The organism is Cellulomonas gilvus ATCC 13127 (genome assembly GCF_000218545.1).
Lineage (GTDB): Bacteria > Actinomycetota > Actinomycetes > Actinomycetales > Cellulomonadaceae > Cellulomonas > Cellulomonas gilvus.
Map to the genome: position 1 here is coordinate 340,018 of NC_015671.1, position 114,370 is coordinate 454,387.

General features: G+C 74.5%; 99 protein-coding genes, 1 tRNA gene and 2 pseudogenes (2 of these 102 running past the window's edge). 67 read left to right on the forward strand and 35 right to left on the reverse strand.

Annotated elements, in window-relative coordinates; genetic code table 11:
* Together CELGI_RS01570 and topA are read left to right on the forward strand one after the other, a co-directional pair.
* Positions 1-333, forward strand: partial view of a phosphatase PAP2 family protein gene (locus CELGI_RS01570; RefSeq protein ID WP_150104634.1) — the 3' portion only. 609 nt of this gene lie to the left of the window's left edge; only the last 333 of its 942 coding nucleotides appear in the window; the start codon falls outside the window, past its left edge; it ends in the stop codon at positions 331-333.
* A 99-nt stretch (positions 334-432) separates the two neighbouring features.
* Entirely contained in the window at positions 433-3,150 is a 2,718-nt protein-coding gene (gene topA, locus CELGI_RS01575) for a type I DNA topoisomerase (protein ID WP_013882357.1), read from the forward strand.
* Between the two features lie 60 nt (positions 3,151-3,210).
* Here the strand turns inward: topA and CELGI_RS16225 are convergent, their stop codons facing one another.
* A complete protein-coding gene (locus CELGI_RS16225; protein ID WP_013882358.1) occupies positions 3,211-7,248 on the reverse strand; it encodes a CIA30 family protein in 4,038 nt (1,345 codons plus the stop codon).
* Positions 7,249-7,426: 178 nt separating this feature from the next.
* Here CELGI_RS16225 and CELGI_RS01585 point away from each other — a divergent pair, with 178 nt between their 5' ends.
* The 7 genes from CELGI_RS01585 to CELGI_RS01615 all read left to right on the forward strand — a co-directional run bounded on the left by CELGI_RS01585 (position 7,427) and on the right by CELGI_RS01615 (position 16,432).
* Positions 7,427-8,431: a Gfo/Idh/MocA family protein gene (locus CELGI_RS01585; RefSeq protein WP_013882359.1), complete on the forward strand. Its 1,005-nt coding sequence runs from the start codon at positions 7,427-7,429 to the stop codon at positions 8,429-8,431.
* A gap of 43 nt (positions 8,432-8,474) precedes the next feature.
* On the forward strand, positions 8,475-9,131 hold the full coding sequence (tmk, locus tag CELGI_RS01590) for a dTMP kinase (protein ID WP_013882360.1): 657 nt from the start codon (positions 8,475-8,477) through the stop codon (positions 9,129-9,131).
* Complete coding sequence (locus CELGI_RS01595) at positions 9,128-10,264, forward strand: DNA polymerase III subunit delta' (protein ID WP_013882361.1); 1,137 nt, start codon at positions 9,128-9,130, stop codon at positions 10,262-10,264. The genes tmk and CELGI_RS01595 overlap by 4 nt, the downstream gene beginning before the upstream one ends.
* A gap of 50 nt (positions 10,265-10,314) precedes the next feature.
* Positions 10,315-11,844, forward strand: coding sequence for an alpha/beta hydrolase (locus CELGI_RS01600; protein WP_041574318.1), 1,530 nt, complete (start codon positions 10,315-10,317; stop codon positions 11,842-11,844).
* Positions 11,845-11,931: 87 nt separating this feature from the next.
* Positions 11,932-12,004 (forward strand) — tRNA-Thr (locus CELGI_RS01605).
* 164 nt (positions 12,005-12,168) lie between these two features.
* On the forward strand, positions 12,169-12,756 hold the full coding sequence (locus CELGI_RS01610) for a hypothetical protein (RefSeq protein ID WP_013882363.1): 588 nt from the start codon (positions 12,169-12,171) through the stop codon (positions 12,754-12,756).
* A 214-nt stretch (positions 12,757-12,970) separates the two neighbouring features.
* Positions 12,971-16,432 carry a hypothetical protein gene (locus CELGI_RS01615; protein ID WP_013882364.1) on the forward strand — a complete coding sequence of 1,154 codons (3,462 nt, stop codon included), beginning with the start codon at positions 12,971-12,973 and terminating at the stop codon, positions 16,430-16,432.
* A 46-nt stretch (positions 16,433-16,478) separates the two neighbouring features.
* On the opposite strand, the gene CELGI_RS01620 is transcribed toward CELGI_RS01615, so the two are convergent.
* Together CELGI_RS01620 and CELGI_RS16230 are read right to left on the reverse strand one after the other, a co-directional pair.
* Positions 16,479-16,778 (reverse strand): hypothetical protein, encoded by a 300-nt coding sequence (locus CELGI_RS01620; RefSeq protein WP_013882365.1) that lies wholly within the window; start codon positions 16,776-16,778, stop codon positions 16,479-16,481.
* A 66-nt stretch (positions 16,779-16,844) separates the two neighbouring features.
* Positions 16,845-17,852 carry a hypothetical protein gene (locus CELGI_RS16230; protein WP_013882366.1) on the reverse strand — a complete coding sequence of 336 codons (1,008 nt, stop codon included), beginning with the start codon at positions 17,850-17,852 and terminating at the stop codon, positions 16,845-16,847.
* Positions 17,853-18,041: 189 nt separating this feature from the next.
* Here CELGI_RS16230 and CELGI_RS01630 point away from each other — a divergent pair, with 189 nt between their 5' ends.
* Positions 18,042-18,284 (forward strand): hypothetical protein, encoded by a 243-nt coding sequence (locus CELGI_RS01630; RefSeq protein WP_013882367.1) that lies wholly within the window; start codon positions 18,042-18,044, stop codon positions 18,282-18,284.
* Here the strand turns inward: CELGI_RS01630 and CELGI_RS01635 are convergent.
* The 4 genes from CELGI_RS01635 to ligD form a co-directional block, all read right to left on the reverse strand.
* Positions 18,230-18,949 (reverse strand): phosphatase PAP2 family protein, encoded by a 720-nt coding sequence (locus CELGI_RS01635; protein WP_013882368.1) that lies wholly within the window; start codon positions 18,947-18,949, stop codon positions 18,230-18,232. The genes CELGI_RS01630 and CELGI_RS01635 overlap by 55 nt on opposite strands.
* Positions 18,946-19,638: a phosphatase PAP2 family protein gene (locus tag CELGI_RS01640; RefSeq protein WP_013882369.1), complete on the reverse strand. Its 693-nt coding sequence runs from the start codon at positions 19,636-19,638 to the stop codon at positions 18,946-18,948. The genes CELGI_RS01635 and CELGI_RS01640 overlap by 4 nt, the downstream gene beginning before the upstream one ends.
* A 50-nt stretch (positions 19,639-19,688) precedes the next feature.
* Positions 19,689-20,780: a hypothetical protein gene (locus CELGI_RS01645; protein ID WP_013882370.1), complete on the reverse strand. Its 1,092-nt coding sequence runs from the start codon at positions 20,778-20,780 to the stop codon at positions 19,689-19,691.
* A 215-nt stretch (positions 20,781-20,995) separates the two neighbouring features.
* Positions 20,996-22,057, reverse strand: a complete 1,062-nt coding sequence (gene ligD / locus CELGI_RS01650; protein ID WP_041574058.1) for a non-homologous end-joining DNA ligase — start codon at positions 22,055-22,057, stop codon at positions 20,996-20,998.
* Positions 22,058-22,184: 127 nt separating this feature from the next.
* Between ligD and CELGI_RS16705 the strand changes: the two genes are divergently transcribed.
* The 6 genes from CELGI_RS16705 (at position 22,185) to CELGI_RS01680 (ending at position 28,211) form a co-directional block, all read left to right on the forward strand.
* Entirely contained in the window at positions 22,185-22,619 is a 435-nt protein-coding gene (locus CELGI_RS16705) for an ATP-binding protein (protein ID WP_245528147.1), read from the forward strand.
* Positions 22,620-22,727: 108 nt separating this feature from the next.
* Complete coding sequence (locus CELGI_RS01660; RefSeq protein ID WP_013882373.1) at positions 22,728-24,167, forward strand: MinD/ParA family ATP-binding protein; 1,440 nt, start codon at positions 22,728-22,730, stop codon at positions 24,165-24,167.
* Positions 24,168-24,273: 106 nt separating this feature from the next.
* Positions 24,274-24,921, forward strand: coding sequence for an RNA polymerase sigma factor (locus tag CELGI_RS01665; RefSeq protein WP_013882374.1), 648 nt, complete (start codon positions 24,274-24,276; stop codon positions 24,919-24,921).
* Between the two features lie 97 nt (positions 24,922-25,018).
* A complete protein-coding gene (locus CELGI_RS01670) occupies positions 25,019-26,494 on the forward strand; it encodes a hypothetical protein (protein WP_013882375.1) in 1,476 nt (491 codons plus the stop codon).
* Positions 26,495-26,642: 148 nt separating this feature from the next.
* Complete coding sequence (locus tag CELGI_RS01675) at positions 26,643-27,236, forward strand: hypothetical protein (RefSeq protein ID WP_013882376.1); 594 nt, start codon at positions 26,643-26,645, stop codon at positions 27,234-27,236.
* A gap of 33 nt (positions 27,237-27,269) precedes the next feature.
* On the forward strand, positions 27,270-28,211 hold the full coding sequence (locus CELGI_RS01680; protein ID WP_013882377.1) for a 5'-3' exonuclease: 942 nt from the start codon (positions 27,270-27,272) through the stop codon (positions 28,209-28,211).
* Positions 28,212-28,233: 22 nt separating this feature from the next.
* On the opposite strand, the gene CELGI_RS01685 is transcribed toward CELGI_RS01680, so the two are convergent.
* From CELGI_RS01685 to CELGI_RS01695, 3 genes are all read right to left on the reverse strand, one after another.
* A complete protein-coding gene (locus CELGI_RS01685) occupies positions 28,234-28,770 on the reverse strand; it encodes a hypothetical protein (protein ID WP_013882378.1) in 537 nt (178 codons plus the stop codon).
* Positions 28,771-28,880: 110 nt separating this feature from the next.
* Positions 28,881-29,375 (reverse strand): DUF3806 domain-containing protein, encoded by a 495-nt coding sequence (locus tag CELGI_RS01690; protein WP_013882379.1) that lies wholly within the window; start codon positions 29,373-29,375, stop codon positions 28,881-28,883.
* 159 nt (positions 29,376-29,534) lie between these two features.
* A complete protein-coding gene (locus CELGI_RS01695; RefSeq protein WP_013882380.1) occupies positions 29,535-33,392 on the reverse strand; it encodes a S8 family serine peptidase in 3,858 nt (1,285 codons plus the stop codon).
* Positions 33,393-33,784: 392 nt separating this feature from the next.
* Between CELGI_RS01695 and CELGI_RS16235 the strand changes: the two genes are divergently transcribed.
* The 7 genes from CELGI_RS16235 to CELGI_RS01735 all read left to right on the forward strand — a co-directional run bounded on the left by CELGI_RS16235 (position 33,785) and on the right by CELGI_RS01735 (position 42,159).
* Positions 33,785-35,191 (forward strand): M15 family metallopeptidase, encoded by a 1,407-nt coding sequence (locus CELGI_RS16235; RefSeq protein ID WP_013882381.1) that lies wholly within the window; start codon positions 33,785-33,787, stop codon positions 35,189-35,191.
* 40 nt (positions 35,192-35,231) lie between these two features.
* On the forward strand, positions 35,232-36,230 hold the full coding sequence (locus CELGI_RS01710; protein ID WP_013882382.1) for an AAA family ATPase: 999 nt from the start codon (positions 35,232-35,234) through the stop codon (positions 36,228-36,230).
* Between the two features lie 56 nt (positions 36,231-36,286).
* Positions 36,287-36,724: an OsmC family peroxiredoxin gene (locus tag CELGI_RS01715; protein WP_013882383.1), complete on the forward strand. Its 438-nt coding sequence runs from the start codon at positions 36,287-36,289 to the stop codon at positions 36,722-36,724.
* A gap of 66 nt (positions 36,725-36,790) precedes the next feature.
* Entirely contained in the window at positions 36,791-37,027 is a 237-nt protein-coding gene (locus CELGI_RS01720) for a FeoA family protein (RefSeq protein ID WP_013882384.1), read from the forward strand.
* Positions 37,024-38,919 (forward strand): ferrous iron transporter B, encoded by a 1,896-nt coding sequence (feoB, locus tag CELGI_RS01725; protein WP_013882385.1) that lies wholly within the window; start codon positions 37,024-37,026, stop codon positions 38,917-38,919. Before CELGI_RS01720 ends, feoB begins: the two co-directional genes overlap by 4 nt.
* Complete coding sequence (locus tag CELGI_RS01730) at positions 38,916-39,155, forward strand: MerR family transcriptional regulator (protein ID WP_013882386.1); 240 nt, start codon at positions 38,916-38,918, stop codon at positions 39,153-39,155. Before feoB ends, CELGI_RS01730 begins: the two co-directional genes overlap by 4 nt.
* A gap of 88 nt (positions 39,156-39,243) precedes the next feature.
* Positions 39,244-42,159 carry an FAD-binding and (Fe-S)-binding domain-containing protein gene (locus tag CELGI_RS01735; RefSeq protein ID WP_013882387.1) on the forward strand — a complete coding sequence of 972 codons (2,916 nt, stop codon included), beginning with the start codon at positions 39,244-39,246 and terminating at the stop codon, positions 42,157-42,159.
* A 4-nt stretch (positions 42,160-42,163) separates the two neighbouring features.
* On the opposite strand, the gene CELGI_RS01740 is transcribed toward CELGI_RS01735, so the two are convergent.
* Positions 42,164-42,616: a pyridoxamine 5'-phosphate oxidase family protein gene (locus CELGI_RS01740; RefSeq protein WP_013882388.1), complete on the reverse strand. Its 453-nt coding sequence runs from the start codon at positions 42,614-42,616 to the stop codon at positions 42,164-42,166.
* Between the two features lie 87 nt (positions 42,617-42,703).
* Between CELGI_RS01740 and CELGI_RS01745 the strand changes: the two genes are divergently transcribed.
* Entirely contained in the window at positions 42,704-43,012 is a 309-nt protein-coding gene (locus CELGI_RS01745; protein ID WP_013882389.1) for an MTH1187 family thiamine-binding protein, read from the forward strand.
* A 163-nt stretch (positions 43,013-43,175) separates the two neighbouring features.
* Positions 43,176-44,825, forward strand: a complete 1,650-nt coding sequence (locus tag CELGI_RS01750) for a hypothetical protein (protein ID WP_013882390.1) — start codon at positions 43,176-43,178, stop codon at positions 44,823-44,825.
* Between the two features lie 7 nt (positions 44,826-44,832).
* Here CELGI_RS01750 and CELGI_RS01755 read toward each other — a convergent pair whose 3' ends face one another.
* The 5 genes from CELGI_RS01755 to CELGI_RS01775 all read right to left on the reverse strand — a co-directional run bounded on the left by CELGI_RS01755 (position 44,833) and on the right by CELGI_RS01775 (position 50,257).
* Entirely contained in the window at positions 44,833-45,831 is a 999-nt protein-coding gene (locus CELGI_RS01755) for an alpha/beta hydrolase (RefSeq protein ID WP_013882391.1), read from the reverse strand.
* Positions 45,832-45,848: 17 nt separating this feature from the next.
* A complete protein-coding gene (locus CELGI_RS01760) occupies positions 45,849-46,805 on the reverse strand; it encodes a zinc-binding dehydrogenase (RefSeq protein ID WP_013882392.1) in 957 nt (318 codons plus the stop codon).
* A gap of 46 nt (positions 46,806-46,851) precedes the next feature.
* Positions 46,852-47,571: a maleylpyruvate isomerase N-terminal domain-containing protein gene (locus CELGI_RS01765; RefSeq protein ID WP_013882393.1), complete on the reverse strand. Its 720-nt coding sequence runs from the start codon at positions 47,569-47,571 to the stop codon at positions 46,852-46,854.
* Positions 47,572-47,594: 23 nt separating this feature from the next.
* Complete coding sequence (gene metX, locus CELGI_RS01770) at positions 47,595-48,812, reverse strand: homoserine O-acetyltransferase MetX (protein ID WP_150104636.1); 1,218 nt, start codon at positions 48,810-48,812, stop codon at positions 47,595-47,597.
* A gap of 125 nt (positions 48,813-48,937) precedes the next feature.
* Positions 48,938-50,257 (reverse strand): bifunctional o-acetylhomoserine/o-acetylserine sulfhydrylase, encoded by a 1,320-nt coding sequence (locus tag CELGI_RS01775; RefSeq protein WP_013882395.1) that lies wholly within the window; start codon positions 50,255-50,257, stop codon positions 48,938-48,940.
* 397 nt (positions 50,258-50,654) lie between these two features.
* Here CELGI_RS01775 and CELGI_RS01780 point away from each other — a divergent pair, with 397 nt between their 5' ends.
* A complete protein-coding gene (locus tag CELGI_RS01780) occupies positions 50,655-52,067 on the forward strand; it encodes a C40 family peptidase (RefSeq protein ID WP_013882396.1) in 1,413 nt (470 codons plus the stop codon).
* Positions 52,068-52,127: 60 nt separating this feature from the next.
* Here CELGI_RS01780 and CELGI_RS01785 read toward each other — a convergent pair whose 3' ends face one another.
* Positions 52,128-52,622, reverse strand: a complete 495-nt coding sequence (locus CELGI_RS01785; protein WP_013882397.1) for an inorganic diphosphatase — start codon at positions 52,620-52,622, stop codon at positions 52,128-52,130.
* A 161-nt stretch (positions 52,623-52,783) separates the two neighbouring features.
* Between CELGI_RS01785 and dacB the strand changes: the two genes are divergently transcribed.
* The 7 genes from dacB (at position 52,784) to CELGI_RS01820 (ending at position 60,360) form a co-directional block, all read left to right on the forward strand.
* Positions 52,784-54,199: a D-alanyl-D-alanine carboxypeptidase/D-alanyl-D-alanine endopeptidase gene (gene dacB / locus CELGI_RS01790; protein WP_013882398.1), complete on the forward strand. Its 1,416-nt coding sequence runs from the start codon at positions 52,784-52,786 to the stop codon at positions 54,197-54,199.
* A 21-nt stretch (positions 54,200-54,220) separates the two neighbouring features.
* Entirely contained in the window at positions 54,221-55,282 is a 1,062-nt protein-coding gene (locus CELGI_RS01795) for a zinc-dependent metalloprotease (RefSeq protein WP_013882399.1), read from the forward strand.
* Between the two features lie 11 nt (positions 55,283-55,293).
* On the forward strand, positions 55,294-56,328 hold the full coding sequence (gene tilS, locus CELGI_RS01800; protein WP_013882400.1) for a tRNA lysidine(34) synthetase TilS: 1,035 nt from the start codon (positions 55,294-55,296) through the stop codon (positions 56,326-56,328).
* A 52-nt stretch (positions 56,329-56,380) separates the two neighbouring features.
* Positions 56,381-56,935, forward strand: coding sequence for a hypoxanthine phosphoribosyltransferase (gene hpt, locus CELGI_RS01805; RefSeq protein ID WP_013882401.1), 555 nt, complete (start codon positions 56,381-56,383; stop codon positions 56,933-56,935).
* Between the two features lie 166 nt (positions 56,936-57,101).
* Positions 57,102-59,135, forward strand: coding sequence for an ATP-dependent zinc metalloprotease FtsH (gene ftsH, locus CELGI_RS01810; protein ID WP_013882402.1), 2,034 nt, complete (start codon positions 57,102-57,104; stop codon positions 59,133-59,135).
* Positions 59,135-59,737, forward strand: coding sequence for a GTP cyclohydrolase I FolE (gene folE / locus CELGI_RS01815; protein ID WP_013882403.1), 603 nt, complete (start codon positions 59,135-59,137; stop codon positions 59,735-59,737). Before ftsH ends, folE begins: the two co-directional genes overlap by 1 nt.
* 5 nt (positions 59,738-59,742) lie before the next feature.
* Complete coding sequence (locus tag CELGI_RS01820) at positions 59,743-60,360, forward strand: 1-acyl-sn-glycerol-3-phosphate acyltransferase (RefSeq protein WP_013882404.1); 618 nt, start codon at positions 59,743-59,745, stop codon at positions 60,358-60,360.
* 351 nt (positions 60,361-60,711) lie between these two features.
* Here CELGI_RS01820 and CELGI_RS01825 read toward each other — a convergent pair whose 3' ends face one another.
* Positions 60,712-61,080 (reverse strand): VOC family protein, encoded by a 369-nt coding sequence (locus tag CELGI_RS01825; protein WP_013882406.1) that lies wholly within the window; start codon positions 61,078-61,080, stop codon positions 60,712-60,714.
* Between the two features lie 131 nt (positions 61,081-61,211).
* On the opposite strand from CELGI_RS01825, the gene folP reads away from it, so the two are divergent.
* The 10 genes and pseudogenes from folP to nadC all read left to right on the forward strand — a co-directional run bounded on the left by folP (position 61,212) and on the right by nadC (position 71,429).
* On the forward strand, positions 61,212-62,114 hold the full coding sequence (folP, locus tag CELGI_RS01830; RefSeq protein ID WP_049785503.1) for a dihydropteroate synthase: 903 nt from the start codon (positions 61,212-61,214) through the stop codon (positions 62,112-62,114).
* Entirely contained in the window at positions 62,111-63,646 is a 1,536-nt protein-coding gene (gene folK / locus CELGI_RS01835; RefSeq protein WP_013882408.1) for a 2-amino-4-hydroxy-6-hydroxymethyldihydropteridine diphosphokinase, read from the forward strand. The genes folP and folK overlap by 4 nt, the downstream gene beginning before the upstream one ends.
* Entirely contained in the window at positions 63,646-64,125 is a 480-nt protein-coding gene (locus CELGI_RS01840) for a DUF3180 domain-containing protein (protein ID WP_013882409.1), read from the forward strand. Before folK ends, CELGI_RS01840 begins: the two co-directional genes overlap by 1 nt.
* A 40-nt stretch (positions 64,126-64,165) precedes the next feature.
* On the forward strand, positions 64,166-64,672 hold the full coding sequence (locus tag CELGI_RS01845) for a PH domain-containing protein (protein ID WP_013882410.1): 507 nt from the start codon (positions 64,166-64,168) through the stop codon (positions 64,670-64,672).
* Positions 64,669-66,168, forward strand: coding sequence for a PH domain-containing protein (locus tag CELGI_RS01850; protein WP_013882411.1), 1,500 nt, complete (start codon positions 64,669-64,671; stop codon positions 66,166-66,168). The genes CELGI_RS01845 and CELGI_RS01850 overlap by 4 nt, the downstream gene beginning before the upstream one ends.
* Entirely contained in the window at positions 66,165-67,235 is a 1,071-nt protein-coding gene (locus CELGI_RS01855) for a Rossmann-like and DUF2520 domain-containing protein (protein ID WP_013882412.1), read from the forward strand. Before CELGI_RS01850 ends, CELGI_RS01855 begins: the two co-directional genes overlap by 4 nt.
* Positions 67,232-68,137, forward strand: coding sequence for a pantoate--beta-alanine ligase (panC, locus tag CELGI_RS01860; RefSeq protein WP_013882413.1), 906 nt, complete (start codon positions 67,232-67,234; stop codon positions 68,135-68,137). Before CELGI_RS01855 ends, panC begins: the two co-directional genes overlap by 4 nt.
* Positions 68,134-68,589 (forward strand): annotated as a pseudogene (gene panD / locus CELGI_RS01865) (aspartate 1-decarboxylase); the annotation flags it as partial. The gene panC and the pseudogene panD, both read left to right, overlap by 4 nt.
* A 161-nt stretch (positions 68,590-68,750) precedes the next feature.
* Entirely contained in the window at positions 68,751-70,499 is a 1,749-nt protein-coding gene (locus CELGI_RS01870; protein ID WP_013882415.1) for an L-aspartate oxidase, read from the forward strand.
* A gap of 27 nt (positions 70,500-70,526) precedes the next feature.
* Entirely contained in the window at positions 70,527-71,429 is a 903-nt protein-coding gene (gene nadC / locus CELGI_RS01875; protein ID WP_013882416.1) for a carboxylating nicotinate-nucleotide diphosphorylase, read from the forward strand.
* Positions 71,430-71,432: 3 nt separating this feature from the next.
* On the opposite strand, the gene CELGI_RS01880 is transcribed toward nadC, so the two are convergent.
* The 4 genes from CELGI_RS01880 to CELGI_RS01895 form a co-directional block, all read right to left on the reverse strand.
* Positions 71,433-72,407, reverse strand: coding sequence for a hypothetical protein (locus CELGI_RS01880; RefSeq protein WP_041574060.1), 975 nt, complete (start codon positions 72,405-72,407; stop codon positions 71,433-71,435).
* 60 nt (positions 72,408-72,467) lie between these two features.
* Complete coding sequence (locus CELGI_RS01885) at positions 72,468-73,475, reverse strand: IS481 family transposase (RefSeq protein ID WP_013882418.1); 1,008 nt, start codon at positions 73,473-73,475, stop codon at positions 72,468-72,470.
* Positions 73,476-73,863: 388 nt separating this feature from the next.
* Positions 73,864-75,228, reverse strand: coding sequence for a hypothetical protein (locus CELGI_RS01890; protein ID WP_013882419.1), 1,365 nt, complete (start codon positions 75,226-75,228; stop codon positions 73,864-73,866).
* Complete coding sequence (locus CELGI_RS01895) at positions 75,225-75,782, reverse strand: sigma-70 family RNA polymerase sigma factor (protein WP_013882420.1); 558 nt, start codon at positions 75,780-75,782, stop codon at positions 75,225-75,227. The genes CELGI_RS01890 and CELGI_RS01895 overlap by 4 nt, the downstream gene beginning before the upstream one ends.
* A 93-nt stretch (positions 75,783-75,875) precedes the next feature.
* On the opposite strand from CELGI_RS01895, the gene lysS reads away from it, so the two are divergent.
* From lysS to CELGI_RS01910, 3 genes are all read left to right on the forward strand, one after another.
* Complete coding sequence (lysS, locus tag CELGI_RS01900; RefSeq protein WP_013882421.1) at positions 75,876-77,387, forward strand: lysine--tRNA ligase; 1,512 nt, start codon at positions 75,876-75,878, stop codon at positions 77,385-77,387.
* 19 nt (positions 77,388-77,406) lie between these two features.
* Positions 77,407-77,586, forward strand: coding sequence for a hypothetical protein (locus CELGI_RS01905; protein WP_013882422.1), 180 nt, complete (start codon positions 77,407-77,409; stop codon positions 77,584-77,586).
* Positions 77,587-77,690: 104 nt separating this feature from the next.
* Complete coding sequence (locus CELGI_RS01910; protein ID WP_013882423.1) at positions 77,691-78,029, forward strand: histone-like nucleoid-structuring protein Lsr2; 339 nt, start codon at positions 77,691-77,693, stop codon at positions 78,027-78,029.
* Positions 78,030-78,110: 81 nt separating this feature from the next.
* Here CELGI_RS01910 and xylB read toward each other — a convergent pair whose 3' ends face one another.
* Both xylB and xylA read right to left on the reverse strand, forming a co-directional pair.
* Positions 78,111-79,547 carry a xylulokinase gene (gene xylB, locus CELGI_RS01915; RefSeq protein WP_013882424.1) on the reverse strand — a complete coding sequence of 479 codons (1,437 nt, stop codon included), beginning with the start codon at positions 79,545-79,547 and terminating at the stop codon, positions 78,111-78,113.
* Between the two features lie 29 nt (positions 79,548-79,576).
* Positions 79,577-80,767 (reverse strand): xylose isomerase, encoded by a 1,191-nt coding sequence (gene xylA, locus CELGI_RS01920; RefSeq protein ID WP_013882425.1) that lies wholly within the window; start codon positions 80,765-80,767, stop codon positions 79,577-79,579.
* A gap of 80 nt (positions 80,768-80,847) precedes the next feature.
* On the opposite strand from xylA, the gene CELGI_RS01925 reads away from it, so the two are divergent.
* The 3 genes from CELGI_RS01925 to CELGI_RS01935 are packed head-to-tail and all read left to right on the forward strand — an operon-like array spanning position 80,848 to position 83,633.
* A complete protein-coding gene (locus tag CELGI_RS01925) occupies positions 80,848-82,032 on the forward strand; it encodes an ROK family transcriptional regulator (protein ID WP_013882426.1) in 1,185 nt (394 codons plus the stop codon).
* A gap of 23 nt (positions 82,033-82,055) precedes the next feature.
* A complete protein-coding gene (locus tag CELGI_RS01930; protein WP_013882427.1) occupies positions 82,056-83,138 on the forward strand; it encodes a lactonase family protein in 1,083 nt (360 codons plus the stop codon).
* 6 nt (positions 83,139-83,144) lie between these two features.
* Complete coding sequence (locus CELGI_RS01935) at positions 83,145-83,633, forward strand: hypothetical protein (protein WP_013882428.1); 489 nt, start codon at positions 83,145-83,147, stop codon at positions 83,631-83,633.
* 7 nt (positions 83,634-83,640) lie between these two features.
* Here the strand turns inward: CELGI_RS01935 and CELGI_RS01940 are convergent, their stop codons facing one another.
* On the reverse strand, positions 83,641-84,573 hold the full coding sequence (locus tag CELGI_RS01940; protein WP_013882429.1) for an endo alpha-1,4 polygalactosaminidase: 933 nt from the start codon (positions 84,571-84,573) through the stop codon (positions 83,641-83,643).
* Positions 84,574-84,741: 168 nt separating this feature from the next.
* On the opposite strand from CELGI_RS01940, the gene CELGI_RS01945 reads away from it, so the two are divergent.
* Positions 84,742-86,091: a glycosyltransferase gene (locus CELGI_RS01945; RefSeq protein WP_407636808.1), complete on the forward strand. Its 1,350-nt coding sequence runs from the start codon at positions 84,742-84,744 to the stop codon at positions 86,089-86,091.
* Positions 86,092-86,181: 90 nt separating this feature from the next.
* On the forward strand, positions 86,182-86,919 hold the full coding sequence (locus tag CELGI_RS01950) for a phosphoglyceromutase (protein WP_013882431.1): 738 nt from the start codon (positions 86,182-86,184) through the stop codon (positions 86,917-86,919).
* A gap of 69 nt (positions 86,920-86,988) precedes the next feature.
* Here the strand turns inward: CELGI_RS01950 and phoU are convergent, their stop codons facing one another.
* Positions 86,989-87,651: a phosphate signaling complex protein PhoU gene (gene phoU, locus CELGI_RS01955; protein WP_013882432.1), complete on the reverse strand. Its 663-nt coding sequence runs from the start codon at positions 87,649-87,651 to the stop codon at positions 86,989-86,991.
* A gap of 289 nt (positions 87,652-87,940) precedes the next feature.
* Between phoU and CELGI_RS01960 the strand changes: the two genes are divergently transcribed.
* From CELGI_RS01960 to pstB, 6 genes are all read left to right on the forward strand, one after another.
* Positions 87,941-89,176 carry a sensor histidine kinase gene (locus CELGI_RS01960; RefSeq protein WP_013882433.1) on the forward strand — a complete coding sequence of 412 codons (1,236 nt, stop codon included), beginning with the start codon at positions 87,941-87,943 and terminating at the stop codon, positions 89,174-89,176.
* Positions 89,173-89,898, forward strand: a complete 726-nt coding sequence (locus CELGI_RS01965; protein WP_013882434.1) for a response regulator transcription factor — start codon at positions 89,173-89,175, stop codon at positions 89,896-89,898. The genes CELGI_RS01960 and CELGI_RS01965 overlap by 4 nt, the downstream gene beginning before the upstream one ends.
* Before the next feature lie 150 nt (positions 89,899-90,048).
* Positions 90,049-91,161 carry a phosphate ABC transporter substrate-binding protein PstS gene (gene pstS, locus CELGI_RS01970; RefSeq protein WP_013882435.1) on the forward strand — a complete coding sequence of 371 codons (1,113 nt, stop codon included), beginning with the start codon at positions 90,049-90,051 and terminating at the stop codon, positions 91,159-91,161.
* A gap of 136 nt (positions 91,162-91,297) precedes the next feature.
* Entirely contained in the window at positions 91,298-92,314 is a 1,017-nt protein-coding gene (gene pstC, locus CELGI_RS01975) for a phosphate ABC transporter permease subunit PstC (RefSeq protein ID WP_013882436.1), read from the forward strand.
* Positions 92,314-93,267 carry a phosphate ABC transporter permease PstA gene (gene pstA / locus CELGI_RS01980; protein WP_013882437.1) on the forward strand — a complete coding sequence of 318 codons (954 nt, stop codon included), beginning with the start codon at positions 92,314-92,316 and terminating at the stop codon, positions 93,265-93,267. The genes pstC and pstA overlap by 1 nt, the downstream gene beginning before the upstream one ends.
* A gap of 10 nt (positions 93,268-93,277) precedes the next feature.
* Positions 93,278-94,057 (forward strand): phosphate ABC transporter ATP-binding protein PstB, encoded by a 780-nt coding sequence (gene pstB, locus CELGI_RS01985; protein WP_013882438.1) that lies wholly within the window; start codon positions 93,278-93,280, stop codon positions 94,055-94,057.
* 91 nt (positions 94,058-94,148) lie between these two features.
* Here pstB and CELGI_RS01990 read toward each other — a convergent pair whose 3' ends face one another.
* Entirely contained in the window at positions 94,149-94,673 is a 525-nt protein-coding gene (locus CELGI_RS01990) for a lipoprotein (protein ID WP_013882439.1), read from the reverse strand.
* 327 nt (positions 94,674-95,000) lie between these two features.
* On the opposite strand from CELGI_RS01990, the gene CELGI_RS01995 reads away from it, so the two are divergent.
* From CELGI_RS01995 to CELGI_RS16710, 3 genes and pseudogenes are all read left to right on the forward strand, one after another.
* Complete coding sequence (locus tag CELGI_RS01995; protein WP_013882440.1) at positions 95,001-95,486, forward strand: CarD family transcriptional regulator; 486 nt, start codon at positions 95,001-95,003, stop codon at positions 95,484-95,486.
* 33 nt (positions 95,487-95,519) lie between these two features.
* On the forward strand, positions 95,520-96,275 hold the full coding sequence (locus CELGI_RS02000; protein WP_041574062.1) for an IspD/TarI family cytidylyltransferase: 756 nt from the start codon (positions 95,520-95,522) through the stop codon (positions 96,273-96,275).
* 44 nt (positions 96,276-96,319) lie between these two features.
* Positions 96,320-96,703, forward strand: a pseudogene (locus CELGI_RS16710) (2-C-methyl-D-erythritol 2,4-cyclodiphosphate synthase); the annotation flags it as partial.
* Here CELGI_RS16710 and CELGI_RS02005 read toward each other — a convergent pair.
* Complete coding sequence (locus tag CELGI_RS02005; RefSeq protein WP_013882443.1) at positions 96,625-97,686, reverse strand: EamA family transporter; 1,062 nt, start codon at positions 97,684-97,686, stop codon at positions 96,625-96,627. The pseudogene CELGI_RS16710 and the gene CELGI_RS02005 sit on opposite strands and share 79 nt — an antisense overlap.
* A 72-nt stretch (positions 97,687-97,758) precedes the next feature.
* On the opposite strand from CELGI_RS02005, the gene CELGI_RS02010 reads away from it, so the two are divergent.
* Positions 97,759-98,667 carry a LysR family transcriptional regulator gene (locus tag CELGI_RS02010; protein WP_013882444.1) on the forward strand — a complete coding sequence of 303 codons (909 nt, stop codon included), beginning with the start codon at positions 97,759-97,761 and terminating at the stop codon, positions 98,665-98,667.
* Positions 98,668-98,671: 4 nt separating this feature from the next.
* Here the strand turns inward: CELGI_RS02010 and CELGI_RS02015 are convergent, their stop codons facing one another.
* Together CELGI_RS02015 and CELGI_RS02020 are read right to left on the reverse strand one after the other, a co-directional pair.
* Positions 98,672-99,619, reverse strand: coding sequence for an NADP-dependent oxidoreductase (locus CELGI_RS02015; RefSeq protein WP_013882445.1), 948 nt, complete (start codon positions 99,617-99,619; stop codon positions 98,672-98,674).
* A 96-nt stretch (positions 99,620-99,715) separates the two neighbouring features.
* Positions 99,716-101,050: a D-arabinono-1,4-lactone oxidase gene (locus CELGI_RS02020; RefSeq protein WP_013882446.1), complete on the reverse strand. Its 1,335-nt coding sequence runs from the start codon at positions 101,048-101,050 to the stop codon at positions 99,716-99,718.
* Positions 101,051-101,184: 134 nt separating this feature from the next.
* Between CELGI_RS02020 and CELGI_RS02025 the strand changes: the two genes are divergently transcribed.
* The 5 genes from CELGI_RS02025 to rlmB all read left to right on the forward strand — a co-directional run bounded on the left by CELGI_RS02025 (position 101,185) and on the right by rlmB (position 106,685).
* Complete coding sequence (locus CELGI_RS02025) at positions 101,185-101,847, forward strand: TetR/AcrR family transcriptional regulator (protein WP_013882447.1); 663 nt, start codon at positions 101,185-101,187, stop codon at positions 101,845-101,847.
* The gene (locus CELGI_RS02030) at positions 101,844-103,040 is read left to right on the forward strand and encodes an MFS transporter (RefSeq protein WP_013882448.1); all 1,197 of its coding nucleotides are present in this window, start codon (positions 101,844-101,846) and stop codon (positions 103,038-103,040) included. Before CELGI_RS02025 ends, CELGI_RS02030 begins: the two co-directional genes overlap by 4 nt.
* Positions 103,037-104,215 carry an alanine racemase gene (locus CELGI_RS02035; protein WP_013882449.1) on the forward strand — a complete coding sequence of 393 codons (1,179 nt, stop codon included), beginning with the start codon at positions 103,037-103,039 and terminating at the stop codon, positions 104,213-104,215. Before CELGI_RS02030 ends, CELGI_RS02035 begins: the two co-directional genes overlap by 4 nt.
* 62 nt (positions 104,216-104,277) lie before the next feature.
* Positions 104,278-105,711: a cysteine--tRNA ligase gene (gene cysS / locus CELGI_RS02040; RefSeq protein WP_013882450.1), complete on the forward strand. Its 1,434-nt coding sequence runs from the start codon at positions 104,278-104,280 to the stop codon at positions 105,709-105,711.
* Positions 105,711-106,685 (forward strand): 23S rRNA (guanosine(2251)-2'-O)-methyltransferase RlmB, encoded by a 975-nt coding sequence (rlmB, locus tag CELGI_RS02045; protein WP_013882451.1) that lies wholly within the window; start codon positions 105,711-105,713, stop codon positions 106,683-106,685. Before cysS ends, rlmB begins: the two co-directional genes overlap by 1 nt.
* A gap of 12 nt (positions 106,686-106,697) precedes the next feature.
* Here the strand turns inward: rlmB and CELGI_RS02050 are convergent, their stop codons facing one another.
* The 5 genes from CELGI_RS02050 to CELGI_RS02070 all read right to left on the reverse strand — a co-directional run bounded on the left by CELGI_RS02050 (position 106,698) and on the right by CELGI_RS02070 (position 113,154).
* A complete protein-coding gene (locus CELGI_RS02050) occupies positions 106,698-107,984 on the reverse strand; it encodes a DUF4032 domain-containing protein (protein WP_013882452.1) in 1,287 nt (428 codons plus the stop codon).
* Between the two features lie 88 nt (positions 107,985-108,072).
* Positions 108,073-109,197: an ABC transporter ATP-binding protein gene (locus tag CELGI_RS02055; RefSeq protein ID WP_013882453.1), complete on the reverse strand. Its 1,125-nt coding sequence runs from the start codon at positions 109,195-109,197 to the stop codon at positions 108,073-108,075.
* Between the two features lie 166 nt (positions 109,198-109,363).
* The gene (locus tag CELGI_RS02060; protein WP_150104638.1) at positions 109,364-110,851 is read right to left on the reverse strand and encodes a PQQ-binding-like beta-propeller repeat protein; all 1,488 of its coding nucleotides are present in this window, start codon (positions 110,849-110,851) and stop codon (positions 109,364-109,366) included.
* A gap of 67 nt (positions 110,852-110,918) precedes the next feature.
* Positions 110,919-111,725, reverse strand: coding sequence for a trehalose-phosphatase (gene otsB, locus CELGI_RS02065; protein WP_013882455.1), 807 nt, complete (start codon positions 111,723-111,725; stop codon positions 110,919-110,921).
* Positions 111,718-113,154 (reverse strand): alpha,alpha-trehalose-phosphate synthase (UDP-forming), encoded by a 1,437-nt coding sequence (locus tag CELGI_RS02070; RefSeq protein ID WP_013882456.1) that lies wholly within the window; start codon positions 113,152-113,154, stop codon positions 111,718-111,720. The genes otsB and CELGI_RS02070 overlap by 8 nt, the downstream gene beginning before the upstream one ends.
* A gap of 91 nt (positions 113,155-113,245) precedes the next feature.
* On the opposite strand from CELGI_RS02070, the gene CELGI_RS02075 reads away from it, so the two are divergent.
* A protein-coding gene (locus CELGI_RS02075; RefSeq protein WP_013882457.1) for a serine/threonine-protein kinase crosses the window boundary here: on the forward strand, positions 113,246-114,370 show its 5' portion. It continues 621 nt past the right edge of the window; only the first 1,125 of its 1,746 coding nucleotides appear in the window; it begins with the start codon at positions 113,246-113,248; its stop codon lies off the right edge, out of view.

Here is a 114,370-nt window from a genome sequence, read left to right on the forward strand (position 1 = left end):
CTCGTGGTGCTGGGCTGGACCGCGGCCACGTGCGCGGTCACCGCGCTGTGGCCCGCGCGGCGCTCGGAGGACCGGTTCGACGGCCCGCCGCCCGCCCGGGCGAGCCGCCTGACCGTGCTCGTCGGCCTCACGCTGATCGGTGCCGTCGCGGCGGTGGTCGCGGTCGCGGCGCTCAGCCGCACGGCCGACCAACTGCCCGTCATCGAGGGCCGTCCGGCGCTGCTCGTCGCGTACGCCGGGGGCGTCGCGGCCACCGTGTGGGCCTCGTCGTGGGCGTTCGCGGTCATCCTGGCGCTGCGTCAGGGCGCCTCCCTCCGATTGCGGCGGGCTTGACCCTTCGTCGTAGAGTCCCAGCGGAAGCCCACAGCACCGGCGGCGCACGCACCGCCCGGCGGGGCGCAGATCCACGCCCGAACAGGAAGAGGCGCACGCATGTCGGCAGGGCGCAAGCTCGTCATCGTCGAGTCGCCGGCCAAGGCCCGCACGATCGCGGGGTACCTGGGCGACGGCTTCGACGTCGAGGCGAGCGTCGGGCACATCCGCGACCTGCCGCAGCCCTCGGAGCTGCCGGCGGACATGAAGAAGGGTCCGTTCGGCAAGTTCGCGGTGGACGTCGAGAACGGCTTCACGCCGTACTACGTGGTCGACTCGGACAAGAAGAAGAAGGTCGCCGAGCTCAAGAAGCTCCTCAAGGAGTCCGACGAGCTGTACCTCGCCACCGATGAGGACCGAGAGGGCGAGGCCATCGCGTGGCACCTGCTGTCCGAGCTCAAGCCCAAGGTGCCGGTCAAGCGCATGGTGTTCCACGAGATCACGCGTGAGGCGATCACGCGGGCGCTCGAGAACACGCGTGAGCTCGACGACCGTCTGGTCGACGCGCAGGAGACGCGCCGCATCCTCGACCGCCTGTACGGCTACGAGGTCAGCCCGGTGCTGTGGCGCAAGGTCCGCCAGGGTCTGTCCGCGGGCCGCGTGCAGTCGGTCGCGACGCGCCTCGTCGTGGAGCGTGAGCGGGAGCGCATGGCGTTCGTGCCCGCCGACTACTGGGACGTCACGGGCACGTTCGCGGTGGCCGACGACGACGAGCCCACGTTCTCCGCGCGGCTGTCCGCGCTGGACGGGCGCCGCGTGGCCACGGGCCGCGACTTCTCCGACCGGGGCGTGCTGACCTCGGACTCCGCGCACCTGGACGAGGCCGCGGCGACGTCGCTGGTGGCGGCGCTCGACCGTGCCGACTTCGAGGTCCGCAGCCTCGAGACCAAGCCGTACACGCGCCGCCCCGCGGCCCCGTTCACCACGTCCACGCTGCAGCAGGAGGCCTCGCGCAAGCTGCGCATGTCCTCGCGGCAGACCATGCGCACCGCGCAGTCGCTGTACGAGAACGGCTACATCACGTACATGCGGACCGACTCGCCCGTGCTCTCGTCGCAGGCGATCAGCGCCGCGCGGCGGCAGGCCGCCGAGCTGTACGGCGGCGAGTACGTCCCCGACGCGCCGCGCGTCTACGCCTCGAAGGCGAAGGGTGCGCAGGAGGCGCACGAGGCCATCCGTCCCGCGGGTGACCACTTCCGCACGCCCGCTCAGGTGGCCCGCGAGCTCTCGGGCGACCAGTTCAAGCTGTACGAGCTGATCTGGAAGCGCACGGTCGCCTCCCAGATGGCCGATGCGCGCGGTCAGACCGCGTCGGTGCGGCTGGGCGCGGTCGCGTCCGACGGGCGCGACGCCGTGTTCTCCGCATCCGGCACGGTCATCACGTTCCGCGGGTTCCTGGCGGCGTACGAGGAGGGTCGCGACGTCTCGCGGTACGACGACGACGCCCCGGCGGCTCCGGCCGACGACAAGGACGCGCGCCTGCCGAAGATGGCGCAGGGTGACGCGCTCACGGCCGCCGACCTCACGGCGGACGGGCACCGCACGTCGCCGCCGCCGCGCTTCACCGAGGCGTCGCTGGTCAAGGCGCTCGAGGAGCGCGGCATCGGCCGTCCGTCGACGTACGCCGCCACGATCTCGGTCATCCAGGACCGCGGCTACGTGACGAGCCGCGGACAGGCCCTGGTGCCGTCGTGGCTCGCGTTCGCGGTGACGCGACTGCTCGAGGACAACTTCGAGTGGCTCGTGGACTACGACTTCACGGCCGAGATGGAGCAGGACCTCGACGCGATCGCGGCCGGCGACAAGGACCGCGTGGCGTGGCTGACGCGGTTCTACTTCGGGGACGGCACGGGCCGCACCGAGGGCGAGGGCCTGCGGGACCTCGTGGAGAACCTGGGCGAGATCGACGCGCGCGAGGTCAACTCGATCGCGATCGGCGACGGCATCGTGCTGCGCGTGGGCCGGTACGGCCCGTACCTCGAGGACCCGGCGGTTCTGGGCGAGGACGGCAACCCGCGCCGCGCATCCGTCCCGGAGGAGCTGGCCCCGGACGAGCTGACGGTCGCCAAGGCGCGTGAGCTGCTCGACAGCGAGCCCGAGGGCGACCAGGTGCTGGGCACCGACCCGACCTCGGGCACGACGATCGTCGCGAAGAAGGGCCGGTACGGCCCGTACGTGACCGAGCTGCTCCCCGAGCCCGAGATCGACCCGTCGCTGTCCGCCGCCGCGAAGAAGAAGGCGCTCGCCGCCGCGCCCAAGCCGCGCACGGCGTCGCTGTTCAAGTCGATGTCCCTGGACACGATCACGATCGACGACGCGCTGCGCCTGCTGTCGCTGCCGCGCGTGGTCGGCACCGACCCCGAGTCGGGTGCGGAGATCACGGCGCAGAACGGCCGCTACGGCCCGTACCTGAAGAAGGGCACGGACTCGCGCACGCTCGCCTCGGAGGAGGCGCTGTTCACGACGACGCTCGAGGAGGCGCTCGCGATCTACGCGCAGCCCAAGCGCGGCCGCGGCGCCACCGCGACGCCGCCGCTGCGCGAGCTGGGCACGGACCCGACCTCGGGCAAGCCGATCGTCGTGAAGGACGGCCGGTTCGGGCTGTACGTGACCGACGGCGAGACCAACCGGACGCTCCCGCGGGACGTGACCGCCGAGTCGATCACGCCCGAGCAGGCGATCCAGCTCCTCGCGGACAAGCGCGCGTCCGCCCCGGCCAAGAAGAAGGCCCCGGCGCGCCGCACCGCGGCCAAGCCCCGCGCCGCGGCCAAGAAGTAGCCCGCACGCACGACGCCCCCGCCGGCAGCCCTTCCGGCGGGGGCGTCGTCGGTCGTCAGGTCAGCGGCGGCGGACGGTCAGTGAAGCCGCCGCGCTCGTGACCTGACCCGCGTCGTTGCGCACCACGACGCGGAACCTGGCACCGGACAGCGACGACGTGGCCTTCGTCGCGTACGACCGTGCGGTCGCCCCGGTGATCTTGTGCCACGAGGACGAGCCCCGGGCCTGGACGTACCACTGGTAGCGGGGTGCGGGGTACCCGGTCGCGGTGACGCTGAACCGTGCGGTGGCTCCCGCCGCGACGGTCACCGCACGGGGCTGCGCGGTGACGTGCGGCCGCACGCGCGTGGCCGTGACGGTCGCGGTGGCCGTGGTCGCGCTGCCCGCGCTGTTGCGGAACACCGCGCGGTAGCGCGAGCCGTCCTTGCCCGCCGAGACCAGGACCGTGAGCGTGCGGCCGGTGGCCCGCGGGACGTCGGCCCACACGGCCGAGCCGTGCGCCCGGCGCTGCCACTGCACGGTCGGCGTCGGGTACCCGCTCGCCTGCGCGGCGAGCGTCACCCTGCTGCCGATCTTCCCGCTCACCGACCGGGGTTGCGTGGTGACCACCGGCGCCGCGGGCGTCACCGTGAGCGTCGCCGCCGCGGTGGTCGCGCTGCCCGACGCGTTGGTGAACACCGCGCGGTAGCGCGCACCGTCGGTGCTCGCCGTGAGCCGCACGTCCAGCGTGGCCGCGGTCGCGCCCGGGACGTCCGTCCACGTGCTGCTGCGCGGTGCGCTGGTCTGCCACTGCACCGCCGGGGCCGGGACGCCGCTCGCGGCGGCGCTGAGCGTCACGGTGCTGCCCAGCGCACCCGAGGTCGACGCGGGCTGCGTCGTGACCTCGGGTGCGGTCGGGGTCGGCTCGTCGGGGAAGTCCCCGACGACGAGGTCGTCGACGACGAACGAGCCCGTGACGGATGCGCTCGGCGAGGCCTGCGTGGCCATGAGGATGACCTCGTTGACCTTCGCGAGCTGCGCGCGCGTCGGGCGCAGCTCGGGGGACAGGCCGGACGGGTAGGTGACCACGGCGTCCGCGAACGGCAGGTGCACCGTGCGGGCGTCGCCCGTGAGGGCCACGGGCAGGTCCCAGAACCAGTCCTCACCCGTGCCGTCGGCCGAGACGGTGCGGAACCGGAACGCCATCTGCTGGCCCGAGCCGTTCGGGTCCACCCACGCCGAGATGCCGTCGAGCCCCGCCCACGAGTGCCCGCCCAGCCAGCGCGACTCCTGCAGGTAGGTGGTCGTGGAGAAGTCGTACGCGAACCGCGCCGCCTGCGTCCCGCCCGAACCGGCGCCCGGCGCGAGCGTCAGCTGCCAGCCGTCGCCCCAGGCCTGCTCGGCGTTGTTGCTCCACGCGGCCCGCAGGTCCGTGGTGGTGGCGTAGGAGTCGAACCGGTCCAGCACCTCGGCCGTGCCGTCCGGGATCTCCGGCTCGGCCTCGCCGCCGACGACGCGCACGTCGTCGATGCCGAACGTGCCCGCGCCCGCGGTCGAGCTCGCCGCGACCACGAGCTCGTTGACCGTGCCCAGGCGCGCGTCGTCGAGCGGGTCGGTGAGGTCCGGCGGCCACGAGGGCGAGAAGCTCGAGAACGGGATCTCGACGGCGTGCCACGTCGTGTCGGTCAGGGGCACCTGCGCCAGGTAGTAGCCGCCCGAGCCCGTGCCGATCTGGATCGCCAGCTGGTTGCCGGACCCGTCGCCCTTGACCTGCAGCGCGAGCGCGTCGCGGCCCGACCAGTCCTGTCCGCCGAGCCAGCGGGCGGTGTCCTGCCAGCCGCCCGCGGCGTTGTCGTACGCGAACGCGAACGCCTGCTCACCCTGCGCGGCGTCGTCGGACAGCGAGATGAGCTCGGTCCTGCCGCGGTTGCCCCAGGCGGTGTCGAACGCGGCCTCGTCGGCGTAGGACTCGAAGTCGTCCACCGTGAGGGGCTCGGCGCCCGGCTCGGGGTCGACGTACTCGCCCTCGCCCGCGGCCTGGATGTCGTCGAGCAGCACCGAGCCGGTCAGCGGCGCGCTGCCGCCCGCGTCGTTCAGGTAGACGAAGACCTGGCTGACCTTGGCCAGCCGCTCCCACGTGAGCGTCGCACCCGCGTTGGCGGTGTCCCACGGCGCGGGGGCGAACTGCGTCCACGGGATCGAGGCGAGGTACGGCTCGTCGCCCGCGAGCGAGGGGTACGCCTCGAACGTGACGCCTCCCGCCTGGACCTGCAGCACGAGCTTGTGGCCCGAGGCGTCGGGGTCGATCCACGCGTCGAGCCTGCCGAAGCCGGACCAGTTCTGCGTGGGTGCGTAGGACTTGCCGAAGCCCAGGTAGCCCGTCCGGCTCGCCGGGTAGTCGTAGGACAGCCGCACCGCGTTGCCGGCGCCGTGGTCGGCGAGCGAGATCGCGTCGGACGTCGCGTTGGCGACCGTGTACGCGGAGCGCAGAGCGACGTCGTCGCCGTAGCCCTCGAAGTCGTCGACGACGCCGACGGGCAGCACCGGCTGCGCGCCCAGGATGAGGGATGCCGAGGTGCTCAGGTCGTGCCCGCCGCCCGTGGCCGTCACGGTGACCGCGATCGTCCGGTTGGTGAGGTTCTCCTCGCCGATGTCCCACGTGGCCGACCAGTAGCCGTCGTCGTCGCGGGTCAGTGCGATCGGGTCGGAGCCGGCGGGTGCGAACGTCACCGTGTCCACGTCCGGGGCTGCGGTGACCTGCGCGCGCACCGTGGTGGTCGCGGTGGTCACGCGGGCGCCGTCCGCGGGCGAGACCAGCCGCAGGAACGGCTGCTGCTCGCCGGGCGTGCCGGGCAGCTCGAACCGCCCGCCGGTCTGGCTCGCGAACACCGAGGCGGGGTCGTCGTACAGCGCCTGGAAGTCGGCCGCCATCTCGTGGCCCGGGTACGGCACGTAGATCTGGCCCGAGCCGAAGTTGGCCCACGTGAGCATGAACGCGATGCGCGAGGCCTTCGCGTCGGCCGTGATGCCGCCGAGCAGGTCGGTGAAGTAGTGCAGCGACTTGTTGCCCGTCGGCTGGATGGTGCGGTCGCCGTTGCGGCCGAACTCCGTGAACGCGGGGATCTTGCCCCGCGCGTCCGCGAGGTCGACGACCATCGCGAGGTCCTGCACCGCGGCGGCGACGTACGCGTCGGAGTCGTCCGCGGCGTTCGAGTTCTCGTAGAAGTCGTAGCCCAGCACGTCGACCCACTGGTCACCCGGGTACGTCTGCAGGTAGCGGTCGGCGTCGCCGTCGAACGCGCCGTTGGGCGAGAACGCGTACAGCAGGTTGTGCACGCCCTTGACGTCCCGCAGGTACTCGACCGTGAACCGGAAGATCTCCTTGTACTCGCCCGACGTCGCGTGCGCGGCGCCCCACCAGAACCACGAGCCCGTGTTCTCGTGGAACGGCCGGAAGATCACGGGCACCAGGGTCCCGTCCGTGCGCTCGGCGTGCTGCGCGGCGGTCGCCACCAGGTCCAGGTACGCGCGGTACTCGTCGTGCGTGTCGCCGCCCGGCAGGATGTGGCTGACCACGCGGCCCGCGGTGTCGTTGTACGGGCCGCCGGTGACGAAGTTCGGCATGTGCGCGGACAGCGTGACCACGCCGCCGAGCGCGTCGGCCCGCACGAACTCGGCCGCGAGCGCGAGCGCGTTCTCCTCGTCGGTGTTCTCGTGCGTGCCCGGCTTCTCGTCGCCCTTGAGCGCGAGCGTGTCGTAGCCGAACACGCCGGGCAGGTCGCCGGTCTGCGCGAACACGTCGGACTTGAGCGGGAGCCCGTCCGGGCCCGTGGTCGTGGACGTGACGGCCTCGTCGGTCGGGTGCTGCTGGCCGAACAGGACGCCGCCGGACTCCTGGTCCCGCAGGTAGCGGAACAGTGCGGCCGTGTCGGCCGTGGCGGCGGTGTCCGCGACCGCGACCGTGGACGGGTCGGGCTCGTCGGCCTGGGCGGCCGTGCCGGTGCCCGTGAGCGCGAGCGCGCCCGCGACGAGCAGGGCGGCGGTCCGCGAGCGCCGGGGGCGCCGGGGACCGTGCGGATCGGGGATGCCCGGGGGCGTGGTGGTGCGAGTCGTGGCCATGAGTTCTCCGTTGAACGAGTTCCGTGCCGGGCACGGACAGGGCGACCGCTCGACCCTTCGTCGGGCCGACCCCGCCGAGACTAACTATGTACGGCAGGTTAAGAAAGTCCCCGAAGAAAGGGCCTGGTGAGGGCGCGCGCGGTGGGCGATCCCCTGCCCGCCCGCTACGTTGGGCGGCATGGCACGCACCGAGGACCCGCGCACCGCACCTCCGATCCGCTGGGGCGTCCTGGGCGCCGGCCGGATCGCCGGCTCGTTCGCCGACGCCGTGACCCGCCACACGCGCGCGCAGCTGGTGGCCGTGGGCTCGCGCAACCGCGACCGCGCCGAGCGCTTCGCCACCGCGCACGGCATCCCGACCACGCACCTGGGCTACGGGCCGCTCGTCGAGGACCCGCAGGTGGACGCCATCTACGTGGCCACCCCCCACTCCGAGCACCTCGAGCACGCGCTGCTCGCGATCGCGGCCGGCAAGCACGTGCTCGTCGAGAAGGCGTTCACGCGCAACGCGGCCGAGGCCGAGCAGGTGTTCGCGGCCGCGCGCGAGGCGGGCGTGTTCGTCATGGAGGCGATGTGGACGCGGTTCCTCCCGCACGTCGCCGCGCTGCACCAGGTGATCGACGCGGGCGAGATCGGGGACGTCGTCAACGTCAGCGCCGACCACGGGCAGCTCATGGGCTTCGACCCCGCGTCGCGCCTGTTCGCCCCCGAGCTCGCGGGCGGCGCGCTGCTGGACCTGGGCGTCTACCCGGTGTCGTTCGCGCACGACCTGCTGGGCGTGCCCGATGCGGTCAGCGCGGTGGGCCGCCTGACCGAGACGGGCGTCGACGGGCAGGTCTCGATCGTGCTGTCCTACGGCGAGCGCACGCAGGCGACGCTCTCGACGACGCTGTGGGCCCGCACGCCGACGGCCGCGCACATCTCCGGCACCGAGGGGTACATCGAGGTCGCCGGGCCGTTCTACGGGCCCTCGTCGTTCCGCGTCACGCGGCTCGACGGCCGGGTGTGGACGTTCGACCAGCCGAGCGCGCAGGGCCTGCAGTACGAGGCCTCCGAGGTCGCGCGGCGGATCGAGGCGGGCGAGACGCAGAGCCCGCGCATGACGTGGCAGGGCACGCTCGAGGTCCTGCGCACGCTCGACGAGGTGCGTCGCCAGATCGGCGTCGCCTACCCCGGCGAGTGATCCGGGCCGCGGAGGTGTCGGCGCGGGCGGCTAGCCTGACGCCGTGACGACGCCTGCTGCCGAGCCTGCCCGCGGGGTCTTCGTCTCGTTCGAGGGCGGTGACGGCGCGGGCAAGTCCACGCAGGTCCGGCTGCTGGGCGAGTGGCTGGCCGCGCGCGGGCGCGAGGCGGTGCTCACGCGCGAGCCGGGCGGCACGGAGCTGGGCCGCACGCTGCGGGACGCGGTGCTGCACGGCGAGCACGTGGACGCGCGCACCGAGGCGCTGCTGTACGCGACCGACCGCGCGCACCACGTGGCCTCGCTCGTCCGCCCCGCGCTCGAGCGCGGCGCTGTGGTGGTCACCGACCGCTACCTGGACTCGTCGGTGGCCTACCAGGGCACGGGCCGTGAGCTGGGCGCCGACGAGGTCGAGCGTCTCTCGCTGTGGGCGACGGGCGGCCTGCTCCCGGACGTCACGGTCCTGCTGGACCTCGACCCCGACGTAGGGCGCGCCCGGCTCACGGGCTCGCCGGACCGGCTGGAGAGCGCGGGCGACGACTTCCACCACCGCACGCGCCGGGCGTTCCTGGCCCGCGCTGCCGCGGACCCCGCGCGGTGGCTGGTGCTGGACGCGACGCGCCCGGCCGACGAGCTCGCGCACGCGGTGCGCGAGCGGCTCGCGCCGCTGCTCGACGCCGATGCCGGCCGGGGCGCGCCATGAGCGTGTGGGACGGCCTGGTGGGCCAGGAGCCCGCGATCGCCGAGCTGCAGCGCGCGGTGGTCGACCCCGGCGCCATGACGCACGCGTGGCTGTTCACCGGCCCGCCCGGCTCGGGCCGGTCCAACCTGGCGCGCGCGTTCGCGGCCGCGCTGCAGTGCGAGCAGGGCGGCTGCGGCACGTGCCACGCGTGCCTGACCGTGCTGGGCGGCACGCACCCCGACGTCACGGTGGTGGCGACCGAGGGCGTCAACATCCTCATCGACGCGGTGCGGCCCCTGGTCGAGCTCGCGCAGCGGTCGCCGTCGGCGGGCCGGTGGCGCGTGATCCTGGTGGAGGACGCGGACCGGCTGGTGGAGAAGACGTCGAACGTGCTGCTCAAGGCGCTCGAGGAGCCCGCGCCCCGCACGGTCTGGATGCTGTGCGCACCCAGCCCGCAGGACGTGCTGGTCACGTTGCGCTCGCGCAGCCGGGCGGTCGCTCTGCGGGTGCCGCCCGTCGAGGCGGTCGTCGAGCTGCTGGTCCGGCGTGACGGCATCGACCCGGCCGTCGCGGAGGCGGCGGCCCGCGCCGCGCAGAGCCACGTGGGCGTCGCGCGGCGCCTGGCGCGGGACCCGGAGGCCCGGCGCCGGCGCAACGAGGTGCTGCAGATCGCGGCGCGCATCCGGGGCGTGGGCGACGCCGTGCTCGCCGCCGGTGACCTCGTCGCGACCGCGCAGGCCGACGCCAAGGCGGCCACCGAGGAGCGGGACGCGAGCGAACGTGCGGCGCTCCTGCGCAGCCTGGGCGCGGAGGGTGCGGCCACCGTGCCGCCCGCGCTGCGGTCCCAGGTCCGTCAGCTCGAGGACGACCAGAAGCGCCGTGCCACGCGTGCGCAGCGTGACGTCCTGGACCGCGCGATGCTCGACCTGCTCTCGCTGTACCGGGACGTGCTGGTGGTCCAGCTGGGCGCCGACGTCCCGCTGGTCAACGTGGACCACGACGAGACCGCGCGCGCCCTGGCCGCGTCCTCCACGCCCGAGCAGACGCTGCGCCGCATGGACGCGATCGGCCAGGCGCGCACACGGCTCGAGGGCAACGTCGCTCCGCTGCTCGCGGTCGAGGCGATGGCGGTGGCGCTGCGGCCGCAGGGCTGAGCACTGTGGAGCGCACCGGATGGCACCGGTGCGGCGGCTACCGTGTCCGCGTGCCTTCGCCTTCCCGCCTGCTCCGTCCGCTCGGCCTGCTCGTCGTCGCGGCGCTCGTCGTGACCGGGTGCTCGGCACCCAAGCACCAGGCCAGCCCGCGGGCGGACGCGACCCCCGACGCGCAGAGCGCACCCGAGCCCGGTCTCGCGCGGTTCTACGCGCAGACGCTCGCGTGGCAGGAGTGCGACCAGGGCGAGTGCGCGCGCCTCGAGGTGCCGCTGGACTACGCGGACCTCGAGGCCGGATCCGTCGAGCTCGCGGTGGCGCGCCAGCGCGCGACGGGCGGGGACCGCATCGGCTCGCTCCTGCTCAACCCCGGGGGCCCCGGCGGCTCGGGTGTGGACTTCGTGGAGCAGGCCGCCACCACCGTGAGCGAGGACGTCCAGGCCCGGTACGACCTGGTGGGCTTCGACCCGCGCGGCGTGCAGGCCTCGACGCCGGCCGTGACGTGCGTGCCCGCCGACGAGCTGGACGAGCTGCTCGCGTTCGACCCGGACCTGACCACGGACGAGGGCATCGCGGAGGCGGCCGACATGTTCGGCGCGTTCTCCCAGGAGTGCCTCGAGCGGACGGGTCCGGTGTTCGGCCACGTCGACACGATCAGCGCCGCGCGGGACATGGACGTGCTGCGCGCGGTGCTCGGCGACGAGCAGCTGCACTACCTCGGCTACTCCTACGGCACGCAGCTGGGCGCGACGTACGCGGGCCTGTTCCCGGAGCGCGTCGGACGCGTGGTGCTGGACGGTGCGGTGGACCCCACGCTGACGGCCGAGGAGGCCACGGCCGCGCAGGCGGTCGGCTTCGAGAACGCGCTGCGCGCGTACGTCGCGGACTGCCAGGGCGGCTCACGCTGCCCGCTGACCGGATCGGTCGACGACGGCATGCGGCAGATCACCGCGCTCCTGGACCGCGCGTACGAGAGCCCGCTGCGCACCGGGACCGACCGTCCGCTGACCCGCTCGCTCGCCTTCACCGGCATCGCCGTCACGCTGTACTCCCAGGAGTACTGGACGTACCTCACGTCCGCGCTGACCTCGGCCCTCGACGGCGACGGCTCCATCCTGCTCACGCTGTCCGACGCGTACTACGACCGGCGCGAGGACGGCAGCTACGGCACCAACCAGACCGAGGCGTTCTGGTCCATCGGCTGCCTCGACCCGCGCGCGAGCGCGGACCTCGCGGACATGCGCGCCGACGCCGAGGCGATCATGGCGGCCGCCCCGACCGTCGGGGAGTTCTTCACGTTCGGCGGCACGCGGTGCGCGCAGTGGTCCGTCCCCGAGGTCGGTGGGCTCGACGACTTCTCGGCGGCCGGTGCGGCGCCCATCGTCGTGATCGGGACGACCAACGACCCCGCGACCCCGTACGAGCAGGCCCAGGCCCTGGCGAAGATCCTCGACTCGGGCGTCCTGCTCACGTACGAGGGCGAGGGTCACACCGCCTACGGCCGCTCGAACGACTGCATCGGCGACGCGGTGGACGGCTACCTGCTGGACGGTGAGGTCCCCGGGGACGGCACCACCTGCTGATCGCGCGCGTGCCCGTGGGCCCGCTTTGGAGCCACGCGCGCCGCCGGGTACAGTAGGCGCGCTCGCCGGTCCGCACGGTCCGACGACGCCGCCTTAGCTCAGTCGGCAGAGCGTCTCACTCGTAATGAGAAGGTCAAGGGTTCGATTCCCTTAGGCGGCTCCCGGGACCAAGGGCCTCACCCCGCTGCGGTAGCGCAGGAGGGTGAGGCCCTTTCTCGTCCGGAGGGCCACGTCAGGACCGAAAGCCCCCACCTTCACCGACGACTTCTGCTTGACTGGCTCGGTCGTCGTGCGCCGTACGGCCGTGAGCAGGGGGAACGTCGGATGCGTGGATCTTGGGTGCGCCTCGTCGGGGTCGCGGTCGCGACCGCTGCGCTGCTGGGCGCCTCGGCCCCGGACGGGCCGGCGGCGTCCTTGTCGGCCGAGACACAGAACGCGATGCTCGCGGAGCTCGCCGGGGTGCGGCCGTCGTCCGAGCTCGCCGGGCCGGTGATCGCCGCCGGCACGATCGAGGGCGCGGGCGCAGGCGTCCCGGTGATCGCGCAGGCGTGGCCGGACGAGGAGACGCTCGGCGAGGGCGAGGTCGGCGACTTCGTGGACATCGTCACCATCGCTGCCGCCCTGACCGGCGCCGACGGCTCGTTCGAGCTCGTCGCCGACCCCGAGGCCCTCGCCGGACGGGTGGGCGCGACGGCCGAGATCGTCAACTTCGACGTGACCGCGTTCGACGCCGGCTGTGCGCTCGCGTCGATGGGGACGTCGGTGGACGTGTCCGTGTCGTCCGGCGAGGTCGTGCTCGCCGCCGAGCTGGACGAGCCGCACCTCCTCGTCCGTGCCGAGCGCCCCCTGACCATCGGCGAGCTCGTGGCCGCGCCCGGGTCGGCGACCCCGCCGCCCGCGTGCGGCGAGTAGTCCGCGCAGGACCCGCGACCGGGAGTCGGACGCCATCGCGCCAGCGGGGCCCGCGTCGGGACGGCGTCGGCGGCGCCCGACAGGGTGGGCCTTGGTCCTTTGCCAGCCGCCGTTGACACGTGTCACTGTAGGGGAGCGCACCCACGCCGCACCGATGCGGCCCACGTGTCCGCCCGGACCGGCTCATGCGCGCACGGAAAGAAGGACATCGGCAATGGCGTCGCAGACTCTCCCGCCCGCGCTCACGGACGAGCAGGGACAGGTGACCGGCACCCCGGAATCGGGCCTGGTCGACCTGGACGGCCGGCGCTTCTACCGCATCGCGTCCTACGACGACCTGCCGCCGTTCTTCATGACGCTCGTGGGCGCGAGCGACCTGTGGGTGTTCATCTCCAGCACGGGTGGTGTGACCGCGGGCCGTGAGCAGGCGGACCGCGCGCTGTTCACGTACGCGACGGAGGACAAGGTCACGGCGGGCGCGGGCCGGACCGGCGGGCTCACGCTGCTCCGGGTCGAGACGAGCGAGGGCACGGTGTTCTGGCAGCCGTTCGCGCCGCGCCGGCCGGGCGACCCGCACGCCGAGCGGAACCTCTACAAGGACCCGCTGGGCACCACGCTCGTGTTCGAGGAGACCCGCGCGGACCTGGGCCTGCGCGTGCGCGTGACGTGGCGCACCGCGGCGCGGTTCGGTGTGGTGCGCGAGGTCGAGGTCGCGGCGGTCGCGGACCGGGTGGTCCGGGCCGAGGTGCTGGACGGTTTCGTCGACCTGCTGCCCGCGGGTGTCACGGTCCAGACGCAGGGTGAGCTGTCGAGCCTGCTGGACGCGTACAAGCGCGCGGAGGTGGACGCCGCGACCGGGCTCGGGCTCGTCTACCTGAACTCGACGCTGACGGACAAGGCGGACCCGAGCGAGTCGCTCGCGACGACCGTCGCGTGGCACGTGGGCCTCGAGGACGTGGACCACCTGCTCTCGACGCGCCAGGTCGGGGCGTTCGCCGACGGCCGCCCCGTGGCCCCCGAGCACGAGGTGCGCGGCGAGAAGGGCGCCTACCTGGTGCGCGCGCGGCTGACGCTGGGCGCGGGCGAGACGCGCCGCTGGAGCGTCGTCGCGGACGTGGACCAGAGCGCGGCGGACGTGGTGCGCCTGCAGACCGTGCTGGCGGACCGGGCCGGAGCAGCGGCGGCGCTGGCCGCGGACGTCGAGGCGACGCGTGCGCACCTGGACCTGCTGGTCGGCTCGGCGGACGGCGCGCAGGCCACGGGCGAGGAGATCGCGACCGCGCACCACCGGGCGAACGTGCTGTTCAACATCATGCGCGGCGGCGTGCTCGTCGACGGCTACACGGTCGAGACGGCGGACCTGCGCGCGTTCGTCGCGCAGCGCAGCCCGCGGACCGCGGCGCGCAGCGGGGCCTGGTTCGACGCGCTGGGCACGACCGCGCGGATCGACGATCTGATCGAGCGGGCCGACGCGTCGGGCGACCCGGACCTGCTGCGCCTCGTGCGCGAGTACCTGCCGCTGACGTTCAGCCGGCGCCACGGCGACCCGAGCCGGCCGTGGAACAAGTTCCAGATCGCGCTCACGGACGCGAACGGCCGGACGCGCGTCGACTTCCAGGGCAACTGGCGGGACATCTTCCAGAACTGGGAGGCGCTCGCGTTCTCGTTCCCGGAGTACATCGAGTCGATGGTCGCCGTGTTCCTCGACGCGACGACGGCCGACGGCTACAACCCGTACCGGATCTCCCGCTCGGGCATCGACTGGGAGGTCCCCGAGCCCTCGAACCCGTGGGCGAACATCGGCTACTGGAGCGACCACCAGGTGATCTACCTGGTCAAGCTGCTGGAGGCCTCGCAGCGCTTCCACCCGGGCCGGCTCGAGGCGCTCGTCGACCGTGCGGTGTTCACACACGCCGACGTGCCGTACCGCATCGCGACGTACGACGAGACGGTCGTCGAGCCCATCGCGACGATCGCGTTCGACACGGCCAAGGAGGAGGAGGTCGCGCGGCGCATCCGGACCGAGGGTGCCGACGGGCGGCTGGTCCACGGCCCCGACGGCGAGCTGGTCCGCGTGTCGCTGGGTGAGAAGCTGCTGCTCACGATCCTCGCGAAGGTGGTCAACCTGGTGCCGGACGGCGGCATCTGGATGAACACGCAGCGCCCCGAGTGGAACGACGCGAACAACGCGCTGGTCGGCAAGGGCCTGTCCGTGGTGACGCTCGCATACCTGCGCCGCGCGCTGAGCCTGGCGCGGGACCTGCTGACGGACGACGTCACGGTGACCAGCGAGCTCGCGGGTCTCCTGACGGACGTGCACGCCGCGCTCGACGCGCACCGCGCGCACGTGGGCACCGGGTTCGACGACCGCACGCGCCGCTCGGTCATGGACGCCCTGGGCGCGGCGGGCACGGACTACCGCACGCGCGTCTACGTGGGGTTCAGCGGTGAGCGCACGGCCGTCACGGCGGACGCGGTGCAGGAGTGCCTCGCGGCCGCGCAGCTGTACGTCGACGCCGCACTGCGGGCCAACCGGCGCCCGGACGGGCTGTTCCACTCCTACAACCTGCTGGACCTGCGCGACGGCGCGAGCATCGGCCGGCTGCAGGAGATGCTCGAGGGCCAGGTCGCGGTGCTCTCGTCGGGCCTGCTGACGCCCGCGGAGGCGCTCGCGCTCGTCCGGGCGCTGCGGAGCAGCGCGCTGTACCGCGCGGACCAGCACTCCTACCAGCTGTACCCGGACCGTGAGCTGCCCACGTTCCTGGCGCGCAACCTGGTCACGGCGGAGCAGGCGGCGTCCGCGCCGCTGCTCGCCGCGCTGGTCGAGGCGGGCGACACCTCGCTGGTGCTGCGCGACGTGCGCGGCGACCACCGGTTCGCGCCCGGCCTGCACAACGCGCGCGACGTCCAGGCGGCGCTCGACGCGCTGCCCGGCCGGGTCGCGGGGCTGACCGCGCAGCAGGTGGCCGAGGGCCGCCAGGCGGTGCTCGACGTGTTCGAGCAGGTGTTCCGGCACGCCGAGTTCACCGGGCGCTCGGGCTCGTTCTTCGCGTACGAGGGCCTGGGCAGCATCTACTGGCACATGGTCTCCAAGCTGCTGCTCGCGGTGCAGGAGAACCTGGAGCGGGCCATCGCCGAGGGCGCCGACGAGGCGGTCGTCACGGGCCTGCAGGACGCCTACGAGGACGTCCGGCTCGGGCTGGGCTACTGCAAGACGCCCGAGGTGTACGGCGCGTTCCCCGTGGACCCGTACTCGCACACCCCCGCGGGCAAGGGTGCGCGTCAGCCCGGCATGACCGGGCAGGTCAAGGAGGAGATCCTCACGCGCCTGGGCGAGCTGGGGCTGCGCGTCGAGCACGGGCGGATCGTGGTGCGTCCCGTGCTCCTGCGGGAGGCCGAGTGGACCGCGGAGCCGGTCACGTTCGTCCACACCGACGTCGCGGGGCACGAGCACCGGACCGAGCTGCCCGCCGGCTCGCTCGCGTTCACGTTCTGCCAGGTCCCGGTGGTGTACCACCGCACCGCGGGCGCCGGGTCGGTGCGCGTGGTCGCGCACCTCGCGGACGGCTCGCTCGTCGAGGGTGTCGAGGGCGCGCTCGATGCCGAGGTGAGCGCGCAGGTCTTCCGGCGCACCGGGGACGTGGTCCGCATCGAGGCGACGGTCCCCGCGAGCTGACGCACGCCCGCCCGCGGCGCCCACCCCGGGTGCCGCGGCGGGCGGCTCAGCCGAGCGCGGCCTCGTCGTAGGCCTCGACCACCGGCGGGCCCGCCAGGTGCGTGCGCCACTGCGCGAGCAGGTCACGCATGCGCGCGTCGGACTCGGTGCGGAGCTGGTCGGCGTCGTACGTCGCACGGTCGGCGTACTCGATGATCTCGACGAACCGGTCCGGCTCCGTCAGGTGCCACTGCAGGCGCGTCCGGATGCCGCCCGGCTCCTCGTAGACGGGGCGTGCCCCGACCAGGAACCGCTCGAGCTCCGGGCGGCTCGTCGCGACGCGTCCGTGCAGGTAGAGGGTGATCACGCCCGGCATCCTGGCACGGCGACGGCCCGCCCCGGGGGGGGACGGGCCGTCGCCGTGGGACCTGCGTCAGCGCGTGACGGCCGCCGTCGCCGTCGAGGTGGCGACTCCGGGCGCGTAGCCCGGCGTCGTCGCCTTGAACGTGACCTGGACCTTGAGCTTCTTGCCCAGGTCCGCGGCGACCGGCACGTAGGTCTTGCCGGTGGCGCCGCTGATCGCGACGCCGTTGCGCAGCCACCGGTAGGACGGCGTGCCCGCGACCGCCCACGTGCCCGGGGTGGCGGTCAGCTTCGCGCCGACCTTCGCCTTGCCCGTGACCGTGGGGACGGTCGTGTTGACCACGCCCATCACCAGGACCTTGAGGTTCTTCGCGCCCGCGGGCACCAGTGCCGCCTTGGCGCGGGCCCGCACCATGGCCCGCCCGGCCCCGCCGTAGTAGTAGCCCGTGTCCTGGTCCTCGTCGGTGGCCAGGAACAGCGTGTACCGGCCCTCGGCCGCGACGCCGCCGAACGTCAGCGGGATCGTGGTGACCGCGGCGGCGCCGAACCGGCTCTCGGCAGCGAACGGGCGGCCGGTCGCCGCCTCCACGAGGTAGGCGCCCCGGGGGCTCCAGGACGGGAACGTGTTCTCCGGCAGCGTGAGGACCACGCTCGTGGTGACCGCGACGCGCGGCTTGAGGGCGAGCGTCGCGCCGGGCTTGACCAGCGTGGCGCCGCTGACGCCGACCGCCAGCCGGGTGGCGCCCTTCGCGTAGTAGCCCGTCGCCGTCTGACCGCTCACGTCGGTGAGCATGACCTGGTAGCCCTCGCCCGCGTCGAGCCCGGACACGGTGAACGTGCCGTCAGGCGCCACGGACGCCTGCGCGGCGTGCTCGATGTAGCGGTCGTCGGGCGAGAACACGACGACGTACGTCGGACCGGGATCGGTGATCGCGGACGGGTACGTGACGCGCCCGGTGATGGTGGTCGCGCCCGCTGCCGAGGCGGGAGCGCCGCCGAGCAGCGTGGCGAGCAGGGCGAGCGCGGTCGTCAGGACGACGAGCGCACGCGTGCGGGCAGGAGTGGTACGGACGGTCATGCGGTTCCTCCGGTCGTGGGGCGAGGGGCGTGCCTCGCTCGCGTGAGGATCTCGCACCGGCACCGACCGCCGCCCGGTCCCGCGCGAAGTTTCACCCGTCCGCGCACCGCCCCGGGTGGGCCACGGGCGGTGTGGCAGGGTGGTCCGCCGGGCCCCCGCGCGGGCGGTCCGGGTGCACGGGGAGGTGGCATGGTCGGGGCGGTGCTGCGGGACCGGAAGGTGGTCTCGGCGGCAGGCGCGGGAGCGGTGATCGCGCTGTGCCTGGTCCTCGCGGACGGCGTCGCGTGGCCGCTCGTCGTGATCGCGGCGTGCTGGCTGATCGCGACGGTCGTCTACGTCCGTGACGCCGTGCGGGCCGCGCGTGACGCGCGCGTGGGTCAGGCGGCCGGGCGGGCGGCCTCCGACGACGACGGCGGCGACAGCCGCAGGTAGCGCCAGGCGAGCACCGCAGCGACGGTCCCGTTGACGAGCGCCATGACCACGTCGCTCACGTGGTGCATGCCGCGGTAGATGCGGGCCGTGCCCACCGCGAACGGCACCAGCAGGCACAGGACCGTGACGAGCACCCGCAGCCACGGCGTCCGGATGCGCTGCGCGAGCAGCGCGAACGTCAGGTACAGCGCGGTCGCGGCACCGGTGTGCCCGCTGGGGTACGACGACGTGGGCGGGGCCTCGTCGAGCATCTCCACCTCGGGCCGCTCGCGGCCGACGACGAGCGTCGTCGAGAGGAACACGGCGGACTGCACACCGACCGCGAGGCCCGGCAGGATCGCGTACCACCACTGCCGCGTGCGCCACCACAGCAGCAGGATCGCGGCGACCGCGGTGCCGATGATGACGAACGTCAGCGCCATGTTGGACGTGTAGAGCGAGACCGTGTCGAGCGTCGGGGTGCGTCGCGCGGCGAACCACCGGTTGACCGCCGACTCGGCCTGCAGGTCGTTCAGCGGCCCGTGGATCAGCAGCCCGATGCCCACCAGCACGGCCCACCACGCCGCGGCAGGCAGCAGCGCGCGCCGTGCGATGTCGCGGGCCGCGGCGGCGACGGTGGGCGCCTGGTGGTCCTGGTCCCAGCGGTGCACGAAATCGTGGATCACGGGCGCTCCTCGGCGACGGGGTCGGGGACGGGGGAGGACGACGCGAGGCCGAGGTACCCGACGGCCGACGCGCCGGCCATGGCGGCGCCGAGCAGCAGGCCGCCGACCACGTCGGACGGGAAGTGGGCGCCGAGCAGCACGCGGTCGGCGCACGTCGCGACGACGAGCACCGCGGCCAGGCCCGGCACCAGCACGCGGGCCCGGGCGCCGAGCAGGGGCCACAGCAGCACGGTCAGCGTGACGCCGGCGACGGCCGAGGCGGTCGCGTGCCCCGACGGGAAGCTGCCACCCGGTGCGTGCACCAGCGCGTCGTCGATCACGGGCCGCGCCCGGTCGATCACGGCCTTGAGCAGGTTGGTCAGCCCCCACGACGCGAGCAGCGTGCCCGCGGCCCACACGGCCCGCCCGGGCAGCGCGTGCCGGCGCCAGACCCACGCGCAGACCGCGACGCCCGCGATGTTCACCCAGCGCGGGTGGAACACCTCCTGCCACGCGATCAGCACGTCGCGCAGCGGCTCGTGCTCGCGTGTGAACGTCGTCGCGGCGAACACCACCGACTCGTCGGCGTGCTGCAGCCCCGGGGCGCCCGCGCGCACCAGGTACGCGAGCACGAACACCGGCACGGAGACCCCGACGCCCACGGCCGCGGCACGCAGCAGCGCGCGTCGTCGGGCTCGCCACGGGTGCATCCCCGCAGGTTAGGTGCCGATGCGCGCGTCCGCGCGGCGAGCGGTCGCGGTCAGATGATCGGTGGGCAGGGACCCACCACGAGAGGCTGGCCGACCACGCGTCCCGGTGCGCCCGCCGCGTACCGGTGCGCCACGACCAGGCCCGGCTTGCCCAGGTCGGACGTGAGGACGACGACCGCGTGGTCGGCGCCCGCGGCCGATGCGGCCTCGTCGTCGGGGACGGACCCCAGGCCGGGCACGACGAGCCGGCCGGCGGGGTCCAGCGGCGCCGCCCAGCCGATCGAGGCGCGCACACCCACACCGTCCGCGACCCACGCCTCGGCGAGCGCGAGCGCCTCGTCGGGGCCCGTGTCGAACCAGCGGACGTGCACCGTGGTGCCGTCGTCGCGCAGCGCGAACGGGCGGGGGCCGTCGGTCATCGCGACCGCGAGCCCCCGGTCGAGCGCGCGCAGCGCGAGGTTCTGCGCCTCGGCCGACGGCACGTGCGGCAGCTCCTGCGGCGTGCGGTAGCGCACGGACTGCTCGTCGTCGGGCGCCGCGTGCGAGGCCCGACGACGACGGCTCGCGTGCTCGTCGGCGTGCGCGGCCACGTGCGTGCGGTGCTGCTCGTCGGCGTGCTCCGGGGCCGCGGCGGAGCGCTGCGTGGGCACCACCTGCTCGGCGACGGCGGCGGAGGCCGTCGACGCCTGCGCCAGGTAGGCCGCGGCGGCCGTGACGTACCCCTCGAGCCACGCGGTGTCGACCCCGTCCTCGTCGCCGAGCCACCGTCGGCGGACGTCCGCGAACGGGAGCACGGCCGCCGACCCGTCGGGGGACAGGAGCGCGGGCGAGGACGCGCCGCCGTCGACGCGCAGCACCCAGCGCGCGGCGGGAGCCCCGGCCAGGACCAGGTCCCCCACGCCGACCCCGATCGAGGAGATCATCGGCGACGGGTCGGTGCGGGCCTCGGGCGCGGTGCGCGCCCACGCGGCGTGCGCGGCCGCGAGCAGCCCGCCCAGCCCGGCGACGGTCGTGACCGGGGCGCCGCTCGCGCGCAGGTGCGCGCGCAGGCGCTCGAGGTGCTGAGCCTCGGCCGGGGAGAGGTCACGCATGCCGACGGCGGCCCCGGGCGTCGCGGCGACGAGCGGGCTCAGGTCGGTCATGCCTTCGTGATCGGCCGTCCGGCCCGCGGCCTTGAGCCCCCGACGCGCTGTCCACCCGATCGAGCACCCCCGCGCCGCAGCCGGAGTGGCGCCGAACTGGCGGATGGGTACCAGTTCGGCGGCTGGGGGTGGCCGAACTGCCGGACAAGTACCAGTTCGGCGGCTGGGGGTGGCCGAACTGGCGGACAAGTACCAGTTCGGCGGGGTGGGGGTGGTCAGGTGGGGCGGGCTCGGGAGGGTTGGACGCGCGGGGGCTCGCCGGGCATCTTGGGGTACTCGGGCGGGTAGGGCAGGTCGGTGTGGCCCTCGTCGCGCTCCTGCCGGTCCGCGAGCTCGAGCAACGACTCGATCGAGAACCGCCCGGGCGCGTGCGCGGCCAACGGGGCGAACAGGTCGCCCACGTCGGCGAACCGCGCCGGCATCGTGAGGACGTCGAAGTCGTCGGGGTGCACGTCCCCGACCTCGTCCCAGCGCAGCGGCGCCGAGACCGTCGCACGCGGGTTGGAGCGCACCGAGTACGCGGACGCGATCGTGCGGTCACGCGCCATCTGGTTGTAGTCGACGAAGATGCGCTCGCCGCGCTCCTCCTTCCACCACTTCATGGTGACCCGGGTGGGCAGACGCCGTTCGAGCTCACGGCCGAACGCGATGGTCGCGCGCCGGGCCGCGACGAACGTCCACCGGGGCTCGATGGGGACGAACACGTGGATGCCGCGGCCGCCCGACGTCTTGGGCCAGCCCTCGAGCCCGTGCTCCGCGAGCAGCTCGCGCACGTGCGGCGCGACCCACGCGGCATCGGAGAAGTCCGTCCCGGGCTGGGGGTCCAGGTCGATGCGCAGCTGGTCCGGCCGGTCCACGTCCTGCGACGTGACGGGCCACGGGTGGAACGTGAGCGTGCCGAGGTTCGCGGCCCATGCGACCACCGCGAGCTCGCTGGGAGCGACCTCGTCCGCCGTGCGGCCGCTGGGGAACCCGATGCGCGCGGTGCGCACGTAGTCCGGCGCGCCCGCGGGGACGCGCTTCTGGTAGAACGCGTCGCCCGACGAGTCCGCCCGCGTCGCGAGCCGCGCACCCTCGAACACGCCCTTGGGCCACCGCTCGAGCGTCGTGGGGCGGTCCAGCAGCGCGGCGAGGATCCCGTCGCCGACCGCGACGAAGTACTCGACCACGTCGCGCTTGGTCAGCCCGCGCTCGGGGAAGTACACCTTGTCCGGGCTGCTCACGCGCACCGCGCGGCCCCGGACGTCGATCTCGATCGCGGGCGTCGACGACGGCATGCCGCCCAACGTAGGCCCGGCCACCGACGTCGGCACGTGCGCCGTCCCGGGTGAGAAACGGGGCAACGGCCTGTTTCGGCCTGCCGTTCATGCGGCGGACCCGGCTCTCGTCGGGCACCCTGGTGCGGTGGGAGAGGTCAGGGACATCCGTAGTGCATCCAGCGTCCGGTCGCGCAGGCCGGAGACGCAGGACGAGCTCGTGCTGCCCGTCCAGCCCACGGCAGCCCGTGTCGCCCGGCGCTGGGTGATGCAGATCGCCGCCGCCGCGGGCATCGGCGGGGCCGCCAACCAGACCGCCGAGCTGCTCACGGGCGAGCTGGTCGCCAACACCGTGGTGCACGGGCCGCGCGACGCCGACGTCATCGTGCGCGTCCAGGTCCTGGGGTCGATCCTGCGGGTCGAGGTGCACGACGAGGGCCCCGGCGGGGTCACGTTGCGCCGGACGGAACCGACTGCGCCGAGCGGCCGAGGGTTGGCGCTCGTCGACGCGCTGGCCGAGTCCTGGGGCACGACGACCGACGGCGACGGCACCCTCGTCTGGTTCGAGCTCGAGGCGTTCTGAGCGGGTGAACCCGCTGGCCGGGGCGTTCGCGGCCCCGCCGCTTTCGGGCGCATCCGCGGGGTATCGCGTAGTTTCGCTCCCGGGGGTCCCTGTCAGGAGGCATGCACCATGAGCGACGGCGAACGCAGCACCACGGCCACGACGGCCGCACGCCTGCCCGAGGTCACCGCCGAGGTCCGCGACGACGGAACCGGGCAGATCTCGGTGGACGGCGTGATCGAGCGCATCCGGATGGCGAACCTGCAGGAGGCGGGCGCCGCGATCACCGAGCGCATCGCCGCGCTCGCGGGTGAGGTCGGCGCGCCGGTCCCGGTGCAGGTGCGCGACCCCGACGGGCTCTGGTCGCTGCTGATCCACCCCGACGGCCTGGTCGACGAGGCGCCGGCCGAGGTCGTCGGTGAGGCGGTGCGTGCCACGGGCGCGGGCGAGCCGTCCCCGGCCGCGGACGCACCCGACGAGACCGCGCCGACGCCGCCCGCGTCCGACGCGGCCCCGGACGCCGAACCCGCCGCTCCCGCCCCGGCCCCGGCATCGGCCGGCACCGCAGCGCCGGCTGCCCCTGCCGCCACGTCGCGGCCCCGCGGGACTGACGCGCCGGCTGGCGCGTCCGCGGGCCTGCCCACGCTCGACGACCTGCTCGCGGCCCGTCACTCGGGCACGCGCGGCCCCGCGGAGCACGGCTGGCGCGCGGGTGTGCGGCGGGCGACGTTCGGCGGCGTCAAGCTCGGCCCCGGACGCGCCGAGCAGCGCCGCCGGGTCCAGACCGCCGCGGTGCGCCGGACGTTCGACGGGCCCCGCACGGTCGTCGTGCTCAACCCCAAGGGTGGCGCGCACAAGACCACCGCGACCATGCTGCTCGCGGCCACGTTCGGCCTGCAGCGCGGCGGCTACACGCTCGCGTGGGACAACAACGAGACGCGCGGCACGCTCGGCTGGCGCTCGGCGCACACCGACCACCAGCACACCGCGGTGGACCTGCTGCAGGCCATGCCGTCGCTGGGCGGTGCGGCCACGGTCCGCGTGGGCGACCTGGACGGGTTCGTGCGGACGCAGACGTCCGAGCAGTTCGACGTGCTGGCGTCCGACGAGAGCTCGTCGTCGGGCTCCTCGATGGACGCCGAGGCGTTCCGCTCGCTGCACCAGGTGCTCTCGCGCTTCTACCGCGTGCTGGTCATCGACACGGGCAACAACATGCGCGCCTCCAACTGGCGGGCCGCGGTCGAGGCCGCGGACCAGGTGGTGGTGGTCTCCACGATCCGCGAGGACACCGCGCAGTCGGCCGCGTGGGCGCTCGACGCGCTGCGGGCCACGGGCCGCGAGGAGGCCGTGCGGAACGCGGTCACGATCCTGTCCGCACCCGACCGCCGCGTGGACAAGGACCTGCGCAAGCGCGTCCGCACGCACTTCGGCGCGCTCACGCGAGCCGTGGTGGAGGTCCCGTACGACGCGTCGCTCGTGTCCGGCGGGCCCATCGACTACGACTCGCTCAAGCCGCGTACGCGGGACGCGTGGCTGCGGGCGACCGCCGTGGTCGCGGACGGTCTGTGACTCGCTGAGACTCCTGCGCACGGCCGTGCAAGGTGCGTCGCCCTCGTGACACAAGGCCGGTGCAGGGGTGCTGTGCCGTGCCCCCACGGTGACGAGAGGACGGGACGTGCTCCCACGGACGGAACCAGCCGACGACCCGACGGACGACCGCCCGACGCCCGACGGCCGCGAGGCAGACGGCCGGGCGGCAGACGGTCCGACGGGTGAGCGGCCCGTCCCCGCCCGTGCGGCGTCGCGCGAGGACGAGCCCGACGACGAGCGTCCGGCCGCGCCCCCCGTCGAGCACGACTCGACGTGGTTCACCGCGGTGGTCCGCGCGCACCAGCGCGACCTGCACCGTTACCTGGTGCGTCGCGCACCGGGCGAGGCCGACGACCTGACCGCGGACGTGCTGACGATCGCGTGGCGCCGCCGCGACGACGTGCCCGACGGCGCCGAGCTGCCGTGGCTCTACCGCACGGCCGGGTTCGTGCTGGCCAACCACCGGCGCAAGGGCCGCCCGATCCCCGTGGAGCGCGTGCCGGAGGAGATCGACGACGACGACCCCGCGCTGCGCGCCGTGCACGACGAGCGGGTCCGCGAGGCGCTCGGCGCACTGAGCCCGCGCGACCGGCAGATCGTCCTGCTCAACGCGTGGGAGGGCCTGACCGGGCAGGCGCTCGCCGAGGTGCTCGGGATCGGCCGCGGCGGCGCCGACGCCGCCCTGAGCCGCGCCCGCGCCCGGCTCGCCGCGGCGTGGGGCGAGTCGGCCTGACCCCGCTGCCGCTCACGAGATCGGACGGCGCGGCGCCGCAAGACGCCGTGCGGTGGGCACATGTAGGGGGCAGGACCGCACCACCACGGAGGACACCATGACCACGCCGCCCCCCCGCGACGACGCATCTGTCGACCCCCAGCTCCTGGCCGACGCGCTGCGCCGCGTCTCCGCCGCGGACCCCGCCGCCGACGCGGTGCTCGACACCGACGCGCTGCACGCCACGCTCGCGACCACCACGGGCGTCGACGTCCGCGGTGACGAGCTCGCGGCCCGGCGCGCGCGCCGCACGCGGGGTCGGTGGCTGCAGGCCGCGGCCGCCGTGGCCGCGTTCGCGGTGGTCGGCGCGGGCGGGTACGCGGCCGGCCTCAACGGCGACGACAAGGGGACCGCCCCCGCGATCTCGCTGGGCAGCGCCGCCTCGTCGGGTACGACCCCGGAGCGCGACGCGGCGTCGGCGGAGGCCTGGTCGCAGACCACCGCCCTCGGGGGGCGGGTCAGCTCTGACTCCGCGGTCATGTGGCCCGGCCACGGCTACGGCGGGAACCTGGTGTTCCACGCGCAGGGCCTCTCGCAGGACGGCGGCACGCAGGCCGCGTGGGCGTTCGACGCGGCGTCGGTGTACTCGCGCCAGACGGCCGAGAAGGTCGCGGACGCGTTCGGCGTGACGGGCACGCCCAAGGAGGACTACGGCTGGACCGTCGGGCCGGTGGACGGCTCCGGGGCGTCGGTCTCGCTGAGCCCCGACGGCCAGGCGAGCGTCTCCTACTACGACCCGACGCGTGACCCGTGGTCCTGCGAGGAGACCCGTTCGGCGCCCGACGAGCCGACCGAGGACCAGAAGGCCGAGATCGCCGACGGCGAGGCGGGCGCGGGCCAGGGCGACGGCGTGAGCAAGGACGACTGGGGCACCGACGAGCCCGCCGCCGAGCCGGGCGTCATCCTGCCGGCCACGGCGGACTGCGACGGCGAGGCGCCCTCGACGAAGGAGGCGAAGGCCGAGGCGACGCAGACGCTCAGCACGCTCGGGCTCGACGCCGCGGGCTTCGAGCTCGAGGCCGCGCGCGACGGCGGAGCGGGAACGTCCGTGTCCGCGTACCAGGTGGTCGACGGTCAGCGCACCGGCGTGGTGTGGAGCTTCCTGGTGCTCGAGGACGGAGTGCAGTCGGCATCCGGCCCGCTCGCACCGCTGGTCGCGCTCGGGGACTACGACGTGGTGAGCCCGACGGAGGCGGTGGACCGGCTCAACGACCCGCGGTTCGGCGAGGCGGTCACGGCGTACCCGCTGATGGCGGCGGCACGTGAGACCACCCAGCTCTCCGCGGGCGTCCCCGAGTCGTCCGACGACGCGGTGTCGCCGCAGCCGACGGTCCCGCCGACCATCACGCCGGGCAGCGACCTGTCCTGGCCGGTCTCGGACGTCATGGTGACCGACTCGCGGCTGGGCGTGGCGCTGCGGACGTTCGCGGACGGCTCGACCGCGCTGGTCCCGGCGTACGAGCTGCGGGACGACCAGGGCGGCGTGTGGAGCGTCGTCGCGGTGGTGGAGGCGCAGCTCGACTTCTCGAGCTGAGCGAGACGTCCGGACCGGGTGGGCACGACCCCGGGCCGGGCAGGGACGCGAGGCCGGTCGGTGCGGAGGGGCACCGACCGGCCTTCCGTCGTCCGCGCGCCGTGCGCGGGCGCGCGCACTAGCGTGAGGCGCGTCGGAAGGGGCCGTCATGACCGCCGCGCTCGTCGTCCTGCTCGTCGGTGTGCTGCTGTGCTTCTTCGGCGTCCGGTCGGTCAACCTGGCGCTCCTGGCCGCGGGGTTCGCGCTCGGCTTCCTGGTGGCGGACGCGTTCGACGCCGGGCGGTGGACCGCGCTCTGGGTCGCGCTCGGCTCGGCGCTGCTCGTGTGGCTGGTCGTCTCGCTCGTGTTCCGGTTCGCGACGTTCGTCGTGGGGCTCGCGACGGGCGCGGTGGTCGGGGCCAAGCTGTGGGCCGCGCTGCACGACTCCGGCACCAGCGCGCTGCTCGGCGTCGTGGTGGTCACCACCACCGCGTACGCGTCGGCGCTGCTCGCCGAGAAGTACGCGCGGCGCGCGTTGCTGTGGCTCACGGCCCTGGGCGGTGCGAGCGTGATCCTGTCCGGTGCGGCCCTCGTGTGGCCGTCCGCGCTCACGTTCCTCGCCCATCCCGACGAGGGGTGGCAGCAGACCGCGATGCTCGTGGTGTGGATCGCGGTCGCGGGCACCGGGTGGTTCGTGCAGCGCCGCCTGTTCCGCGGCGCGCTCGGTCTGCCGCCCCGGCCCGAACCCGCGCCGGCCACCTGACCGGTGTCGCCGGGCACCGGTAGCGTCGGCCAGATGAGCGAGGGTCGGCTGCTGCTGCTGGACACGGCGTCGTTGTACTTCCGTGCGTACTTCGGGGTTCCGGAGTCCGTCGGACGCGCACCCGACGGCTCACCCGTGAACGCGGTGCGGGGGCTCCTGGACATGGTCGCGCGGCTGGTCGGGGACCACCGGCCCACGCGGCTGGTCGCGTGCTGGGACGACGACTGGCGCCCGGCGTTCCGCGTCGCGGCGATCCCCGGCTACAAGGCGCACCGCGTCGCGGCCGAGGTCCCGGGCACCACGGGCGTCGAGGAGGTGCCCGACACGCTCTCGCCCCAGGTCCCGGTGATCGCGAGCGTGCTCGAGGCGCTCGGCATCGCACGCGTCGGGGCGCCGGGCTTCGAGGCCGACGACGTCATCGGCACGCTCGTGGCGCGCGAGGTCGCCGCGCACGGGGACCCGGTCGACGTCGTCACCGGCGACCGCGACCTGTTCCAGCTGGTCGACGACGAGGCGCGCGTGCGCGTGCTCTACACCGTGCGCGGCATCAAGGACCTCGAGGTGGTGGACCTCGCACGGCTGCGCGAGCGCTACCAGGTCACCTCGGGCCCGGCGTACGCGGACATGGCGGCGCTGCGCGGCGACCCGAGCGACGGTCTGCCCGGTGTGCCGGGCATCGGGGAGAAGACCGCGGCCGCCCTCATCGGGCGGTACGGCACGCTCGACGGCGTGCTTGCGGCCCGTGACGCGGGCGACCCCGGTCTGACGCCGACCCAGCGCCGCAGGCTCACCGAGGCGGCCGACTACCTCGCGGTCGCGCCGACGGTCGTCCGGGTGGCCGCCGATGCTCCGCTGGCCCCGTTCGACGACCGCCTGCCCGTCACGCCGGCCGATCCCGACGCGCTGGTCGCGCTCGCCGAGCGGTGGGGGATCGCCTCGAGCATCCGCCGCCTCGTGGACGTGCTGGCGCGCTGAGCCCGCGCTGCGGCGCGGAAGGTCAGTCGTTGCGGACGTACAGGCTCGGGGCCGCCTCGACCCATCCGTCGGAGGCGGCCGGCGCACGTGACGGCGTCGCGAGCACCACGACGGCCGCACCGTCCGCGTCCGCGAGCGACACCGAGAGCCGCTCCGTCGCGGTCGCGCACGCCTCGGCCGGCAGCATGCCTGCCCGGATGGTCACCAGGCACACGTGGTCGGAGTCCGTCAGCCCCACGTAGTGGGTGCCGTACGCCGTCGTCGTGAGCAGCCGGGTGCTGTCCGGGCGCACGCTCAGGTCCTCCAGCGCAGCGCCGGTCAGGACGTCGGCGGGCCCCTGGGCGGCCGCGAGCGCGGCCACGAGAGTCGCGGGTGCGACGGCCTCGGAGGTGGCGGTCGGGCGTGCGTCGCGCAGCCACAGCACGCCGGCGACCACGAGCACGGACGCCAGGACGAACGCGAGCACCGTGAGCGCGCGCGACCGGCGGTGGGTCTCGGTGCCGGCGTCCCCGAAGTCTCCGAACGCCTCGCCGAGGTCGAGATCCTCGAACGTCGTCATCTGCCCCTGATCGGCACGGTTCGTCCCCGGGATGAGGGGTCGCGTCCCGCGGATCCGTGGCGTCACCCGCTCGGACGCACGGACGCCACCTGCCGTGGGTGCCGTCAGCGCTACTGCTGGGCGGCCAGGAGCCGCCGCGTCCCGTCGACCACGGTCTGCAGGTGCTGGGCGAACCAGCCGGGACCGGCCGTGCCCCAGTGCGCCTCGACGGTGGCGATCGGGAACACGACCAGGTCGTGCACGTCGTGCGTCAGCACCAGCTCGGTCCCTGCCCGGTCCTGGTAGGAGGCCCAGGACAGGCCCGGTACCGCGGCAGCCACCAGGTCCCCCAGCGCGACGCCGAACGCGTGGATGAGGGGTTGCGGGTCGATCGGGTCGGTCGCGGCGTACCACGTCGGGTGCACGCGGTCGAACAGCGCGCTCACGCGCGGTTCGTCGATCCGCTGCCCGCACAGGCCCGCCACCAGCTCGCGCTGCTGCGCGGCCCAGACCGCCTCGGGTGCGCTCAGGGCGGTGATGCGGCGCGCGCGCAGGTCGTCGCCCGGGGGCAGCGGGGTCGGGACGACGAGGCCGTCGGTCGGCCGGGCGGCGCGGGCTGGCTCCATGCCCAGGTGATCGGCGCGGGCCCGCGGGACCTTGACGGCTCCGCGCGGGCGAACTGAGGTGGCCCGACCGTCCCCGGCGGCAGCACGGGCGCGCGGACGACGACGGGGGTGCCGCGGCGGGTGAGGACCCGCCGCGACACCCCCGTCAGGGGCGTGACGTCAGCGCACGGTCAGCTTGGCCGTGGCGGACGACGACATGGTCTTGCCGGTGGCCGCGTAGGACGCGGTCAGCGTGTGCTTGCCGACGGCGAGCGTCTTCGGCAGCGTGACGGTGACCTTGCCGGTGAGGCCGGACACGGACAGGGTGCCCGTGCCGATCACCTTGCCGCCGTCCTTGATCGTGACCTTGCCGCTGGGTGCGGAGGTCGCGCCGGTGACGGTGACGGTCGCCTTGACGGTCTGACCCTTCTTGACCGTCGTCGCGGACAGCGCGAGCTTGGTGGTCGTCTTCGACTTCGTGACGGTCAGCTGGACCACGGGTGACGTCGATCCGAGCGCGGCGCCCGACGACGGCACGAACGTGGCCTTGAGCTTGTGCGCGCCCACCGAGAACGCGACCTTCGCGACGGCCTTGCCGGCCGAGACCGGGACCGTGGCGACGACCGTGCCGTTGTCGGAGAACTTGACCGAACCCGCGGCCGACGGGGTCACCGTCGCCGTGAGCGTGGCCTTCTGACCCACCGACGTGCCGCCCGAGACGGCCAGCTTGGTGCTCGTGGTGACCGGGACCGAGACGTCGACCACCTGGGTGCGGGTGGTCGGGCCCGCGTTGTGGTGCTGGAGCACCAGCAGCTCACCGCTGGTGGCCTTGGCCGAGCGGTGCACCGGGATGGTGGTGTCGTCCGCGCCGTTGCTCGAGATGAGCGAGGGACGGTCGACCTCGAACCAGAACGGCGGGGCCCACGGGTCCACGGTGAACGGCTTGGCCGCGTCCACCTGGCCGTTGCGGCCGTACACCGAGGCGGTCCAGACCTGGACCGTCGGGGTGTCGCCGGGCTCGATGCCCACCGCGCCCAGGCCGATCGGGGCCACGAACACGTTGTTGTCGAACACACCCGTGTCGACGTCACCGAGCTCGTTGTTGATCACCTGGGTGTCGATCGCCGGGTCGCTCGCCGGGGCGTGCAGGTCGTACGTCTGCACCACGGTGAGGTCCACCGACGGGTCGATCTTCCAGACGTAGCTCTGGAGGTCCGGCTCGCCGTCACCGTCGATGTCGATGTCGATGATCGGGGTGACCGACGCGCCGAGCGTGGCCCACTCGCCCTGCATCGCGACGCCGATGTTCAGCGTGCCGTACTCCGCCGGGTCGGCGCCGAGCTCCTCGGCGTACGGCGCGGAGGAGGACCAGCCGACGTACCGGATGTCACCGGACCGGATCGCCGACGGTGCGGTGCGCAGCGTCGGGTCGTCCTCGAGCTGCGGGCTCGTGGCGCCCAGGATCAGCGGGGATGTGAGCGACGTCCAGCCGCCGTCGTCCACGCCGCGGCCGTCGAGCGCCAGACCCGCCGTGGTGGCGGTGCCGGTGAACGTGACGTCCTTCGCCGTGAGGTCGCTCGCCAGGCGCGGTGCGGCCTGGACGGGCACGCGCAGCTCCTGGTCGTCGGACGTCGACTCGAGCACCACGCGGCCCGTGAGCATGGCCACGTACTCGCGCGGCAGACCCGACTGCAGGGCCGCCGACGTCGGGTCGAGCTCGCGCTCGAGCGTCGCCGGGTCGGCCGTGAGCGTGAGGGTCAGCGTCGCGGCCTTGCCGCCCGCCGGGACGGTCACCTGGCTCGGCGAGACCGTGACGGTCGCGCCGCCCGCGGTCGACGCCGCGACGAACGACGCGTCGTACGTGCGGTCGGTGGTGCCGTCGTTCTGCACCGTGATCGTCGCGTTCTTGGTGACGGTCTGCGCGCCGACGTCGACGATGCCGAAGGACACCGACGTGAGCTCGGGCTCCTGGCTGTTGAACGCGATCACGTCGGTCGCGACCGCAGCACGTGCGTCGACGCGGCCCGAGCCGACCCGCTCGGGGCCGAACGCGAGGCCGGCGCCGCCGGGCTCGGTGGTGACGTCGTGCGTCGCGGTGTTGACCACCGCCGCCTTGACCTCGCTCGCGCTCCACGCCGGGTGCGACGCGCGGACGAGCGCCGCGATGCCCGCGACGTGCGGCGAGGCCATCGACGTGCCGGACAGCACGTGACCCGCCGCGCCACCGCCCGAGGCCGCCGACAGGATGCCGGTGCCCGGGGCCGCCACGTCGGGCTTGACCGAGCCGAGCGAGCCGTGGTTGCCGCGCGACGAGCCGTCGTTCAGCAGGTCACCGGCACCCGTGAGGCTCCCGGTCATGGCCAGGCTGGGGCCGATCTTGACGCTCAGCGTGCCGGCCTGGATCTCGGGCAGCAGCGCGTCCGTCGCGTCCTTGGTCAGCTGGAAGCCGGGGATCGCGGCGTTGCCCGCGATGCCGGCCGAGAAGACGGGCTCCTCGGTGGGCAGCAGCACGCCGACGGCGCCCGCCGCGGTCGCGTTGTTGAACCGCAGGGCCGAGCCGCAGCGGCGCGCGGACGTGTCGTCCCACCACAGGTAGGCGATCTTGCCCGCCACCAGGGCGGCCTGCTCGGTGGTGAACGCCTCGCAGCCGTCGAACGTCGCGCCGACGTACGCCACGGGAGCCGTGACGTCCGCGCCGCCCGAGTACGAGACCGAGTTCTGCCCGGCGAACGTGTCGCCCTCGAGGCTGTCGTCGGCGGCAGCCGTGACGACCGCGGAGTCGAGCACGGGAGCGGCCACGGAGTTGGCGACCGTGAGCGCGCTCTTCGCGTTGCCGGGTGCGCCGCCGATGTCGACGATGTCGCCCGCGTTGCCCGCGGAGTTCACGACGACGACGCCCAGCTTGGTGAGCTTGTCCACCAGGACCGTGTCCGGGTCGTCCGCAGGGGCGCCGTCGGAGCCCAGCGACATGTTCACGACGTCGACGTGGTCGGAGAAGTCGCCGTCACCGTTCGGGTCGGCTGCGCGGTCGAGCGCGAGGCCCGTCACATCGGTCGAGCCGCCGATGTCGCCGAACACCTTGAACGCCCAGAGCGTGGCGCCGGGCGCCGAACCGGGCCCGACCTTCCAGCCGTCGAGGTCGGTCAGCGACTGGTAGTCGCCCGTGAACGTGTGGCCCGAGGCGTCCACGCCGTAGCCGGCCGCAGTGCCCGCGACGTGCGTGCCGTGGCCCGAGTTCGGGGACGTCGACAGCGAGTCGATCGGGTTCTCGTCGGGCGTGGGCGTCAGCACCGAACCGGGCTCGTCGCCGCTCGCGTCGTACAGCGGGCCGGCGAAGTCGTAGCCACCCGCGTACTTCGCGGAGTCGAACGACCCGGCAGGGACCGGCTGCGTGCCGTCCTCGCCGTACGCGGCCTCGTAGGCGGCCTCCGTGCCCGCGCCGCCGAAGCTGGCGTGCGTGTAGTCCAGGCCGGTGTCGATGACGGCGATGCTGATGCCCTCACCGGTCTCGCCCGTGTCCTGCCACGTCTGCAGCGCACGGGTGAACTCGACCGTGTTGGCGTTCATCGGCCGCTTGGTGGCCACCCGGTAGATCGCGGTGACCTTGTCGGAGGACGCGAGCGCGCGGATCTTGTCCGCGTCGCCGGAGACGAGCGTCCCGGCCACGAGGTTGGTGAGCGTCCCGAGGCGCTTGGGCGTGGCCGAGCCGGCGGTGGCATCGGTCGCCTCGGCCGGGACGACGTCCTCGGCGAGCGCCTCGGTGGCCGCGACGGCCTTGCGCACGGCGCTCGCGCTGCCGTCGACGTCGACGGCGGGCTCCGCGGCGAGCTCGACGAGCGCGGTGATCTGGCCCGTGGCCCCGGCGATGCCGACGGTCTTGCGGGCCTCGGCGAGCGTGCGGCTCGCCGTCGCGGTGTCGAGGTCGTGCGCGGACGGGGTCAGCCCGGGAGGTGCTGCGGAGGCGGCCGTCGCGAGCAGCGCGGAGCTGAGCGCGACGGAGACCGCCGTGACGGAGGCGAGAACTGGACGACGTGGCATGCGTTCCCCTGGAGTAGGTGTGATCGCTGGGTGGTGCTCGGTGCGGCCGGATGTGACCTGGGCCACGTACAGGCGCACCAGGGCACGTTACTGACCGGTACATGTCCTGTCGCCTACGGGGATGTCACGAACGCATTTCACACGGTCGGCGGGGCAGGACCGGACACAGCCGGACGAACCGGTGCTCATGGTGCAACCAGGGTCCGACACGGGCACCCTGCACCGCGTCGCCGCAGGTCAGCCACCAGATCTCACATCGTGGCCCGGCTGCCGCGGCCCGGCACCGCCCTCAGGTGTGAACAGGTCGTGTGATTCGGACATGCACAAATTTGCACAACGTCGACCTTGTCTGCGCGGTGCATCCGTCCGACGTATCTAGCGTGGACAGCACGATGAGTGACGAGCCGCAACGCCGGCGCACGTCCGGCAGCGGTCGCCATGCGGCCCCTCGTCGAGCGCGTACGCCCCGCCTGACCTTCCCCGCCCGCGCCGGCCTCGGCCGCGCCCTGCCCGGCCGCAGCACCGGCACGCCCGCCCGTGTGGCGCAGGGCGTGCTCGTCGTCGCGCTCGCGGGTTCCCTCGGCGGGTTCGCCGCCCAGAACGCGACCGCCGGGTCGGGCCGCGCCGTGCCGACCGCGAGCGACGCGCGCGACGCGGTCGCGGATGCCGCGCTCGACGCGGTCGTCGTCGCCCGGGCCGCCGCGTCCGCGGGCGAGGAGCTCGCGGCCGACGGGACGGTCGACGACGCGCGCCTGGCCGAGCTGGCCGCCGCGACCGCCGAGCTCGAGGACCTGCTGGACGAGGCGGGCGTGCGTGAGCTGCGCGACGCCTCGACCGCGTCCCGCAGCGCGAGCCGCACCGCGGACGCGCCCGCAGCCTCCGCGAAGGCCTCCGACGAGGCCGGCGCCGCAGCCGCGTCCGACGTGTCCGAGGCATCCGACGCCGGGGTCGCTGCCGACGGCCTGCTCTCGGCGTCCGACGACGGCTCGCTGCTGCCCGCGGCGGACCCGGAGGTCGTGGAGGTCGCCGACGACGCGACCTCGCCGGATGCGGCCGCGCCGACGACGCAGGCCACGAGCGACCCGACCGCCGATCAGGCCGCCGACGTGCCGAGCGTCGACGAGATCGTCGTCCCGCCCGTCTCACAGGGCGAGGACACCACGACGCAGCGTCTGCGCACGGTCCTGGCCCGCGTGGTCGAGCTCTCCGACGAGGTGCTCGACACCGCGCAGCAGGTCGAGGCCGACGAGCGTTCGGCACAGGAGCTCGAGGCGTACGAGGCGGTGCGTGAGGCGCGGAGCGCCGCGCAGGAGCAGGCGCTCGCGGAGGCCGCGGCGCGCGCACGGGCGCAGGCCGCGGCCGAGAAGGCCGCCGAGCGGGCCGCCTGGAAGGCGTCGCTCCTGGGCTACCCGAACGGGCAGATCCCGGCGTCGGCGCTGTGCGCCCCGTCGTTCGACTCCTCCGTCCTGCTGCGCTGCGACGCCGCGGAGGACCTCGACGCGCTGGATGCCGCGTACGCCAAGGTGTTCGGCACGCACCTGCAGGTGTCCGACTCCTACCGGTCCTACGCGCAGCAGGTGACCTGCCGCGCGACCAAGGGCTGGCTGTGCGCGTCGCCCGGCACGTCCAACCACGGCACGGGCATCGCGGTGGACCTGGGCGGTGGCGCGCAGACGTTCGGCACCGCGCAGTACGCGTGGCTGTCCGCGCACGCGGGCGAGTACGGCTGGGAGAACCCGGCGTGGGCGCAGCCCTCGGGCAGCAAGCCCGAGCCGTGGCACTGGGAGTACACCCGCTGACGTCGGCTCCGGACCGCCGCCCGGACCCTACGATCGGCTCATGTCCGACTCTGGCCGGCTCTGGCCGCTCGTGGGCCGCGCCGCGGAGCTCGACGACCTCGAGCAGCTGCTGACCGAGGCGACCGAGGGTGGCGGCGGCGCCGTGCTCCTCGAGGGCGAGGCGGGCGTGGGCCGCACGTCGCTGGTCGCCGCGCTCGCGTCGGGCGCCGGCCTGCTCGGGATCGAGGTCCGCACGGACCGCGGCGCGCTCGAGCACGGCCCCGTCGCCGACGAGCAGGGCGGCGCGCGCGTGCCCGCGCGGCTCGTCGTGCTCGAGGACGTGCACCTGTGGGGTACCGCGGACCTCGCCGCGCTCGCCGGCGTCGCGCGTGGCGGCATGCGACCGGGTGCGCTTGTCGTGGTCACGCTGCGGCCCGTGCCGCACCGGCCGGAGGTCGCGGCGGTGGTGACGGCGTGGACCCGCGCGGGCGCGCGGCACCTCGAGGTGCGTCCGCTGCCGGGTGCGGCGGCCACCGAGCTCGCCGAGGAGATCCTGGGTGCGAGCATCGGCCCGGCGCTGCGCGGGGCCGTCTCGACCGCGGGCGGCAACCCGCAGCTCGTCGTCGACGTGGTCACCACCGCGCGCGACGTGGGTGCGCTGCAGGCCGCCGAGGGAGGCGTCGACGCGGTGGTCCCGGGCTGGCGCGGCGCGGTGGAGCGCCGCGTGCGCGAGCGCCTCGACTATGTGGACGACGACGTGCTCGATCTGCTGGGGGTCGCGTCGGTGCTCGGCGTCTCGTTCGTGGTGCTCGACCTCGCCGCGGTCGCGGGGCGGCCGGTCGCGGACGTCTGGCGCACGCTGCGGCACGCGCTGGCCGCGGGCCTGGTGCACGCGCGCGGGGACCGGTTGGTGTTCCGGCACGACGTGGTGCGTGCCGCGCTGTACGGCGGTCTGGACGCGGGTGCCCGGGCCGGGCTGCACGCGCGCGCGGCCGCCGCGCTGCGCGAGGCGGGTGCGCCGCTGGCCGTGGTCGCGACCCATGTGGAGCGCTCGCGCTGAGCAGGCCCGACGCCTAGCGTGGACCTGGCCGACCCGTCACGACGAAGGAGCACCCCATGCCCACTCGCAGCGCACGCACCGCCTGGACCGGGACGCTGGCCGAGGGCGCCGGCCGGGTCGAGCTGACCAGCTCGGGCGCCGGCGCGTACGACGTGTCCTTCCCCCGGCGCGCGGCGGACGACGCGCAGGGCGTGACGAGCCCCGAGGAGCTGATCGCGGCGGCGCACTCGTCCTGCTACGCGATGCAGCTCTCGGCGCTGATCGCCGAGGCGGGCGGGACGCCGGGCTCGCTCGACGTCACGGCCGACGTGACGCTGCGGCCCGACCCCGAGGGCGGGTTCCGCATCTCGGGCATCGCGCTCACGGTGCGCGGGACGGTCGACGGGCTCGACGACGCGGGCTTCGTCGCCGCCGCCGAGGCCGCCAAGGCCACGTGCCCGGTCTCGAAGGCGCTCACGGGGACCACCATCACGCTGGACGCCGCGCTGTCCTGACGCGCCCGTCGGACCGGGACCTCGGTCCCATGAGGCTTGCCTAACCTCATCGCTAGCGTCGCTCGCGTGGACCTCACGACGTGCGACGACGGGGCCGCGGTGCGCGTGGTGCAGGTGGACCTGGACTCCCCGTACCGTCGGCGGTTCGCCGAGCTGGGCCTCGCGCCCGGCGCGGTCGTGCACGTGACGCACCGCGCCGCGTTCGGCGGCCGGGTCGTGGGCGTCGGTGCCGACCGGCTCGCGATCGACGCCGCGACGTGCGCGCGCATCGTCGTCGCACCGCTCGCGCGGGTCGCGTCGTGAGCTGTCACGACGAGGCGCCGGGGGCCGCTCCGGCACGCACCGCGCTGCTCGACGCTCCGCGCGTGGTGCTCGTCGGCAACCCCAACGCCGGCAAGTCGACGCTGTTCAACGCGCTGACGGGTGCGCGGCAGCGCGTCGTCAACGCCCCCGGCACCACGGTCGAGCTGCAGGACGGCCGGTGGCGCGCGGCGGGCACCGAGGTGCGCCTCGTGGACCTGCCCGGCACGTACAGCCTGCTGGCCCGCTCACCCGACGAGCAGGTCGCGGCCGACGAGGTGCGCTCGCCCGCGACCGACCTCGCGGTGCTCGTCGTCGACGCTGCCGCGCTCGCCCGCTCGCTCCTGCTCGTCGGGCAGGTCGCGCGTGCCCGTGTGCCCGCGGTCGTCGCGCTCACGCTCGCGGACGTCGCCCGATCCCGTGGGCTCACCGTCCCGGCCGAGCACCTCGCCGCGCGCCTCGGCGTGCCCGTGGTGGTCGTCGACCCGCGCACCGGGCGGGGCACGGACGCGCTCGCTCGCGCGGTGGCCGGGGCGCTCGCGGACCCGCCGCGCGTCGCGCTCGACGAGGCGGCCGACGACGACGCGCTGTTCGGCTGGGTGGCCGACCTGCTCGCGGGCGTGCCCACCCCCGCACAGCCCGTGCGCACATGGTCCGACCGCGTGGACCGGCTCCTGCTGGACCCGCGCATCGGCGTCCCGGTGTTCCTCGCGGTCATGTGGGGTCTGTTCCAGCTCGCGACGAGCGTCGCCGCACCGCTCATGGACGCGGTCGACCGCGCGGTCAACGGCTGGTTCGCCGACCTGCTGCGCGGCGTGCTGCCCTCGGCGGGGCCGTGGCACTGGCTCCAGGGGATCGTCGTCGACGGCGTGCTCGCGGGCGTGGGCACGGTGCTGTCCTTCGCACCCCTCATGGGGCTCATGTTCGTGGCCGTCGCGCTGCTCGAGGACTCGGGCTACCTGGCACGTGCCGCGTTCGTCGCGGACCGGGCCATGCGAGCGCTGGGCCTCGACGGGCGGGCCGTGCTGCCGCTCGTGGTCGGGTTCGGCTGCAACCTGCCCGCGCTGTCCGCGACGCGCACGCTGCCGCACGCCCGCCAGCGCCTGCTCACCGGGCTCCTGGTGCCGTTCACGTCCTGCACCGCGCGGCTCACGGTCTACGTGCTGCTCTCCTCGGTGTTCTTCCCGACGCACGCCGGTACCGCGATCTTCTGCATGTACCTCGCGTCGGTCGCGCTGGTGGTGCTGGGTGGCGTGGTGCTGCGTCGCACGCTCTTCCGCGACCTGCAGCGCGAGCCGCTCGTGCTCGCGCTGCCCGCCTACCAGCGCCCCGGGCTGCGCGCGATCGCGGTGTCGACGTGGGTGCGGGTCGCGGCGTTCGTGCGCAAGGCGGGCGGGATCATCGTCGCGACGCTCACCGTGGTGTGGGTGCTCATGGCCGTGCCGGTGAGCGGGCAGCACGCGCTCGCGGACGTGCCCGTGCAGGACTCGCTGTACGGCCGCGCCGCGCACGCGGTGGCACCCGTGCTCGAGCCTGCCGGGTTCGGCACGTGGGAGGCCGCGGCGGCGCTCGCCACCGGGTTCGTCGCCAAGGAGGTCGTGGTCGGGTCCTTCGCGCAGACGGCCGCCGTCACCGAGCCCGACGACCCCGCGCACCCCGGTGACCTGGGCACGCGCCTGCGCGCGACGTTCGAGGAGTCGTCCGGCGGGCATGCGGGTGCCGCGGCCGCGGCGTTCATGTGGTTCGTGCTGGCCTACAGCCCGTGCCTGGCCACGCTGGCCGAGCAGCGCCGGCTGTTCGGCGCGCGGTGGACGCTGCTGGGCGTCGGTGCGGGGCTCGTCGTCGCGTGGGTGGGTGCGGTGCTCGTCTTCCGGGTGGGGGTGCTGCTCGGATGAGCGTGCTGGACGACGTGCTGCGCGAGACGCGGGCCGGGGGCACGGTGGACGGCGTCGCGCGCACGCTCGGGCTCGACGCGGGGCTCGTCGTCGCGGCGCTCGACCACTGGGAGCGGCGCGGGGTGCTGCTCCCGGCGCGGCCCGCCGCGGGCGACTCGTGCCGCACGTGCGTCGCACCCGAGCGCGCCGCCGCCCGGCCGCTCGCGTGCGCGGGCTGCCCGCTCGCGCGCGCCTGACCCGTGCCGGCGGCCCCGTGACCGGGTGCGGCGTCCGGTCCTCGGGAGGTCCCGGAGGCCCGGGACCCCGGGGTGCGAGGATGCCCCCGTGACTGCCCTGGCCGACGAGAACCGCGTGGTGACCGACCTCGTCGCGGCGCTGCGTTCCGCGGTCCGCGGCACGGTCGACGACTCCTCGCGCCGGCGCGCGGAGTACTCCACGGACGCGTCGAACTACCGCGTGGTGCCCCAGGTCGTGGTGTTCCCGCGCGACCCCGAGGACGTCGAGGCCGCGCTCGCGGTCGCCCGCGAGGCCGGTGCCCCGATCACCGCGCGCGGTGCGGGCACGTCGGTCGCCGGCAACTCGGTGGGGCCGGGCGTGGTGCTCGACTTCTCCCGGCACGTCAACCGCATCCTGGAGCTGGACCCCGACGCGCGCACCGCGCGCGTCGAGCCCGGCGTGATCATGGCGGCGGTGCAGAAGGCCGCGGCACCGCACGGCCTGCGCTTCGGCCCCGACCCGTCGACGTGGACCCGCGCGACGCTCGGCGGCATGATCGGCAACAACGCGTGCGGACCCCGCGCGGTGGCCTACGGCCGGACCGCGGACAACGTGCTGGAGCTCGACCTCGTCGACGGCACCGGCCGGCGGCTGACCGCGCGTGCGGGCACGGGAGCGCTCGACGTGGTGCCCGGCCTGCCCGAGCTGGTGGGCGCGAACCTGGACCTGCTGCGCACCGAGCTGGGCCGGTTCGGCCGCCAGGTGTCCGGCTACTCGCTCGAGCACCTGCTGCCGGAGAAGGGCAGCGACCTGGCCAAGGCCCTGGTCGGGACGGAGGGGACGGTCGGGACGCTGCTGTCCGCGACCGTGCGGCTCGTGCCGATCTCGGCGGCCCCCGTGCTCGTGGTGCTCGGCTACCCGGACATGCCGTCGGCGGCCGACGCGGTCCCCGCGCTGCTGGCGCACCGACCCATGGCGATCGAGGGCATGGACGCGCGGCTGGTGGACGTGGTGCGGCGCGTGCGCGGCGCCGCCGCGGTCCCCGACCTGCCGCCGGGTGCGGGCTGGCTCATGGTCGAGGTGGGCGGTGACACGCTCGACGAGGCGCTCGGGCGCGCGCACGCACTCGCCGCGGACGCCGGCACCACCGCGGTCGGCCTGTTCCCGCCCGGACCGCAGGCGACCGCGATGTGGCGCATCCGGGAGGACGGCGCGGGCCTGGGCGGACGGACCCCCTCGGGCGCGCAGGCGTGGCCCGGGTTCGAGGACTCCGCCGTCCCGCCCGAGCGGCTCGGCGGCTACCTGCGCGAGCTCGACGCGCTCATGGCCCGGCACGGCGTCGACGGCCTGGCCTACGGGCACTTCGGCGACGGCTGCGTGCACCTGCGCATCGACATGCCGCTCGAGAGCTCGGGCGACCCGCTGCGCGCGTTCATGACCGACGCGGCCCACCTGGTCGCCGCGCACGGCGGCTCGCTGTCGGGCGAGCACGGCGACGGCCGCGCGCGTTCGGAGCTGCTGCCCGTCATGTACTCCGAGCGCGCGATCGAGGTGTTCGGGCAGTTCAAGGCGCTTCTCGACCCGCGCGACCTGCTGAACCCCGGCGTGCTGGTGCGGCCCGCCGCGATCGACGCGGACCTGCGCCGTCCCGCCGCCAAGCCGCTGCTCGCCACCACGGGCTTCGCGTTCCCGCACGACGCGGGCGACCTGACCACCGCCGTGCACCGGTGCGTGGGCGTGGGCAAGTGCCGCGCCGACTCGACCGCCGCGGGCGGCTTCATGTGCCCGTCCTACCTGGCCACGAAGGACGAGAAGGACTCGACGCGGGGCCGTGCCCGCGTGCTGCAGGAGATGGCCAACGGCTCGCTCGTCTCGCGCGGCTGGTCCTCACCCGAGGTGCACGAGGCGCTCGACCTGTGCCTGAGCTGCAAGGCCTGCTCGTCGGACTGCCCCGCGGGCGTGGACATGGCGACGTACAAGGCCGAGGTCCTGCACCGCACGTACCGGCGGCGCCTGCGCCCCATGAACCACTACGCGCTGGGCTGGCTGCCGCGCTGGGCGCGGCTCATCACGGGGCTGCCCGGCCTGTCCCGCGTGGTCAACGCGGTGCTGGGCGTGCGGCCCGTCGCCAAGGCCGTGCTCGCGGGCGGCGGCATGGACACGAGGCGCTCCATGGTCCGGTTCGCGGACGAGCCGTTCCGCCGCTGGGTCCGCCGCTCGGGTGCGGACCAGGTCACGGTCGCCGACGACGCGCCGCCCCCCGCCGAGGACCAGCCGGGACTGCGGCCGCGTGTGCTGCTGTGGACCGACTCGTTCAGTGACACGCTCGCGCCGTCCGTCGCACGCGCTGCCGTGACCGTGCTGCGCGACGCGGGGTACGAGGTGCTCGTGCCGGACCACCAGGCCTGCTGCGGCCTCACGTGGATCAGCACGGGCCAGCTCGAGGGCGCGCGGCACCAGCTGGAGCACCTGCTCGAGGTGCTCGGTCCGTTCGCGGTCAACGGCATCCCGATCGTCGGGCTCGAGCCGTCCTGCACCGCGGTGCTCCGCTCCGACCTGCGGGACCTGCTGCCCGACGACCCGCGCGCGGTGGCCGTGGCCCGGGAGACCCGCACGCTCGCGGAGCTCCTCACCGCACCGGCCCCGATCGGCCCCGGCGACCGCTGGCAGGTGCCCGACCTGTCCGACGTCACCGCGGTGGTGCAGCCGCACTGCCACCACTACTCGGTGATGACGTGGACGCCCGACCGGCGCCTGCTCACCGACGCGGGTGCGCAGTTCTCCGCGATGGCCGGCTGCTGCGGCCTGGCGGGGAACTTCGGCATGGAGAAGGGCCACTACGACGTGTCCGTCGCGGTCGCGGAGAACTCGCTGCTGCCGGCGCTGCGCGACGCCGCACCCGGCGACGTGTACCTGGCCGACGGCTACTCGTGCCGCACGCAGGCCGAGCAGCTCGCGGGCGTGCACGGCGTGCACCTGGCCGAGCTGCTCGCGGCGAAGATCGGCGCACGCACGCCCGCGTGACCCCTCAGGTCCGCTCGACGCGCGTCACGCCGCGGCCCGGGTGCCACGACGTCACGACGAGCGCCTCGCCCGACGCGTCGACGCGCGTGTGCACCACCTCCGTCACGTCGAGCGCGAAGTAGGCACCCGGCGGCCCGTCGTCGGGGCGCGGCGCCTCCACCAGCCGGCCCGCGAGCTTGGCATCACCCACCCACTGCGTCGGGTCCGCCGGGGGCTCGAGCGTGGGCGAGTGCACCGCGACCCGCGGGTCACGCAGCACGTCGCGCAGCTTGACCGAGCCCGGCATCATGCCGAGCGTCACGTCCTGCGCGTCGAACGCGAGCTCGGTGCCCGAGATGCGCGGCGAGCCGTCCGCGCGCAACGTCGCCATCGTCTTGTTGGTGCCCGCACCGAACACCGCCCGCACCAGGGCCGCGAGGTCCGGTGCCTCGCGCTCCACGTCCCGCCATCGCGCCATCCGCCCACCCCACCACCGACCACCGACACCCGTCCGCGCGACGGACCGACGTTGCACCGACGGGTCCGGACGGGCAGGGTCGGAGGCATGCTGGTCGCCTTCTCCGTCGCCCCGCTCGGTGCGGGCGAGTCCGTCGCCGAGGCCGTCGCGGATGCCGTCCGCATCGTGCGCGACTCGGGCCTGCCGAACCGCACCGATGCGATGTTCACCACGCTCGAGGGCGAGTGGGACGAGGTGATGGACGTGGTCCGCCGCGCGACCGAGGCCGTCGGACGGCACGGGCACCGCGTCAGCCTGGTGCTCAAGGCGGACATCCGGCCGGGTCACGTGGGCGAGCTCGACGGCAAGGTCGAGCGTGTCGAGGCGGCGCTCGCGCGCGCGGCCGGTGAGGGCTGACTCACCCGGACGTGTGGACCGCGGCGGCGTGACCCGTCCGGCGGGCAGACCACCATCAACCAGACGTGGGAGAGTGTGGGCGCACACGCTCGCGTCGCCGCGGCAGCTCCACACTCCGAGGGGTCTCGCGCAGTCCAGCGCGCCCAGGAAGGCCGGGTCCCGGATGCCCATCTTCGAGCTCGACGAGGGTCGCGCACGCCTCGTCCAGCCGATGCAACCGCTCCCCGGCTCGTTCGCGAACGACTGCGCCGCGCTCCTGACGCACCACCTCGCCCCGATCGCGGGTGAGCCGCTGTTCCCGGTGCGGCGCCGGTCCGGCGCGCCCGACCACGCGGACCTGCCCGAGCTGCTGGCGCTGGACTCCACGGGGCGCACGGTGGTCGTCGAGGTGGTGCAGGTGCTCGACGACGACGCGGTGGTCGCGGCCCTGCGGCACGCGGGCGCGGCGGCGCGCATGACCGCGACGGACCTGGCGCGGTCCTACCACGCGGACCCGGACCGGTTCGCGGTGGACTTCGCGGCGTTCCGGGAGCAGGTCGCGTACGGGATGACGACGAGCCGGCGCGAGGGCGTGCGGCTCGTCGTGCTGTGCTCGGAGGTCGCGGCGGAGGCGGGGGACACGCTCGGGTACCTGCGCGGACCGGGACGGCACGTCGACGTGCTGCAGCTCGGCGTCGTGCGCGGCGCCGACGACCGCCGGCTGCTCGAGGTCGCCCCGCTGGCGCGGCACGAGAACGTGCGGCGTCCGGTCGAGCCCACGGCGCTGCGGCTCGTGCGCTCGTCCGAGGCGTCGTTCGCGACCGCGATGGCCTACGAGGGGGACCGGCGCCGGCCGCCGTCGCCCGTGGGGCACGCGACGGCGACGTTCGGCGCGCCGAACACGTCCACGGGTGCGCCGGTCGCGCCGGGGCTGCCGCCCACGTCGGCGTTCCCGTCCGCACCGCCGGTGACCGCGGCCACGCCCGCCGGTGTCCCGCACCGCGCGGCCCGGTCCTCGGACGACACCACGGTGGTGCCCCCCGTGCCCGCGGACCCGGGGCCCGCGGGCGCGCGGACGCCGGTCCGGCAGTCCGTGCTGCCCGCCACCCCGGCCGGTCAGGGCCAGGACGCGCGCCCGGCCTCGTCCTACGCGGGGGACCTGCCCGCCGGCACGCACCCCGCCGCGCCGTACGCGGCGCCGCGGCAGTCGGGCGCCGCGACCGCGCTGCCGGGTGCGACGCCCATGTCGAGCGCGCTGGTGACCGACCTGCTGGGCTCGAACCCCTCGACGCGCTCGATGCCCTCGGCACCCGCGCCGCAGCAGCCGTGGTCCGCGCAGCCCAGCACCCCGTACACCCCGGGCGGGCTGCGGCCCGCGGGCGGCGAGCAGGCCGCGACCCCCGTACGTGGCGTCCCGCGGACGGCGGCGAGCTCGTCGGGCACGCCCGCGCGGGCGGTCTCGACGGAGCCGACACCCGCGGTGCCCACCGAGCCCGAGCCCGCACCCGTCGAGCCCGGGCGGTCCGAGCCCGACGCGCCCGCGAGCGCCGTCGAGCCGCGCACCACGCCGTACCCGGAGCTCGGCATCCTGGCGAAGCAGCGCCGCGCGCTGGCCACGCTCGTGTGGCTGCGCGAGCGCCGCAACCAGCGGATCGTCGCGCTGCTGCGGCACGACGGCCTGATCGAGCTGCCGGACGGGCGCACCTACATCGAGCCGGGCGATGCCGCGGCCGCGGCCGCGGGCTCGCTCACCGAGATCGACGGGTGGCGCGCGTGGCGCCTGGGCGACGGCGGTCCGACGCTCGCCGAGGCCACAGGCCGCGGCCACCTCTGACCGCGGCTCACGCCCAGCCGTACGCGGCCGTCCAGCGGTCGAGCTCCGCGTAGAAGCGCGCGCGGACGGGTGGTGCGGACAGCGTCAGGTCGTGCACGCCGTCGGGGATCCGCACCACGGTGACCACCGGGCCCAGCTGCACGGCGCGCCGCGCCAGGAGCTCGACGTCGAGCACCACGTCCGCCGAGCGCATCTGCTCGCTCCACCACGGGCTGATGAGCGTGCGCGCTGACGCGAGCATGAGGACGGGCGCGTCGATCCGCAGCCCGCGGGCCACGAGCGTGTGCCCGGTCATGACCGCGCGCAGCCACCCCGCGCGCACGGGGAACGACGGCGTGGGCCGCCACCGCTCGTCGTACGTCCACTCGCCGCCCGTCGCGGCCCCCACGGTGCGCGCGTAGTACCCGGGGTCGATGTTGGGCAGGGGCGCCTTGGGCTGGAAGCGCGCCAGCTGCGCGACCGCGGGGGTGCTGAGGTTGCGCAGCAGACCCGAGCCCTGCAGCTCGAGCCACGGGCTGTTGAGGATCATGCCGCTGACCGCGCCGGGGTGCCGGGCGGCCCACAGCGAGACGACGAGCCCGCCGGTGGAGTGCCCCATGAGCATCACGCGGGCGTGCGGACCGAGCTCGTCGCGGATCACGCCGAGCGCGGCGTCCAGGTCCTCGTCGTACGTCGTGAGGTCGTCGACGTAGCCGGGGGTCTGGTGCTCGCGCAGGCTGCGGCCGTACTTGCGCAGGTCCACCGCGTAGAACGCGACGCCGCGCGCGTGCCAGTGCTCCGCGAGCCCGGTCTGGAAGAAGTAGTCCGACCAGCCGTGCACGTAGAGCAGCGCGCGCGCCGGGCGCAGCGCCGTCCCCGCGGGTGGCCGGTAGCGCACCAGCGTGGTGACGACCTCGCCCTCGTCGTCGTCGGCCAGCGCGAGCGTGCGCGCCTGGAAGCCCGAACCGAGCACGTCGTCGACCCACGTGCCGGTCGTCGTGCCGGTCGTCGTGCTGTCGTCGGGCACCGCGCCTCCCGCCTCGGTCAGGGCGTCACGACGATCTTGCCGAACTGCGCGCCGGCCGCCAGACGGCCCAGGGCCTCGCCGGCCCGCGCGAGCGGGAACGTCGCGTCGACGAGCGGGCGCACGCCCGTGCGGGCGAGGAACGCGAGCAGGTGCACCAGGTCCTCGCGCGATCCCATCGTCACGCCGCGCACGGTGATCTCCTGGAAGAACACGCGTGTCAGCTCGGCCGCGGTCGGGTCGCCGCTGGTCGCGCCGGCCACCACCACGGTCCCGCCCGGCCGGACCGAGCGCATGGTGTGCGACCACGTGGCGCGGCCCACGGTCTCGAGCACCACGTCGGCGCGCGGCACACGCGCACCCGGCTCGACCGCGCCGGCGGCGCCCAGGGTCAGTGCGCGTTCGCGGCGCTCGGGCGACCGGCTGGTCACCAGCACCTCGAGGCCGGCGGCGGCACCCAGCAGGACCGCGGCGGTGGCGACGCCCCCGCCCGCACCCTGCACCAGCACGCGCTGGCCGGGCGTGGCGCGCCCCGCGGTGAACAGCATCCGGTACGCGGTGAGCCAGGCCGTGGGCAGGCATGCGGCCTCGACGAAGGACAGCTCGGCGGGCTTGTCCACCAGGTTCCAGGTCGGCACCGCGACGCGTTCGGCGAGCGTCCCCGGGTAGCGCTCGGACAGCAGCGACCGCGGCTCGTCGGGGCCGACGCCGTGCCCGGCGGGCCCGCCGATCACGCCGTGCACCACCACCTCGCGTCCGTCGACCACACCCGCCGCATCGGTGCCGAGCACCATGGGCAGCTGTTCGGCGCGCAGCCCCACGCCGCGCAGCGACCACAGGTCGTGGTGGTTGAGCGCGGCGGCCCGCACGTCCACCACCGACCAGTGCTCGCGCGGCTCGGGCTCGGGACGCTCCCCGACCTCGAGACCCGACACGGGGTCGTCGGACGAGAAGGCGCGTACCCAGGCGGCGATCACACCGTCACGTTACCGACGCGTACGTGCGCAGGGCGATGCGCACGCGTCAGAGCACGGGCAGCATGCGCCCCAGGTCGGGGACCGAGTCGCCCGTCCAGCGGGCCTGGAGCGCGGCGGACAGCTCGTCCACGTCGTACGGCGTGCGCCCCGCGGCGAGCCGCACCCAGCGCCGCGCGTCGACGACCTCGAGGTCCCACCCGCCGCGCGCGACCACGATCGCGAGCAGCTCACGCGCCACCAGGTCGAGCGCACCCGGGTCCACCGGGTCGGGTACGGCGGTCGCGAACCGGCGCACCGAGCGCCGCAGGTCGTCGCCGTGCACCACGAGCTCGACCACGCGCGAGACGGTCACGGCCGACAGCCGGACCGGGCCGCGCCGGGCCTGGACCACGGGGTCGCCCTCGCGCGCCAGCTCGTCGAGGTTCGCGAACGCGGCGGCCGCGCGTGCGTCGATCCACGCGACCGGGTCGCCGGCCACCTGGGCGGCGAGCTCGCGCGTGGTCGTCGCGATGTCCGCTGCGCGGCTGCCGTACGTGCCCAGGTACTCGCCGAGCGTGAGCGGCACGGTGCCCGGCGGCACGGGTGTGCACGCCGCGAGCGCGTCCATCGCGCGGCCCAGGTGCGCCACGAGCTCCGCGACCGTCCAGCCCTCCAGGACCGACGGCTCGTCGCCCACGGTGTCGTCCACGACGTCCACCACCCAGGCGCGCAGGCGGTCCCACTGGGCGTGCAGAGCGGTGCCGGCCTCGGCCACGGTGGCGGTCATGGAGCCATCCTGCCGAACGGACGTCAGTGCGTGCGCACCCGTTCACGCAGGAACTCCGCGACGTGCTCGCCCACCTGGTCGGCCTCGATGAGGAAGCCGTCGTGCCCGAAGTCGGAGTGCACGACGCGGACCGGCCCCGCACCGGGCACGTGCGCCGCGATCCGCTCCGACTGCGCCAGGGGGAACAGGCGGTCGGTGTCCACCGCGACCACCAGGCCGTGCGCGGTGATCTGTGCGAGCGCGTTGTCCACGCCGCCGCGGTCCCGGCCCAGGTCGTGCGTGATCATCGAGCGCGTCAGCGTCACGTACGTGTTGGCGTCGAACCGTCGCGCGAGCTTGTCGCCGTGGTGCTCCAGGTAGGACTGGACGGCGAAGCGTCCGCCCTCGAGCGGGTCCTCGGCACCCTGCGGGATGCGGCCGAACCGCTCGTCGAGCTCGAGCGCGGACCGGTAGCTCTGGTGCGCGATCTGCCGCGCGATCCCGAGCCCGACGTGGGGGCCCTCACCGGGCGCGGCGTCGTAGTAGTCGCCCCCGCGGAACCCGGGGTCGGCGTGGATCGCGGCGATCTGGGTGTGGAAGTTGGCGATCTGGTCGCCCGTGGTCTGCGCGGAGGTGGCGATCGCGGCGAACGCCGCGACGCGCTGCGGTTCGGAGGCGGCCCACTCGAGCACGCGCAGGCCGCCCATCGACGCCCCGATCACCAGCGACCAGCGGCGGATGCCCAGCAGGTCGGCCAGCCGGACCTCGGCGGCGACCTGGTCCCGCACGGAGACCTGCGGGAACCGGCTGCCCCACGGGGTGCCGTCCGGCCCCGGCGACGCGGGTCCGGTCGAGCCCTGACACCCGCCCAGCACGTTGGGTGCGACGACGAACCAGCGCTCGGTGTCGATCGGCGCGCCCGGTCCGACCATCGACTGCCACCACCCCGGCGTGGGGTGCCCGTCCCCCGCGGGACCCGTCACGTGCGAGTCGCCCGTCAGGGCGTGCAGCACCAGGACCGCGTTGGAGCCGTCGGGTGCGAGCTCGCCCCACGTCTCGTACGCGAGCCGGACCGCGGGCAGGCGCCCGCCCGACTCGAGCGCGAACGGTCCGAGGTCGGCGAACTGGCGGCGCCCCACGGGGTCGCCCTCGCGCCAGGCCGACGAGGCCGGGGTCGGGGGCCGCTGCGCCACCGGCACCCGGCTGGCACGCGTGCTCGCGTGCGCCCGCGCGGGCGTGGTGGGGGCGTACTCGTCGGGCACGAGGAACCAATCTACGCAGGAGGCGGGCGCCCGGACCGGGTCGACCGCGGGTCGGGACGAACGTCCCGGGACCAGGCCGGACGGCAGCACGCGTGTCGTGCGCCGCCGTCCGGCCCGGCCTGTGGTCAGGCGCCCTTCGCGGCCCGAAAGCCGGCCTCGAGGTCCGCCAGGATGTCGTCGATGTGCTCGATGCCGACCGCGAGACGCACGAGGCCGGGCGTGACGCCCGAGAGCGCCTGCTCCTGCGGCGTGAGCTGCGAGTGGGTCGTCGAGGCGGGGTGGATCACGAGCGAGCGGACGTCGCCGATGTTGGCGACGTTCGAGTGCAGCTCGAGCGCCGAGACGAACGACTGACCGGCCGCGGACCCGCCCTCGAGCTCGAACGCGAGCACCGCACCGGCACCACGGGGCGCGTACTTGAGCTGGTTCGCGTGCCACGGGCTCGACTCGAGGCCCGAGTAGTGCACGCCGAGCACGTCGTCGCGCGCCTCGAGCCACTGCGCGACCGTGGCCGCGTTCTGCACGTGCCGCTCGACGCGCAGCGAGAGCGTCTCGATGCCCTGCGAGATGAGGAACGCGTTGAACGGGGAGATCGCGGCGCCCAGGTCCCGCAGGAGCTGGATGCGCGCCTTGAGGATGTAGGACAGGTTCGCACCGAACGCGGAGCCCACCCCGAGCGCCTCGGCGATGTTGAGGCCGTGGTACGAGGGGTCGGGGGAGTTGAAGCCCGGGAACCGGTCCGGGTGCTGCGCGTAGTCGAACGTGCCGCCGTCGACGATCACGCCGCCGATCGCCGAGCCGTGCCCGCCCAGGTACTTGGTGGCGGAGTGCACCACCACGTCGGCGCCCCACTTCAGCGGGTTGATGAGGTACGGCGTGGCGACGGTGTTGTCGACGATCAGCGGTGCGCCGTACTCGTGCGCGACGCCCGCGACGAGCTCGATGTCCAGCACGTCGGACCGGGGGTTCGGGATCGTCTCGGCGAAGAACGCCTTGGTGTTGGGGCGGATCGCGGCGCGCCACGCCTCGGCGTCGTGCGGGTCCTCGACGAACGTGGTCTCCACGCCCAGCTTGGGCAGCGTGTGGTGCAGCAGGTTGTACGTGCCGCCGTACAGCGACGGGCTCGCGACGACGTGGTCACCGGCCTCCGCGACGTTGAGGATCGCGAACGTCGCGGCCGCCTGCCCGGACGCGACCAGCAGCGCGCCCACGCCGCCCTCGAGCGACGCGATGCGGTTCTCGACGACCTCCTGCGTGGGGTTGCCGATGCGCGTGTAGATCGGGCCGAGGTCCTGCAGCGCGAACCGCGCGGCGGCCTGCTCGGCGGAGTCGAACACGTAGGACGTGGTCTGGTAGATCGGCAGCGCCCGCGCGCCCGTGGTCGGGTCGGGGCTCTGGCCCGCGTGGATCTGGCGGGTCTCGAAGCTCCAGCTCTCGTTGCTCATCTCTGGCTCCTTGCGGTCGGTCCTGGGGAAGGTCCGCGGGGAGCTCGGGCAGCCGACGTCCGTCCCGCGGGTGGGAGGTGGTGGCGCACGTTCCGAGCAGTGCTCGAGCGGGTACGGCGTCCGGCGTCGAGGCCGGGCCGCCCGCGGGCAGGCCGAACGTGCGCGTCAGCGACACATTCGGCAGGAGAACATGCGCCGAGAGTAGGTCGACGTGACCAGTTGTCGGAACGCCCGTCTCACGTGTCGGACGGCGGCGGTCCGACTCGTCCGCTTCCTCCCGAGTGTGGCTGCTGTGACTCGTGTGACTGTTGTGACGCCTGTTCACTTCTGGGGAGTCGCCCGGTAGCGTCCGTCGCTGGGCGCTCCCCGCGCCCGCACCACGACGAGAGGCACCCCCGTGAGCGAGCGCCGAGCCGGCCCACGACCGCGCGTGCGCCGCCGTGTGTCCGGCGCCCTGACGCTCGCCACCGCGGCCGCGCTGCTCGTCGGTGCCCCCGGTGCGTTCGCCGACCCGGGCGGTCCGTCCGACCAGGACGTGCAGGACGCGCGCGAGGCCGTGCGCGACGCGGAGCAGTCGGTCGCCCAGATGGAGATCCGGCTCGCGCAGCTGAGCACGCAGGCCGACGCGGCCGAGCGGGCCGTGCAGCAGGCCGGTGAGGCGTACACGCAGGCGCTCGCCGCAGCCGAGGACGCGCAGGGCGCGGCCGACGACGCCGCGCAGCGTTCCAGCGACGCCGCGGCCACCGCCGAGCAGGCACGCCGCGAGCTCGTCGCGATCGCGCGCCAGGTCGCGCGCTCGGGCGGCTCGGCCGACCTGGTGGAGTCGCTCCTGTCCGCCGAGGGCTTCGAGGACGTCGCGCGCCGCACGAGCGCGATGGACCAGATCACGGGCAAGGCCGACGAGGCCGTGCAGGCCTACCGCGCGGCGGACCTGGTCGCCGGCACGCTCTCGGCCCAGGCGCAGGACGCCGCGGCCACGGCGGCCGACGCGCAGGCGGACGCGCAGACCGCGCTCGACGCCGCGCAGGACACCGCGGACGACGCCGATGCGGCACGCGTCCAGGGTGAGCAGGAGCGCGAGGCTCTGCTCGCGCAGCTGGCCGCGGCGCGCAGCACGAGCGTCGAGGTCGAGCGCGAGCGCCAGGAGGCGATCGACGAGGAGCGCCGCCGCCGCGAGGAGCGCGAGGCGCGCGAGGAGCACGAGCAGGACCCGGACCCCGAACCGACCACGCCGTCGCCCGACCCGACGACGCCGCCGGACCGTCCGGACCCGACCACGCCGCCGGACCGCCCGGACCCGACCACGCCGCCGGACCGCCCGGACCCCGACCCGGGGCCCACGACGCCCCCGGCCCAGCCGACGCGTCCGCCGACGCCCAAGCCCGACCCGACCAAGCCGAGCAACCCCGGCAACGGCCTGGGCACCGGCGTCTCGCGCGGGTCGGCGTCGCAGGGCGCCACCGCGGTCGCGGTGGCCAAGTCCCGCCTGGGCGCGCCGTACGTGTGGGGCGGCACGGGCCCCGGCTACGACTGCTCGGGCCTGACCATGACGTCGTGGAGCGCGGCCGGCGTGGGCATCAACCGCACGTCGCGCGACCAGTACAAGCAGGTCCTCAAGATCAGCTACTCGAGCATGCGACCCGGTGACCTGGTGTTCTGGGGCACGAACCCCGACGACGCGAACTCGATCTACCACGTGGCGATGTACATCGGCGGCGGTCAGATCATCGAGGCCCTGCGCCCCGGCCTGACGGTCCGCATCACGTCGATGCGGTACTACGGCGCGATGCCGTACGCCGGTCGCCCGTAGCGCCCGCACCACGACGAAGGCCCGGACCCCCGCACGGGGACCCGGGCCTTCGTCGTGGTGTCAGTGCTCGTAGCCGGCGTCGATCGCGCGCTGCCGCGAGCGCTGGATCTCGGCCTCGGCCTCCGCGCGGCCCGTCCAGTGCGCACCCTCGACGGACTTGCCGGGCTCGAGGTCCTTGTAGACCTCGAAGAAGTGCTGGATCTCGAGACGGTGGAAGTCGGACACGTCGTCGATGTCCTGGCGCCAGGCGGCGCGCTGGTCGCCCGTCGGGACGCACAGCACCTTGTCGTCGCCGCCCGCCTCGTCGCGCATGCGGAACATGCCGAGCGCGCGGCAGCGGATGAGGCAGCCCGGGAACGTGGGCTCCTCGAGCAGCACCAGGGCGTCCAGCGGGTCGCCGTCCTCACCCAGGGTGCCCTCGATGAAGCCGTAGTCGTCGGGGTAGCGCGTCGAGGTGAAGAGCATGCGGTCGAGCCGGATGCGCCCGGTCGCGTGGTCCACCTCGTACTTGTTGCGCTGACCCTTGGGGATCTCGATGGTGACGTCGAACTCCACAGCACTCCTGTCCGCCGCGCCGCCGGCCGGTGGGCCGGCGGTGGTCGGGGCTTCGTGATCGGTGACCGGCGCGCCGGTGGGACGGTCACATCGTCTCGTCCGCATAGTCTGACGCACCGGCGGGGCACTCGTCCCACCCGGTCTTCGTCGGGAGCGTGATCATGGCCACAGGCGCGCGCGTCGTGGGTGTCTCGGCGCTCGTCGTCGTGCTCGGCCTCGGCGGCTACGTGGCCGCCGACGCGTACGACGTGGTGCCCGGGCTGGTCACGCTCGACCCCGTGCCCGCCGATCCGGCGCCCTTCCCGACCGCACCCGGCGCGGTCCTGCCCGGTGACGTGGTGCCCGCGCTCGGCGCGCTCGACCCCCAGGCCCCGCAGCCCGCGGCCGACGCCGTGACCGCGCTGGTCAAGGACCTGGTCGCCGAGGAGCACCTGGGCAGCGTGGGTGTGGTGGTCGCCGACCAGCTCACGGGCGAGGTCCTCGCGTCGCACGCCGCGGACCTCGCGCGCGAGCCCGCGTCGACCGCGAAGCTGGTCACCGCGGTCGCGGCGCTCGGCACGCTGGACTCCACCTCGACGCGGACGACGAGCGTGGTGCGCGGCTCGGACGGTTCGGTCGTGCTCGTCGGCGGCGGGGACATGATGCTCGCGCCCGACGAGGGCGACCCGACCGCCGTGGACGGCCGGGCGGGGCTGGGCGACCTGGCACGCGCGGCCGCCCGCCAGCTGACGCTCGCAGGCCTCACCGAGGTCACGCTGCGCGTGGACGACACGCTGTTCACGGGTCCCGCGGTGAGCCCGGGCTGGGACGACGGCGACCTGGACCTCGGCTACGTCGCGCCCGTGACGGCGCTCGCGGTGCACGTCGGTGCCACGCGCACCGACCTCGAGTACCCGCCCCGGCACGCCGACCCCGCGCTGGCCGCTGCCGCCGACTTCGCGAAGCGGCTCGAGGAGGCGGGCATCACGGTCACCGGCACACCCACGCGCGGTACGGCGCCCTCGGGTGCGACGCCGCTGGCGAGCGTCGAGTCGGCACCGCTCGCACAGGTGGTGCAGTTCTTCCTCGAGCACTCGGACAACACCGTGACCGAGGTCGTGTCCCGGTACGTCGCGCTCGACCAGTCGCTGCCGGCGAGCTTCGAGGGCGGGACCAAGGCGGTGCTCAGTGCCGTGGCGCGGCTGGGCGTGGACGTCACGGGTGCCCACCTGTCGGATGCGTCCGGGCTCGCCGAGGACTCCGCGCTCACGCCCTCCACGCTGACCGACCTGGTGGAGCTGGTGATGGACCCCGACCAGCCCACGCTGCGCGCCGTCGCCGTCGGCCTGCCCATCGCGGGGCTCACGGGCACGCTCGACGACCGCTACCTCGAGTCGCCCGCACGCGGACTGGTCCGGGCCAAGACCGGCAGCCTCGCGGGCGTCAAGGGTCTCGCGGGCACCGTGACCGACGAGCAGGGCCGCCAGCTGGTGTTCGCGGTGCTGGTCACGCACCCCAAGGCGGACGGCCCGTTCGCCGCTCGGCAGGCGATCGACCGCTTCGTCACAGCGCTCCAGGGCTGCGGCTGCTCGGGCTGAGCCCCGGGTTACCGTGACGCCATGAGCGCGACGACGGGGCCGGTGGACTGGGACGTCGCCGCCCGCGTGGGTGCGCGCGCGGCGCGTCCGGGCCCGGTCGACTCACGCGAGGAGCTCACCGCGCTCGTCGAGGGTCTGCGGTCGGCCGCGGGCGTCGCGGCCGAGCACGTGGTCCGCACCACGCGCCTGGCTCCCGCGGACGGCCGCGCGGCCGCGGACATCTCGCGCGTGATCGTCGTGGACCGCGCCGGGTGGGCGCACGCGAACGCGCGCGTGTTCGCGACGATGGCCGCGGACGTCACGGTCCCGGCGCACCAGGCCTCGCCGCGTCGGCGCGCGCTCGCCGGTGTGCAGGTGGGCGCGGTGCTCGCGCTGCTGTCCGGCAAGGTGCTGGGCCAGTTCGACCCGTTCACGCCCGCCCCCGGTGCGCCGGCGGACGCCCCGGGCGAGGGCCGGCTGCTGCTGGTCGCGCCCAACGTGCTCGAGGTGCAGCGTGCGCTGCGCGTGGACCCCGCGGACTTCCGGCTCTGGGTCGCGCTGCACGAGCAGACGCATGCGCTGCAGTTCGCGGCGGCGCCCTGGCTGGCCGCGCACCTGCGGGACCGGTCCGCGCGGCTGCTCGCGGGGCTCGCCGACGAGCAGGAGCAGTCGCTCGAGACCGTCGCGGCGGGTGTGCGGCGGGCCGTGTCGGGCGCCGGCTCGGTGCTCGACGTGCTGACCGCGGAGCAGCGCACGCTGTTCGACGAGGTCGGCGCGGTCATGGCCCTGCTCGAGGGGCACGCCGACGTGACCATGGACGCCGTCGGGCGGACGGTGGTGCCCTCGGTGCGCCAGATCCGCCGGCGGTTCGAGGCGCGCCGCGAGTCGGGCGCGCGCTCGCGCGGAGCGCAGCGCGTGGTGCGCCGCGTGCTCGGCATGGACGAGAAGCTCGCGCAGTACCGCGACGGCGCGGTGTTCGTCCGGGCCGTGCGCTCGCGCGTCGGCATCGCCGCGGCCAACGCCGTGTGGGCCGCGCCCGAGCACCTGCCCACCGCCGCCGAGATCGCCGACCCGGCCGCGTGGGTGCGCCGGGTGCACGGCTGAGCCCGGGTTCCGTGCCCGGGCCGCACCCGCGGGTCGCCGCGGCGCGCAGCGCGGTGACGGCTGCGGTGGCCGACCTGCCCGATGACGCGCTGGTGCTGGTCGCGTGCTCGGGTGGCACGGACTCGCTCGCGCTGGCGGCCGCGGCGGCGTTCGCGGTGCCGCGCACCGGACGGCGTGCGGGTGCGGTCGTCGTGGACCACGGGCTGCAGCCGGGGTCCGACGAGGTGGCGCACCGGGCGGCCGCGCAGTGCCGCGCGCTCGGGCTCGACCCGGTCGCCGTGGTGCGCGTGGACGCGGCCGGACCGGGCGGCCCCGAGGCCGCCGCGCGCACCGCGCGGTACGCGGCGCTCGACGCCGAGGCCGCGCGCCTGGGTGCGTCCGCGGTGCTGCTGGGCCACACGCTCGACGACCAGGCCGAGACGGTGCTGCTGGGCCTCGCGCGCGGCTCGGGTGCGCGTGCGCTCGCGGGGATGCCGCGGGTCCGCGGCGTGCTGCGCCGGCCGCTGCTCGGGCTCACCCGGCAGGACACCGCGGCGGTGTGCGCGGAGCTCGGCCTCGACCCGTGGCAGGACCCGACCAACCGCGGCGCACCGGGCGACCCGTTGCGCAGCCGGGTGCGCGCCGAGGTGCTGCCCGTGCTGGAACGTGTGCTGGGACCGGGGGTCGCGCACGCGCTCGCGCGCACCGCCGACCAGCTGCGCGAGGACGCCGACGCGCTCGACGGGCACGCCGAGGCCGCGCTGGGGGCGGCGCTGCGTCCGGGAGGGTCGGGGCCCGTCGTCGTGGACGTCTGCGCGCTCGAGGGTGTGCCGGACGCGGTGCGACGGCGCGCGCTGCGCCGGGCCGCGGTCGCCGCGGGCGCACCCGCGGGCAGCCTCACCCGCACGCACGTCCTCGCGATGGACCGGCTGCTCACGCACTGGCACGGGCAGGGTCCCGTCGCGCTGCCGGGGCGGCTGGTGGCGCGCCGCGCCTGTGGCACGCTTGTCGTCGGGCCCGACGACGAGCCGGCGGACGACCGTACGGTGCCGCCGGCCGACGCCTGAGGCCGCCGGCCCGCACCGCGGCCGGCACGGACGACGCGTGACAGGAGCGGCTGTGGACCCGGCGGACATGGGAGACGACCTCGAGAAGGTCCTGCTCTCGCAGGAGCAGCTGCACGCGCGGCTCGACGAGATCGCGGCACAGATCGACACGGACTACGCCGGCAAGGACGTGCTGCTGGTGGGCGTGCTCAAGGGTGCGGTGATGGTCATGGCCGACCTCGCGCGCCGCCTGCACTCCCCGGTCGCGATGGACTGGATGGCCGTCTCGTCGTACGGGTCGGGCACCAAGTCCTCGGGCGTCGTGCGGATCCTCAAGGACCTGGACACCGACCTCACGGGTCAGCACGTGCTCATCGTCGAGGACATCATCGACTCCGGCCTGACGCTGTCCTGGCTGGTCTCCAACCTGCGCAGCCGCGGCCCCGCGTCGGTCGAGATCGCGACGATGCTGCGCAAGCCCGACGCGGCCAAGGTCGAGGTCGACGTCCGGTACGTCGGGTTCGACATCCCGTCGGAGTTCGTCATCGGGTACGGGCTCGACTACGCGGAGAAGTACCGCAACCTGCCGTTCGTCGGGACGCTCGCGCCGCACGTGTACGGGGCCTGACGCCCGCCACGGACGCGCGCGGGCCGCGAGCCGGCCGCGACCTCGGGCCCGTCGGCCCTGCGCGAACAGGCGCCGGGAACGACGGAACCAGCGTGTACGTTCGTCCGATCAGTCCGTCCGACAGCTGCCCGAGCAGGAGGGTGCGGGGCCAGCGCCCCGAAAGCCTATGAACCTCAAGCGCCTCGTTCGCGGTCCCTTCCTGTGGATCGCCCTGGCCGTCGTGCTGCTGTGGATCGGCGTGAGCACGCTCACGCAGCCCTCCGTGAAGTCGATCGACACGTCCGACGGGCTCGCGCTGCTCGCGCAGGACAAGGTCGAGCAGGCCAAGATCACCGACGGCGTGCAGCGCGTCGAGCTCACGCTCAAGGACGACTTCGTCAAGGGCGACGACAACTACGGCAAGCGCGTCCAGTTCCAGTACGTCGCACCGCAGGGCGAGACCGTGGTGGAGGCCGTGCAGGGCGCGGACCTGCCGAAGGGCTTCACGTCCTCGAACCCGCAGACGTCGTGGTGGAGCAGCCTGCTGTCGCTGGTGCTGCCGTTCATCATCATCCTGGCGATCTTCTGGTTCCTGATGGCGAACATGCAGGGCGGCGGCTCGCGCGTCATGAGCTTCGGCAAGTCGCGCGCCAAGCTGGTCTCCAAGGAGTCGCCGCAGGTCACGTTCGCGGACGTCGCGGGCGTCGACGAGGCGGTCGAGGAGCTCACGGAGATCAAGGAGTTCCTGTCCGAGCCGGCCAAGTTCCAGGCGGTCGGCGCCAAGATCCCCAAGGGCGTGCTGCTGTACGGCCCGCCCGGGACCGGCAAGACCCTGCTGGCGCGCGCGGTCGCGGGCGAGGCGGGCGTGCCGTTCTACTCGATCTCGGGCTCGGACTTCGTCGAGATGTTCGTCGGCGTCGGCGCCAGCCGCGTGCGGGACCTGTTCCAGCAGGCCAAGGAGAACAGCCCGGCCATCATCTTCGTCGACGAGATCGACGCGGTCGGCCGGCACCGTGGTGCGGGCCTGGGTGGCGGGCACGACGAGCGCGAGCAGACGCTGAACCAGATGCTCGTGGAGATGGACGGCTTCGACGTCAAGACGAACGTCATCCTCATCGCCGCGACCAACCGGCCGGACATCCTGGACCCCGCGCTGCTGCGGCCGGGCCGGTTCGACCGCCAGGTGGCCGTGGAGCCCCCGGACCTCAAGGGTCGCGAGCGCATCCTCACGGTGCACGCGCAGGGCAAGCCGATGGCGCCGCACGTGGACCTCACCGCGGTCGCGCGGCGCACCCCGGGCTTCACCGGTGCGGACCTGGCGAACGTGCTCAACGAGGCGGCGCTGCTCACCGCGCGCAAGAACGCGCAGATCATCGACGACCACGCGCTCGACGAGGCGATCGACCGCGTGGTCGCGGGCCCGCAGAAGCGCACGCGCGTCATGAACATCAAGGAGCAGAAGCTCACCGCGTACCACGAGGGCGGGCACGCCCTGGTGGCGGCGGCGCTGCGCTACACCGACCCGGTGACCAAGGTGACGATCCTGCCGCGCGGCCGCGCGCTGGGCTACACGATGGTCATGCCGCTCGAGGACAAGTACTCGATCACGCGCAACGAGCTGCTCGACCAGCTCGCGTACGCCATGGGCGGTCGCGTGGCCGAGGAGCTCGTGTTCCACGACCCGACCACGGGTGCGGGCAACGACATCGAGAAGGCGACCGCGACCGCGCGCCGCATGATCACGCAGTTCGGCATGAGCAGCACGCTGGGCGCCATCCGCCTGGGTCAGGACTCCGGCGAGGTGTTCCTGGGCCGCGACATGGGTCACCAGCGCGACTATTCCGAGGACGTCGCGGGCCGGATCGACGCCGAGGTGCGTGCGCTCATGGACCAGGCGCACCACGAGGCGTGGGAGATCCTCATCGAGTACCGGGACGTGCTCGACGCGCTCGTGCTCGAGCTCCTGGAGAAGGAGACGCTGAACGCCGAGCAGCTCGCGGAGATCTTCAAGCCCGTCGTCAAGCGCGAGCCGCGTCAGGTGTGGCTGTCGAGCGACCAGCGCGCGGTCTCCGACCGTCCGCCGGTGCTGACGCCCGCCGAGCTGGCCGAGCAGAACGGCCACGCGGTGGTCCCCGAGGACGAGGCCGCGGCGGCCAACCCCGACCGCCCGCCGGTCAAGACCATCGAGGTCCCCCCGGCCGAGACGCCCGGGGCCCCGTGATGGTCGACCCGATCTCCGCCCCCACGGGCGCGGTGGGCGAGTACGACCAGGCGCGCGCCGAGGCCGCGATCCGCGAGCTGCTGATCGCGGTCGGCGAGGACCCCGAGCGCGAGGGCCTGCAGGACACCCCCGCACGAGTCGCGCGGGCCTACCGCGAGGTCTTCGCGGGGCTGCGGATGACGCCGCAGGACGTCCTGACCACCACGTTCGACCTCGGCCACGAGGAGATGGTGCTGGTCAAGGACATCGAGGTGTACTCGACGTGCGAGCACCACCTGGTGCCGTTCCACGGCGTCGCGCACGTGGGGTACATCCCCGGCGTGGACGGGCGCATCACGGGCCTGTCCAAGCTCGCGCGCCTGGTGGACGTGTACGCGCGTCGCCCTCAGGTGCAGGAGCGGCTCACCGCGCAGATCGCGGACGCCATGGTCGCGACGCTGCAGCCGCGCGGTGTCATCGTCGTGGTCGAGTGCGAGCACCTGTGCATGTCCATGCGCGGCGTCCGCAAGCCCGGCTCGCGGACGGTCACGTCCGCCGTGCGGGGGCAGATGCGTGACGTCGCGACCCGCGCCGAGGCGATGAGCCTCATCCACGCGCGCTGACGCCCGTGGACCTGCGACGCGCCGCCGCGCGCACCTTCTGGCGGATCAGCCGCTGGCACCTGGTGACCGAACGCCCGCCGCACGACGGCGCGGGCATCCTCATCGGCGCCCCGCACACCTCGAACTGGGACTTCGTCCTGATGCTCGGGATCGCGTGGGAGCAGGGCATCCCGTTCCGCTGGCTCGGCAAGCACACGCTCTTCACCGGCGTCGCCGGCCCGCTCATGCGCGGCCTCGGCGGCATCCCGGTGGACCGCCGCGACCCCGCCGGCCTGGTCGACGACCTGGTGGCCCGCGTGCGGAGCGGCGAGCGGTTCTACCTGGTGGTCACGCCCGAGGGCACCCGCAGCGGCCAGGGCTGGAAGTCGGGCTTCTACCGCATCGCACGCGAGACCGGCTGGGGCGTGACGCTCGGCTACGTCGACCGCACGACCATGACGACCGGCCTGGGCCCGACGATCCGGCTCACCGGCGACGTGCGCGCGGACATGGACGTCGTCCGCGCGTTCTACGCCGACAAGTCGGGCTTCCGTCCCGAGCGCCGCACCGAGCCGCGCCTGGCCGCCGAGCAGGTCGGCGCCGCCGGCGAGGCCACGTCCGACGAGCCCGAGGAGCGGCCGTGAGGTTCATGCGTTCGCGCACGGTGCTGCTGGTCGTCGCGGCCGTGGCGGTCCTGGCCATGGTCGGGTCCATCGGCCTGGCCATGCTCGCCGCCTGATCCCCGGGGCGCGACCGGGCTCGTCGCCCCCACGCTCGTCCGATAGGAGTCACCCGGATGAGGGAAGTACGGGCGAACCGGCCGAGAGCGAGACCCGCCGAACCGGCCGAGTTCGAGGTCGTGGCCGCCGCATAACGTCAGGCGCGCCTCGAGCCCCGCCACGCGACGTGACTGCTCCGGCTGTCGCCGGTGCAGCGACTACCCCGTGGCGGGGCGGCGCAGATGCCTCGGCGGCCGCGTCGGCCGTGTCCGGCGGTCACGAGTCGGCGCTGGGGGCTCCCTCGTAGAGGCCCATGACGTTGCCGTCCGGGTCCTGGAAGATGGCCCACCAGCTGTTCTCGTCGATGGGCTCCTTGCCGCGCAGGACCGTGCCGCCGAGCTCGGTGACCTTGACGAGCGACTCGTCGATCGAGTCGACCTCGACGTAGCTGCGCGGCTGGCTGAAGTCCGCCGACCGCGGCGCGAGCCCGCCGCCGCTGATCTTGTTGGGGGCCTGCCACATGGGGTAGCCCTCGAAGCCGGGGACCTCGGCGATCTGCCAGCCGAACAGGCCGCCGTAGAAGCGGCTGCCCGCCGCGTTGTCCGAGACCGGGATGTCGATGTGGGTGATGTCGCCGTGCGGCATGACGTGCTCCCTCGTTCGAGGACGCGAAGTGCGCATCGAGCGGACCCGCGCCGTTGCGATTGGTGCCGACCCGCGCAGCGTAGGACGGCCCACCGACACCCGCCGTCCGGGTGAGCGCCTACGCTCGGCCCGTGAGCGTCGTCGGTCCCGCCGTGCTGCCCCCGGCCCTGCGCGCGCCGGGCCGCACGCTCGTCATGGGCGTGGTGAACGTGACGCCTGACTCGTTCTCCGACGGCGGCCGCTGGTTCACGCCCGCCGCGGCGGTCGCGCACGGCATGACGCTGCTCGAGCAGGGTGCCGACCTGCTGGACGTGGGCGGGGAGTCCACCCGGCCCGGTGCGCGGCGGGTGCCGGTGGACGAGGAGCGCGCGCGCGTGCTGCCCGTGATCGAGGAGCTGGTGCGCCGTGGGGCCGCGGTCAGCGTCGACACCACGCGCGCCCAGGTGGCGCGCGCGGCGGTCGGGGCGGGCGCGCTCGTCGTGAACGACGTGTCCGGCGGGCTCGCGGACGACGAGATGTACGGCGTCGTCGCGACGACCGGGGTGGCGTACGTGGCGATGCACTGGCGCGGGCACGCGGACGTCATGGACGAGCTCGACGACTACGAGGACGTGGTCACGGACGTGCGCCGGGAGCTCGCGCAGCGCGTGGCCGCGTTGCGCGTCGCGGGCGTGCGCGACGAGCAGGTGGTGCTCGACCCGGGCCTCGGCTTCGCCAAGCCGGGCGCCAGCAACTGGCCGCTGCTCGCGCGCCTGCCGGAGCTCGTGGCCGACGGGTTCCCGGTGCTGGTGGGTGCGAGCCGCAAGCGGTTCCTGGGCCACCTGCTCGCGGGCCCCGACCACGAGCCCGTGCCACCGGCCCAGCGGGACCACGCGACCGCCGCGATCAGCGCCCTGGCGGCCGTGGCGGGGGCGTGGTGCGTGCGCGTGCATGACGTGCGCTCGTCGTCGGACGCCGTACGCGTGGCCGCGGCGTGGCAGGGTGGCTCCCGCACGACGAGCGAGCGAGCGACGAACGACGAGGAGGCGCGGTGAGCGACGCGATCGTCCCGGTGACCGATGCGCAGGGCCACCGCCTGGACCAGATCCGGCTGACCGGGGTCACGGCGACGGGGTACCACGGCGTGTTCGAGCACGAGCGCCGCGAGGGGCAGACGTTCTCCGTGGACGTGGTGGTGCACCTGGACACGCGTCGCGCGGCCGCGAGCGACGACCTCACGCGCACGCTCGACTACGGCACGTTGGCCACGCGCGTCGTCGCGGTGGTCGAGGGCCCGGCGTACGACCTGATCGAGACGCTCGCCGAGCGCATCGCCGCGACCGTGCTCGCGGACGGCACGGTGCACACCGTGGACGTCGCGGTGCACAAGCCGCAGGCCCCGATCCCCGTGCCGTTCGGCGACGTGGTGGTCGCGATCCGGCGCGACCGGACCAAGCTGCCCGCGGCTGAGCCGTACCTCCCGCCCGAGGCGTCCGCGGCGTCCGGCGCCGCCGCGGCCACGGCAGCGCGGCCCGACGACGCACCTGCCGGGCACCCGCGCACGTCGCAGATGCCGGTCGCCGGTGCCGCGTTCGCCGCCGGACCCGTGGTGCCGCCCCTGGTCCCGATGCCCCTGGGAGCGGCCGCCGCACCGGCCGGGGGTCTCCTCGACGCCGGACCTGCGGGACCCGCGCCCGACGAGCAGCCGACCACCGCGTTCGTCGTGCCCGAGCTGCAGGAGACCCGCGTCGTCGAGCCCGTGCCGCAGGACGCGTGGTCCGCCGAGGCCGCCGCACCCGTCGGGGCACCGGTGGGTGACCCGGCCGCTGGACCGGCCCTCGACCGGCTCGACGCCGTGCCCGACGCCCCGGTGGACGCCGTGCTCGCGCTCGGCGCGAACCTGGGCAACGCGCAGGAGACGCTGCGCCAGGCCGTCGGCCAGATCTCGCGCACCCCGGGTGTCGAGCTGGTGGAGGTCTCGCCGCTCGCCCGGACCGCCGCGGTGGGCGGGCCGGAGCAGCCGGACTTCCTCAACGCGGTGCTGCTGGTGCGCACCACGCTGTCCGCGCGGGGTCTTCTCAACGCCGTGCAGGCGGTCGAGCAGGCGCACGGCCGCGAACGGCTCGAGCACTGGGGGCCGCGCACGCTGGACGTCGACGTGATCCTGTACGGCTCGGTGCTGGCCGTGACCGAGGACCTCGAGCTGCCGCACCCGCGCGCGCACGAGCGTGCGTTCGTGCTGCAGCCGTGGGCACAGGTCGACCCCGACGCGGTGCTCCCGGGCCTGGGCGGCGGGCCCGTCGCGGCGCTCGCGGCCACTGCACCGGACCGGGACGGCGTGCGCTGGCTCGCGCTGGACTGGCTGACCGCGCCCGTGCCCTCGGCCCAGCCCGAGCCCGAGCACCCGCAGCAGCAGAGCTCGCAGGAGCTGCACCCGCAGGCCTTCGCCTCCCAGGAGCTGCACCCGCAGGCGCACTACTCCCGCGAGCTGCACCCGGATCAGCCGGCCGCGGCCGCGCACCCGCTCGACCCCGAGCGCGTGCGTGACGTGACCGGCTTCCCGCCCCCCACGCCGTCGGGGCCGTGATGCGCCGCACGCGTTGGCAGACGCTCCTGGCGGTCGCGCTGGGTGTCGCCGCCGCGACGTGGATCGTGCTCGACGCGGCGGACGGCCAGGGGGCGCTGCCGCCACAGGTGCCGTGGCTCGTGGTCGCGGTCGAGCTGCTGATCGCCGGCGTGGTGCTCTCGATGGGCTGGGCCGTCCGGCAGTTCCTCCGGGGGAAGCGGCCGGACCTGAACCCGATCCGCGCCGCGCGCACCGCGGTGCTCGCGAAGGCCTCCTGCTACACGGGTGCGCTCCTGGCGGGCTGGTACGGCGGCCAGACGATCGTCGTGCTGCTGGACCTCGCGACGCCCGGGAACGGCCTGCGGGCCGTGGCCGCCGGCGCCGCCACGGCCGGCGCCGTGGTGCTCGCGGTGACCGGGCTCGTGGTCGAGTGGTTCTGCCGCGTCCCCCCGCCCGAGCAGGAGGAGCCCGAGGTCCCGCCGCAGGTGACCGCGACGTGAGGCACGTCCGGCGGTCGGCGCCCGGTGGGAGGATGGGCGCATGACCGACGGCCCGACGCGCGCGAGCGCCCCGTTCGACCCCACCGACGTGACCTGGACCCCGGTGTCGCCGCGCCTCGCACGCGCGCGCCTCACCGTGATGGCGGTCTGGCTCGTCCCGGTGCTCGCCGTGCTCGCGCTGCTCGCGGTCGTCATCCCGCAGCCGTGGCTGTGGCTCCCGTTCGGGATCGTCGCCGCGTTCACGCTGTGGGGTGCGCTGCTCGTCCGGCGTCAGGTCGGCGCGCTCGCGTACGCGGAGCGCGCCGACGACCTGCTGGTGCGCCGCGGCATCCTGTTCCGCTCGCTCGTCGTGGTGCCGTACGGCCGCATGCAGTACGTGGACGTGACCGCGGGACCGGTCGCGCGCGCGTTCAAGATCGCGTCCGTGCAGCTGCACACGGCGTCGCCGCAGACCACCGCGTCGATCGAGGGCCTGCCGCCCGCGGAGGCCGCCCGCCTGCGGGACCGGCTCGCGTCCCGCGGTGAGGCCCGGCTGGCGGGGCTGTGAAGACCGACGACCAGGTGGTCGAGGCCGACGAGGCCGTCCCCGCCGACGCGTGGCGCCGCATGCACCCCGTGACCCCGGCGCTCAAGGGGTGGAAGGCGATCGTCGCGGTGGTCGCGTTCGCGAGCTACCAGTTCGCCGACGACGTGCGCGCGGCCTCCGACCTGCTCGCGGGCCGCGGCTGGCTCTTCGCGGTCGGGCTGGTGCTGCTGGTCGGGGTCGTGGGCTTCGCCTACTCGGGCCTGGCCTGGCGGATGACCCGGTACGCCGTGACCGACGAGGCGGTGCACTACCGGTCGGGCCTCGTCTTCCGGCAGCAGCGCCAGGCGCGCCTGGACCGGCTGCAGGCCGTGGACGTGGTGCAGCCGCTGCTCGCGCGCCTGTTCGGGCTGGCGGACCTGCGCCTCGAGGTCGCGGGCGGGTCCGGGTCGGCCGTCTCGCTCGCCTACCTGCGGGAGCCCGACGCGCAGGCGTTGCGCAGCGAGCTGCTCGCGCTCGCGGCGGGTCTGCGCCGCCCGACGACGAACCCGTCCGCTGCCGACGCGCCCGCCGTCCCCCTGCCCGGGGGCGAGCCGACCGCTGCCGTGCCGACGGGGCGTGTGCCCGGCTTCGAGGAGGCCCCCGAGCGCGAGGTCTACACCGTCCCGATGTCGCGCCTGCTCGTCTCGACGCTGCGCAGCGCCGGCGTGGTGGGGCTCGTCGTCATGCTGGTGGCCGTGGTGGCCGGGGCGCTGATCGCGCAGGAGGCCGGCCCCCTGTTCGCGCTGCTGCCCGCGGCGCTCGGGTTCGTCGGCGCGCTGTGGGGCCGGGTCAACTCGGGTGCCGGGTTCCGTGCGGCGTGGTCGCCGGACGGCATCCGGCTGCGGCACGGCCTGACCGAGCAGCGCGCCCAGACCGTGCCGCCCGGGCGGGTCCAGGCGGTGCGCCTCACGCAGAGCCTGTGGTGGCGCGGACCTGACTGGTGGCGCGTCCAGATCAACGTCGCGGGCTACGGCACCGGTGACGACGCGGCGCGCGCGACCGTGCTGCACCCGGTCGCGACGCGCCAGGAGGCCGCCGCCGCGCTCTGGCTGGTGCTGCCGGACCTGGGCGTCGAGGACCCGTGGGAGCTCATCAACACCGCGATGTCCGGCATGGACGACGACGGCGGGTTCATCACGTCGCCGCGCAGCGCACGCTGGCTGGACCCGATCGGCTGGCGGCGGCGGGGCGTGCGCGTGACGCGCACCGCGCTGATCTCCCGCTCGGGACGGCTGGTGCGGAACGTGGACGTGGTGCCGCACGAGCGCACGCAGTCGCTCGGCCTGGACCAAGGCCCGCTGCAGCGCCGGCTCGGCCTCGCGTCGTTCGTGGTGCACTCCACGCCCGGGCCCGTGAGCCCCCGCGTGGACCACCTGGAGGCGAAGGCCGCGGCCGCGCTGCTCGACGAGCAGGCGGAGCGGGCCCGCACCGCACGTGCGTCCGCGGGTCCCGAGCTGTGGATGCGGGGCACGGCGTGACCGCTGACCGGAGGCCGGGTCGGCTCGGGGTCGGGGTGGTCGGCGCGGGACGCGTCGGTGCGGTGCTGGGCAGCGCGCTGCGCGCCGCAGGCCACCCGGTGGTGGGCGCGTCCGCGGTCTCGCAGGCGTCGCGTGAGCGCGTCGAGGACCTGCTGCCCGGCGTGCCGGTGCTCGAGGTGCCGGAGGTGGTGCGGCGTGCCGAGCTGGTGCTGCTGACCGTCCCCGACGACGCGCTGGGCCCGCTGGTGCAGGGCCTGGCCGACCTCGGCGCGTGGCAGGCGGGGCAGATCGTCGTGCACACGTCGGGTCGGTACGGCGTCGGGGTGCTCGAGCCCGCGCGGCTCGCGGGCGTGATCCCGCTGGCCATCCACCCCGCGATGACGTTCACGGGCACCTCGCTGGACGTGGCGCGCCTGGTCGGCTGCCCGTTCGCGGTGACGGGTCCCACGCCCGTGCTGCCGATCGGCCAGGCGCTCGCGGTCGAGGTGGGCGGCGAGCCCACGGTGCTGGACGAGTCCGCGCGCGGGCTGTACCACGCGGCGCTCGCGCACGGTGCGAACCACCTGGTGGTGCTGGTCGCGCAGGCGGCGCAGGCCCTCGCTGCCGCGGGCGTGCCCGACCCGGGCCGGATGCTGACGCCGCTGCTCGAGGCCGCGCTCGACGGCGCGCTGCGCGCCGAGTCCACCGCCGAGGGCGCCCCGACGGACCGGGCCCAGGGCCCCGGCGCGATCGGTGCGCTGACGGGGCCGGTGCGCCGCGGAGACGTCGGCACGGTCCGTGAGCACCTGGCCGTGCTGGACGCGTTCGCGGTGCACGCGGGCGCGCCGGACGTCCCGGCGGCCTACCGGACGCTCGCGCGGGCCGCGGGAGCACGTGCGCTGGCCGCCGGCCTGCTGCCCGAGCCGGCCGCCGCGGACGTGCTCGACGCGCTCGCTGTCGCCTCCGTCACGCGGCCCGAGGTCGCGGGCATGCCCGGCGATGCGGGATCGTTGCAGCAGGGGAGCGACGACGCGCCGCTCGACCCCCACCCGGACGACGGGCCCACGGGCCCGCAGGAGGACGCATGACCACCGTCGTCGGCACACCGACGCTCGCGCGCACCCGCACGGAGCTCGCTGCCGCGCTGTCCTCCGCGCCGCGCGCGCGCACGGGCCGCCCGCACGGCACGGCCGTCGTCATGACGATGGGTGCGCTGCACGCCGGTCACCTGTCCCTGGTGCGGCACGCGCGCACGCTCGCGGAGCGCGTGGTGGTGACGATCTTCGTCAACCCGCTGCAGTTCGCCCCCAGCGAGGACCTGTCGCGCTACCCGCGGGACCTCGAGGGCGACCTGGACCTGCTGTCCGGGCCGGGGCTGCTGGGTGCCGACGACGTGGTGTTCGCGCCGGGCCCGCAGGACGTGTACCCGGACGGCGACCCGGTGGTCCGCGTGGCCGCGGGTGCGATCGGCGACGTGCTGGAGGGCGAGTCGCGGCCCGGTCACCTGGACGGCGTGCTGACCGTGGTGCTCAAGCTGCTGCACCTCACGCGCCCCGACGTCGCGCTGTTCGGTCGCAAGGACGCGCAGCAGCTCGCGGCCGTCCGGCGCATGGTCCGGGACCTGGACGTCCCGGTCGAGGTGGTGGGCGTGCCGCTGGTGCGCGACGACGACGGCGTGGCCCTGTCCAGCCGGAACGCCTACCTGTCGGCCGACGACCGTCGTCGTGCGCTCGGCCTGCCCGCGGCGCTGCGCGCGGGGAGCGAGGTCGCGCTCACGGGTGCCGCACCCGGTGCGGTGCTCGACGCCGCGCGCACCGCGCTCGCGGCCGCGGGCGTCGACGACGTGGACTACGTCGCGCTGGTGCACCCGGACGACTTCACGCCCGCGGGCGACGAGCACGTGGGCGAGGCCCTGCTGCTCCTGGCCGCGCGCGTGGGCTCGACGCGGCTGATCGACAACACGACGGTGACCCTGGGGGACCGGGCATGACGACGCTGATGCGCACGATGATGACGGGCAAGATCCACCGCGCGACGGTCACGCAGGCGGACCTGCACTACGTCGGCTCCGTCACGGTGGACGCGGACCTGCTCGCCGCGGCGGACCTGCTGCCCGGGCAGCAGGTGGACATCGTCGACGTGACGAACGGCGCGCGCCTGACCACGTACGCGATCGCGGGCGAGGCCGGGTCGGGGCAGGTGTGCATCAACGGCGCCGCGGCGCACCTGGTGCACCCGGGCGACGTGGTGATCCTCATCGCCTACGGGGTGATGTCCGACGCGGAGGCGCGCACGTACGAGCCGCACGTGGTGCTCGTGGACTCGGAGAACAAGATCGTCGACCTGTCCGACGACCCCGGCCAGGTGCCGGACGAGTGGACCGCGGCCGCGGGTCTGGTGCCGTCGGGCGTGCCGTTCGCGCAGGGCCGGGACCTGGTGGACCACCCGCACACGATCGACCGCGCGGCACCGCACGCGCACGCGGGCTGCGGGGTGCGCGAGCCGCACACGCACGCGGGCGCGGCCTCGTCGGACACGGGTTCCGACGAGCCGGACGGGCCCGCCGACGAGCAGGCCCGCGACCACGCGGCGCGCGGCGCCCGGTGACGGCGCCCGTCACGACGCCGAGCGTCCCGCTCCCGGACGACGTCACGACCGCGCCGGTGCTCGCGACGCGCCTGGCCGCGCCCGCACCGGGGTGGACGGTCGAGGTCGACGCGGTCGTCGTCGGCTCGGGCATCGCGGGCCTGACGGCCGCGCTCGAGCTGCGCACGCGGGTGCCCCGCGTGCTGCTGGTGACCAAGGACCTCCTGGCCTCGGGCTCGACGGTCTGGGCGCAGGGCGGTATCGCGGCGGCGCTGGACCCGGAGGACTCCCCGGAGGCGCACCTGGCGGACACGCTCGTGGCCGGCGGCGGCCTGTGCGACCCGCGCGCGGTCGAGGTGCTGGTCACCGAGGGCCCGGCGCGGGTGCGTGAGCTGGTGGCGCGCGGCGCGGTGTTCGACACGGCGCCCGACGGCCAGATCTCGCTCACGCGCGAGGGCGGGCACCACGCGGACCGGATCGCACACGCGGGCGGCGACGCGACGGGTGCGGAGATCTCCCGCGCGCTGGTCGCGCAGATCGAGGCCGTACGGGACGACCCGGGCATCGAGGTCATCGAGCACGCGCTGGTGCTGGACGTGCTGACCGGTCCCGCAGGCCCCGACGGCCGGCCGGGTGCGGTGTGCGGCGTGACGCTGCACGTGATCGGCGAGGGTCAGCGCGACGGCGTGGGCGCGGCGCTGAGCAAGGCCGTGGTGTTCGCGACGGGCGGGATCGGGCAGGTGTTCCGCTCGTCGACCAACCCGCCGCTGGCCACGGGTGACGGCATCGCGGCGGCGCTGCGCGCGGGCGCGGTGCTGGGCGACGTCGAGTTCGTGCAGTTCCACCCCACGGTGCTGTGGCTCGGATCCGGCGTGAAGGGCCAGCTCACGCTGGTCTCGGAGGCCGTGCGCGGCGAGGGTGCGCTGCTCGTGGACACCGACGGTGTGCGGTTCATGCCGGACGTGCACCCCATGGCCGAGCTCGCGCCGCGGGACGTGGTCGCGCACGCGATCGTGCGGCAGATGGCCGCGACCGGGTCCGACCACGTGTGGCTCGACGCGCGGCACCTGGGTGCGGACTTCCTGCGCCGCCGCTTCCCGACGATCAACGAGCGCCTGCTCGAGCACGGCATCGACCTCACCACCGACCTGGTGCCCGTCGCGCCCGCGCAGCACTACCACTCGGGTGGCGTGGTCACGGACCTCGTCGGCCGCACGTCGCTGCGCGGCCTGTACGCGACGGGCGAGGTGGCGTGCACGGGCGTGCACGGCGCGAACCGGCTCGCGTCGAACTCGCTGCTCGAGGGGCTCGTGTTCGCGCACCGCGCCGCGCGGCACATCGCCGACCAGGTCGCCTCGGGCGTGCTGCGCCACGCCGACCCCGTGACGCGGCCGGGCAGCGAGGCGCTCGTGGCCGCCGCCGCGCGGTCCCGCGTGCAGCGCCTCGCGACCGACGGCCCTGGCGTCCTGCGCTCGGCCGACGGCCTGCGCCGCGCCGCCGCGGGCCTGGCCCTCGTCCCCACGGATGCGCACACCCGGCACGACGACGGCCGCCTGCTGGCCGTGCCGCAGGTGGCCGAGTGGGAGACGACGAACGTGCACCAGGTCGCGAGCGTCCTGACGGCCACCGCGCTGGCCCGGGAGGAGAGCCGGGGCGGGCATGCGCGCAGCGACTTCCCCGAGCCCGACGAGCGCTGGCGCCTGCGCCTGGCCGCACGGCTCGACGGCGACGGCCGGCTCGAGCTCACGCCCACCCCGATCGGCTGACGCCGGCCCGAGACCGAGGACGACCCCATGACGACCACCACCGGCGTGCTGCCCGGCGACCCCGGACCCGACCCCGCGGCGGTCCGACGGCTCGTCGGGATCGCGCTCGACGAGGACCTGGGCCCCGCGCCCGGCCGGGACGTGACGTCGCAGGCCACCATCGCGCCGACCACCACGGGCACGGCCGACCTGGTCGCGCGCGCGGACGGGGTGGTCGCGGGCCTCGTCGTCGTCCCCGAGGTGCTGCGGCAGGTGGCCGAGCGCCTGGACCTGGCACCCGCGACGCTCGTCGTGCACGTGCCCGACGGCACGCGCGTCACGCGTGGTGACGTGCTGGCCGAGCTCACCGGTCCGGTGCAGCTGCTGCTGGTGGCCGAGCGCACGTTGCTCAACCTCGCGTCGCGCGCCTCGGGCGTCGCCACGCACACGCGCCGCTGGGCCGACGCGCTGGTCGGCACGAGTGCCCGGGTGCTCGACACCCGCAAGACCACGCCCGGCCTGCGCGCGCTCGAGAAGTACGCGGTGCGCTGCGGCGGCGGCACCAACAAGCGCATGGGCCTGTACGACGTCGCGATGGTCAAGGACAACCACGTCGCGGCGGCCGGGTCGGTCACCGCTGCGATCGAGGCCGTGCGCACCCGCTTCCCCGGTGTGCCGATCCAGGTCGAGGCGGACACGCGCGACCAGGCGCTCGAGGCCGTCGCCGCAGGCGCCGACTTCCTGCTGCTCGACAACATGCCCACGCCCGTCCTGAGCGACGTCGTCGCCGCGGTCCGCGCCGTCGCGCCCGCCACCGAGCTCGAGGCCACGGGCAACCTCACGCTCGACCGCGCGCGCGAGGTCGCGTCCACGGGCGTCGACCACCTCTCGGTCGGCGGCCTCACGCACTCCTCCCCGATCCTCGACCTGGCCCTCGACCTGCGCGCCTGAGCGTCAGTCCCAGAGCTCGGCGGCGAGGGGGGCGGTGGCGATCCGTGGTGGGACGGCCGCGGGCCACTGGCGCAGGCGTGTGCGTTCGCCGTCGCTGATCCGGATGCTGTCGATGCTCGCCTGCCTCCGGCGCACGTCGAAGTACAGCACGCGCTCCTCGTCGAGCATCCCGAGCAGGCGCGACTGGTCGTTCTCGCTGCTCTCGAGCGGCAAGGTCTTGACCATGTCGGCGGCGCCCTCCAAGTGCTGGACGGTCACCCCGAGTTCAGTCTCGAGGAGCAGCCGATCGCTGGCGGGCCCCCAAGCGGCGGGACCCGCCAGGTTGCTGCCGCGTTCGTACACGTGCTTCGTCTCCCACGTGCTCGTGTCGAGCACCATCACGCGCCGCGTCCAGCCCCAGACGGGACGTGGGCGAACGTCCCAGGACGGCAGATCCTCCACGACGTGGGCGGCGGTGACGGACAGTGCCGCAAGACGTCCGTCGGGCGAGAACTGCACGCTCACCTGATCGGAGTGCAGCCAGTGGGAGACCCCGTGCAGCGTCATCAGCTCGCGCGGGTCCGATCCGTCGAACGTGGCCAGCGTGAGCGTGAGGCGCTCAGCCGAGACGCCCCGACGGTCGTCGACCGTCCGATCGACCCACGACTCGCAGATCAGGGCCCGCGACCCGTCGGGCGATAGGCCGTACGCCACCTGTGGTCCGGTCCAGGACGACCGTGGGCGGAAACGGAAGCCGCTGTGGTCGATGCGTCCGCTGGCGAGGTCGAGCCGGAACACACCCTCATGCGCCCGGTCTTCGACGGACCGCTGCCGCATGAACAGGAGCGACCGGCCGCCCGGCGCCAGTGTGGGCGTGGCGAAGTCCGTCTGGAGCACGGCCACGTCGGTCTCCCGCATCCGCGGCTCGCGAGCGCACCACGCGCGCAGGACCTGGCGTCGAGGCGGCGGGCCCGTCGACGTCTCGACGACGGCGAGCACGGGTTCAGAGACCGGGAACAGTCCACGCATCACGGAGCGAGTTGGCGCCACGCCCGGATGCTAGGTGTTCCGGCTCATGAGGTTGGTGACGCCTGCGTGGAGGCGTGAGGCCGGGGGCTGGTTGCCGGCGGCGGTGTGGCAGCGATGGTAGTTGTAGTGGACGTTCCAGATCTTGATCGCTGCGGCCCGCTCGGCCTCGGAGGTCCAGATGCGGGCGTAGAGGAGTTCCTCGGCCAGGATCCGGTTGTATCTCTCGACCTTGCCGTTGTGCCGGGGAGTGTGCGGACGGATCCGCTGGTGACGCGAGGCGAACGCGGTCACCGTCCGGGTGAACGCCTTGGCGGTGTAGTTCGCGCCGTTGTCGGTGACCACCCGGACCAGCCGGTTGATGCCGTGGGCGGCGAAGAACGCCCGTGCCCGGCAGAAGAACCCGATCGTGGTCGCTGCCTTCTCGTCGGGCAGGTGCTCGGTGTAGGCCAGTCGGGAGAAGCCGTCGACGGCGGAGTGCAGGTAGACGTAGCCGGCGCGGGCGCCCTTGGTCTTGGCCCGCTGGGCGGCCTTGTCCGCCGCTGAGCCGCGCCCGTGAGCGCGCCAGCCGCCGCCATCGGGGATGCGCCCGACCTTCTTGACGTCCAGATGGACCATGTGACCGGGGTAGCGGGCGGTGATGCGGCCCGCGGTGCGGTTCATCGACCCGTCGGGGTCGATGTCGCGGCGCCGGCTGATGCCCAGGCGGACCAGCCACCGCCCGACGGTCGCGACCGAGACCTGGTGCCCGCGGCGGACCAGCTCGAGGTGGATCGCCCGGGCCGACCACTTGTGCTCCCGGCGCCACGTCTCGATCAACGCGACCAGGTCGGGCTCGAGCTGGGTCGGGGACGCGTGAGGGACACTCGCCCGGTCGGCCAGCCCGACCTCGCCCAACTCGTCGAACCGGGCCTTCCACTTCGACAGGCACTGCCGAGAGATGCCCGCCTCGGCAGCGACGTGAGCGATCGGTCGGTGGGCGCAGCGGCGCACGAGCCGCAGCCGCCCTTCGGGGGTGAACGGGGCGTTAGCGTGGCTCATCGAGGGGTAGGTCCTTCGCGCAGCAGTTGGTTGGTCGCACTTCCATCCTGCCGCCGGGGCCTACCCCTCCCTCACACCCCCAGCCGCGTCACCAACCTCATGAGCCACAACAGCTAGGGCATCCACCCTCGGCGCCCTCTGACCACCGGACGGTCCGCGCGCCGTTGTGGGTGGGGATGGTCACGCCTGGCGTGACGAAGTCCACCCACACCTCGCTGCCGCCCCCGGGGACGACGCCCGCCGCGCCCCTGCCGGTACGCGCGCCGTTGTGGGTGGAGATGGTCACGCCTGGCGTGACGAGGTCCACCCAGACCCCGCTGCCCCCCCGGGACGAGGACCGCCCGCCACCCTGGAGCGGGTGACGGGCGGTCGCCGAGTGGTGCGTCGGTCAGGCGCACTCGAAGACGACGTTGAGCGCGTCGGCCCGCAGCCGCACGTGCCAGGTGCCGTCGGGCGCCTGGACGGCGATGAGCGCCTGCGCCTCGAGGAACGCGTCGTCGGTCGCGTACGGGTAGCCGGCGTCGAGGCCGTGCACCTCGGAGCCCTCGTTCATCGTCCAGGACTTGTCGAGCATGTGCTGCCGCACGGTGCGGGACAGGTCGTTGCCGCCCGCGACGGGCGCCATCACGGGCAGGCCGTCGGCCGTGGTCCCGACGCGCCGCCAGTCGGCGGGGTCGTGCGAGTCCTCGAGCGAGAACTGCGCGTCCATGCAGGAGAGCGCGCCGGCGCCCGCGGTCCAGGTCCGCCACTCGTCGGTCCGGCTCACGCCGTCGTCCCACGTGATGTCGTCGAACGACGTGCCGGGCACGTCCTGCGAGTCGAGCTGCACGTACGAGCCGAACGGCAGGCGCCAGGCGTATGCGGCGGAGCTCAGGCCCTCGACCAGGCCGGTGGCGCCCGGCGCGGCCACGGGCGCACCCGCGAAGGTCAGCGAGCCGACGGTCGCGATGCTGGCGACCGGCTGCTCCGTGAGGCCCACCGGAACGCCGTACGGGCTGAACCAGTCGGACTCGCGCGTCGCGTCGGTGGAGACCTTCCAGCCCTCGCCGAGGTCGACGCTCGACGGCAGCGTGAGCGTGTCGTAGAACGTGTCCTCGTCGACCGTGACGCCCGCGGCGACGTCGGTCGCGGCGTCGACGCACGGGTCGCCGGTCCGCGCGCTGGGGCACGTGACCAGGCGGGCGCCGTCGTCGTCGACCTCGTACATGAGCGCGCCGGCGCGCAGGAACGTCGGCGTCTCGATCGCGGTGGTGACGTCCTCGGTGGCCAGGTACAGGGTCGCGCCGCCGCGCTCGCCCACGCGGTACACCGACCACGTGTCCAGCCGGTCGGCGGGCAGCAGCGAGGACGCCACGGCGTCGTCGAGCACGGGTGCGGTCCAGGTCTCGCCCGTGCGGGGCGCCGAGAGCCGCTCGATGACGGTCGCGTCGTCGATCGACTTCGCGCGCTCGGCCGGGGTCACCGGGGCCGCGGGTGTGGTGGGGTCCGACGACGGTGCGGGGCTCGGCAGGGTCTGCGAGGGGCTGTGCGCCGGGGGCGTGGGGGTCGGCTCGAGCTGGCCGATCCCGTACCAGACGCCCGTGCCGAGCACACCGGCGCAGGCGGCCGCGCCCACGGACGTCACGGCGTGCCGCTGGATGCGGGCACGGCGGACCGTGCCGCGCACACGGGACAGCGTGCGCTCGTCGAGGGGGCCGGTCGCGTCCGCGATCGCGTCGCGCGCGCCGGTCAGGAGCTGGTCGAGGTCGTTCATCGTGCGCCCTCCGTGGCGTGCCGGGTGGTCGTCGCGCGGACGGGGACCGTCTCGTCGACGTGGGGGTGGGTGCCGAGGATCTGCGCGAGCCGCGCGAGGCCGTCGGACGTGTAGCGCTTGACGGAGCCCTCGCTGAGGTTGAGCACCGAGGCCGTCTCCGCGACGGACAGGTCCTCCATCTGCCGCAGCACCACGCAGGCGCGCTCACGCGGGCTGAGCACCGAGAGCGCGCGCATCACGTCGCGCCCGATGGCCTGCGCCTGGTCCTCCGCCGACGCCGCGGGCTGCGCCGCGGCGCGCTGCGCGACGAGGCGTTCGCGCCGCCGCCGTCGGGCGTCGTCGATCGCGCGGGACGCGATCGCGCGTCGGACGTACGCCTCGGCCTGCTCGACCGTGGTGAACCGCGCGCGGCCCTTGAACGTCGCGACCAGCGCCTCCTGGACCAGGTCGGGCGCCTCGCTCGTCGATCCTGCGACGAGCGCCGCGTGCGCGACCAGGCGTGGATAGCGTTCTCGCACCACCTGGTCGAGCAGCAGCTCCCAGGGTCTGGGCATGGTGTTCCCCTCGTCGATCGTGCGTGTCGCGATGACAACGATCCTCGGTGCCGGGCGCGTTGGGGTGAATGCTGCGCCGACTACGATGGCCCGGTGACGGACGCCCCCCTGCAGCCTGCCGACGACACCCCCGAGCAGATCCGCATCCGCCGCGAGAAGCGCGAGCGGCTGCTGGCCGAGGGCACGGAGCCGTACCCCGTCTCGCTGCCGCGCACGCACACCATCGAGCAGGTGCGTGCGGCGTACCCGGACCTCGAGCCGGGCCAGGAGACGGACGACGAGGTCGGCGTCGCCGGCCGCGTGGTCTTCCTGCGCAACACCGGCAAGCTGTGCTTCGCGACGCTGCAGGACGGTGCCGGCACGCGTCTGCAGGCGATGCTGAGCCTCGCGGAGGTGGGCGAGGAGCGTCTGGCGGCGTTCAAGTCCGACGTGGACCTGGGTGACCACGTGTTCATCCACGGACGCGTGATCCAGTCCAAGCGCGGCGAGCTGTCGGTGTTCGCCGACGAGTGGCGCATGGCGGCCAAGTCGATCCGCCCGCTGCCCAACCTGTACGAGGGTGCCGAGCTGTCCGACGAGGCGCGGGTCCGGCAGCGCTATGTGGACCTGATCGTCAACTCCAAGGCGCGTGACATGGTGCGCACGCGCGCCGCGGTGGTGCGTTCGCTGCGTGACAACTTCGCGCGGCGCGGATTCCTCGAGGTCGAGACCCCGATGCTGCAGACGCGCGCCGAGGGTGCGGCGGCGCGGCAGTTCGAGACGCACATGAATGCGTTCGACATCGAGCTGTTCCTGCGCATCGCGCCCGAGCTGTTCCTCAAGCGCGCGGCGGTCGGCGGCGTGGAGCGCGTGTTCGAGATCAACCGCAACTTCCGGAACGAGGGCGTCGACGCGACGCATTCTCCGGAGTTCGCGATGCTCGAGGCGTACGAGGCCTACGGCGACTACGACACCATGGCGGCCCTGACGCAGGACCTGGTCCAGACGGCCGCGATGGACGCGCTCGGCACCACCGAGGTGACGTTGGCGGACGGCTCGCCGTACGAGCTGGGCGGGCAGTGGACGCACCTGACGATGTACGAGTCGCTCTCCGAGGCGGTGGGCGAGCACATCACGCACGACACCGACGACGCGACGCTGCTGCGCCTGCTCGAGAAGGCGGACATCGAGCTGGCACCCGCGCAGCGCAACCACGGCAAGCTCGTCGAGGAGCTGTGGGAGCACCACGTGGGTGCGCACCTGCACGCGCCCACGTTCGTGCGGGACTTCCCGGTGGAGACCTCGCCGCTCACGCGTGACCACCGCAGCAAGCCGGGCCTGGTCGAGAAGTGGGACCTGTACGTGCGCGGGCTCGAGCTGGCGACCGCCTACTCCGAGCTCGTGGACCCCGTGGTGCAGCGCCAGCGCTTCGAGGCGCAGGCGCTGCTGGCGGCGCGCGGCGACGACGAGGCGATGCGCATCGACGAGGACTTCCTCACCGCGATGGAGTTCGCCATGCCGCCGTCGGGCGGCATGGGCATGGGGATCGACCGCCTGCTGATCGCGATGACCGGTCAGGGCATTCGTGACACCATCTTGTTCCCGCTGGTGAAGCCGCAGGCATGACCGGCGTCCGGGAGGATTCATGAACGGGCTGGGCGGCGTTCTGGCGGCGGTGCTCCCGTCGATCGGCGTAGGTGTGCTGTTCTGGTTCGCGATGCGCGCCATCATCAACGCGGACCGGACCGAACGTCAGGCGCTCGCGCGTATGGACCGCGAGGCCGCGGACGCGGAAAAGAATGCGGGCCCCGTCGTCTCGGATTGACGTATTTGTCGCCTGGTGTGATGCTTGCCGCGGCGAGTTCGACGTTCTTCGCAAACGCCTGGGACGCGCGCCGCACAAGCCCCCCATCGCATCGGAGAAACCCCATGGCTCAGAAGGTCCAGGTCCTGCTGGTCGACGACCTCGACGGCAGCACCGCCGACGAGACGGTCACGTTCGCCCTCGACGGCGTCACGTACGAGATCGACCTGACGACCGCGAACGCGGCCGAGCTGCGCGACGCGTTCGCGAAGTGGGTCGGCCACGCGCGCAAGGTCAGCGGCCGTTCCACGGCCGGCCGTGCCACGGGTTCGGCTCCGCGTCGTCGCCGGGGGGACAGCGACGCGCAGGCGATCCGCGAGTGGGCCAAGGACAAGGGGCTCGAGGTCTCGGAGCGTGGCCGTATCAGCGCCGAGGTGCGCAAGGCGTACGACGACGCGCACTGATCCCGCACGCACGAAAGAGGGGCCCGGCACACCGCAGCGGTGCCGGGCCCCTCGCTCGTCGTCCCGGGGCGGGACGTGTCCTCAGACCGTGCCGGGCCGGGTGGCGGTCAGGTCACGCACCGCGGCGTACTGCTCCCGCACGTGCGGTGCCGCCGGTGCGGTGAACGTCTCGGCGGATCCGGCCGCGCTCCACGCGGGTGCCTGGTCCTGACCCGAGAGTACCCACGCGGCCTGGCGCGCGGCGCCGTCCGCGACGTACTCGCCGGGCGTCGGCACCAGCACGTCGAGCCCGAAGACGCTCGGCGCGATGCGCCGGACGGCCTCGGAGCGGGCACCGCCGCCGATGAGGAACAGCCGCTCGACCCCGACGCCCTGCGCCCGCAGCGCGTCGATGCCGTCGGCCAGGGCGCACAGCATGCCCTCCACGGCCGCCCGCGCCAGGTGCGCGGGCGTGGTGTTGGCCAGACGCAGCCCGTGCAGCGCACCGGTCGCGTCGGGCTTGTTCGGCGTGCGCTCACCCTCGAGGTAGGGCACGAGCACCAGGCCGTCCGCGCCCGCGGGTGCCTGGAGCGCGAGCTCCGAGAGGCCCGCGTGGTCCACGCCGAGCATCCGCGCGGTGGCGTCCAGCACGCGCGAGGCGTTGAGCGTGCACGCGAGCGGCAGGAACCACCCGCTCGCGTCGGCGAAGCCGTTGACCATGCCGGAGCCGTCGGCCGTGGCCGCGGACGTGATCGCGGAGACCACGCCCGACGTGCCGATCGACACCGCGACGTCACCGGGCTGCAGCCCGAGCCCGAGCGCGGCCGCCGCGTTGTCCCCGGCACCCGGGCCGAGCACGGGACGACGAGCGCCGACGGCCGAGCGGGGCCCCGCCTCGCGCGGGCCGAGCACGCGCGGCAGCACCGCGTCGTGGCCCAGGCCCAGCTCGAGCAGGTCGCGCCGGTAGTCGTCGGTGGCCGGCGACCAGTAGCCCGTGCCGGACGCGTCGGACCGGTCGGTCACCAGCTCGGCCAGACCGGCCGCGCCTGACCCCGGCCCGTGGCCCGCGAGGCGCCACGTGAGCCAGTCGTGCGGCAGCGCGACCGCGGCCACGCGGGCTGCGTTGGCCGGCTCGGCGTCGCGCAGCCAGCGCAGCTTGGTCACGGTGAGCGAGGCGACCAGCACCGAGCCCGTCGCGTCCGCCCACTGCTGCGGCCCGCCGAGCTCGTCGATCAGGTCGAGCGCGGCCTGCGCGGACCTGGTGTCGTTCCACAGCAGCGCGTCCCGGACCACCTCGCCCGTCTCGTCGAGCGTGACCATGCCGTGCTGCTGCCCGCCGACGCTGATCGCGTCCACGTCGTCGAGGCCACCCGCGTCCGCGATCGCGGTCTGCAGCGCATCCCACCAGGCGGCGGGGGCGACCTCGGTTCCGTCGGGGTGGGACGCGCGACCGGAGCGCACGAGCGCTCCGGTCGCGGCGTCCCGGACCACGACCTTGCAGGACTGGGTCGACGAGTCGACCCCGGCGACGAGCGCCATGTCTGCTCCTGTCCGTCCGGTCCGCAGGGTCAGCCGCGCGCGCCGAGCGCGTGCTCGAGCGCGAGCTGGTTGAGCCGCACGAAGCCGAAGCCGTGCTTGGCCACGCCCTCGACGTCGAAGTCCTCGAACGCGGAGCGGTCCGCGAGGAAGTCGGCGAGCGTCTCGCCCTCGTTCAGCGTGGGCTTGGCGAGCTCGAGCACGCCGGCGGCCTCGAGGGCCTCCTTGACCTCGGGGTCCTCGCGGAACGCGATCGCGCGCTCCTTGAGCAGGAGGTAGGTGGCCATGTTGGCGCGCGCCGACTCCCACACGCCGTCGAAGTCCTCGGTGCGCGAGGGCTTGTAGTCGAAGTGCACCGGGCCGGTGTACTTCGGGCCGCCGCCCGGGAAGCCGTTCTCGAGGAGGTCCACGGTCGCGAACGCGGAGAACAGGTCGCCGTGGCCGAACACCAGGTCCTGGTCGTACTTGATGCCGCGCTGGCCGTTGAGGTCGATGTGGAACAGCTTCTCGGCCCACAGCGCCTGCGCGAGGCCCGTCGTGTAGTTCAGGCCGGCCATCTGCTCGTGGCCCGTCTCCGGGTTGAGGCCGACGATGTCGCCGTTCTCGAGCTTGGCGATGAGGCCGAGCGCGTGGCCGATCGTCGGGAGCAGGATGTCGCCACGGGGCTCGTTGGGCTTGGGCTCGAGCGCGATGCGCAGCTTGTAGCCCTTCTCCTTGATGTACGCGGCGACGGTGTCGATGCCGTCGGCGTAGGCCTGGTGCGCGGCGTACAGGTCCTTGGCGGAGTCGTACTCGGCGCCCTCGCGCCCGCCCCACATGACGAACGTGTCGGCGTCCAGGGACGCGGCCAGGTCGACGTTGCGCAGGATCTTGCGCAGCGCGTAGCGGCGCACGCGGCGGTCGTTCGAGGTGAACGCGCCGTCCTTGAAGATCGGGTGCGAGAACGTGTTGGTGGTGACCATCTCGACGGTGATGCCGGTCTCGGCCAGCGCACCCTTGAAGCGGTCGAGGATCTTCTCGCGCTCGGCGTCCGAGGAGCCGAACGGGACGACGTCGTCGTCGTGGAACGTCACGTGGGCCGCGCCGAGCTCGGCGAGCTTGTGGACGGACTCCACCGGGTCCAGCCACGGGCGGGTGGCGGAGCCGAACGGGTCCTGGGCGTTCCAGCCGACGGTCCACAGACCGAAGGAGAACTTGTCGGCGGGGGTGGGCTTGCGCACCATCGTGGTACCTCTCGTCATCGAGTGGATGGGTATTTGTTGTACGGCTGAATTTATCTCTGGAACGGACTAGGGTCAAGCCCGTGAGACCGACGGCTGCACGGCAGGGCACCTTGCGCGAGCTCAACCTCGGGCTCGTGCTGCGTGAGGTGCTGGACGCCGCGGGCGGCCACCGACCTCCACCGTCCCGCGCTGACGTCGCGGCTGCCACCGGGCTCGCGCGGGCCACCGTCTCGGCGCTCGTCGACCGGCTCGTGGCCGGCGGGCTGCTCGCGGAGCTCGAGCCCACGCCGACGATGCGCGCGGGCCGCCCGGCCGTCCCGCTGGCGCCCGCGGGCGGGACGCTGGTGGCGCTGGGCGCCGAGGTCAACGTGGACTACCTTGCGGCGCGGACGCTGGACCTCACCGGCGACGTGATCGCCGAGACCGTCGTGCCGGGCGACCACCGCGGCAGCGATCCCGCCGCGGTGCTGCGCGTGCTGGGCGAGGTCGCCGACGACGTCCTGGCGCGCTCGACCGCGGACGCGGCCCGCCGGGTCGTCGGGACCGCGCTCGCGCTGCCGGGCCTGGTCGCGCGCGACGCGGGCACGCTCCTGCTCGCCCCGAACCTGGGCTGGCGGGAGGTCGACGTCGCGGACCTGCTCGCGGGGTCGTCGCAGGCCTTCGCGGCGCACCGGCCGCACCTGGCCAACGAGGCCGACCTGGCCGCGCTGGCCGAGGCGCGCGCGCAGCGGCCCGACGGCCCGGACTCGTTCGTGTACGTCTCGGGCGAGATCGGCATCGGTGCCGCGCTGGTGCTCGACGGCCGCGTGTTCGGCGGCCGGCACGGCTGGGCGGGCGAGCTCGGCCACACGCTCGTCGCGGACGGACGCCAGCTCGAGCAGGTCGCGGGTCAGGACGCGATGCTGCGCGCCGCGGGCCTGGACCGGCAGGCGGGCGTCGCGCCGCTCGCGGATGCGCTGCGACACGGTGAGCCCGCCGCGCACGCCGCGGTCACCGCCGCCGCGGCCGCGCTCGGCGCCGCGCTCGCCAACGTGGTCAACACCGTCGACGTGCCGGACGTGGTGCTCGGCGGGACGTACGCCCGCCTCGCGGAGCACCTGGCCGCCCCGGTCGCGGACGCGCTGCGCACGCACGTGCTGGCCGCGCCGTGGGCGCCACCCACCGTCCGGGTCGCGCGCGCCGGAGAGATCCCCGCGCTGACGGGTGCGGCGCTCGCGGTGCTCGACCGCGTGGTGGCCGACCCCGCGGACTGGCTCCCCGCGTGAGGGCGACTCCCTAGACTCGGCCGATGACCTCGCGCGAGCTGTGGATCGGCACCTACCCCGTCGCCGGAGCGGGCAACCCCGTGGGCCTGGGGGAGGGCGTCTGGTCCGTGCACCTCGACGACGAGACCGGTGAGCTCGCCGACGCGCGCCAGGTGGCCGTGGTCGCCTCGCCCTCGTTCGTCGCCGCGGACGGCGACCGCCTGTACGCCGCCGTCGAGGACGGCGCGGGCCGCGTGGTGCTCCTGACTCCCGACGAGGCCGGCGCGCTCACGGCGCGCCACGAGACCCCGTCGGGCGGCGCCTACCCGTGCCACGTGCTCGTCACCGAGCACGCGCTGCTGGTCGCCAACTACTCCTCGGGCACGCTGGGCGTGCTGCCGCGGCAGGCCGACGGCACGTTCGCCGAGGCCGCGCCCCAGGTGCACGGCCACACCGGCACGGGCCCGCGCGCCGACCGGCAGGAGGGGCCGCACGCGCACTTCGTCGCGATCGCGCCCGGCGGGCGGCACGTGCTCGTCGTCGACCTCGGCACCGACGAGGTCCGGCGCTACGCGTGGGACGGGACCACCGCGACGCCCGACGGCATCGCGGCGACCTTCGCACCCGGCACCGGCCCGCGGCACCTGGACTTCTCCGCCGACGGCCGCTTCGCCTACGTCTCGGGCGAGCTCGACGGCGCGGTGCACGTGCTCGCGTGGGACGCCGCGAGCGCCACGGGGACACCCGTTCAGCAGGTCCCGGCCGTGGTCGTGGCCGCGGACGCCCGCACGGACGACGAGCGTGCCCGCCTCGGCCAGGGCGACCACTGGATCCGGCACGGCGCGGGGGACCTGTCCTCGCACCTGCTGGTGGACGGCGACCACGTGCTGGTGACGGTGCGCGGGGCCGACGTGCTGACCCGGTGGCGCATCGGGTCCGACGGCCTGCTCGTCGACGGCCGGTCGCACGCGCTCGGCGGCCACTGGCCGCGGCACTTCGCGGTCGTCGGACCGTTCGTGGTCGTCGCGCTCGAGAAGCCGGGCGAGCTCGTCGTGCTGGACGACGCGGGCCACGCGCGCAGCCGCCTGCCCGTCCCCTCCGCGGCCTGTGTGCTGCCCCGGGACTGAGTGGCGGTGAGCCCGTCCTGGCGCAGCCACCCGCCCTCCGCGCTGTCCGTCGACGGCCCGCGCGTGCTGCTGCGCCGCGAAGCGCTGCCCGAGGTCGTTGCGCTGACCGAGCAGGGCTGGGAGCTCACGTCGGAGGCGCCCATCTGGATGTTCCTGCCCGCGGTCTTCCCGGCGACGCACCGCACGTGGGTCCACGACCGCTCGAGCTTGTTCTGGACCGAGTACGTCGACGGCGTCCTCCAGGGCGAGCGGCCGCTCTCGGCGCGGGACGCCGCGGACGTCCACCGCCTGTACGCCGAGCACGCCGCGTGGTGCGGGTTCCCCGGCTGGGACACGTCCCGCCTGTGGTTGCTGCGCGGCCGGCCCGGCCTGACGCTCGAGCAGATCACCGACCGCATCGCCGAGCGCACGAACGGGAGAGGCTTCGGCGGGGGCCCGAGCCCATGGCTCGGTCAGCTCGCCGAGCGGGTGGTCACCGAGCTCCTCAGCGACTGAACGCCGCTCATCGTCCCGTGGTGACCTTCGACGGGCACGCCGCGAACACGTACCCCGCCTGCCGGGGTGTGCGCAACGCGTTGTCCCGCAGGACGGTCGACGACGGGCGCTGACGGTCCGAGCACACGGCCGGCCATCGACGCCGGTCGTACTCGACGTCGAGCACCGCGGTCCCGTACACGCTCGTGTACGCGCGGCACTCGTCGTACCGGACGCACTCCTCAGCGATCGCGAAGTCGAACCCGGCGGTGTCTCGACCTCGTGTGCCGAGCTCGGAACCGTTCTTCTGCGCGACGGCCAGACCCGCACGGTGCCCGATGGTGACGTACCGGGCGGCCAGGTCCACCGCACCCGCAGCCGTCAGTCGGCCCTTCGACCGGGTCCATGAGTTCAGGTTGTCGAGCTCGACCGCGTCGAAGCCCTTCTTCGCGCACGTCCTGATGGACGCACCGACGACCTTGGCGATCGCGGCACGCTTCGTCGCCGTCCTGGTGTCCAGCAGCATCTCGTCGGGCCAGCCCGGGTCGGTGACGACCTTGCCGGACCGGTCACGCAGCACGAGCTCGGGATGCCTCGTCAGCCACATGGTGCGATCGCCCGGCTGCGTCTGGAACCCGTTGACGTAGCAGCCCGACCACAACCCGGGAGCGGGCTTGTCGCTGACGTCTCGGACGACGCCCCCGATCCCGGCCGCGGGCTTGTACCCCCAGCTCAGCTGGTAGTCGACGACAGCGCCTGCGGGCGGGGCACCCGGGTGCCGGCCCGTGCCCGCCGGCGACGACGACCTGGCGTTCGACACGGGTACCAGCTGGTCCGTCACAGTTGCGTACGCCGGCCATGCGGGGACGGGGGCGAGTCCCAGCCCGGTCAGAGCGGCGGCGACAGCGACCCAGCGGTACGTCCTGCCACGAACGTGCGCGATGAAGGCGGTCCGCTGCATGCCCCAGCCGTATCACGCCTCGTCAGTCCATGGCTTGGTCGGCTCGTCGAGCAGGTGGTCGCCGACCTGCTGGTTCACCGGTCCGGGTGACTCCCGTCCGGCGCCGCGCGGCCGGGACCGCCCCCGCGGGGTGATGATGGGGCGCAGAACCTGTCCCGACGAGGAGGAGTGACCGTGCCGCACGCACCGCGCGTCGCCATGCTCTCGGTGCACACCTCACCGCTCGACCAGCCCGGGACGGGCGACGCGGGCGGCATGAACGTGTACGTGCTCGAGCTCTCGCGCGCGCTCGCGGCCCGCGGGGCCCGCGTCGAGATCTTCACGCGCGCCACGTCCTCGGACCTGCCCGAGACCGTGGTGCTGCCCGGCGTCGCGGCCGACGGGACGCCGCTGGACGCGGACGCCGACCCGGCGCGCGTGCGCGAGGTCCTCACGGCGCTCGACACGCCTCCCGGGACGGTGCCGCCCGTGCTGGTGCACCACGTGCCCGCCGGACCGTTCGAGCGGCTCGACAAGAACGACCTGCCGGGCGTGCTGTGCGGCATGGCCGCCGGTGTCCTGCGGTGCGAGGCCGCGCGGCGCCCGGGGTGGTACGACGTGGTGCACTCGCACTACTGGCTGTCCGGCCAGGTCGGGCGCATCGCCGCCGACCGGTGGGAGGTGCCGCTCGTGCACACCGCGCACACGCTCGCGCGGGTCAAGAACGCGTCGCTCGCACCGGGCGACGACCCCGAGCCCGCGGCGCGTGTGCTCGGCGAGGAGCAGGTGGTCGCCGAGTCCGACGCACTGGTCGCGTCCACACCCGCCGAGGCGACCGAGCTCGTCGAGCTCTACGGCGCCGACCCGGCACGTGTGCACGTGGTCGAGCCCGGCGTCGACCTCGACCGGTTCGCACCCGTCGGTCCCGACGAGCGTGCGGCCGCGCGTCGGGCGCTGGGCCTGCCGGCCGATCGTGACGTCGTGCTGTTCGCGGGGCGCGTGCAGGCGCTCAAGGCCCCCGACGTGCTGGTGCACGCGCTCGGCGTGCTGCGGGCGTCGGGCCGTCCCGTGCCGCTGCTCGTCGTGCTCGGCGGTCCCTCCGGCCGGTCCACCGCGGTGCGTGAGCTCACGGCGCTCGCCCAGGTCGCGGGCGTGGACGACTCGGTGCTGGTGCGGCCGCCCGCGACGCGCGACGAGCTGCCCACGTGGTACCACGCGGCCGACGTCGTCGCGATGCCGTCGCGCTCCGAGTCGTTCGGCCTGGTCGCCGCCGAGGCGCAGGCGGCGGGCGTGCCCGTGGTCGCGGCGGCCGTCGGAGGGCTGCGCACGATCGTGGACCACGGCGTCTCGGGCGTGCTGGTGCGCGGTCACGACCCGCGCCGCTGGGCCGACGAGCTCGCAGGGCTCCTCGGTGACCGCGCCCGGCTCGCCGCGTACTCCGCGGCCGCGCGCGGATCGGCGGAGCGGTTCGGCTGGGACGCGACCGCCGACCAGCTGCTCAAGGTGTACGCGGTCGCCGCCGAGCCGCGCCACCGCTGACCACCCGAGCCCGCCTAGCGTCGCTGCGACGGCGACCGGGGGACGGACGTCCCTGCGCCGCCGTCCCGAGGCTGCGGCAGGATGGGGCCCATGACGTACACCCTGGTGCTGCTCCGCCACGGCGAGAGCGAGTGGAACGCGAAGAACCTCTTCACCGGCTGGGTCGACGTGGCCCTCTCGGAGAAGGGTGTCGAGGAGGCCAAGCGCGGCGGTGCGCTGCTGACCGACGCCGGCATCCTGCCCGACGTGGTGCACACCTCGCTCCTGCGGCGGGCGATCACCACGGCGAACCTGGCCCTGGACGCGGCCGGTCGGCACTGGATCCCCGTGAAGCGCTCGTGGCGCCTCAACGAGCGCCACTACGGCGCGCTGCAGGGCAAGGACAAGAAGCAGACGCTCGACGAGTTCGGCGAGGAGCAGTTCATGCTCTGGCGTCGCTCGTACGACGTCCCGCCGCCCGCGATCGAGCCCGGCACCGAGTTCTCGCAGGACGCGGACCCGCGCTACGCGGGTGAGCCGGTCGTGCTGACCGAGTGCCTCAAGGACGTCCTCGAGCGCGAGATGCCGTACTGGGAGTCGGACATCGTCCCGGACCTCAAGGCGGGCAAGACCGTCCTGGTCGCCGCGCACGGCAACTCGATCCGCGCGCTGGTCAAGTACCTCGACGGCATCAGCGACGACACGATCGCGGGGCTCAACATCCCCACGGGCATCCCGCTGGTCTACGAGCTCGACGAGGACCTCAAGCCCACCGTCCCCGGTGGCCGCTACCTCGACCCGTCCGCGGCCGAGGCCGCCATCGCCGCCGTGGCGAACCAGGGCCGCTGAACCACGAACGAAGGAGGGGCACCCACCGGGTGCCCCTCCTTCGTCGTCTTCCGCCCGGACCGGCCGCCGTCAGGCGGTGGTGGGGGTCTCGGCCGCGTGCGCGCCCGTGACCAGGTAGGTCACGCGACGGGCGACCGAGACCGCGTGGTCGCCGAACCGCTCGTAGTAGCGGCCCAGCAGCGTCACGTCGACGGTCTCCTGCGGGTTGCCCACCCAGGCCCCGCCGAGCAGCGCGGTGAACGTGTCCTCGTGCAGCTCGTCGAGCAGGTCGTCGTCGGACTCGATGCTGGACGCGAGCGCGATGTCCCGGTTCTCGAGCAGCGTGGTGGTGCGCCGCGCGACGCGCACCGCGGCGTCGTGCATCTCGGCGAACGTGCCGGACAGCGACTGCGGCACGGCGTGGCGCGGGTAGCGACCGCGGGCCACCTGGGCGACGTGCCGCGCCAGGTCGCCCATGCGCTCGAGCGACGCGCTCATGCGCAGCGCGGAGACCACGATCCGCAGGTCGGTGGCGACGGGCTGCTGCTGGGCCAGCAGCAGGACGCACCGCTCGTCCAGGTCGCGCTCCATGGCGTCGATGCCCAGGTCGTCGGCGATGACCGCCTCGGCCAGCGTCACGTCGGCGCTCAGCAGGGCGATGCCCGCCTGGGTGATGGCGCGCTCGACCCGTGCGCTCATGGCGACCAGGTCCTCGCCGAGCTGCGCGAGCTCGGCGTCGAAGATGTCCCGCATGTGCTCCCTCTCCGGATGATGCTCCCGGCGACGCACGTCGTCGCAGGCAGCGGCCACCGTCGCACGCGAAGGTGAACGTCCGGGACCGCGGTGGTGAACGCCGGGCAGCCGTTCGTCGATCAGGACCGGTCGCCGCGGCGACCGCGGGCTGCGACGAGCCGGTGCGAGGGTGCCGGTGGCAGCCACCCGGGCACCGGCCGGTGAACGGTCGATGAACAGTCGGCGAGCGCGTCGCTCATCCGGCCCGCGCGTGTCGGTCCGGCGCGTCGCGTCGCCCTAGGGTGGCGCTGTGGAGGGTATCGACGGCCTCGCCCTGCTGCTCGCAGGGCTGATCGGCGTCCTGGTCGGTGCGGGCGCGGTGCTGGCGTTCCGCTGGAGCGAGCGCGTGCAGCACACGGTTCCGCACGCCCCGGCGCCGGAGGTCGACGACGGCCTGGTGCGGACGCTCGCGGTGCTGCGGTCGGCCGCGGTGGTGCTGGACCCCGACGACGGCGTGGTGCGGGCGAGCGCGCCCGCCTATGCGATGGGCCTGGTCCGGGAGGGCCGCATCGCGGTGCCCGCGGTGCGCGACCTGGTGGCGCAGGTGCGCCGTGACGGCGTGATCCGGGACGAGGAGCTCGAGGTCCCCCGCGGCCCGTCGAGCCGCGGCACGCTGCTGGTGCAGGTGCGCGTCGCGCAGGTCAGCGGCCGGCACCTGGTGGTGCTCGCGGAGGACATGACGCAGGCGCGACGCCTCGAGGCGATCCGGCGCGACTTCGTCGTCAACGTCTCGCACGAGCTCAAGACGCCGGTCGGTGCGCTGTCGCTGCTGGCGGAGACGGTGCAGGAGGCCGCCGACGACCCCGAGGCCGTACGCCGGTTCGCCGCGCGCATGCAGTCGGAGGCGCAGCGGCTCTCGGCGCTGGTGCACGAGATCATCGAGCTGTCGCGGCTGCAGGTGGCCGGTGCGCTGGGCCCGGGCGCGATGGTCGACGTGGACGCGGTGGTCGCCGAGGCCGTCGACCGCGCGCGCACGACGGCCGCGGCCAAGCACGTGCGGATCAGCGTGGGCGGGGACACGGGCGTGCAGCTGTTCGGCAACCACGACCTGCTGGTGACCGCGGTGCGCAACCTGCTGGACAACGCGGTCGCGTACTCGGGCGAGGCGGCGCACGTGGGCGTCGGCGTCCGGGCCCGCGGTGACCTGGTCGAGCTCGCGGTGGTCGACGAGGGCATCGGCATCTCGGCCGCCGAGCAGGAGCGCGTGTTCGAGCGGTTCTACCGCGTGGACCCGGCCCGGTCGCGTGCCACGGGCGGCACGGGCCTGGGCCTGTCGATCGTCAAGCACGTCGCGGCCGACCACGGCGGCGAGGTCACGGTGTGGTCGCAGCCGGGCCGCGGCTCGACGTTCACCATGCGCCTGCCCCGTGTCCCGAGCGCGGCGCTGCTCGAGCCGCCCGGCGCCCCCGACCAGACCGCCGACCCGGCGTCGCCCGACGCCGAGCCTGACCAGGGAGAGAACGTGCAGCACCGGAGCGCCTCATGACCCGCATCCTCCTCGTCGAGGACGAGGACTCCTACCGCGAGCCCCTGACGTACGTGCTCGAGCGCGAGGGGTTCGACGTGGTGCAGGCCGCGACGGGCCCGGACGCGCTCGACCGGTTCGACGAGGGCGGTGCGGACCTGGTGCTCCTGGACCTCATGCTGCCCGGGCTGCCGGGGACCGAGGTGTGCCGCCGCCTGCGTGCGGTGAGCGACGTGCCGGTCATCATGCTGACCGCCAAGGACGACGAGATCGACAAGGTCGTCGGGCTCGAGCTGGGCGCCGACGACTACGTGACCAAGCCGTACTCGTCGCGTGAGCTGATCGCCCGGATCCGCGCGGTGCTGCGCAGGCGGGGCGTCGCGTCGGCCGCGCCCGCGGCGGCCGAGCCCGAGGAGCCGGACGACGACCAGCTCGCGGCCGGCCCCGTGCGGATGGACGTCGAGCGGCACACGGTGCGCGTGCGCGGCGAGCTCGTGTCCTTCCCGCTCAAGGAGTTCGAGCTGCTCGAGATGCTGCTGCGCAACGCGGGCCGGGTGCTCACGCGCGGTCAGCTCATCGACCGCGTGTGGGGCTCGGACTACGTGGGCGACACCAAGACGCTCGACGTCCACGTCAAGCGCGTGCGGGCCAAGATCGAGGAGGAGCCGGCCGCGCCGACCCTCCTGGTGACGGTCCGTGGGCTCGGCTACAAGCTGGAGGACGCCCCGGTCACGGACGTGTGACGCGGGCCACGCGACGCGCGGACGACGAGGGGTTCGTCGGCGAGCGTTCACCCGGGGTTCACCCGCTGCCCGGTGCGCGGTCACCCCCGCCCGGCAACCTGCGGTCTGCGCACACACCCGTGCGCACCAGATCGACAGGACGGACCCACTGTGAAGCTCTCCCTCCACGGCCGTGTCGGCGCGGTCGCGCTCGTCGGCGCACTGGCGCTCACGCTCACGGCCTGCGGATCGGACGACCCCATCGGCAACGGCGCCACCAACGGCAGCCCCACCGAGGGCGAGGCGCCCTCGGGCCTGTCCGGCGAGCTCAGCGGCGCCGGTGCCACGTCGCAGGAGAAGGCGATGGACGCCTGGCGTGCCGGCTTCCAGTCGCTCAACGCCGACGTCTCGGTGAACTACGACCCGGTCGGCTCCTCCGGTGGCCGCCAGCAGTTCATCGACGGTGGCGTGGCGTGGGCGGGCTCGGACTCGGCGCTCAAGCCCGAGGAGATCGACGCCGCGGCGGAGCGCTGCGAGGCCATCGACATCCCCGTGTACATCAGCCCGATCGCGGTGGTCTTCAACCTCGAGGGCGTCACCTCGCTCAACCTCTCGGCCGAGACGATCGCGAACATCTTCGCAGGCAAGATCACGTCCTGGGACGACGCGGCGATCAAGGCCGACAACCCTGACGTCGAGCTGCCCGCGACGGCGATCACGCCCGTGCACCGCTCGGACGGCTCGGGCACGACGAAGAACTTCACCGACTACCTGAACAAGGCGGCCGGTGGCGCATGGGCCGACGAGGCGGCCGACGACTGGCCGCTCGAGGGCGGCGAGTCGGGCAACGGCACGTCGGGCCTGATCCAGGCCGTCCAGGCGGGCCAGGGCACGATCGGCTACGCGGACGAGTCCGCCGCCGGCTCGCTCGGCAAGGTCTCGATCAAGGTGGGCGACGCGTTCGTCGCGCCGACCGCCGAGGCCGCGGGCGCCGCGCTCGCCGCGTCCCCGCGTGAGGAGGACCGCGCCGAGCACGACATCGCGATCAAGGTCGACCGGACCACGACCGCCGCGGGCGCCTACCCGCTGATCCTCGTGTCCTACGCGGTCGCGTGCCTGGAGTACGAGGACGCGGAGACGGCCGACCTGGTCAAGGGCTTCCTCGGCTACATGGTGAGCGACGAGGGCCAGGCGGCGTCGCAGCAGGCCGCGGGCTCGGCCCCGCTGCCCGCCGAGCTCGCCGCGGACGCCAAGGCCGCGGTCGAGGCGATCGCCGGCGCCTGACGAAGCAGTCGGTGGCCGGCCCGTCCCGGGGGGGACGCGGGCCGGCCACCGACGATCTCGTCGGGCGGCGCGCCACCGGGCGCACGCCGCGACGGGAGTCCCCCCGCCGTCCTCCCCACCCCTTGCAGGAGCACATGTGACTGCCACCTCCAGCCCCGCGGACGCGGGCACCGCCCCGGGCGGCCCCCCGGCCGGCCGTCGACGCCTGCTGGGCCGGCGTCGGGTCATCGATCGTGGCGCGAGCAAGGCCTTCCGCTGGACCGCGACCGGCGCCGGAGCGCTGATCCTCGTGGTGCTCGCGGCCGTCGCGGTCTTCCTCGTCGTGAAGGCGGTGCCGGCGCTGTCGGCCTCGTCCTCGGAGCTGGTCGACAAGGTCAGCTTCATGCGGAACTCGTCGTCGCTGCTCGACTACGTCGGCCCGCTCGTCTTCGGCACCGTCCTGGTGGCCGTGATCGCGCTCGCGCTGGCGGTGCCGGTGGCCATCGGGATCGCGCTGTTCATCTCGCACTACGCGCCCCGGCGGCTCGCGTCGGGGCTCGGCTACGTCGTCGACCTGCTCGCGGCGGTGCCGTCGGTGGTCTACGGCCTGTGGGGCGCGCTGGTCCTGGCGCCGCTCGTGCAGCCGCTGTGGGTGTGGCTCAACACGTTCCTCGGCTGGATCCCGCTGTTCGGCGGTGAGGTCTCCCCGACGGGCCGGGTGACCCTGACCGTGGGCGTCGTGCTCGCGGTCATGATCCTGCCGATCATCACCGCGGTGTGCCGGGAGGTCTTCCTCCAGACGCCGCGCCTGCACGAGGAGGCGGCGCTCGCGCTCGGCGCGACCCGCTGGGAGATGATCCGGCTGACGGTCCTGCCCTTCGGCCGCTCGGGTGTCGTCTCCGCCGCGATGCTGGGCCTCGGGCGAGCGCTGGGCGAGACGATGGCCGTCCTGATGATCATCTCGCAGGGCTTCCTGTACTCGTTCAAGCTCCTGGTCGCGGGTCAGCAGCAGACCATCGCCGCGAACATCGCGGCGCAGTTCCCCGAGGCCAGCGACATGGGCATGTCGGTCCTCATCGCGACCGGCCTCGCGCTGTTCGTCATCACGCTCGTGGTCAACATGGGCGCCCGCGCGATCGTCGCGCGGCGCAAGGACTTCTCGGGGGCGAACTGATGACCGCCGTCCAGGACGCTCCCGTCGTGGAGCCGGTCGACCTGGGTGCGCTGCTGCGCACCGTGGACACGAGCCGTCAGCGCAAGGACCGCACCATGCGGTGGCTCATCACCGGGGCGTTCCTCCTGGCGATGCTCCCGCTGGCCTCGGTCGCGTGGACCGTCATCTCGCACGGCATCGAGCGGTTCGACGCGTACTTCCTCACGCACTCGATGCGCGGCGTGTTCGGCGGGATGGACGCCGGCGGCGTCTACCACGCGATCGTCGGGACCGTGGAGATCACGCTGTTCGCGGCGCTCATCTCGGTGCCGATCGGCCTGCTCACCGCGATCTACCTGGTCGAGTACGGACGCGGCCACCTCGCGCGGGCGGTCACGTTCTTCGTCGACGTCATGACGGGCATCCCGTCGATCGTCGCGGGTCTGTTCGCCTATGCGCTGTTCGCGGTGCTGCTCGGGCCCGGTGTCCGGATGGGCGTGGTCGGCTCGGTCGCGCTCTCGGTGCTGATGATCCCGGTGGTGGTGCGCTCGAGCGAGGAGATGCTGCGCCTGGTGCCCAACGAGCTGCGCGAGGCCGCGCTCGCCCTGGGCGTGCCGCGCTGGCTCGTCGTGATCAAGGTGGTGCTGCGCACCGCGGTCGCGGGCATCGTGACCGGCGTGATGATCGCCGTCGCGCGCGTCATCGGCGAGACCGCACCGCTGCTCATCACGGTGGGCGTGGCCGACTCGATCAACTTCAGCCTGTTCGAGGGCCGCATGATGACGCTCCCGGTGTACGTCTACCGGCAGTTCCAGCAGGGCCTGATCCCCTGCACGCCCGACGACACCGCGTGCATCGCGACCGTCGCCTACGACCGGTCCTGGGCGGCCGCACTGACGCTGATCCTCGTCGTCATGCTGCTGAACCTCGTCGCCCGGCTCGTCACCCGCTTCTTCGCTCCCAAGACCATCTGAGGACCCCCCCATGGCTCAGCGCATCGACGTCAAGGACCTGAACATCTACTACGGCGACTTCCGCGCCGTGGCCGACGTGGAGATGTCGGTCGAACCTCGCTCCGTCACCGCCTTCATCGGCCCGTCGGGCTGCGGCAAGTCCACGTTCCTGCGGACCCTGAACCGCATGCACGAGGTCATCCCCGGCGCGCGCGTCGAGGGCCGGGTCGAGGTGGACGGCATCGACCTGTACGCCCCGGACATCGACCCGGTCGCGGTCCGCCGTCAGGTCGGCATGGTCTTCCAGCGCCCCAACCCGTTCCCGACGATGTCGATCGCGGAGAACGTGCTCGCGGGCGTGCGCCTGAACAACCGGCGCATCTCCAAGGGCGACGCGCAGGACGTGGTCGAGCGCTCGCTGCGCGGCGCGAACCTGTGGAACGAGGTCAAGGACCGGCTCGACCGGCCGGGCTCCGGGCTCTCGGGCGGCCAGCAGCAGCGCCTGTGCATCGCGCGCGCGATCGCCGTCAAGCCCCAGGTGCTGCTCATGGACGAGCCGTGCTCCGCTCTGGACCCGATCTCGACGCTCGCGATCGAGGACCTCATCGCCGAGCTCAAGGCCGAGTACACGATCGTGATCGTCACGCACAACATGCAGCAGGCGGCGCGGGTGTCCGACCGCACCGCGTTCTTCAACCTCGCGGCGCAGGGGCAGCCGGGCAAGCTCGTCGAGATCGACGACACGTCGCTCATCTTCTCCGCGCCCAAGGAGCAGGCCACCGAGGACTACATCTCCGGCCGCTTCGGGTGACCCGTCGCGGCGTGCTGCGCCGCGCCCGGACGACGAACGCCCCTCGCCGGCTGCGGCGTGGGGCGTTCGTGGTGCGTGATCGGCGCGGGCGTCAGCCCTCCGTGGGCACGAGGTCCGCGTAGTCCGGCAGTCGGCCGTCCAGCACCGGGACGGTGAGCGTCTGCGAGCCGCCGACGTCGGTGCTCAGCACGACCGTGGCGACGTCACCCGGGGCGGCGGGCGTCTGCGGGACGGTGACCTCGGAGCCGCCCTGCGCATCGGCGCCCTGCAGCAGCACGGTGCCTCCCGCCGGCAGCGCGATGGTGGTCGGGTTCTCGGGCTCGTCGCCCGCGGCGGCGTCGGCCGGGAGGAACGCGACCGTGAGCGTCGTGTCCTGGTCGCCGTCGTTGGTGAACGCCCCGAGCAGGACACCGGGGCTGTCCTGCGCCTGCGTGACCAGCAGCAGGTTCGTCGCGCGGACGTCGCCCACCGTGGCACGCACGCCGTCGGACGCGCTGTACTCAGCCTGCGTCTGGATGGGGTTGGTGGCCGAGCACCCGGTCAGGGCGAGGCCGAGCGCGAGGCCGGCAGCGGCGGCGGCGCCGCGGACCAGGGCGCGGGGGCGGGGCGAGGTCACGGTGACTCCTCGGGTGCGGGCGCGCGGGGCGCCTCGGCGGGGCGGGGCGCCGCCCAGCCTATCGGTCGGGCACCCGCATGACGGGCCGTGCGGGCCGTATCCGGGACGTTCGTCCGATGCGGTGGCGTCCGCGGGGGCACCGGCGCGGGCTCGTGCAGCGCGGCGACGGCGCGCGGCCCGCGGCGGGCCGACCGGGCGCCGGGGGCACCAATGGTCGCGAGCTGGCCCCATGACCTGCGACAATGCCCCTCGCGCGCGCGTGCTCGCCCGGAAGGGCGCAGAACACGCCATGCTAGGATGAGCCCCTGCGAAAGGGGACACCTGCAGATGACTTTCATGGTTGGGGAGACTGTTGTCTACCCGCACCACGGTGCAGCGGTGATCGAAGAGATCAAGACCCGGACCATCCGCGGCGAGGACAAGATCTACCTCAAGCTCAGGGTCGCCGACCAGGGCGACCTGACGATCGAGGTCCCGGCGGAGAACGTGGACCTCGTGGGCGTGCGTGACGTGGTGGGCCGTGAGGGCCTGGACCGCGTCTTCGAGGTCCTGCGGGCCCCGTACACGGAGGAGCCGACCAACTGGTCCCGCCGGTACAAGGCCAACCTCGAGAAGCTCCACTCGGGCGAGATCATCCGGGTGGCGGAGATCGTGCGGGACCTGTCCCGCCGTGACGCCGACCGCGGTCTGTCCGCGGGGGAGAAGCGCATGCTCGCCAAGGCACGGCACATCCTCGTCTCCGAGCTCGCGCTGGCCGAGCACACGGAGGAGGAGAAGGCCGAGGCCATCCTCGACGAGGTCCTCGCGTCCTGACGCGGGGCATCCTCGACGACAACTGACCGGCGCGTGCGCGTCCTCGCCGTCCTGACGGCTGCGGGCAGCGGATCGCGGCTCGGCCACGTCATGCCGAAGGCCCTCGTCCCCCTGCGGGGCGAGGGCCTCGTCGTGCATGCGGCACGCCGCCTGCGCGCCGCGGCCGGGCCGGACGGGCGACCGCTCGTGGCGCACCTGGCCGTGACCGCACCCGCGGCGCACGTCGACGCGCTGCGGACCGCGCTGTCCGCGGCCGGGCTCGCCGACGAGCGGGTCGTGGTGGTTCCCGGAGGGGCGTCACGTCAGGCCTCGGTCGCCGCGGGGCTGGCCGCGCTGGCCGTCGCGGCAGGGCCGCGCGGCCCCGACCCGGACGACGTGGTGCTGGTGCACGACGCGGCGCGCCCGTTCGTGCCGCCCGCGCTCGTCGCGAGCGTCGCCGCGGCCGTGTCCGGGGGGCACCCCGCGGTCGTGCCCGGGCTGCCGGTCACCGACACGGTCAAGCGCGTGGCGGCGGCCGACGACACGGGCGCGGCGCGCGTGCGCGAGACCGTGCCGCGCGAGGACCTGCGGGCCGTCCAGACGCCGCAGGGCTTCACGTGGGAGCTGCTGAGCCGGGCGCACGCCGCGAGCGCGCGGATCGCGCACGACGAGGCGCTCGCCGCGAGCGACGACGCCGGGCTGGTCGAGCGGCTCGGTGAGCCCGTGTGGGTGGTGGCTGGCGACGCGCGCGCGGCCAAGATCACGACGGCGCACGACCTGGCCGTCGCCGAGCTGCTGGGGGACGAGTGACCGACGGACGCCGCACATGGCCGCGGACCGGCATCGGGGTCGACGTGCACGCGTACGACCCCGACCCGGCCCCGGACGCGGTCCTGCACCTGGCGGGCCTGGCGTGGCCGGGTGAACGCCCGCTGGCCGGCCACTCCGACGCGGACGTCGCGGCGCACGCCGCTGCGGACGCGCTGCTGTCCGCGGCGGGCCTGGGCGACCTGGGGTCCAACTTCGGGACCGCCGAGCCGCAGTGGGCCGGTGCGGCCGGGGCGACGCTGCTCGGCGAGGCGGCGCGCCGCGTGCGGGACGCCGGGTTCGAGATCGGCAACGTCGCGGTGCAGGTGATCGGGAACCGCCCGCGGCTGGGTCAGCGGCGCGACGAGGCGCAGTCCGCGCTGTCCGCGGCGGCGGGTGCGCCGGTCACGGTGTCCGCGACCACGACCGACGCGCTCGGGCTCACGGGCCGCGGCGAGGGGGTCGCGGCGATCGCGACCGCGCTCGTGGTGCCGGTCGCGTCGGCTGCCGGCGGCTGACCGCGCCGCGTCCCGCGGGGCGGCGTGCTCCCGATCAGGACGCCCGCGACCACGGCCGCGCCCCACGCGATCTCCACGGGCGCCGTGGTCTCGCGCAGCAGCAGCCATGACGCGACGATGCCCACCACGGGCACGAGCATCGAGAACGGTGCGACGGTGGTGGCCGGGTGGCGGGACATGAGCGACGCCCAGAGCCCCGAGCCGCCGACCGTCGCCACGACGACCGTGAACGCGAGCCCGCCGAGGGCGGCCAGCCCCGTGGGCGCGGTCAGGCCCTGGAACGACTGCCCGATGCGCGCGGGCCCCTCGACCGCGAGCGAGAGCGCGAGCATCGGCAGCGGCGGGATCACGGACATCCACAGCATGAGCCGGAACGCCTCGCCGGGAGCGGCGCGCACCGCCTGGCGGTTGCCCAGGTTGCCGAGCGCCCACCCCAGGCCGCCGCACAGCGTGAGCAGCACCGGGACCAGGGTGGCGCCCCCGTCCAGGCCCGCGCGGTGCACCGCGATGCCGGCCAGCCCGCCGACCGCGACCAGGACGCCGATGGCCTGACGAGCGGTGATGCGTTCGCGCAGCAGCGCCCCGGCCAGCACCACCGTGAACGGCGCCGAGGACTGCAGCACCAGCGACGCCAGGCCGGTCGGCATGCCCGCGTCCATGGCCCAGTACAGGAAGACGAACTGCAGCACGCCGAACCCCGCGCCGTACAGCAGCAGCCACCGGCGCGGCGCACGCGGCGGGCGGACCAGCAGCACGGTCGGGATCGCGATCAGCGCGAACCGGAGCGCCACCAGGAAGAACGGCGGGAACTGCTCGAGCGAGAGGTGGATCGCGGGGAAGTTGAGCCCCCAGCACAGGGCGACGAGCGCGGCGAGCAGGCGGTCACGGGCGGTCACGTGGACGATCCTGCGCCCGCCCACCGTGCAGCACCATCGAAAAGTCGCACACCCACGATGTAGCGTCGCTGCATGGATGCGCGCGCTCTCGAGACGCTGCGGACCGTGCGGAGCCAGGGCGGGGTCACCGCCGCGGCGCGCGTGCTGCACCTGACGCCCTCGGCGGTCTCGCAGCAGGTGGCGCAGCTCGAGCGGCAGGTCGGCGCGGCGCTCACCGAGCGCGTGGGACGCGGGCTGCGGCTCACCGCTGCGGGTGAGGCGCTCGCGGACGCCGCGGTGGACGTCGCCGTGGCACTCGAGCGTGCGCGGGCCGCGGTGGAGGCGCTGCGCGACGAGCCGACGGGCACGGTGCGGGTCAGCGCGTTCGCCAGCGGCGCGCAGCTCCTGCTTCCGGGCCTGCTCGAGCGCGCGGAGCACCTGCCCGGCGTGGTCGTGGAGTGCTCGGACGACGACGTCGCGCTCGACGCGTTCGTCGCGCTCACCGACGAGATCGACGTCGTCGTCGCCCACCGGCCCGACGAGCCGGCGACGACGGCGGCGGGGTGGGGCGGCGGTGTGGTGGTGCGCCCGTTGCTGCGCGAACCGCTCGACGTCGCGGTGGCCCCGGGTCATGCGCTCGCGGGGGCCCCGCACGTCGCGCCCCACGAGCTCGTGGACCAGGACTGGATCGCGGTCCGGGAGGGGTTCCCCGTGGCCACCGTGCTCGCGGCCGTGGGCGAGCGCGCGGGTGGGGCGGTCCGCGTGCGGCACCGGATCAACGACTTCCACGTCGCGGCCGCGCTCGTGGGTGCGGGGCACGGCATCTCGCTGCTGCCGCGGTGGACGTTCGGTGCGGACCCCCGCGTGCGCCTCGTGCCGCTCGCCGACGTGCGCGCCGGCCGGTACGTCGACGCGCTGGTGCGGCCCGACAAGGCGGAGCGGCTGGTGGTCCGGCGCGTGCTCGACGAGCTCGAGGCGCTCGCGCAGGAGATCACCGGCTGACCGGTCAGGGCAGCAGGACCAGCTTCCCGCGCGCATGACCCGCGCGGCTCTCGGCGTGGGCCTGCGCCGCCTCGTCGAGCCGGTAGGTGCGGGCCACCTGGACGTCGAGCGAGCCGTCCCCCGCGAGCTCGACGAGCTGGGCTCGCGCGTCCTCGCGGACCTGCGTGCCCGGGTCCGCGCCCGGGCCGCCGCCGAGCGCGAGGATCCCGAGCTCGTGCGCACGCCCGAACCCCGCGATCGTCGCGACGCGCGTGCGCTCCGGGACGAGCGCGACCGATGCGTCGAGCGCCTCGTCCGTGCCCACCGTGTCGAGCGCGACCGTCAGCGGCCCCAGCCCCTCGTCGCGCAGCGTGCTCCGGACCCGCGCGACGAGTCCTTCGCCGTACTCGAGCGGGATCGCGCCGAGTGCGCGCAGGTCCTCGTGCGCGGCGGGCGACGCGGTGGCCAGGACGTGCGCGCCGCGCAGCACCGCGAGCTGCACCACGAGCCGGCCCACACCGCCCGAGCCGCCGTGCACGAGCACCACGTCCCCCGTGCGCGTGTGCGTGGCAGTCAGGAGGTGCACCGCGGTGGTGCCGGCCACCATGAGCCCGGCCGCCTGCGCCCAGCCGAGCGTGGCGGGCTTGCGCACGGTCACCTGCTCGGGGACGACCAGGCGTGCGGCGTACCCGCCGTCGACGCGCCAGGCGATGACCTCGTCGCCCGGCGTCAGCCAGCGCACGTGCGGACCCACCTCGGCCACGACGCCCGCGACCTCGAAGCCGAGCCGCAGGGGCAGGCGCGACGGATCGTCCCCGGAGGCGTACAGCTTCCAGTCGACGGGGTTCACCGCGGCTGCGCGCACGTCCAGCACGACCTCACCGGGACCGGGCTCGCGCACGTCCACGTCGACGACGCGCAGCGCCTCGGGCCCACCGTAGGAGACCGCGACGACGGCCTTCGTCTGACTCACGCGGGACAGACTGCACCGCGCGGCCGTGGATCACCAGGGTCCGTCCACAGGTGGTGCACGCGGCGTGGTGCCACTCACCCGGGAGGGTGACGCGGGTCAGCCGCGCGGGCCGAAGACCCGCTCGAGGTACGGGTTGTCGAACACGCCGTCGGGGTCGGCCTGCGCACGCACGCGCTGCGCGTCGGCGAACCGCGGGTAGAGCTCGGCGAGCCGCTCGGCGCCGAGCCAGTGCAGCTTGCCCCAGTGCGGCCGACCGTCGACGCGCGCCATGATCTCCTCGACCGCGCTGAAGTACCGCAGGTACGGCTGGCGCCAGTACTGGTGCACCGCCACGTAGGCCGTCTCCCGGCCGTGCGCCGTGGACAGCCACAGGTCGTCCGCGGCGGCGAACCGGACCTCGACCGGGAACGAGATCCGCTCGCCCGACGCGTCGACCCAGCGGTCCACCTGCTCGAGCACGTCCGGCAGCGCGGCACGCGGCACCGCGTACTCCATCTCCCGGAAGCGGACGCGGCGCGGGGATGCGAACACGCGCGGTGCCGGCGCCACGTAGCGTCGCGCGGACAGCGAGCGCGCCGCGACGGCGTTGATGCGGCGCGTCGTGGCGGGCAGCACCGTGGTGAGCCGGTTGGTGAGCTCGAAGACGCCGTTGGACAGCAGCTCGTCGTCCACCCACGCGCGCACGGGGCTCAGGCCGGGGCCCTCGGTGGCGCGGTTGTTGCGCTTGGTCAGCGCGCGGCGCGTGTGCGGGAACCAGTAGAACTCGAAGTGGTCGTTGCCCTCGACCAGGCCGTCGGCGCCGTCCAGCCGCTCGAGCACCTCGTCGAGCGGCCACGGCTCCTCACGTGCGTCCAGCAGGAACGCGGGCACCACCTCGAGCGTGACGGCCGCGAGCACGCCCGCGGCACCCAGGCCCAGACGGGCGAGCTCGAACAGGTCCGGTCGCTGCGCCGCGGACGCCTCGACCACCTCGCCCGTGGCGGTCACCACGCGCACGCCCACCACCTGCGTCGCGAGCCCGCCGAGCCGCACCCCGGTGCCGTGCGTGCCGGTGCTGATCGCGCCCGCGATCGACTGCTTGTCGATGTCGCCGAGGTTGCGCAGACCCAGTCCGAGCGCGGCGAGCGCACCGTTGAGGGCCGCGAGCCGGATGCCGGCCCCGACCGTGACCAGCGCGGTCCCGTCCGGCCGCCGCTCGACGCGCTCGATCGCGTCGAGCGCGTCGAGCGAGAGCTGCACGCCGTCCGTCACGGCCGCGGCCGTGAACGAGTGCCCCGCACCCACGGCGCGCACGCGGCGGCCGAGCGCCGCGGCATCCGCGACGGTCCGGGCCAGCTCGTCGACGTCGGCGGGGCGGGCGAGGGCGGCCGGCGTCGCCGCCGCCGTGCGGGCCCAGTTCTCCCAGCGTGGCGCTTGCGGCGGGGTCACCATGCTCCCAGACTGTCGCCTGAACGTTTGTCCAAGTCAAGCGGTACGGGCGCCCCCACTATCGTGGGCGGCACGACACCGCTCCCGCAGGGGACCTGCCGCCACGGCAGGCAGGAGCGGCAACGGAGGGGACCCGCATGAACCGGATGCCCGTGGCCGAGAGACGCGCGCAGCTCATCGAGGCCGCCATGACCGTCGCGAGCCGTGACGGGATCGACGCCGCGACCGTGCGGGCCGTCGCCGCCGAGGCCGGCGTCTCGCTGGGGGTGGTGCACTACTGCTTCCAGGACAAGGCGGAGCTCATGCGCGCCATGGCGCACGCGATCACCGCCCAGAACTCGCCCACCGACCTGTCCACGCTGCCCGCGGGCATCGGGATCGACGACGCGGTGCAGGCGGTCGTCGACGCGTTCTGGCAGGCCATCAGCAGGACCCGCGGCGCGCAGCTGCTGAGCTACGAGCTCACGACCGCCTCGTTGCGCCACGCCGAGCTCCGCGACGTCGCGCTCGAGCAGTACCGCGGGCAGTGGGCGACGGGCGAGGCGATCCTCGCGGAGGTCGCGCGCGTGGCGGGCGTGCGGTGGACGGTCGACACGGCCGCCCTGGCCCGGCTCATGGTCGCCGCGGTCGACGGCATCGCGCTGGCCTGGCTGGTGGACGAGGACGACGAGGCCTCCCGTGGGTCGATCGAGGCGTTCGGCCGGTTCATCGCGACGCTCACGGAGCCCGCGGACCAGACGGAGCCCGCGGACCAGGCGGAGCCGGCGGACCAGGCGCCGGCCGCGGGGCCCGACGCGTGAGCCCGGGCGCCTCCCGCGCACGCCGCGCCGACGAGATCGCGTTCGCCGCGCAGGGATACGCGCTCACCACCATCCTGGCGAGCCTGCCCGTGGTGCAGGACCGCTACGACATCAGCGAGGACCAGCTGACCCTCGCGGTGCTCGGGGTGCTGCTGGCGGCGGCGGGCGGCTCGGGCGTCGCGGACTGGATCAGCCGGCGCCCCGGCGGGAGCCGCGTCGCGCTCGCGGCGGGCCTCCTGGCCATCGCGGGGACGCTGCCGCTCGTCGCGCTCGCGCCCACGTTCGTCCTGGCCGTCGTCGCGTTCGCGTTGTACGGCGTCGCGCTCGGGATGGTGGACGCGGGGACGAACATGCAGGGGGTCGCCGTGCAGCGCGTGTACGGCCGCCCGCTCATGTCCGGGTTCCACGCGGGCTGGTCGGTGGGCGCGATCATCGGCGCGCTGGTCTGCGCGGCGACCGTGATGTGGCTGCCCAGCGACCCGGTGATCCTCATCCTGCTGACCGGTGTGCCCGTGGCGCTCGTCGCGGGCCTCGTGATGCTGCGCGACGGCCTGGTGGTGGACACCGCTCCGGGCGTCGAGCACACCGGTGAGAAGCCGCCGGTCCCGTGGGGGCCGCTGCTGGTGCTCGGCGGTGCGCTGCTCGCGTTCTACGCCGCGGACAACGCCGCACAGACGTGGGGCTCGCTGTACGTCGACGAGACGCTCGAGGCCGAGGCGTGGCTCGGGCCGCTCACGCTCGCCGCGTACCTGTTCACCGCGCTGCTGCCGCGTCTGTTCGGCGACGCCGCGGTGCGCCGGTGGGGGCGGGTTCGGGTGGTGCGCACCGCGTCGCTCGTCGCGGCGGCGGGGCTGCTGGTGGTGGTGGTCGCACCCGGCATCGGGCTCGGGCTCGCGGGCTTCGCGATCGCGGGCGCGGGCCTGGGGCTCGGGGCGCCCCTGTGCTTCTCCGCGGCGGGTGCGCTGTCGCCCGACGACGCCGATGCGGTGGTCGCACGGCTCAACGTCTTCAACTACGGCGGCACGCTCATGGGTGCCGTGCTCGTGGGGGTCATCAGCGGGATGTCGTCGTTCCGCTGGGGCTTCCTCGTCCCCGTCGTCCTGGTCCTGGGGATCACGGCGATCGCGGGCCGGTTCTCGGTGCACGACGACGCGGACGCCGAGCAGGCGCGGCGCAGAGAGGTGGAGGCATGACGCTCGGAGAACGGCTCGACGCCGCGACGCGGCACCTGCCTGCACCGCTCGTCGTCGTGGACCTCGACGCGCTCGAGGCGAACGCGGCCGACCTGGTGACCCGCGCCGCCGGGACGCCCGTGCGCGTCGCGAGCAAGTCCGTGCGCGTGCGCGGCGTGCTCGAGCGCGTGCTCGCGACCCCGGGCTTCGCGGGCGTGATGTCCTACTCGCTGCGCGAGGCGCACTGGCTCGCGCAGCACGGCGTCACGGACGTGCTCATGGGCTACCCGACCGTGGACACCGGCGCGCTCGACGCGCTCGCGGCCGACCCCGTGGCGGCGCGTGCGGTGACGCTCATGGTCGACGACGTGGCGCAGGCGGACCTGGCCGCGAAGGCGGCCGCGGCGCACGGGACGACGCTGCGGGTGTGCCTCGACATCGACGCGTCGCTGGGGGTCGGCGTGGGTCCCCTGCGCGCGCACCTCGGCGTGCGCCGCTCACCCGTGCACACGCCCGCGGACGCCGGGCTGCTCGCGGAGCAGCTCGCCGAGCGCGACGGGCTCGAGGTCCGCGGCCTGATGTTCTACGAGGCGCAGGTGGCGGGCATGCCCGACGCGAGCGCCGCGGTGCGTGCCGTGAAGCGGCTCTCGGTGTGGGACCTGGCCCAGCGCCGCGCGCTGGTGCTCGACGCCGTCACGCAGGCCGTGGGCCACCGGCTGGACCTGGTGAACTCGGGCGGCTCGGGCTCGGTGCAGACCTCGGTGTCCGACCCCACCGTCACCGAGGTCACCGCGGGTTCGGGGCTGTTCGTCCCGACGCTGTTCGACGGGTACCGCTCGTTCGAGCCCCGCCCCGCGGCGTTCTTCGGGCTGGACGTGGTGCGCGTGCCCGCGCCGGGCTTCGCGACCGCGTTCGGCGGCGGCTACATCGCGTCCGGCCCGCCGACCGCGTCGCGCCAGCCGCTGCCCGTGTCACCCGCCGGGCTCGCGCTCACCGGCCGTGAGGGTGCGGGTGAGGTGCAGACGCCGCTGCGGCTGCGCGGGCGCGCGGACCTGCGCGTGGGCGACCGGGTGTGGTTCCGGCACGCCAAGTCGGGTGAGGTCATGGAGCGGTTCCGCGACGTGCACCTGGTGCGCGGCGAGGCGGTCGAGGCGACCGTGCCGACGTACCGCGGCGAGGAGCGCTGCTTCGGCTGACCAGGGACGGGGCGCACGCGCGCCGACCGCGCCCCGCACGGCCCGCCGGTAACCTTGCACGCGTGACCCTTCGCCTGTTCGACTCCGCCACGCGCACGGTGCGCGACTTCGTCCCCCGCGTCGCGGGCGAGGTCGGCATCTACCTGTGCGGTGCGACCGTCCAGGCACCCCCGCACGTCGGCCACGTGCGCTCGGGCGTCGCGTTCGATGTCCTGGTCCGCTGGCTGCGCCGCCAGGGGACGCGCGTGACCCTGGTCCGCAACGTCACGGACGTCGACGACAAGATCCTGGCCAAGTCCGCGGCCGCGGGTGAGCCCTGGTGGGCGTGGGCCATGGACAACGAGCGGGCGTTCACCCGTGCCTACGACGCGCTGGGCGTCCTGCCGCCCACGTACGAGCCCCGCGCCACGGGTCACGTGCCCGCGATGGTCGAGCTCATGAGCACGCTCGTCGAGCGTGGGCACGCGTACGTCGCGGGCGACGGTGACGTGTACTTCGACGTCCGCTCGTTCCCGGAGTACGGCGCGCTGACGAACCAGCGCCTCGAGGACATGGCCCCGGCTCCCGACGACGCGCCCGAGGCCGGCGACAAGCGCGACCCGCACGACTTCGCGCTGTGGAAGGCCGCCAAGCCCGGCGAGCCCGAGACGGCCGCATGGGACACGCCGTTCGGCCGCGGCCGGCCCGGGTGGCACCTGGAGTGCTCCGCGATGGCCGCGCGCTACCTGGGCCCGGAGTTCGACATCCACGGCGGAGGCCTGGACCTGCGCTTCCCGCACCACGAGAACGAGCTCGCGCAGTCGCACGCCGCGGGTCAGCCGTTCGCGCGGTTCTGGTTGCACAACGGCTGGGTCACGCAGGGCGGCACCAAGATGAGCAAGTCGCTCGGCAACGGGCTGCTCGTGGACGCGGTGCTCGCGCAGTCCCGTGCGGTCGTCGTCCGGTACGCGCTGACCGCGGTGCAGTACCGCTCGATGCTCGAGTGGAGCGACGACACGCTGCGCGAGGCCGAGGCCACGTGGGACCGGCTCGCGGGGTTCGTCGAGCGTGCCGTCGAGCAGGTGGGCGCGGCCTCCGACGACGAGGTCGCCACCGCCGAGCTGCCCGCCGAGTTCGTCGCCGCGATGGACGACGACCTCAACGTGCCGGCCGCGCTCGCGGTGGTGCACGAGACGCTCCGGGCCGGCAACACGGCGCTCGCCGCAGGTGACCACGCGGCGGCCCGTGCGGCGATGGTCGCGCTGCGTGCGATGCTCGACGTGCTCGGCCTGGACCCCGGTGCCGCGCAGTGGCGCGCCCGCGGCGGCGACCAGCGCCACGTCCGCGCGCTCGAGGCCGTCGTCGGCGCCGAGCTCGAGGCCCGCGCCGCCGCGCGCGCCGCACGTGACTTCACCACCTCCGACGCGATCCGCGACCGCCTGGCGGCCGCGGGGATCGTCGTCGAGGACTCGTCTGCAGGCGCGCGGTGGACGCTCGCCCCCCGATCGGAGGACTGATGGCCGGCAACTCCCAGCGCCGCGGCGCGACGCGCAAGGCGGGCTCGAAGAAGGGTGCGTCCGTCGGGACGGGCGGTCACAGCCGCAAGTCCCTCGAGGGCAAGGGCCCCACGCCCAAGGCCGAGGACCGTCCGTACCACGTGGCGCACAAGCGCAAGGCGTTGGCCGAGAAGCGGCAGGCGTCGCGCGGATCGTCGGGCCGTCCCGCGGGACTCAAAGGCGGCCGCAAGTCCTCGACGCACGAGATCGTGGGCGGCCGGAACTCGGTGCTCGAGGCGCTGCGCGTCGGCGTTCCCGTGACCACGGTGTACGTCGCGACCCGGCTCGAGGGTGACGACCGCACGCGCGAGATCATCTCGATCGCCGCGGACGCGGGCTACCCGCTGCTCGAGGTCACGCGCACGGAGCTGGACCGGCTCACCGACGGGTCGGTGCACCAGGGTGTCGCCATCCAGGTCCCGCCGTACCAGTACGCCGACGACGAGGAGCTGCTCGACCTCGCGGAGGCCTCGGCGACCGCGCCCCTGGTGGTCGCGCTCGACGGCGTGACCGACCCGCGCAACCTCGGTGCGGTCCTGCGCTCGGCGGGTGCGTTCGGCGTGCACGGCCTGATGGTGCCCGAGCGTCGCTCGGCGGGCGTCACGGCCGCCGCGTGGAAGGTGTCCGCGGGTGCGGCGGCACGCGTGCCCGTGGCGCGCGTGACCAACCTGGCCCGCACGCTGCAGGAGTGGAAGAAGGCCGGCGTGTTCGTCGTGGGCCTGGACGGCGGTGGGGACGTCCCGATCGGCGACCTGCCGTTCGCCGCCGACCCGCTGGTCATCGTCGTGGGCTCGGAGGGCAAGGGCCTGTCCCGCCTGGTCCGCGAGCAGTGCGACGCGATCGCCTCGATCCCCATCGGGTCCGCGGTCGAGTCGCTCAACGCCGGCGTCGCGGCGGGCATCGCGCTGTACGAGGTGGCCCGCCACCGCGCCTGATGCGGGCGCGCGTCAGCCGATGAGCTCGTCGTCGGCCGAGCCCGGCTCACCCTCGCGCAGGTCCCCGGGCTGCACGCCCAGGATCGCCTGCTCGTCGGGCCGGTTCGGCAGGATGTGCTTGACGTAGCTCTTGACCGTCTCCTTCATGGGGACGTCGCGGTGCTGCTGCTGCGACAGGTACCAGCGGTGGTCGAGCAGCTCGTGGAAGATCTGCGCGGGCTCGAGCTTGCCGCGCAGCTCGCGCGGGACCTTGCGGACCGCGGGCTCGAACACCTCCGTGAGCCAGTCGTGCGCGACGAACGACTCGTCCTCCGCCTGCCGATCGGTGGCGGCGCGGTACTCGTCGAGGTCGTTGAGCAGCCGTCGGGCCTGGTGCTCGCCGACGTCCAGGCCCGTGAGGCGCATGAGGCGGCGGCTGTGGTGCCCCGACTCCACGACCTTGGGCTGGATGCGCACCGTGGTGCCGTCGACGTCCGTGGTGATGTCCAGCTCGCCCACGTCGAAGCCCAGGTCGTTGAGCCGGTCGATGCGCGCCTGCACGCGCCACCGCTCGCCGTACCCGAACGACTCGGTCTCGGTCAGCGCGCGCCACAGCTCGCCGTACCGCTCGGCGAGCGCGTCACCGATCGCGACCGCGTCCACGTCCTCCTCGAGGAACTCGCCCGCCTGCAGGTCCATGAGCTCGCCGATGATGTTCACGCGTGCGACCTCGAGGTCGTAGCCGCGCTGGCCGTCGGTCAGCTTCTGGTGCAGGTCGCCCGTCTCGGCGTCCACCAGGTACGCCGCGAACGTCTCCGCGTCCCGGCGGAACAGCGTGTTGGACAGCGAGACGTCGCCCCAGTAGAAGCCCGCCAGGTGCAGGCGCACCAGGAGGACCGCGAGCGCGTCGATCAGGCGCGTGGCGGTGTCCGGGCGCAGGGACTGGCTGAACAGCGAGCGGTAGGGCAGCGAGAACTGCAGGTGCTGGGTGATGAGCACGGCCTCGAGCGGCTCGCCCTCGGGTGAGCGGCGGCCCGTGATGACGCCCACGGGCTCCACCGACGGCACGTCGAGCCGGCGCAGCTGGCGCAGCAGCTCGTACTCGCGGTACGCCACCGTCTCGCCGATCTCCTTGACCGCGATCACGCGGCCGGACAGGCGTGCGAACCGCACGATGTGCCGGGAGATGCCGCGGGGGAGCGCGGCGAGCGTCTCGGTGGGCCACTGCTCCAGCGGGATGTGCCAGGGCAGGTCCAGCAGCGCGGGGTCGGGCGACGCCGCCGTGATCTGCAGCTGCTGGCGCGCGGGGGTCGGGCTCATGCGCTCATCCTGCCAGCGACGTCCCACGCACGACGAAGGGGCGGTGGCAGCCGATCGGCCGCCACCGCCCCTCCGGGGTGCTCGAGGGTCAGACGAGACGCTCGCCCGAGCCCGCGTGGAACAGGTGCTGCTCGCCCGGGCGGATGCGGACGTTGATCGTCTCGCCCTTGGCCGGGACCTGACGCGGGTCGCAGCGCACGATGACCTGCGCGTCGCCGGCACCGGAGTGCACCGCGTCGGCGTGGCCGAACTCGTTGGTGAGCGAGCCGTACACGAACGCGTCGGAGCCGAGCTCCTCGACGATGTTGACCTCGACCGGGATCGAGTCCGGCGTGCCCGCGGGGAGCACGTCGAGCGACTCGGGGCGGAAGCCGATGGTGACGTGGTTCTTGTCGTCCTCGGTGAACTGGCCGATGGCCTCACGCGGGATCGCGACGCGCGCACGGCCCAGGTTGGCGTAGCCGTCGAGCACGGGGAACGTGCCGATGTTCATGGCGGGCGAGCCGATGAAGCCGGCGACGAACACGTTGTTGGGCGTGTCGTACATCTCGCGCGGCGTGCCGACCTGCTGCAGCAGACCGTCCTTGAGGACCGCGATGCGGTCACCCATGGTGAGGGCCTCGGTCTGGTCGTGCGTGACGTACACCGTGGTGACGCCCAGGCGGCGCTGGAGCGAGGCGATCTGCGTACGCGTCTGCACGCGGAGCTTGGCGTCCAGGTTCGACAGCGGCTCGTCCATGAGGAACACCTGCGGCTGACGCACGATCGCGCGGCCCATGGCGACGCGCTGGCGCTGGCCACCCGACAGGGCCTTCGGCTTGCGGTCGAGGTACTGCGTCAGGTCGAGGATCTGAGCGGCCTCCTCGACGCGCTGGCGGATCTCCGCCTTCGGCGTGCCGGCGATCTTGAGCGCGAAGCCCATGTTGTCCGCGACCGTCATGTGCGGGTACAGCGCGTAGTTCTGGAACACCATCGCGATGTCGCGGTCCTTCGGCTGGACGTCCGTGACGTCGCGGTCGCCGATGAGGATGCGGCCGGCGTTGACGTCCTCGAGGCCCGCGAGCATGCGGAGCGAGGTCGACTTGCCACAGCCCGAGGGGCCGACGAGGACGAGGAACTCGCCGTCCTCGATGTGGAGGTTGAGGGCGTCCACCGCGGGGCGCTCCGTGCCCGGGTACACCCGGGTCGCGTGGTCGAACGTGACAGTAGCCATGGCGCTACCAATCCCTTCACCGGCAGGTACGTGCCGGACGATCCGTCGTGAAAGGTGTGCAGTGTCTTCACTGACACAGGCGAGCGGTTGGCCCTGCTCGACCCGGGCCCATAGTGCCACAGATCGGTGTGGGCCCGGTCACGGCCTTGGTCCCGGCCCGGACCTGTCAGCCGGAGGCCAGGAGCACCGCGGAGCCGTCGGTCAGCGTGAGCAGCAGGTGCCGGTCCCACGCCGTGACCCGGTGCAGCCCGGCGGTGTCGGCCAGCACCGTGGAGGCGTCACGCGTCCACCGCGACGCACCGTCGTCGGGCGCGAGGCCGTGCAGCGTCCCGTCCGCCGCGAACGCGACGAGGCTGTACCCGTCGGTGCCGACGAACACCGGCGAGCCGTCCAGGTCGACCGCCAGCAGGCGCTCCCCGGTCGCGGCCCGCCACGCGGCGACGCCGTCGACCGTCCCCGCGCTGACGACCCCGTCCAGGACGACGGCCGGCGTCGTCACGCCGCGCGCGGTCCACCGGACGTCGCCCGTGCGGGCGTCGCGCGCCACGAGCGTGTCCGTCGCGACCGTCCCGCTCAGCAGCAGCACGTCGTCGGCGGACCCGTCGTCGACCGTCACGGCCGCGAGACGTTCCCGCACCGGGACCTCGCGTCCGTCTGCGAGGACGAGCAGCCCGCGCACCTCGGACGGCCTCGACCACGGCGCCCAGACCAGCGCGCCCCCGGGGCCGAGCTCGGCCCAGCCGTCCACCCCCACGCTCACGTCCCGCTCCACGCGACCGTCCGCCATCGACCACGCGTGCCCGCTGTGCACCAGCAGCACGCGGCCGTCGCGCGCGGAGAGCTCGGCGTCGGTCACGGCGCGGTCCGTGCCGGGGACCACGCGGTCCACGGGCCGCACGCCCGGTACGCGCACGTGCCACTGCGCCGCACCCGTGGTGGCGTCGGTCGCGACGACGAGCCAGCCGACCGCGCTGCCCTGGCCCGTGCCGTGCGGCACGGACTGCCGGGTCGCCACGACGAGGTCCGCCCCCGACGTGGTCCACGCGGCACCCTCGGGCAGCGCGCGCGTGGTCAGCACGCGGCCGTCGATGCCGTCGATCACCGCGACGCGCGTGCCACCGAGCGCGGGGCTGGTCAGGGCGCACAGCAGGCGGGGGCCCGTGAGCGCCTCGCACCACGTCCAGCGCGGTTCGCTGGGGCGTCGGCGCAGCTCCGCAGACTCCACCGCGTCCAGCGGGAACAGCACCTGCCACACGGGGCGCCCGGTGCGCGCGTCGTAGCCGCGGATCGTGGCGTCCTCGGCGGGCGTCCAGCCCTGCTCGTCCAGGTCGCCGCGCCACAGCCCGGAGCGCACGGACACGGCCCGCCCCGCGACCGGGACGCCCACCAGCTGCTCCTCGCCGCCGCCCAGGTGCCACAGCGCGTGCAGCGGGCCGTCGACGGGCTGCAGCACGCCCGCGACGCCCGAGAGCCGGTCCTCGCGCATGCGGTCGCGCGCGTCAAGCGTGACCTGCACCGCGACGACCCCGACGAGCGCGAGCACGCCTGCGAGGACGGCCGCGAGCGGCACGCGGCGGCGGGGTCCGTCGGAGCGCGGCGCACGTGGCGGAGGCGGCTCCTCGTCGAGCGCCACCGCCTGCATCCGGGCGGGCACACGGGCACGGTAACGCCGTGCGTCGCGCGTGCCCAGGGTGCCGGCCCGCGGACGAGCGGTCGGGGGCTCAGGCCTCGAGCGCGTCGGCGAGCGCGGCGAGCGCGGAGACCATGGCCGAGGGGTCCGTCACGCGCAGGCGTGCGTGCGTGTCGCCCGGGCCCACCTTGACCGTGAGGTCGCCCGGCTCGAGCGCCGCGAACATGCGCTCGTCGGTCACGTCGTCACCCGCGCACACCACCACGCGCGCTCCGAGCTCGTCGCGCAGCGCGCGCAGCGCGTCGCCCTTGCTCGCGTGCAGCACCGAGATCTCGACGACGTCCTTGCCGTCCAGCACGCCCGTGCCGAGCTCGTCGCCGAGCGCGAGCGCCTCGGCGCGTGCGGCCGCGGCGTCGTCGCGTGCCGCCAGGCGCGAGTGCACCACCACCGCCGTGGGCTTGGTCTCGACCCACACCCCGTCGCGTCCGTCGGCGACCGCCGCAGCACGCGTGCCGAGCGCCGTGAGGCGGTCGGCCTGCTCGTCGGTCAGCCGCACGTCGTCGCGCTCCAGGCCGTCCGCCGTGACGTGCGCCCGCTCGGCGCCGTGCGAACCGACCAGGTACGTGCCGGCCGGGACCTCGGCGAGCTCGTGCAGCTCGTGCAGCGCACGTCCGGAGACGAGCGCGAGGGCCACGTCGGGCGTCGCGACGAGACGGCGCAGCGGGTCCACGCCCGCGGGCAGGATCCGGGACGCGGACGGGTCGTCCTGCAGCGGGGCGAGCGTGCCGTCGAAGTCGAGCGCGACGAGCAAAGGGCGCGCGGAGCGGTCTGTACCGACGCGCGCGAGGGCCGCGGCGGCGTCCTCGTCGAGCGCGTCGGTCGGCTGTGCGTCAGACATGGTGCTCCCGGGTCGGCACGGCCGTGAGCACGGCCAGGAACTCACGCGACCACGCGGCCACGTCGTGGCCGAGCACCCGGCGTCGCAGGCGGCGCATGCGCTTGCGCGCCTCGCGCTGGTCCATGTGCACCGCGTACGTGATGGCGTCCTTCATGCCCTCGATGTCGTGCGGGTTGACCAGCACCGCACCCGTGAGCTCGTCCGCGGCACCCGTGAACTCGCTGAGCACCAGCGCGCCGCGCTCGTCGGACCGCGCGGCCACGTACTCCTTGGCCACCAGGTTCATGCCGTCGCGCAGCGCGGTCACCAGCATCACGTCGGCCGCGAGGTACAGCGCGGCCATCTCCTCCATGGGGAACGACTGGTGCAGGTACTGCACGGGTGCGTGCCCCACCTGGCCGTGGTCGCCGTTGATGCGACCCACCAGCAGCTCGACCTCGTCGCGCAGCTGCGCGTACGCGTCGACGTTCTCCCGGCTGGGGGACGCGACCTGCACGAGCGTCGTGGTGCTCGCGGACAGCCTGCTGTCCTCGAGCAGCTCGCCGTACGCCTTGATCCGGTGCCGGATGCCCTTGGTGTAGTCGAGCCGGTCGACCCCCAGCAGCAGCGTGGTGGGGTTGCCGAGCTCGTCGCGGATCTCGCGCGCGCGGGCCTGCACCTGCGGCGTGCGGGCCAGCGCGTCGAACGCGCCCGAGTCGATCGAGATCGGGAAGGCCGCCGCGCGCACGTGCCGGTCGACCTTGCCGTCCGTGCTGAGCGTGACCACCTGGCCGCGCGTGGTCAGGTCCGTCAGGCGGCGCACCACGCGGACGAAGTTCGCGGCGTCCCCACCGCGCTGGAACCCGACCAGGTCCGCCCCGAGGAGCCCCTCGACCACCTGCGTGCGCCACGGGAGCTGCGCGAAGATCTCGAGCGGCGGGAACGGGATGTGGTGGAAGTAGCCGATCCGCAGGTCCGGGCGCAGCTCACGCAGCAGCCGCGGCACCAGCTGCAGCTGGTAGTCGTGCACCCACACCGTGCCCCCGCGGGCGGCCTGCGCGGCGGCGGCCTCCGCGAACCGGCGGTTGACCCGCTGGTAGGCCTCCCACCACTGACGGTGGAACGCGGGCGGCGCGATCACGTCGTGGTAGAGCGGCCACAGCGTGTCGTTCGCGAAGCCCTCGTAGTAGCGCTCGACGTCGTCCGCGGACAGCGTCACGGGCACCAGGTGCGTCCCGTCGACGTCGAACGGCTCGAGGTCGAGGCCGGGTGAGCCGCCCCAGCCGACCCACGCGCCGTCGGCGCCCGCCATGACGGGTGCCAGCGCCGTGACGAGCCCCCCGGGGGACCGCGTCCAGCTGATCTCGCCCGCCTCGTCGAGGCTCACGTCCACGGGCAGGCGGTTCGCGACGACGACGAGGTCGTAGCCGTCGGAGGGCACGTCAGGCACAGCATCTCTCCTGCAGGGTGGGCGAATCTCGACCCTAGCCCGTGGTGCGTCCGCGCCGCGCGGCGAGCGGCCTGCGGCTAGCGTGACCCGGATGGAGCGGATCGGCCTGGCGCCCGGCGCGCAGATCGGCGGGTACACGATCGTCGCCCCGCTCGGCTCGGGGGGCATGGGGACTGTGTACCGCGCGGTCGACGACGGCGGCACGGCCGTGGCGCTCAAGCTCCTGCACCCGCAGATCGGCGCCGACGCCGTGGGGCGTGACCGGCTGCGCCGTGAGGTGGTCGCGCTGCAGCGCCTGCGGCACCCCGCGGTCGCGTCGGTGCTCGACGCGGAGGCCGACTCCACCGAGGCGTTCATCGTCACCGAGCTGGTGCCGGGCGAGAACCTGGCCGACCACGTGCGCGCGCACGGACCGCTGGGCCACCGCGAGCTGCACGACCTCGCCGCGGGGCTGTACGACGCGCTGGCCGCCGTGCACGGCGCGGGTGTGGTGCACCGCGACCTCAAGCCCTCCAACGTGCTCGTCACCGACGACGGCCCGGTGCTCATCGACTTCGGCATCGCGCAGGCCGCGGGTGAGGACTCCGCGCAGGTGACGTCCACGGGTCTCGTCGTCGGGACGCCCGGGTACCTGGCGCCCGAGCTGCTCGACGGCGCCGACCCGACGCCCGCGACGGACCTGTGGGGGTGGGCGGCCGTCGTCGCGTTCGCCGCCACCGGGCGGCCCCCGTTCGGCAGCCGGCCCCTCGAGGCGGTGCTCGGCCGGGCGCGGTCCGGTGACGTCGACCTGGACGGCCTCGGGCCCGTGACGGCCGGTGCGCTGCGCCGCGCGCTCGCACCCGTGCCGGCCGAACGGCTCGACGCCGAGGACGTGGTCGCCGCGCTCGGCGTGGTCGCGGTCGACGGCGACCCCGCGGACGCTGCCACCGAGCAGCTCGTCGGCGTGCCCGCGACGGTCGCGTACCCCGCGGACGACGACGAGGTCGCACTCGCCGCGACCACGCTCGTGGGCCCCGCGACCGCCGGTGGCCCGACGCACGACGGCGCCACCCGTGTCATGAGCGGCGAACCGACGAGCCTCCTCAAGGGGCCTCCCGACGACGAGGGCGACGACCCGGAGGACGATCTCGACGACGACCTCGAGGACGGCCCGGCCGAGGGCGTCGACTGGATCGAGGACGACCTCGACGCGTCCGAGGAGCTGCCACCCGAGGGC

What these genes read in the sequence shown, in the direction of transcription:
- CELGI_RS01890 (WP_013882419.1), bottom strand. Translation starts at nt 75,228, where the DNA reads ATGAACGACCTCGACCAGCTCCTGACCGGCGCGCGCGACGCGATCGCG.
- CELGI_RS16225 (WP_013882358.1), bottom strand. Translation starts at nt 7,248, where the DNA reads ATGGCCACGACTCGCACCACCACGCCCCCGGGCATCCCCGATCCGCAC.
- CELGI_RS01630 (WP_013882367.1), top strand. Translation starts at nt 18,042, where the DNA reads ATGGTCGGGGCGGTGCTGCGGGACCGGAAGGTGGTCTCGGCGGCAGGC.
- CELGI_RS01730 (WP_013882386.1), top strand. Translation starts at nt 38,916, where the DNA reads ATGAGCGTGCTGGACGACGTGCTGCGCGAGACGCGGGCCGGGGGCACG.
- CELGI_RS02035 (WP_013882449.1), top strand. Translation starts at nt 103,037, where the DNA reads ATGACGCTCGGAGAACGGCTCGACGCCGCGACGCGGCACCTGCCTGCA.
- CELGI_RS01740 (WP_013882388.1), bottom strand. Translation starts at nt 42,616, where the DNA reads ATGGCGCGATGGCGGGACGTGGAGCGCGAGGCACCGGACCTCGCGGCC.
- rlmB (WP_013882451.1), top strand. Translation starts at nt 105,711, where the DNA reads ATGGCCGGCAACTCCCAGCGCCGCGGCGCGACGCGCAAGGCGGGCTCG.
- CELGI_RS01640 (WP_013882369.1), bottom strand. Translation starts at nt 19,638, where the DNA reads ATGCACCCGTGGCGAGCCCGACGACGCGCGCTGCTGCGTGCCGCGGCC.
- CELGI_RS16235 (WP_013882381.1), top strand. Translation starts at nt 33,785, where the DNA reads ATGAGTGACGAGCCGCAACGCCGGCGCACGTCCGGCAGCGGTCGCCAT.
- dacB (WP_013882398.1), top strand. Translation starts at nt 52,784, where the DNA reads ATGGCCACAGGCGCGCGCGTCGTGGGTGTCTCGGCGCTCGTCGTCGTG.
- CELGI_RS01595 (WP_013882361.1), top strand. Translation starts at nt 9,128, where the DNA reads ATGAGCGTGTGGGACGGCCTGGTGGGCCAGGAGCCCGCGATCGCCGAG.
- CELGI_RS01710 (WP_013882382.1), top strand. Translation starts at nt 35,232, where the DNA reads ATGTCCGACTCTGGCCGGCTCTGGCCGCTCGTGGGCCGCGCCGCGGAG.
- CELGI_RS02050 (WP_013882452.1), bottom strand. Translation starts at nt 107,984, where the DNA reads ATGAGCCCGACCCCCGCGCGCCAGCAGCTGCAGATCACGGCGGCGTCG.
- topA (WP_013882357.1), top strand. Translation starts at nt 433, where the DNA reads ATGTCGGCAGGGCGCAAGCTCGTCATCGTCGAGTCGCCGGCCAAGGCC.
- CELGI_RS01825 (WP_013882406.1), bottom strand. Translation starts at nt 61,080, where the DNA reads ATGCCGCACGGCGACATCACCCACATCGACATCCCGGTCTCGGACAAC.
- CELGI_RS01910 (WP_013882423.1), top strand. Translation starts at nt 77,691, where the DNA reads ATGGCTCAGAAGGTCCAGGTCCTGCTGGTCGACGACCTCGACGGCAGC.
- CELGI_RS01930 (WP_013882427.1), top strand. Translation starts at nt 82,056, where the DNA reads ATGACCTCGCGCGAGCTGTGGATCGGCACCTACCCCGTCGCCGGAGCG.
- CELGI_RS01585 (WP_013882359.1), top strand. Translation starts at nt 7,427, where the DNA reads ATGGCACGCACCGAGGACCCGCGCACCGCACCTCCGATCCGCTGGGGC.
- CELGI_RS01675 (WP_013882376.1), top strand. Translation starts at nt 26,643, where the DNA reads ATGACCGCCGCGCTCGTCGTCCTGCTCGTCGGTGTGCTGCTGTGCTTC.
- CELGI_RS01610 (WP_013882363.1), top strand. Translation starts at nt 12,169, where the DNA reads ATGCGTGGATCTTGGGTGCGCCTCGTCGGGGTCGCGGTCGCGACCGCT.
- CELGI_RS01775 (WP_013882395.1), bottom strand. Translation starts at nt 50,257, where the DNA reads ATGAGCAACGAGAGCTGGAGCTTCGAGACCCGCCAGATCCACGCGGGC.
- CELGI_RS01615 (WP_013882364.1), top strand. Translation starts at nt 12,971, where the DNA reads ATGGCGTCGCAGACTCTCCCGCCCGCGCTCACGGACGAGCAGGGACAG.
- CELGI_RS16230 (WP_013882366.1), bottom strand. Translation starts at nt 17,852, where the DNA reads ATGACCGTCCGTACCACTCCTGCCCGCACGCGTGCGCTCGTCGTCCTG.
- CELGI_RS01950 (WP_013882431.1), top strand. Translation starts at nt 86,182, where the DNA reads ATGACGTACACCCTGGTGCTGCTCCGCCACGGCGAGAGCGAGTGGAAC.
- CELGI_RS01715 (WP_013882383.1), top strand. Translation starts at nt 36,287, where the DNA reads ATGCCCACTCGCAGCGCACGCACCGCCTGGACCGGGACGCTGGCCGAG.
- ligD (WP_041574058.1), bottom strand. Translation starts at nt 22,057, where the DNA reads ATGCCGTCGTCGACGCCCGCGATCGAGATCGACGTCCGGGGCCGCGCG.
- CELGI_RS01695 (WP_013882380.1), bottom strand. Translation starts at nt 33,392, where the DNA reads ATGCCACGTCGTCCAGTTCTCGCCTCCGTCACGGCGGTCTCCGTCGCG.
- nadC (WP_013882416.1), top strand. Translation starts at nt 70,527, where the DNA reads ATGACGACCACCACCGGCGTGCTGCCCGGCGACCCCGGACCCGACCCC.
- CELGI_RS02025 (WP_013882447.1), top strand. Translation starts at nt 101,185, where the DNA reads ATGAACCGGATGCCCGTGGCCGAGAGACGCGCGCAGCTCATCGAGGCC.
- CELGI_RS01940 (WP_013882429.1), bottom strand. Translation starts at nt 84,573, where the DNA reads ATGCAGCGGACCGCCTTCATCGCGCACGTTCGTGGCAGGACGTACCGC.
- CELGI_RS01840 (WP_013882409.1), top strand. Translation starts at nt 63,646, where the DNA reads ATGCGCCGCACGCGTTGGCAGACGCTCCTGGCGGTCGCGCTGGGTGTC.
- CELGI_RS01680 (WP_013882377.1), top strand. Translation starts at nt 27,270, where the DNA reads ATGAGCGAGGGTCGGCTGCTGCTGCTGGACACGGCGTCGTTGTACTTC.
- phoU (WP_013882432.1), bottom strand. Translation starts at nt 87,651, where the DNA reads ATGCGGGACATCTTCGACGCCGAGCTCGCGCAGCTCGGCGAGGACCTG.
- xylA (WP_013882425.1), bottom strand. Translation starts at nt 80,767, where the DNA reads ATGGTGCGCAAGCCCACCCCCGCCGACAAGTTCTCCTTCGGTCTGTGG.
- CELGI_RS01645 (WP_013882370.1), bottom strand. Translation starts at nt 20,780, where the DNA reads ATGACCGACCTGAGCCCGCTCGTCGCCGCGACGCCCGGGGCCGCCGTC.
- CELGI_RS01690 (WP_013882379.1), bottom strand. Translation starts at nt 29,375, where the DNA reads ATGGAGCCAGCCCGCGCCGCCCGGCCGACCGACGGCCTCGTCGTCCCG.
- CELGI_RS01765 (WP_013882393.1), bottom strand. Translation starts at nt 47,571, where the DNA reads ATGACCGCCACCGTGGCCGAGGCCGGCACCGCTCTGCACGCCCAGTGG.
- CELGI_RS01685 (WP_013882378.1), bottom strand. Translation starts at nt 28,770, where the DNA reads ATGACGACGTTCGAGGATCTCGACCTCGGCGAGGCGTTCGGAGACTTC.
- CELGI_RS02055 (WP_013882453.1), bottom strand. Translation starts at nt 109,197, where the DNA reads ATGGCTACTGTCACGTTCGACCACGCGACCCGGGTGTACCCGGGCACG.
- CELGI_RS02010 (WP_013882444.1), top strand. Translation starts at nt 97,759, where the DNA reads ATGGATGCGCGCGCTCTCGAGACGCTGCGGACCGTGCGGAGCCAGGGC.
- CELGI_RS01795 (WP_013882399.1), top strand. Translation starts at nt 54,221, where the DNA reads ATGAGCGCGACGACGGGGCCGGTGGACTGGGACGTCGCCGCCCGCGTG.
- CELGI_RS01745 (WP_013882389.1), top strand. Translation starts at nt 42,704, where the DNA reads ATGCTGGTCGCCTTCTCCGTCGCCCCGCTCGGTGCGGGCGAGTCCGTC.
- CELGI_RS01885 (WP_013882418.1), bottom strand. Translation starts at nt 73,475, where the DNA reads ATGAGCCACGCTAACGCCCCGTTCACCCCCGAAGGGCGGCTGCGGCTC.
- CELGI_RS01845 (WP_013882410.1), top strand. Translation starts at nt 64,166, where the DNA reads ATGACCGACGGCCCGACGCGCGCGAGCGCCCCGTTCGACCCCACCGAC.
- panC (WP_013882413.1), top strand. Translation starts at nt 67,232, where the DNA reads ATGACCACCGTCGTCGGCACACCGACGCTCGCGCGCACCCGCACGGAG.
- CELGI_RS01660 (WP_013882373.1), top strand. Translation starts at nt 22,728, where the DNA reads ATGAGCGACGGCGAACGCAGCACCACGGCCACGACGGCCGCACGCCTG.
- otsB (WP_013882455.1), bottom strand. Translation starts at nt 111,725, where the DNA reads ATGTCTGACGCACAGCCGACCGACGCGCTCGACGAGGACGCCGCCGCG.
- CELGI_RS01670 (WP_013882375.1), top strand. Translation starts at nt 25,019, where the DNA reads ATGACCACGCCGCCCCCCCGCGACGACGCATCTGTCGACCCCCAGCTC.
- CELGI_RS01995 (WP_013882440.1), top strand. Translation starts at nt 95,001, where the DNA reads ATGACTTTCATGGTTGGGGAGACTGTTGTCTACCCGCACCACGGTGCA.
- CELGI_RS02020 (WP_013882446.1), bottom strand. Translation starts at nt 101,050, where the DNA reads ATGGTGACCCCGCCGCAAGCGCCACGCTGGGAGAACTGGGCCCGCACG.
- CELGI_RS01895 (WP_013882420.1), bottom strand. Translation starts at nt 75,782, where the DNA reads ATGCCCAGACCCTGGGAGCTGCTGCTCGACCAGGTGGTGCGAGAACGC.
- pstA (WP_013882437.1), top strand. Translation starts at nt 92,314, where the DNA reads ATGACCGCCGTCCAGGACGCTCCCGTCGTGGAGCCGGTCGACCTGGGT.
- pstB (WP_013882438.1), top strand. Translation starts at nt 93,278, where the DNA reads ATGGCTCAGCGCATCGACGTCAAGGACCTGAACATCTACTACGGCGAC.
- folE (WP_013882403.1), top strand. Translation starts at nt 59,135, where the DNA reads ATGGTCGACCCGATCTCCGCCCCCACGGGCGCGGTGGGCGAGTACGAC.
- CELGI_RS01750 (WP_013882390.1), top strand. Translation starts at nt 43,176, where the DNA reads ATGCCCATCTTCGAGCTCGACGAGGGTCGCGCACGCCTCGTCCAGCCG.
- ftsH (WP_013882402.1), top strand. Translation starts at nt 57,102, where the DNA reads ATGAACCTCAAGCGCCTCGTTCGCGGTCCCTTCCTGTGGATCGCCCTG.
- CELGI_RS01905 (WP_013882422.1), top strand. Translation starts at nt 77,407, where the DNA reads ATGAACGGGCTGGGCGGCGTTCTGGCGGCGGTGCTCCCGTCGATCGGC.
- xylB (WP_013882424.1), bottom strand. Translation starts at nt 79,547, where the DNA reads ATGGCGCTCGTCGCCGGGGTCGACTCGTCGACCCAGTCCTGCAAGGTC.
- CELGI_RS01965 (WP_013882434.1), top strand. Translation starts at nt 89,173, where the DNA reads ATGACCCGCATCCTCCTCGTCGAGGACGAGGACTCCTACCGCGAGCCC.